General features: G+C 67.1%; 101 protein-coding genes, 2 tRNA genes and 1 pseudogene (1 of these 104 running past the window's edge). 53 read left to right on the top strand and 51 right to left on the bottom strand.

Translation table 11 applies throughout. The features are described from left to right. From HAV22_RS27905 to HAV22_RS27895, 3 genes are all read left to right on the top strand, one after another. Positions 1–1695 carry the 3' portion of a bifunctional 2',3'-cyclic-nucleotide 2'-phosphodiesterase/3'-nucleotidase gene (locus tag HAV22_RS27905; protein ID WP_166864095.1) on the top strand. It extends 402 nt beyond the left edge of the window, so only the last 1695 of its 2097 coding nucleotides appear in the window; the start codon falls outside the window, past its left edge; the stop codon is at positions 1693–1695. A gap of 6 nt (positions 1696–1701) precedes the next feature. After that, entirely contained in the window at positions 1702–2427 is a 726-nt protein-coding gene (locus HAV22_RS27900) for a tetratricopeptide repeat protein (protein WP_229421469.1), read from the top strand. Positions 2428–2546: 119 nt separating this feature from the next. Then, the gene (locus HAV22_RS27895; protein ID WP_166864092.1) at positions 2547–3392 is read left to right on the top strand and encodes an endonuclease/exonuclease/phosphatase family protein; all 846 of its coding nucleotides are present in this window, start codon (positions 2547–2549) and stop codon (positions 3390–3392) included. 22 nt (positions 3393–3414) lie between these two features. Here HAV22_RS27895 and HAV22_RS27890 read toward each other — a convergent pair whose 3' ends face one another. The 3 genes from HAV22_RS27890 to ybaK form a co-directional block, all read right to left on the bottom strand. Further along, on the bottom strand, positions 3415–4083 hold the full coding sequence (locus HAV22_RS27890; RefSeq protein ID WP_208296396.1) for a DsbA family oxidoreductase: 669 nt from the start codon (positions 4081–4083) through the stop codon (positions 3415–3417). Positions 4084–4452: 369 nt separating this feature from the next. Next, positions 4453–5094, bottom strand: a complete 642-nt coding sequence (gene plsY / locus HAV22_RS27885; protein ID WP_166864087.1) for a glycerol-3-phosphate 1-O-acyltransferase PlsY — start codon at positions 5092–5094, stop codon at positions 4453–4455. Between the two features lie 73 nt (positions 5095–5167). After that, a complete protein-coding gene (gene ybaK / locus HAV22_RS27880; protein WP_166864084.1) occupies positions 5168–5659 on the bottom strand; it encodes a Cys-tRNA(Pro) deacylase in 492 nt (163 codons plus the stop codon). Positions 5660–5697: 38 nt separating this feature from the next. Here ybaK and HAV22_RS27875 point away from each other — a divergent pair, with 38 nt between their 5' ends. From HAV22_RS27875 to HAV22_RS27865, 3 genes are all read left to right on the top strand, one after another. Next, positions 5698–6669, top strand: coding sequence for an endonuclease/exonuclease/phosphatase family protein (locus tag HAV22_RS27875; RefSeq protein ID WP_166864081.1), 972 nt, complete (start codon positions 5698–5700; stop codon positions 6667–6669). 450 nt (positions 6670–7119) lie between these two features. Beyond that, entirely contained in the window at positions 7120–8337 is a 1218-nt protein-coding gene (locus tag HAV22_RS27870) for an efflux RND transporter periplasmic adaptor subunit (protein WP_166864079.1), read from the top strand. 3 nt (positions 8338–8340) lie between these two features. Beyond that, the gene (locus HAV22_RS27865; protein ID WP_166864076.1) at positions 8341–11433 is read left to right on the top strand and encodes an efflux RND transporter permease subunit; all 3093 of its coding nucleotides are present in this window, start codon (positions 8341–8343) and stop codon (positions 11431–11433) included. A gap of 143 nt (positions 11434–11576) precedes the next feature. On the opposite strand, the gene HAV22_RS27860 is transcribed toward HAV22_RS27865, so the two are convergent. The 4 genes from HAV22_RS27860 to HAV22_RS27845 all read right to left on the bottom strand — a co-directional run bounded on the left by HAV22_RS27860 (position 11577) and on the right by HAV22_RS27845 (position 14692). Continuing rightward, entirely contained in the window at positions 11577–11759 is a 183-nt protein-coding gene (locus HAV22_RS27860; RefSeq protein ID WP_166864073.1) for a hypothetical protein, read from the bottom strand. Positions 11760–11833: 74 nt separating this feature from the next. Next, entirely contained in the window at positions 11834–12739 is a 906-nt protein-coding gene (gene xerD / locus HAV22_RS27855) for a site-specific tyrosine recombinase XerD (RefSeq protein WP_166864071.1), read from the bottom strand. Further along, a complete protein-coding gene (locus HAV22_RS27850) occupies positions 12712–13242 on the bottom strand; it encodes a methylated-DNA--[protein]-cysteine S-methyltransferase (RefSeq protein WP_166864068.1) in 531 nt (176 codons plus the stop codon). The genes xerD and HAV22_RS27850 overlap by 28 nt, the downstream gene beginning before the upstream one ends. Positions 13243–13663: 421 nt before the next feature. Further along, positions 13664–14692, bottom strand: coding sequence for a TRAP transporter substrate-binding protein (locus HAV22_RS27845; protein ID WP_166864065.1), 1029 nt, complete (start codon positions 14690–14692; stop codon positions 13664–13666). A gap of 122 nt (positions 14693–14814) precedes the next feature. Between HAV22_RS27845 and HAV22_RS27840 the strand changes: the two genes are divergently transcribed. From HAV22_RS27840 to HAV22_RS27830, 3 genes are all read left to right on the top strand, one after another. Beyond that, the gene (locus tag HAV22_RS27840; protein ID WP_166864062.1) at positions 14815–16821 is read left to right on the top strand and encodes a PAS domain-containing sensor histidine kinase; all 2007 of its coding nucleotides are present in this window, start codon (positions 14815–14817) and stop codon (positions 16819–16821) included. 39 nt (positions 16822–16860) lie between these two features. After that, positions 16861–17454, top strand: coding sequence for a response regulator transcription factor (locus HAV22_RS27835; protein ID WP_166864059.1), 594 nt, complete (start codon positions 16861–16863; stop codon positions 17452–17454). Positions 17455–17594: 140 nt separating this feature from the next. Beyond that, on the top strand, positions 17595–17948 hold the full coding sequence (locus HAV22_RS27830) for a DUF3052 family protein (RefSeq protein ID WP_229421468.1): 354 nt from the start codon (positions 17595–17597) through the stop codon (positions 17946–17948). A 4-nt stretch (positions 17949–17952) separates the two neighbouring features. Here the strand turns inward: HAV22_RS27830 and queG are convergent, their stop codons facing one another. Continuing rightward, on the bottom strand, positions 17953–19056 hold the full coding sequence (queG, locus tag HAV22_RS27825; protein ID WP_166864053.1) for a tRNA epoxyqueuosine(34) reductase QueG: 1104 nt from the start codon (positions 19054–19056) through the stop codon (positions 17953–17955). 31 nt (positions 19057–19087) lie between these two features. Between queG and tsaE the strand changes: the two genes are divergently transcribed. From tsaE to HAV22_RS27805, 4 genes are all read left to right on the top strand, one after another. Next, positions 19088–19588, top strand: a complete 501-nt coding sequence (gene tsaE / locus HAV22_RS27820) for a tRNA (adenosine(37)-N6)-threonylcarbamoyltransferase complex ATPase subunit type 1 TsaE (protein WP_166864050.1) — start codon at positions 19088–19090, stop codon at positions 19586–19588. Next, on the top strand, positions 19552–20949 hold the full coding sequence (locus HAV22_RS27815; RefSeq protein WP_166864048.1) for an N-acetylmuramoyl-L-alanine amidase: 1398 nt from the start codon (positions 19552–19554) through the stop codon (positions 20947–20949). Before tsaE ends, HAV22_RS27815 begins: the two co-directional genes overlap by 37 nt. An 11-nt stretch (positions 20950–20960) precedes the next feature. Next, positions 20961–21779 (top strand): D-hexose-6-phosphate mutarotase, encoded by an 819-nt coding sequence (locus tag HAV22_RS27810; protein WP_166864046.1) that lies wholly within the window; start codon positions 20961–20963, stop codon positions 21777–21779. A gap of 137 nt (positions 21780–21916) precedes the next feature. Next, the gene (locus tag HAV22_RS27805) at positions 21917–22159 is read left to right on the top strand and encodes a hypothetical protein (protein ID WP_166863883.1); all 243 of its coding nucleotides are present in this window, start codon (positions 21917–21919) and stop codon (positions 22157–22159) included. 12 nt (positions 22160–22171) lie between these two features. On the opposite strand, the gene HAV22_RS27800 is transcribed toward HAV22_RS27805, so the two are convergent. Both HAV22_RS27800 and HAV22_RS27795 read right to left on the bottom strand, forming a co-directional pair. After that, complete coding sequence (locus HAV22_RS27800; protein ID WP_166864044.1) at positions 22172–23275, bottom strand: carbonic anhydrase; 1104 nt, start codon at positions 23273–23275, stop codon at positions 22172–22174. Positions 23276–23420: 145 nt separating this feature from the next. Next, the gene (locus HAV22_RS27795; protein ID WP_166864042.1) at positions 23421–24065 is read right to left on the bottom strand and encodes a VTT domain-containing protein; all 645 of its coding nucleotides are present in this window, start codon (positions 24063–24065) and stop codon (positions 23421–23423) included. 183 nt (positions 24066–24248) lie between these two features. Between HAV22_RS27795 and HAV22_RS27790 the strand changes: the two genes are divergently transcribed. From HAV22_RS27790 to HAV22_RS27760, 7 genes are all read left to right on the top strand, one after another. After that, positions 24249–25166, top strand: a complete 918-nt coding sequence (locus HAV22_RS27790) for a peptidylprolyl isomerase (protein WP_166864039.1) — start codon at positions 24249–24251, stop codon at positions 25164–25166. Between the two features lie 16 nt (positions 25167–25182). Beyond that, the gene (locus HAV22_RS27785; RefSeq protein ID WP_166864036.1) at positions 25183–25689 is read left to right on the top strand and encodes a cupin domain-containing protein; all 507 of its coding nucleotides are present in this window, start codon (positions 25183–25185) and stop codon (positions 25687–25689) included. 301 nt (positions 25690–25990) lie between these two features. Further along, positions 25991–27961 (top strand): DNA mismatch repair endonuclease MutL, encoded by a 1971-nt coding sequence (gene mutL / locus HAV22_RS27780; protein ID WP_166864033.1) that lies wholly within the window; start codon positions 25991–25993, stop codon positions 27959–27961. A gap of 8 nt (positions 27962–27969) precedes the next feature. Continuing rightward, positions 27970–28923, top strand: a complete 954-nt coding sequence (gene miaA, locus HAV22_RS27775; RefSeq protein WP_166864029.1) for a tRNA (adenosine(37)-N6)-dimethylallyltransferase MiaA — start codon at positions 27970–27972, stop codon at positions 28921–28923. A gap of 86 nt (positions 28924–29009) precedes the next feature. Then, positions 29010–29086 (top strand) — tRNA-Met (locus HAV22_RS27770). A 68-nt stretch (positions 29087–29154) separates the two neighbouring features. Continuing rightward, positions 29155–29231, top strand: a tRNA-Met gene (locus HAV22_RS27765). A 139-nt stretch (positions 29232–29370) separates the two neighbouring features. After that, positions 29371–31002, top strand: coding sequence for a hypothetical protein (locus tag HAV22_RS27760; protein WP_166864026.1), 1632 nt, complete (start codon positions 29371–29373; stop codon positions 31000–31002). 70 nt (positions 31003–31072) lie between these two features. On the opposite strand, the gene HAV22_RS27755 is transcribed toward HAV22_RS27760, so the two are convergent. Genes HAV22_RS27755 through HAV22_RS27735 form a run of 5 tightly spaced genes read right to left on the bottom strand, consistent with a single transcriptional unit; the run spans position 31073 to position 36205 of the window. Then, positions 31073–31396 carry a putative signal transducing protein gene (locus HAV22_RS27755; RefSeq protein WP_229421466.1) on the bottom strand — a complete coding sequence of 108 codons (324 nt, stop codon included), beginning with the start codon at positions 31394–31396 and terminating at the stop codon, positions 31073–31075. A gap of 14 nt (positions 31397–31410) precedes the next feature. Beyond that, on the bottom strand, positions 31411–32694 hold the full coding sequence (locus HAV22_RS27750; protein WP_166864024.1) for a DUF445 domain-containing protein: 1284 nt from the start codon (positions 32692–32694) through the stop codon (positions 31411–31413). A gap of 28 nt (positions 32695–32722) precedes the next feature. Then, positions 32723–33877, bottom strand: a complete 1155-nt coding sequence (locus HAV22_RS27745) for a CaiB/BaiF CoA transferase family protein (RefSeq protein ID WP_166864021.1) — start codon at positions 33875–33877, stop codon at positions 32723–32725. Beyond that, complete coding sequence (locus HAV22_RS27740; RefSeq protein WP_229421465.1) at positions 33877–35013, bottom strand: acyl-CoA dehydrogenase family protein; 1137 nt, start codon at positions 35011–35013, stop codon at positions 33877–33879. Before HAV22_RS27740 ends, HAV22_RS27745 begins: the two co-directional genes overlap by 1 nt. A gap of 10 nt (positions 35014–35023) precedes the next feature. Next, positions 35024–36205: a lipid-transfer protein gene (locus HAV22_RS27735; RefSeq protein ID WP_166864018.1), complete on the bottom strand. Its 1182-nt coding sequence runs from the start codon at positions 36203–36205 to the stop codon at positions 35024–35026. 96 nt (positions 36206–36301) lie between these two features. Between HAV22_RS27735 and HAV22_RS27730 the strand changes: the two genes are divergently transcribed. Then, complete coding sequence (locus tag HAV22_RS27730; RefSeq protein WP_166864016.1) at positions 36302–36937, top strand: TetR/AcrR family transcriptional regulator; 636 nt, start codon at positions 36302–36304, stop codon at positions 36935–36937. Between the two features lie 151 nt (positions 36938–37088). Then, the gene (locus tag HAV22_RS27725; RefSeq protein ID WP_166864013.1) at positions 37089–38780 is read left to right on the top strand and encodes a cation:proton antiporter domain-containing protein; all 1692 of its coding nucleotides are present in this window, start codon (positions 37089–37091) and stop codon (positions 38778–38780) included. Here the strand turns inward: HAV22_RS27725 and HAV22_RS27720 are convergent. Then, entirely contained in the window at positions 38721–39353 is a 633-nt protein-coding gene (locus HAV22_RS27720) for a copper chaperone (protein ID WP_166864010.1), read from the bottom strand. The genes HAV22_RS27725 and HAV22_RS27720 overlap by 60 nt on opposite strands. Then, a complete protein-coding gene (locus tag HAV22_RS27715; protein WP_166864007.1) occupies positions 39353–40147 on the bottom strand; it encodes a DUF899 domain-containing protein in 795 nt (264 codons plus the stop codon). Before HAV22_RS27715 ends, HAV22_RS27720 begins: the two co-directional genes overlap by 1 nt. Positions 40148–40232: 85 nt before the next feature. Here HAV22_RS27715 and HAV22_RS27710 point away from each other — a divergent pair, with 85 nt between their 5' ends. Together HAV22_RS27710 and HAV22_RS27705 are read left to right on the top strand one after the other, a co-directional pair. Further along, a complete protein-coding gene (locus HAV22_RS27710; RefSeq protein ID WP_166864004.1) occupies positions 40233–41453 on the top strand; it encodes an HTH domain-containing protein in 1221 nt (406 codons plus the stop codon). A gap of 9 nt (positions 41454–41462) precedes the next feature. Beyond that, the gene (locus HAV22_RS27705; RefSeq protein WP_166864001.1) at positions 41463–42092 is read left to right on the top strand and encodes a Vgb family protein; all 630 of its coding nucleotides are present in this window, start codon (positions 41463–41465) and stop codon (positions 42090–42092) included. Positions 42093–42147: 55 nt separating this feature from the next. Here the strand turns inward: HAV22_RS27705 and HAV22_RS27700 are convergent, their stop codons facing one another. Next, on the bottom strand, positions 42148–44112 hold the full coding sequence (locus HAV22_RS27700) for an AAA family ATPase (protein WP_166863998.1): 1965 nt from the start codon (positions 44110–44112) through the stop codon (positions 42148–42150). Positions 44113–44538: 426 nt separating this feature from the next. Continuing rightward, entirely contained in the window at positions 44539–45090 is a 552-nt protein-coding gene (locus tag HAV22_RS27695) for a DUF1697 domain-containing protein (protein ID WP_166863995.1), read from the bottom strand. 101 nt (positions 45091–45191) lie between these two features. Here HAV22_RS27695 and HAV22_RS27690 point away from each other — a divergent pair, with 101 nt between their 5' ends. Both HAV22_RS27690 and HAV22_RS27685 read left to right on the top strand, forming a co-directional pair. Next, complete coding sequence (locus tag HAV22_RS27690) at positions 45192–45524, top strand: hypothetical protein (protein ID WP_229421463.1); 333 nt, start codon at positions 45192–45194, stop codon at positions 45522–45524. Continuing rightward, entirely contained in the window at positions 45521–46363 is an 843-nt protein-coding gene (locus HAV22_RS27685) for an HDOD domain-containing protein (RefSeq protein ID WP_166863992.1), read from the top strand. The genes HAV22_RS27690 and HAV22_RS27685 overlap by 4 nt, the downstream gene beginning before the upstream one ends. 104 nt (positions 46364–46467) lie before the next feature. Here the strand turns inward: HAV22_RS27685 and HAV22_RS27680 are convergent, their stop codons facing one another. After that, a complete protein-coding gene (locus HAV22_RS27680; protein WP_166863989.1) occupies positions 46468–46884 on the bottom strand; it encodes a hypothetical protein in 417 nt (138 codons plus the stop codon). Between the two features lie 726 nt (positions 46885–47610). Between HAV22_RS27680 and miaB the strand changes: the two genes are divergently transcribed. The 3 genes from miaB to ybeY are packed head-to-tail and all read left to right on the top strand — an operon-like array spanning position 47611 to position 50544. After that, positions 47611–48987 (top strand): tRNA (N6-isopentenyl adenosine(37)-C2)-methylthiotransferase MiaB, encoded by a 1377-nt coding sequence (gene miaB, locus HAV22_RS27675; RefSeq protein WP_166863986.1) that lies wholly within the window; start codon positions 47611–47613, stop codon positions 48985–48987. A 26-nt stretch (positions 48988–49013) separates the two neighbouring features. Beyond that, the gene (locus HAV22_RS27670; protein WP_166864128.1) at positions 49014–50090 is read left to right on the top strand and encodes a PhoH family protein; all 1077 of its coding nucleotides are present in this window, start codon (positions 49014–49016) and stop codon (positions 50088–50090) included. Beyond that, positions 50071–50544, top strand: a complete 474-nt coding sequence (gene ybeY / locus HAV22_RS27665; RefSeq protein WP_166863984.1) for an rRNA maturation RNase YbeY — start codon at positions 50071–50073, stop codon at positions 50542–50544. The genes HAV22_RS27670 and ybeY overlap by 20 nt, the downstream gene beginning before the upstream one ends. An 89-nt stretch (positions 50545–50633) precedes the next feature. On the opposite strand, the gene HAV22_RS27660 is transcribed toward ybeY, so the two are convergent. Both HAV22_RS27660 and HAV22_RS27655 read right to left on the bottom strand, forming a co-directional pair. Further along, the gene (locus HAV22_RS27660) at positions 50634–52898 is read right to left on the bottom strand and encodes a xanthine dehydrogenase family protein molybdopterin-binding subunit (RefSeq protein ID WP_229421462.1); all 2265 of its coding nucleotides are present in this window, start codon (positions 52896–52898) and stop codon (positions 50634–50636) included. Further along, complete coding sequence (locus tag HAV22_RS27655) at positions 52895–53350, bottom strand: (2Fe-2S)-binding protein (RefSeq protein ID WP_166863981.1); 456 nt, start codon at positions 53348–53350, stop codon at positions 52895–52897. The genes HAV22_RS27660 and HAV22_RS27655 overlap by 4 nt, the downstream gene beginning before the upstream one ends. Before the next feature lie 152 nt (positions 53351–53502). Between HAV22_RS27655 and HAV22_RS27650 the strand changes: the two genes are divergently transcribed. The 7 genes from HAV22_RS27650 (at position 53503) to HAV22_RS27620 (ending at position 61436) form a co-directional block, all read left to right on the top strand. Then, on the top strand, positions 53503–54381 hold the full coding sequence (locus HAV22_RS27650; protein WP_166864124.1) for a CorC family transporter: 879 nt from the start codon (positions 53503–53505) through the stop codon (positions 54379–54381). A 13-nt stretch (positions 54382–54394) separates the two neighbouring features. Beyond that, a complete protein-coding gene (gene lnt, locus HAV22_RS27645; RefSeq protein ID WP_229421461.1) occupies positions 54395–55972 on the top strand; it encodes an apolipoprotein N-acyltransferase in 1578 nt (525 codons plus the stop codon). 126 nt (positions 55973–56098) lie between these two features. Beyond that, positions 56099–57022, top strand: coding sequence for a glycine--tRNA ligase subunit alpha (gene glyQ / locus HAV22_RS27640; protein ID WP_166863978.1), 924 nt, complete (start codon positions 56099–56101; stop codon positions 57020–57022). A gap of 23 nt (positions 57023–57045) precedes the next feature. Further along, a complete protein-coding gene (glyS, locus tag HAV22_RS27635; RefSeq protein ID WP_166864119.1) occupies positions 57046–59142 on the top strand; it encodes a glycine--tRNA ligase subunit beta in 2097 nt (698 codons plus the stop codon). A 5-nt stretch (positions 59143–59147) separates the two neighbouring features. Beyond that, the gene (gene gmhB / locus HAV22_RS27630; RefSeq protein ID WP_166863975.1) at positions 59148–59720 is read left to right on the top strand and encodes a D-glycero-beta-D-manno-heptose 1,7-bisphosphate 7-phosphatase; all 573 of its coding nucleotides are present in this window, start codon (positions 59148–59150) and stop codon (positions 59718–59720) included. 31 nt (positions 59721–59751) lie between these two features. After that, entirely contained in the window at positions 59752–60492 is a 741-nt protein-coding gene (locus tag HAV22_RS27625; RefSeq protein ID WP_166863971.1) for a lysophospholipid acyltransferase family protein, read from the top strand. Positions 60493–60536: 44 nt separating this feature from the next. Beyond that, positions 60537–61436, top strand: a complete 900-nt coding sequence (locus HAV22_RS27620) for a M48 family metallopeptidase (protein WP_166863969.1) — start codon at positions 60537–60539, stop codon at positions 61434–61436. Between the two features lie 147 nt (positions 61437–61583). Here HAV22_RS27620 and HAV22_RS27615 read toward each other — a convergent pair whose 3' ends face one another. The 6 genes from HAV22_RS27615 to HAV22_RS27590 all read right to left on the bottom strand — a co-directional run bounded on the left by HAV22_RS27615 (position 61584) and on the right by HAV22_RS27590 (position 67603). Beyond that, the gene (locus HAV22_RS27615; RefSeq protein WP_229421460.1) at positions 61584–62138 is read right to left on the bottom strand and encodes a YcxB family protein; all 555 of its coding nucleotides are present in this window, start codon (positions 62136–62138) and stop codon (positions 61584–61586) included. A 46-nt stretch (positions 62139–62184) separates the two neighbouring features. Continuing rightward, positions 62185–63447: a lipid IV(A) 3-deoxy-D-manno-octulosonic acid transferase gene (waaA, locus tag HAV22_RS27610; protein WP_166863966.1), complete on the bottom strand. Its 1263-nt coding sequence runs from the start codon at positions 63445–63447 to the stop codon at positions 62185–62187. Further along, positions 63447–64418, bottom strand: a complete 972-nt coding sequence (gene waaC / locus HAV22_RS27605) for a lipopolysaccharide heptosyltransferase I (RefSeq protein ID WP_166863964.1) — start codon at positions 64416–64418, stop codon at positions 63447–63449. Before waaC ends, waaA begins: the two co-directional genes overlap by 1 nt. Then, positions 64418–65800 (bottom strand): phosphomannomutase/phosphoglucomutase, encoded by a 1383-nt coding sequence (locus HAV22_RS27600; RefSeq protein WP_166863961.1) that lies wholly within the window; start codon positions 65798–65800, stop codon positions 64418–64420. The genes waaC and HAV22_RS27600 overlap by 1 nt, the downstream gene beginning before the upstream one ends. Positions 65801–66098: 298 nt before the next feature. Continuing rightward, positions 66099–66422, bottom strand: a complete 324-nt coding sequence (locus tag HAV22_RS27595) for an H-NS histone family protein (protein WP_166863959.1) — start codon at positions 66420–66422, stop codon at positions 66099–66101. Between the two features lie 86 nt (positions 66423–66508). Further along, entirely contained in the window at positions 66509–67603 is a 1095-nt protein-coding gene (locus tag HAV22_RS27590; RefSeq protein ID WP_166864113.1) for a glycosyltransferase family 4 protein, read from the bottom strand. A 366-nt stretch (positions 67604–67969) separates the two neighbouring features. Between HAV22_RS27590 and HAV22_RS27585 the strand changes: the two genes are divergently transcribed. Further along, on the top strand, positions 67970–68815 hold the full coding sequence (locus HAV22_RS27585; RefSeq protein WP_166863957.1) for a symmetrical bis(5'-nucleosyl)-tetraphosphatase: 846 nt from the start codon (positions 67970–67972) through the stop codon (positions 68813–68815). A 15-nt stretch (positions 68816–68830) separates the two neighbouring features. Here HAV22_RS27585 and HAV22_RS27580 read toward each other — a convergent pair whose 3' ends face one another. The 6 genes from HAV22_RS27580 to HAV22_RS27555 form a co-directional block, all read right to left on the bottom strand. Further along, a complete protein-coding gene (locus tag HAV22_RS27580; RefSeq protein WP_166863954.1) occupies positions 68831–69598 on the bottom strand; it encodes a lysophospholipid acyltransferase family protein in 768 nt (255 codons plus the stop codon). 74 nt (positions 69599–69672) lie between these two features. Next, positions 69673–70956, bottom strand: coding sequence for a dihydroorotase (locus HAV22_RS27575; RefSeq protein WP_166863950.1), 1284 nt, complete (start codon positions 70954–70956; stop codon positions 69673–69675). Positions 70957–70969: 13 nt separating this feature from the next. Continuing rightward, positions 70970–71935 carry an aspartate carbamoyltransferase catalytic subunit gene (locus tag HAV22_RS27570; RefSeq protein WP_166863948.1) on the bottom strand — a complete coding sequence of 322 codons (966 nt, stop codon included), beginning with the start codon at positions 71933–71935 and terminating at the stop codon, positions 70970–70972. Then, positions 71928–72461, bottom strand: coding sequence for a bifunctional pyr operon transcriptional regulator/uracil phosphoribosyltransferase PyrR (gene pyrR / locus HAV22_RS27565; RefSeq protein WP_166863945.1), 534 nt, complete (start codon positions 72459–72461; stop codon positions 71928–71930). Before pyrR ends, HAV22_RS27570 begins: the two co-directional genes overlap by 8 nt. Continuing rightward, positions 72445–72840, bottom strand: coding sequence for a Holliday junction resolvase RuvX (gene ruvX, locus HAV22_RS27560; protein WP_166863942.1), 396 nt, complete (start codon positions 72838–72840; stop codon positions 72445–72447). The genes pyrR and ruvX overlap by 17 nt, the downstream gene beginning before the upstream one ends. A 165-nt stretch (positions 72841–73005) precedes the next feature. Further along, positions 73006–73662 (bottom strand): YqgE/AlgH family protein, encoded by a 657-nt coding sequence (locus tag HAV22_RS27555; RefSeq protein ID WP_166863939.1) that lies wholly within the window; start codon positions 73660–73662, stop codon positions 73006–73008. Between the two features lie 175 nt (positions 73663–73837). Here HAV22_RS27555 and HAV22_RS27550 point away from each other — a divergent pair, with 175 nt between their 5' ends. After that, positions 73838–75286, top strand: coding sequence for a cryptochrome/photolyase family protein (locus HAV22_RS27550; protein WP_166863936.1), 1449 nt, complete (start codon positions 73838–73840; stop codon positions 75284–75286). Here the strand turns inward: HAV22_RS27550 and HAV22_RS27545 are convergent, their stop codons facing one another. The 7 genes and pseudogenes from HAV22_RS27545 to HAV22_RS27520 form a co-directional block, all read right to left on the bottom strand. Further along, positions 75287–80776, bottom strand: coding sequence for an Hpt domain-containing protein (locus HAV22_RS27545; RefSeq protein ID WP_166863934.1), 5490 nt, complete (start codon positions 80774–80776; stop codon positions 75287–75289). A gap of 31 nt (positions 80777–80807) precedes the next feature. Further along, entirely contained in the window at positions 80808–83186 is a 2379-nt protein-coding gene (locus HAV22_RS27540) for a methyl-accepting chemotaxis protein (RefSeq protein ID WP_166863931.1), read from the bottom strand. Further along, a pseudogene (locus tag HAV22_RS31880) lies at positions 83159–83248 on the bottom strand (hypothetical protein); the annotation flags it as partial. The pseudogene HAV22_RS31880 and the gene HAV22_RS27540, both read right to left, overlap by 28 nt. Next, positions 83220–83747: a chemotaxis protein CheW gene (locus tag HAV22_RS27535; RefSeq protein ID WP_166863929.1), complete on the bottom strand. Its 528-nt coding sequence runs from the start codon at positions 83745–83747 to the stop codon at positions 83220–83222. The pseudogene HAV22_RS31880 and the gene HAV22_RS27535, both read right to left, overlap by 29 nt. A 1-nt stretch (position 83748) precedes the next feature. Beyond that, a complete protein-coding gene (locus HAV22_RS27530; RefSeq protein ID WP_166863927.1) occupies positions 83749–84117 on the bottom strand; it encodes a response regulator in 369 nt (122 codons plus the stop codon). Between the two features lie 20 nt (positions 84118–84137). Continuing rightward, entirely contained in the window at positions 84138–84536 is a 399-nt protein-coding gene (locus tag HAV22_RS27525) for a response regulator (protein ID WP_166863924.1), read from the bottom strand. Between the two features lie 162 nt (positions 84537–84698). Then, a complete protein-coding gene (locus HAV22_RS27520) occupies positions 84699–84851 on the bottom strand; it encodes a rubredoxin (protein ID WP_029755924.1) in 153 nt (50 codons plus the stop codon). Positions 84852–84967: 116 nt separating this feature from the next. On the opposite strand from HAV22_RS27520, the gene thiD reads away from it, so the two are divergent. The 5 genes from thiD (at position 84968) to HAV22_RS27495 (ending at position 89625) form a co-directional block, all read left to right on the top strand. Further along, a complete protein-coding gene (gene thiD, locus HAV22_RS27515) occupies positions 84968–85789 on the top strand; it encodes a bifunctional hydroxymethylpyrimidine kinase/phosphomethylpyrimidine kinase (RefSeq protein ID WP_166863923.1) in 822 nt (273 codons plus the stop codon). A gap of 52 nt (positions 85790–85841) precedes the next feature. Beyond that, entirely contained in the window at positions 85842–87140 is a 1299-nt protein-coding gene (gene hemL, locus HAV22_RS27510) for a glutamate-1-semialdehyde 2,1-aminomutase (RefSeq protein WP_166863921.1), read from the top strand. Positions 87141–87306: 166 nt separating this feature from the next. After that, the gene (locus HAV22_RS27505) at positions 87307–88584 is read left to right on the top strand and encodes an NRAMP family divalent metal transporter (RefSeq protein ID WP_166863919.1); all 1278 of its coding nucleotides are present in this window, start codon (positions 87307–87309) and stop codon (positions 88582–88584) included. A 94-nt stretch (positions 88585–88678) separates the two neighbouring features. Further along, positions 88679–89092 carry a cbb3-type cytochrome c oxidase subunit I gene (locus HAV22_RS27500; protein ID WP_166863917.1) on the top strand — a complete coding sequence of 138 codons (414 nt, stop codon included), beginning with the start codon at positions 88679–88681 and terminating at the stop codon, positions 89090–89092. 47 nt (positions 89093–89139) lie between these two features. Beyond that, positions 89140–89625, top strand: coding sequence for a heme-degrading domain-containing protein (locus HAV22_RS27495; RefSeq protein WP_166863915.1), 486 nt, complete (start codon positions 89140–89142; stop codon positions 89623–89625). Here HAV22_RS27495 and corA read toward each other — a convergent pair whose 3' ends face one another. Next, on the bottom strand, positions 89626–90591 hold the full coding sequence (gene corA / locus HAV22_RS27490) for a magnesium/cobalt transporter CorA (RefSeq protein ID WP_166863913.1): 966 nt from the start codon (positions 90589–90591) through the stop codon (positions 89626–89628). It lies immediately after the preceding gene. A gap of 187 nt (positions 90592–90778) precedes the next feature. Between corA and HAV22_RS27485 the strand changes: the two genes are divergently transcribed. Beyond that, positions 90779–92908 (top strand): TonB-dependent receptor plug domain-containing protein, encoded by a 2130-nt coding sequence (locus HAV22_RS27485; protein ID WP_166863911.1) that lies wholly within the window; start codon positions 90779–90781, stop codon positions 92906–92908. Between the two features lies 1 nt (position 92909). Here HAV22_RS27485 and mtgA read toward each other — a convergent pair whose 3' ends face one another. The 7 genes from mtgA to mpl all read right to left on the bottom strand — a co-directional run bounded on the left by mtgA (position 92910) and on the right by mpl (position 100361). Continuing rightward, entirely contained in the window at positions 92910–93650 is a 741-nt protein-coding gene (mtgA, locus tag HAV22_RS27480) for a monofunctional biosynthetic peptidoglycan transglycosylase (protein WP_166863909.1), read from the bottom strand. Then, positions 93647–94471 carry a shikimate dehydrogenase gene (gene aroE, locus HAV22_RS27475; protein WP_166863907.1) on the bottom strand — a complete coding sequence of 275 codons (825 nt, stop codon included), beginning with the start codon at positions 94469–94471 and terminating at the stop codon, positions 93647–93649. The genes mtgA and aroE overlap by 4 nt, the downstream gene beginning before the upstream one ends. Positions 94472–94482: 11 nt before the next feature. Further along, positions 94483–95334 carry a TonB family protein gene (locus HAV22_RS27470; RefSeq protein WP_166864111.1) on the bottom strand — a complete coding sequence of 284 codons (852 nt, stop codon included), beginning with the start codon at positions 95332–95334 and terminating at the stop codon, positions 94483–94485. 245 nt (positions 95335–95579) lie between these two features. Next, on the bottom strand, positions 95580–97658 hold the full coding sequence (locus HAV22_RS27465; RefSeq protein WP_166863905.1) for a ribonuclease catalytic domain-containing protein: 2079 nt from the start codon (positions 97656–97658) through the stop codon (positions 95580–95582). Next, entirely contained in the window at positions 97655–98257 is a 603-nt protein-coding gene (locus HAV22_RS27460) for a chorismate--pyruvate lyase family protein (protein ID WP_166863903.1), read from the bottom strand. Before HAV22_RS27460 ends, HAV22_RS27465 begins: the two co-directional genes overlap by 4 nt. Continuing rightward, a complete protein-coding gene (locus tag HAV22_RS27455; protein WP_166863901.1) occupies positions 98254–98883 on the bottom strand; it encodes a YqiA/YcfP family alpha/beta fold hydrolase in 630 nt (209 codons plus the stop codon). The genes HAV22_RS27460 and HAV22_RS27455 overlap by 4 nt, the downstream gene beginning before the upstream one ends. After that, positions 98880–100361 carry a UDP-N-acetylmuramate:L-alanyl-gamma-D-glutamyl-meso-diaminopimelate ligase gene (gene mpl, locus HAV22_RS27450; RefSeq protein ID WP_371869764.1) on the bottom strand — a complete coding sequence of 494 codons (1482 nt, stop codon included), beginning with the start codon at positions 100359–100361 and terminating at the stop codon, positions 98880–98882. Before mpl ends, HAV22_RS27455 begins: the two co-directional genes overlap by 4 nt. Before the next feature lie 37 nt (positions 100362–100398). Here mpl and HAV22_RS27445 point away from each other — a divergent pair, with 37 nt between their 5' ends. The 9 genes from HAV22_RS27445 (at position 100399) to HAV22_RS27405 (ending at position 113915) form a co-directional block, all read left to right on the top strand. Beyond that, positions 100399–106557, top strand: coding sequence for an AAA family ATPase (locus tag HAV22_RS27445; protein WP_166863897.1), 6159 nt, complete (start codon positions 100399–100401; stop codon positions 106555–106557). 37 nt (positions 106558–106594) lie between these two features. Next, complete coding sequence (locus HAV22_RS27440) at positions 106595–107224, top strand: hypothetical protein (protein ID WP_166863895.1); 630 nt, start codon at positions 106595–106597, stop codon at positions 107222–107224. Beyond that, a complete protein-coding gene (locus HAV22_RS27435; protein ID WP_166863893.1) occupies positions 107217–107771 on the top strand; it encodes a TlpA family protein disulfide reductase in 555 nt (184 codons plus the stop codon). The genes HAV22_RS27440 and HAV22_RS27435 overlap by 8 nt, the downstream gene beginning before the upstream one ends. Before the next feature lie 118 nt (positions 107772–107889). Next, on the top strand, positions 107890–108327 hold the full coding sequence (gene aroQ / locus HAV22_RS27430) for a type II 3-dehydroquinate dehydratase (protein WP_166863891.1): 438 nt from the start codon (positions 107890–107892) through the stop codon (positions 108325–108327). An 88-nt stretch (positions 108328–108415) separates the two neighbouring features. Next, on the top strand, positions 108416–108883 hold the full coding sequence (accB, locus tag HAV22_RS27425) for an acetyl-CoA carboxylase biotin carboxyl carrier protein (protein ID WP_166863890.1): 468 nt from the start codon (positions 108416–108418) through the stop codon (positions 108881–108883). A 73-nt stretch (positions 108884–108956) separates the two neighbouring features. Beyond that, positions 108957–110348 carry an acetyl-CoA carboxylase biotin carboxylase subunit gene (gene accC / locus HAV22_RS27420; protein WP_166863888.1) on the top strand — a complete coding sequence of 464 codons (1392 nt, stop codon included), beginning with the start codon at positions 108957–108959 and terminating at the stop codon, positions 110346–110348. Further along, positions 110348–111313, top strand: coding sequence for a 50S ribosomal protein L11 methyltransferase (gene prmA / locus HAV22_RS27415; RefSeq protein ID WP_166864108.1), 966 nt, complete (start codon positions 110348–110350; stop codon positions 111311–111313). Before accC ends, prmA begins: the two co-directional genes overlap by 1 nt. 3 nt (positions 111314–111316) lie before the next feature. Further along, positions 111317–112969, top strand: a complete 1653-nt coding sequence (locus tag HAV22_RS27410; protein WP_166863886.1) for a DUF3426 domain-containing protein — start codon at positions 111317–111319, stop codon at positions 112967–112969. Between the two features lie 7 nt (positions 112970–112976). After that, complete coding sequence (locus HAV22_RS27405) at positions 112977–113915, top strand: carbohydrate kinase family protein (protein WP_166863885.1); 939 nt, start codon at positions 112977–112979, stop codon at positions 113913–113915. A 160-nt stretch (positions 113916–114075) separates the two neighbouring features. On the opposite strand, the gene HAV22_RS27400 is transcribed toward HAV22_RS27405, so the two are convergent. Together HAV22_RS27400 and HAV22_RS27395 are read right to left on the bottom strand one after the other, a co-directional pair. Then, a complete protein-coding gene (locus HAV22_RS27400; RefSeq protein ID WP_371869763.1) occupies positions 114076–114603 on the bottom strand; it encodes a YggT family protein in 528 nt (175 codons plus the stop codon). Positions 114604–114677: 74 nt separating this feature from the next. Further along, a partial coding sequence (locus HAV22_RS27395; RefSeq protein ID WP_208296394.1) for a hypothetical protein occupies positions 114678–115343 on the bottom strand: 666 nt, incomplete at its 5' end.

The raw sequence follows: 115343 nt of genomic DNA, 5'->3' as shown, positions 1-115343 counted from the left end.
TACGGCCTGCCGTTCCTCAGCCAGGTCACGAACACCGACTTCGGCATCCCCGGCGTGAGCAAGCCGGCCGGCACCTGCGGCGGCCCGAACTTTCCGCTCGTGCTGTCGAACGTGACGGCCGTCGCCACCGGCAAGACGATTTACGATCCGTACCGCATCCTCGCACGCACCTTCACGGCGACGAAGCCGAACGGCGAGACGATGCCGGTCACCGTCAACGTGGGTGTGATGAGCTTCGTGCCGCCGCAGATCCTCGACTGGGACCAGAAGAACCTGGCCGGCAAGGTCGCCGTCGGCGGTACCGTCGAAGCGGCGAAGCAGTACGTGCCCGAGATGCGCGGCAAGGGGGCGGACCTCGTCGTCGCGCTGTCGCACGGGGGCCTCGACCCGAGCGCGTACAGCCCGAAAATGGAAAACCAGAGCTACCACCTGAGCACGACGGGCATCGACGCCCTGCTGATCGGCCACTCGCACCTCATCTTCCCGAAAGGGAAAGAGACGGGCGCCCCCGCGCTGGACCCGTCGTTCGCCGCGATCCCCGCCGCGGCCAAGGTCGATGCCGTGAACGGCTTCGTCAATGGCGTGCCGACCGTGATGGCGCAGAGCTGGGGCCGGCGCCTCGGCATCGTCAGGATGACGCTCGCGTACCAGGGCGGTAAATGGGTGGTGCAACCGGCGCAGACGACCGTCGAATCGCGCGGCTACAAATACAAGGACGGCACCACCAGCGTGGCCGCCGACCCGGCCATCGCGGCCGCCGTGCAGACGGAACACGACGCCACGATCGCGTATGCGAAGCAGCCGCTGGGCGTGTCGACGGACTTCGAGATGTCCTCGTACTTCGCGCTCGTCGGCGACGTGTCGGCGATCCAGCTCGTGAACCAGGCGCAGATCGACTACGTGAAGAATGCCATCGCCACGAGCACGGACGCGACCCTGTCCAGCTACAAGAACATTCCCGTGATCTCGTGCAGCGCGCCGTTCAAGGCGGGCCGCAACGGCGCGTCGGACTTCACGGACGTGGCGCCGGGCGCGACGCCAGCCGCCCCCGTCGGGCTGCAGGTGCGCAACCCGGGCGACCTCTACCTGTACAGCAACAACAACCTGCAGGCGGTGAAGATCAAGGGCTCGGACCTGAAGAACTGGCTGGAGACGGCCGCGAAACAGTTCGCGCAGATCAATCCGGCGGCGACAAGCGAGCAGGACCTCGTCCCGTCGTACGGCACGATCTACAACTACGACGTGTTCTATGGCGAGAACAACGCGCTGCAGTACCAGATCGACGTGACGAAGCCGGTCGGCAGCCGCATCGTCAACCTCACGTACCAGGGCAAGCCGGTGGCGGACACGGACGACTTCATCGTCGCCACGAACGACTACCGCGCGGGCGGCGGCGGCAACTTCCCCGGCATCGACGGCAGCAAGACGATCATCAAGTCGCCGGATGCGAACCAAGCGGTCGTCAGCAACTACCTGCAGAAGATCGGGGCGGCGACCGGCAAGGTCACGTTGGCCGCCAACGGCAGCGCGCGCAGCTGGAGCTTCGTGAAGACGGCGACCAGCGGCCCCGTGATCCTGCGCTCGGCGCCGGGCCACCTGGCGCTCGCGCAGGCCGCCGGCATTGCCGCCGTCACGGCCGAGGGTGGCCTGGACGCGAGCGGCTTCGCCAAGTACGCGATCGACCTGTCGAAATAAGCGACCATGCGAGTCCTTTCTTACCGCACGCTGGTGCCGGCCGCGCTGCTGTCCTGCCTGCTGGCCGGCTGCGAGCGCGCCCCGCTGCCCGCCGAGATCGAAGCCGTGTCGATGGACGCAGTCCAGCGCGGCGACGAGGCCGCCGAGCGGCGCCTGCGCGCCTGGGCCGACGACGGCATGCCCGTGGCCGAGCGCGAACTGGCCCTGCTGTACCGCGTGCGGCACCAGGAGGACCAGGCCCGCGGCCTGTTCCTCCGTGCCGCGCGCAAGGGCGACGCGGAAGCGGCGTACCGGCTTGGCGACCTGGAACGCGAACGCGCGCAGGACGGCAGCACGAACGGCCGCGCCGCGCAGTGGTATCGCCAGGCCGCGCAGCAGGGTCACGCGAAGGCCGCGCTGGCACTCGCGCTGCTGCTCAAGAACGGCACCGGCGTCCCCGTCGACAAGGCCGCGGCCGCGCACTGGCTGGGCGTGGCCGCGCAGGCGGGCGACGCGCACGCGATGTTCCTGCTGTCGAACGCGTATGCGGACGGCGACGGCGTGGCGGCCGACCCGCGCCGCGCGCGCGACCTGCTGGAGCGCGCGGCCGACCACGACTACCCGGCCGCGATCCAGCAGCTGGCCCTCGTCAAGCAGACAGGGGACGAGCTGACGCCGAAAGACCCGGCGGAGGCCGACCAGTTGCTGAAAGAAGCGGCGGAACACCGGCGAAGCAACGCACGCCGTTTCTGAAACGCGCCGTCCTGGACACGGCTCCAATGAACTTGTAAGCTTGACATCGATCCTACCGTGTGACCGCGATTCCGCAAAGAATGGCAAACTCTGGCAGTTGAGTTTTACGGAGGCATCGAATGCGCGTGGTAAGCTGGAATATTCACTGGGGCTGTGGCAGGGACGGACGCATCCGCATCCACGCCATCATCGACGTGCTGCGCAAGCTGAATCCCGACGTGATCTGCCTGCAGGAAGTGGCTGCCAACCATCCCGAGCTGGAAGGCAGCGCCAGCGCCAGCCAGTTCAAGCAGCTCGCCGGCGCGTTCGGCGGCTACCACATGATCGAGCAGGCGCCGAGCGAAATCTACCGCAACAACCTGCCCCGCCAGTTCGGCAACATGCTGCTGTCCAAATTCCGCATCACCCAGGCACAGCGGCATATGTTGCCGTGGCCCGTCGATCCGGAACACCCGGCCGGCATGCCGCGCGGGATCATCGAGACCGTACTCGAAGCGCCCGGCGGCAAGCTGCGCGTGCTGACGACGCATCTCGAGTACTACTCGCCCGTGCAGCGCCGCGCCCAGGTGCGCCGCATCCGCGAGCTGCACGACGAAGCGTGCGCCCGCGCGGCCGTGTACCAGCCCGATCCCGAGCTCGAGCCGCCGTGCCAGCTGGGCTTCCGCCCGGGCACGGCGATCTACTGCGGCGATTTCAATTTCGGCCCGGACTCGGAAGACTGCCGGGCGCTGGTGGCGCCCGCGCCGGCCGGCTCGCTCGCCCTGCTCGACGCCTGGCGCGTGCGCCACGGCGACATGGCGCGCGCACCGACTGCGGGCCTGCACGGTTTCAAATGGCCGGACAAGCCCGGCTGCTACGATTATTTCTTCGTCACGGAAGACCTGGCCGGGCGCATCAACGACGTGAGCGTGCAGTCCGAGACGTCTGCCTCGGACCACCAGCCCATCGTGCTGGACATCACTTGAACTGATCTGGAATCGGCCCGGCTTACGCGGCCGGTTCCTCGTCCTGCTCGAGTTCCTCGTCCTGCTGTGCGATCTGGCGCAGCGCCTGTTCGAACACCTCGGGCGGCTGACCGCCGTTGATCAGGTGGCGCTGGTTGATGATGATCGCGGGCACCGAGTGGATGCCGGCGCGCTGCCAGTAGTACTCGAGCTGGCGCACCTCGTCGGCGTACGCGTTCGATGCCAGCACCTGGCGTGCGGCCTCGACGTCGAGACCGACCTCGCCCGCCGCGCGCAGCAGCACGTCGTGCGCGCCCGGGTTCTCCCCTTGCGTGAAATACGCCTCGAACAGCTTTTCCTTCAACGCCTGCTGGCGCCCCTGGTCTTCCGCCCAGTGCAGCAGGCGGTGCGCGTCGAACGTGTTGTAGATGCGACCGCGGAGGCCCATGTCGAACGTGAAGCCGACGGCCGCGCCGCGCTGGCGGATCATCTCGCGCGACTGTTCCTGCTGGGCGGGCGTGGCGCCGTATTTCTCGGTGAGGTGCTCGACGATGTCCTGGCCGGCCGGCCCCATGCCGGGATTCAGCTCGAAAGGCTGGAAGTGCATGTCGACCGTAATCTCGTCGGCCACGCGGTCCAGTGCCTGCTCGAGCGATTTCAGACCGATCACGCACCACGGACACGACACGTCCGACACAAAATCGATTCTCATCTGCTTGCTCACGTTTCACCGCCTTCCTTTATGTATTCAATGACGCCACATCGTTTTTGCAGCGGGTTTGGCATATGGTGACACATCGAACGAAATGCGGCAGCGCGCCAAACAAATTCGGCGAATAAAATTCGGGGTCAGAGCATTTTTTCCCGAAATCCGGGGTCAGAGCTCTTTACGGAGAAATGTCACTCAGGTAGCGGCCCGGCTGCGACGGCCGGGGACAGAGGCGAAAATGGCTGCGCAGGCACGACGCTGTGCTAATCGGGTTGCGGGAGGTGCTCCGAAGCCATTGCCAGAAAAAGTGCTCTGACCCCGAATCTATGCTCTGACCCCGAATTTAAAAAGGGGCCTGCGCGGCCCCTGTGCTTACTTCTTCCTCGCCGCCGGCTTGGCAGGCGCGGCGCCTTTCGATTTGCTGCCGATCTTCGATTCCTTGCCGGCCAGGAGGTTGCCGATGTTGCTGCTGTGGCGGTACAGCAGCAGCAGGCTCATCGCGATGACGGCGAACAGTTTTTCGTCGGCGCCGAACAGCAGGCCGTAATAGAACGGTGCGAACACGGCGGCCACCAGCGCGGCCAGCGACGAGTAACGGAACGCATATGCGACGACGAGCCACGTCACCAGCGTCGCCAGGCCCAGCCAGATGTTCAGGCCCAGCAGCACGCCCAGCGCCGTCGCCACGCCCTTGCCGCCGACGAAGCGGAAGAACACGGGCCACAGGTGTCCCAGGAACACGGCGATCGCCACGAGGGCCACGCCGCCGTCCTCGACGCCGAAGCGCTCGCCGAACTGGATCGCGAGCCACACGGCCAGCCAGCCCTTCGCGCAGTCGCCGACGAGCGTGGCGATGGCGGCCTTCTTGCTGCCCGAGCGCAGCACGTTGGTGGCGCCCGGGTTCTTGGAGCCGTACGTACGCGGGTCCGCGAGGCCGAACAGGCGGCTTGCCACGACGGCGAAGGAAATCGAGCCGATCAGGTAGGCTGCGATGGTGAACAGAATTGTGTACATGAGTCTCTTTTCTTCATCCTGGCCGGGAATCCGGCGCGCGTGAAATATACACCACGGCCGAGCCCGGCGATAGTCAGTCGGCCAGCGCGCAGTGCACGGGGCGGGCCTTCAGCACGTCGACGAGCACGGCAGGGGCGATCCCGACGAGAAAGCCACGCCGTCCGCCGTTGATGTAGATCTTGTCGAGCTGCAGGACGCTTTCCTCGACGTACACCGGCATCGCCTTGCGCACGCCGAACGGCGACGTGCCGCCCACCATATAGCCGGAATGGCGCTGGGCGACGTCGGGCTTGCACGGCTCGACGGACTTGCACGGGATGGCGCGCGCCAGGTTCTTCGTCGACACCTTACAGTCGCCATGCATCAGCACGATCAGCGGCTTGGCCGCCTCGTCCTGCATGACGAGGGTCTTGACGACGGCGTGCTCGTCCACGCCCAGTTCGCGCGCCGACACGGTCGTGCCGCCATGTTCCTCGTATTCGTACGGATGCTCCGAAAACGCGACCCCATGCTTGCGCAGGAACTGTGTTGCCGGGGTTTCGGAGATGTGCTCTTTCTTGGCCATGCGTGTTACGCTAAATGCAAACGGAGGAGTTGCTTATTATGCAGCAAGAGATTCGCTTTGCCACCTTCAACGTGTGTAACCTCGCCCCGCCGGGCGCCAGGCTGTACGACAACCTGGAACCCAGCACGCCCGAGGAATACGAAGCGAAGATCGCCTGGACCGCACACCAGGTCGACATGCTCGGCGCCGACGTCATCGGCTTCCAGGAAGTGTTTTCCCAGGCCGCGCTGGCCGAGGCGCTGTCGCGCACGCGGCGCTTCCGCGACGCCGTCCACGTCGGCTTCGATCCCGATCCCGACGCCGACAAGCTGACCCCGAGCGTCGCCCTCGCCTCGCGCCTGCCGCTGGCGGATGCGCCGCGCCAGCTCCCCTATTTCCCGCCCGGCATATCGATGCCTCCCGGCAATCGCGATCCCGAGCGCTTCACCCGCGCGCCGCTGCATGCGGCCATCCAGCTGACACCGGACCTCGTCGCCGACGTCGTCGTCGTGCACCTGAAGTCGCGCCGCCCCGACTATCGCGCGGGCGACCCGGCCGACGATCCGCAGTTGTATGCATTGGCGTCGCTGCGCTCGCTGATCCGGCGCGGTACGGAGGCCGCGGCGCTGCGCGTGCTGCTGACCGAGCTCGGCCGCGGACAGCGCCGGCCGCGCATCGTGCTGGGCGACTTCAACGACGTGGCCGACGCCGTCACCACCGGCATCGTGCTGGGCCTCGGCGCGCCCAGCGGCGACCGTTTATATGATGCCTGCCAGTTGCGAGGCCGCCAGGACCTGCTGCGCCACGTCGGATTTTCCAACGTGCACGACGGCTATCACACGACCATCGACCACATCCTCGTGTCGGCGGAGTTCAATCGCGACCTGCCGGGTGCGCTGGGCGAGGTCGTCGACGTCGTCTACCTGAACGACCACCTCGACCTCGGGTTGCCGGAGGCGTCCGATCACGGACAGGTGCTGGCCAGGGTGCGATTGTTCGATCAGCCCGGCACGCCGACCGGCGACGGGTAATGTAGGGTGGATGGGTTGTCATAGAGTCCCCCGGACTCTATGACTCCACGCGTCCAACATCCGCCGGCACGGACACGATATATCCAATGTCGCGTATCACCGCGTGGGCAGCGCCCGCGTTGCGGCAGCGCCGCCATTGTTGGTGGAGCTGCCCACCCTACGGCAACCACGCCATCGTCATCGCCCCCGTAGGATGGGCACCCCGTGCCCACGCGGAAGCATGCAGTATGCGACCGTTACGCCCATGCATACCCCATCAAACCGGACGCGCGTCCGCCCCGGCTTTTACGCAGTTCAGCGTCCCTTTTGCACCGCTCGTCGCATTCCGATAGCGGTTCGTCATCGCCGCACCTAGGATGCTCTCATGCGCCGGGAGCTCCATCCTGCCTTGCAGGACGGAGCACTTGCGCTCCCCGCTCCGCTCGTGCTCACCCTCACTACAGAACAATCATGAAGATCGAGTCCCTGCCGCCGGCCGCCGAACATTCCACCACGCCTACCCCGCCGCGCCGCCGCACCAAGGTCGTCGCGCTGACCCTGCTCGCCGTCGCGCTGGGCGGTGCCGGTGCGTACGCGCTGAGCCACCGCGCCGCACCCGCGCCTGCGGCCGCGCAGGCGCCCGCCGCGAAGGACCCCGTGCATGAGCTGTCGCCGCGCGACATCGCCCGCGTCGAGGCGCGGCCGCTGGCCGTCACCCTGCCCGTCACGGGCTCGCTGACACCGCTGTCGCAAGCCACCGTCAAATCGAAGGTATCGGGCATCGTGCTGTCGACCGCCGTGCAGGAAGGCATGGACGTGAAAGCCGGCCAGGTGATCGCCCAGCTCGACCCCGCCGAGGCGCGCGCCCGCGTGGCCCAGCAGCAGGCGATGCTCGCGGACGCGCAGGCCCGCCTCGCGCTGGCGAAGAAGAATCTCGCCAACAGCGCGTCGCTGCTCAAGCAGAACTTCATCGCACAGAACGCGTACGACACCTCCGCGAACGCCGTCGACCTCGCGCAGGCCGCCGTCGACTCGACGCGCGCCCAGCTCGACCTCGCCCGCATCGCGCTGGCCGACACGACGATCCATGCGCCTCTCTCGGGCGTCGTCAGCAAGCGCCATGCGCAGGCCGGGGAGAAGCTGGCGCCGGACAGCCCCGTGTTCTCGATCGTCGACCTGAAGCACCTGACGCTCGACGCCCAGGTGCCGGCATCCGACATCCCGCGCGTGCGCGTCGGCCAGGACGTGCAGTTCAAGGTCGACGGTTTCGACGGCCGCGCCTTCGCCGGCAAGGTCGCGCGCATCAACCCGGCCACGGAGACGGGCTCGCGTGCCATGATCGTGTACGTGGAGGTGGCGAACCCGGACGGCGTCCTGCGCGCCGGCATGTTCGCAAAGGGTACCATCGTCACCGAGAAGTCGGCCCCGCATCCGCTGCTGCCGATCGGCGCCGTCCGCCAGGACAACGGCCGCGACGTCGTCTACCGCGTCGAGGCGGGCAAGGTCGTCGTGCAGCCCGTGACCCTGGGCCTGCGCAACCAGGACGAAGGTGTCGTCGAAGCGCTCGACGGCGCGCAGGCCGGCATGACGGTGCTGGCCGTGCCGCTGGACGGCGTCAAGCCGGGCAGCAAGGTGAAACTGCCCGATGCCGCCACCGCCGACACGGCCGCCCTGGCGAAGAAAGGCTGAGCCATGTGGATCACCCGCACCAGCATCAAGTATCCCGTCTTCGCCACGATGGTGATGGTCGGCCTGATGGTACTCGGCCTGTTCGCGTACCGCGGACTGGGCGTCGAGAGCATGCCGAACATCGAGATCCCGGCCGTCTTCATCGAGACGCAGTATCCGGGCGCGTCGCCCGAACAGGTCGAGAATGACGTCACGCGTCCCATCGAGGAAGCGGCCAACACGGTGGGCGGCATCAAGACCATCCGCGCCACGTCGTGGGAGGGCCGCTCCGGCGTCGGCATCGAGTTCCAGCTGACCGTCGACATGAACCGCGCCGTGCAGGACCTGCGCGACCGCATCGGTACCGTGCGCGGCGGCTTCCCGCGCGAAGTGAAGGAACCGGTCGTGTACCGCCAGGAAGGCGAGAACTCGCAGCCCGTGATCCTGCTGGCGCTGACGTCGAAAGAGCGCGGCCTGCGCGACTTGTCGATGCTGACGGACCAGGTAATCGTCAAGCGTATCCAGGCCGTGGCGGGCGTGGGCCAGGTCCGCGTGAACGGCCGCCAGGATCGCCAGGTGCTCGTGGACATCCGTCCCGACCAGTTGAAGAGCCTCGACGTCGGCATCGACGAGGTGATGAACGCCATCACGGCGACGAACGCCAACCTGCCCGCGGGGCGCATCAGCCACGGCGCGCGCGAAAACCTCGTGCGCATCGAAGGCAAGATGAAGGAAGCGGCCGACTTCAAGCGCATCGTCGTCGCCAACCGCACGGGCGGCCCGATCTACCTGAGCCAGGTGGCCGACATCTCGGACGGCGCCGCGGAAGAACAATCGATCTCGCGCGTGAACGGCGTACGCGCCATTACGCTGGAGATCGCGAAAATCCAGGACGCCAACACGGTCGACGTGGGCAACGGCGTGCGGGCCGCCATCGCGGCGATGAAGGACACGCTGCCGAAGGACATCGACTTCCGCATCCTGGACGACAAGGCGAAGAACGTGCAGAGCCAGGTCGACAACGTCAAGGAGACGATCGTCGAGGGCGCCCTCTTGACCATGGTGATCGTGTTCTTCTTCCTGCATTCGTGGCGCAGCACGATCATCACGGGCCTCACCCTGCCGATCTCCGTGCTGGCCAGCTTCATCGCGATGAAATGGTTCGGCTTCACCTTGAACTTCCTGACGCTGATGGCGCTGTCGCTGTGCATCGGCCTCCTCATCGACGACGCCATCGTCGTGCGCGAGAACATCGTGCGCCACCTCGGCATGGGCAAGAACCACGTGCGCGCCGCGGAAGACGGCACCAACGAGATCGGCCTCGCCGTGATGGCGACGACGTTCGCCATCGTCGCCGTGTTCGTCCCGATCGCGTTCATGAAAGGCATCATCGGCCGCTTCTTCCTGCAGTTCGGGATCACGGTCGCGGTGGCCGTGCTGGTGTCGCTGTTCGTCAGCTTCACGCTCGACCCGATGCTGTCGTCCGTGTGGCCCGACCCCGCCAAGGACCGCTTCAAGTACGTGCCCTGGCTGGGCCGCCTGATGGCGCGCATCGAGCACGGCATCGAATGGCTGCACCGGGTGTACGCGAAGGTGCTGGCATTGGCACTCGGCTGGCGCAAATCGACGCTGCTGTTGGCCGTCGTGCTGTTCGCGGGCAGCCTGCTGCTGGTGCCGAAGATCGGCGGCGAGTTCGTGCCGCAGGTCGACGACGGCTTCATCCAGCTGCGCCTGAAGACGCCGATCGGCTCCAGCCTGGAGTATTCGGACGCGAAGCTGCGCCAGGCCGAAGCGGCGCTGGCCGGGTTCAAGGAAATCGAGAGCGTCTCGACGATCGTCGGTTCGTGGGAAGGCCGCAACTACTCGCAGGTGAACCTGAAGCTGACGAACGTGCACAAGACGCACCGCCGCTCGCAGCAGGAGATGGAAAAGGTCATCCGCGAACGCCTCGAGAAAATCGCCGGCATCTCGCTGACCGTGGGCCAGCGCCCGATCTACATCGCCATCCTCGGCAACGACGAGACGAAGCTGGACTTGGTGGCGCACACGCTGATGGACAAGATGCGCAAGATCCGCGGCGTGGCCGACATCGAGTACAGCCAGGAAGGCGCGAACCCGGCCACCATCGTGAAGATCAACCACGAGCTGGCGTCCGACCTCGGGCTCACCGTGCAGCAGATCGGCACGGCGCTGCGTCCGTTCGTCGCCGGCGACCAGACCAACCGCTGGCTCGCGCCGGACGGCCAGAACTATGAAGTCAACGTGCAGCTGCCGAAGTCGGGCCGCGAGAAGGTGGCCGACCTGGCCGACCTGTCGGTGGCGTCGAGCAAGCGCGACGCGATGGGCAACCCGGTCATGGTGCCGCTGCGCCAGGTCGTGCAATTCGTCCCCTCGACGAGCCCGCAGATGCTCAAGCGCCAGGCGCTGCAGCGCCGCGTCGCCGTGTTCGCGGGCCTCGACGGCCGTCCGCTGGGCGACGTGATGGGCGAAGTGAACAAGGCGATGAAGGCAATGCAGCTGCCCGACGGCGTGCGCTTCGACATCGGCGGCGACGCCCAGCAGATGGACGAGACGATGGCCGGCTTCGGCGTCGCACTCGGCATCGCCGTCATCTTCATCTACCTGGTGCTGGCATCGCAGTTCGGCAGCTTCCTGCAGCCGATCGCGATCATGGTGTCGCTGCCGCTGTCGTTGATCGGGGTGCTCGTCGCGCTGCTCATCACGAAGACGACGCTGAACATCTTTTCCGTCATCGGCGTCGTGATGCTGATGGGTCTGGTGACGAAGAACGCGATCCTGCTCGTGGACTTCGCGAACCACGGCCAGCGCGAAGGCCGCGGGCAATTCGACGCGCTGATGGAAGCGGGCCAGGTGCGCCTGCGCCCGATCCTGATGACGACGCTGGCGATGATCTTCGGCATGCTGCCGATGGCGATCGGCATGGGCGAAGGCGGCGAAACGCAGGCGCCGATGGGGCGCGCGGTGATTGGCGGCGTGATCACGTCGACCTTGCTGACGCTGGTGGTCGTGCCGGTCGCTTACACCTATCTCGACAGCTTTGGCAAGCGCGTGGCGGCGTGGTTCAAGCGGGGCCACGAGGAAGAGGTCACGGCGTAACGTTTGCGATATGTTGGCGTTACGCTGCGTAACGTAGGGTGGGCACCCCGTGCCCACGCGAACGTTCGCGAACCGCATCGTTACGCGTGGGTTCAGGGAGCCCACCCTACGATTGCCCGCCAATGGTCGGGCCATGGCGATGGTTACGCCGGATCGTGCTCCTGCTGCGCCTCTTCCCCGGAATCCTCGTCCAGCGCCGGCGCATCGCCCTCGCCTTCACCCTTGTGCTGTTTGGCTTCCTGCTTCTTGCGCGCCTTTTCTTCGGCCTTGCGCTTCTTCTCCAACTCCCGTTGCCGTTTTTCGTACTGGAAATTTGTCTTGGCCATGCTCACCTCGAGGCTGTCGTTGGAAAGGTCGTACCGGGCCATTATGGACCAGTCACCCCGCGTCGTCTTGAGAATTAACCACGCGGGTGGTGCTGTGCGTGCAGCTGCTTCAGGCGTTCGCGCGCGACGTGGGTGTAGATCTGTGTCGTTGAAATGTCGGAATGGCCCAGCAGAAGTTGTACCACGCGCAGGTCGGCGCCGTGGTTCAACAGGTGCGTGGCGAACGCGTGGCGCAAGGTGTGCGGCGACAGCGGCGCCGTGATGCCCGCCTTCGCCGCATGCTTCTTGATGATCACCCAGAACATCTGGCGCGTCATCGCGCCGCCGCGGTTCGTGACGAACAGGGCGTCGTCGACCTGGCCGTCGAGGATGATTGCGCGCGCCTCCTTCATGTAGCGCTCCAGCCAGTCGCGCGCCTGCTCGCCGAACGGCACGAGGCGTGTCTTGCTGCCTTTGCCCGTGATGCGCAGCACGCCGTCGTTCAGGCTCAGCTCGACCACCTTCAACGCGACGAGCTCCGACACGCGCAGGCCGCTCGCATACATCAGTTCCAGCATCGTGCGCTCGCGCAGGCCCAGCGGCGTCGCCACGTCGGGCGCAGCCAGCAGCGCGTCGACCTGCGCTTCCGTCAGCGTGTGCACGAAGCGCTGCGGCTGCTTGGCCGACGCCATCTTCAGGCACGGGTCGGCGTCGATGCGGCGCTCGCGCAGCGCGAGTTGATAGAAACGTTTCAGCACCGACAGGCGGCGGTTGGCCGAGCTGGGCTTCGTGTCTTCATGGCGCTCGGCGAAATAGGCGGCGATGTCGTGCGGTTCGACGGCATACAGGTCGCGCCGCTCGGGGCGCTTGACCTCGAGCCAGCGCGCGAACAGGCGCAGGTCGCGCCGGTAGGCGTCGAGGGAATTCTTCGCGAGGCCGTGCTCGAGCCAGAGCGCGTCGCAGAACGCGTCGATCAGGGGAAGATTGACTGCTGCTGCCATGGCATCTCGAGCGCCAGCGCGCCTTCGTGGCGCAGCAGCCAGCGCTTGATCCCGAGCTGGAATCCGTGTTCGTCGTCGCTGCTGGAAAAGCCGCCCAGGCCGCCGGATGCCGTCACGCGGTGGCACGGGATCACGAGCGGGAACCAGTTGGCGCCGCAGGCCTGGCCGACGGCGCGCGGCGCCGACTCCAGTTGCTTGGCGATCTGACCGTACGTGCGCACGCTGCCGCGCGGGATCGCTAGAATGGTGTCCCACACGCGCCGCTGGAACGCGCTGCCCGCTTCCTTCAGCGGCAGGTCGAAGCGGAAATCGGGATCGTCGAAATAGCGCGCCACCTGGACGGCGGCCTGCTCGGCGACGGCATCCTGCGCCGATTTTTCCTCGTAATGCGCCGGCAGGTAGACCAGCTCGCGCAGCCGGCCATCCTCGGTGCGGATGCCCATCGCTCCAAACGGCGCCGCGATGATGGCGCTGAAGATGTCGCTGCCTTGTTGTATGTTCATCGATGCAGTGTAAGACCCGGCACGCGCGATCGCAAGTCCCGGCCTGGGCAAAAAAAAAACGCACCCTCGGGTGCGCTTTTAATTTGGTCACGTTTTCGGCTGCCTGGTCAATGCCGGCGGCATCATATAAAACGTGTGTCTCCTCCTAACTGTTTTCCAGTAAATTTTGTATTTACCGGTTTCTTTTCCCTCTCCCCAAATCGTATTCGGTTCGCTTTCGTCGCACCAGGTTGGTGCCAAAAGGTGCCCCATCATAACGCAACCACATAAGAAAAGCGTAGTTTTTTATATACATTCACGAAATATATTTCGGTCATAAGCCCCTGTGACGTGGCATAAAAAAGTCTACCCCTGTGTTTCATTAATCATAGGCAACTAATATTCGGTGGGGCCGCTTTTGGTGCACTGGATACGGACGTCGTCACCAGGCCTTCGCCGTCATGGGTGCCGTGGTACGCGACGTCGTCTGGTTGATCGCATCGATGAGGTCCTTGCCGATCCGCGCTTCCATCTGTTTTTGCACCGGGAGCAGCGCGCGGCGCCAGTCGGCCTGTTCCTGCGGCGTCAGTGTGTAGACCTTCGTCTTGCCCGTCTTGCGGATCGCTTCCAGCGCCGCGTCGTTGTCGCGCTGGGCGATCGTCTTTTCGTAGGCGGTGGCTTCGCGCATGGCCTGTTCCAGTTCGTCGCGGATGTCGCGCGGCAGGCCGTCCCAGAACTTCTTGTTGACGATGACGGCGTAGCCGAGATAGCCGTGGTTCGACACGGTCACGTACTTCTGCACCTCGTTCATCCGCTGCGTCAGCATGTTCGACGGCGGATTCTCCGTGCCGTCCACGACGTGCGCCTGCAGCGCGGGATAGACTTCGGAAAACGCCAGCACCTGCGGCACGGCGCCGAGCGCACGCATCTGCGCGTCGAGCACCTTGGAGCCCTGGATACGCATGCGCAGGCCGTGGAAGTCGTCCGGGCGGTGCAGCGGGCGGTTGGCCGACATCACCTTGAAGCCGTTGTCCCAGTACGCCAGGCCCGTGATGCCCTTGGATTCCAGCTTTTGCAGCAGCCTCTTGCCGATAGGGCCTTCCGTCACGGCGTACAGCGCCGACTTCGTGGGGAAGATGTAAGGCAGGTCGAACGCTTCGAATTCCTTCAGGCCCAGCGGCGCGAACTTCGCGAGCGACGGCGCCAGCATCTGCACGGCGCCCAGCTGCAGCGCTTCCAGCTCTTCCTTGTCCTTGTACAGCTGGCTGTTCGGATAGACTTCGACTTTGACCCGCCCGTGCGTCAACTGTTCCGCCAGCACGCGGAAGCGTTCGGCGGCCAGGCCCTTCGGCGCGTCCGGCGCGACGACGTGGCTGAACTTGATGACGATTGGAGCCTGGGCCTGCACGCCGCCGGCGGCGCCGAGTCCCGCCAGTACGGCGAGCGCGGCCAGCATGGCTTTGATGCGCATAAATTTCCTCTTACCGCGGTGTATATTCGGATACCGAGTACCAGTGTGCCGGTTCGGCCGCCAGGCCGCTATCGTGGAAAACCACGACAGGCGGTTTTTGGCAAAAGATGAAACGTTATCACATGAAAACATCCTTTACCTCGCCCCGCCCCGTTCCGGAAGGCCCATGGCGCTGGCTGGTGCCCGTGCTGCTCGTGCTGCTGTTCCTGCTCGTCCTGCTATGGCTGCCGTGGCAGGCGCGCCAGATGGAGAGCAACGAGCGCCAGGAACAGCTGATCGCCGATACGTTGTGGGTCGAGCAGACGCTGCGCTTCGAACTCGCGCGCAGCGAGGAAGCGCTGGCCGCGCTGGGCGCCGACCTCGCCATCGAAACGCCGCCGCCCGCCGCCCTGCAGGCGCGCCTGACACAGATGTTCAAGAACGGTCACGAACTGCAGCGCATCATCTGGTACGACGCGAACGGCCAGGTCAAGGCGAGCCGCGGGCTGGAACTGCCGCCGGACGGCCTCACGCAGTCGTCGCGCGACGCCGCGGTGATGTCGCGCAGCACCCGGCTGGGCCGCTACAGCGAACCGTATGGCGCCAAGGGCCTCGTCCACGGCCTGATCGACTTCCACCTGCCGCTGTACCACGCCGGCAAGTACATGGGCAGCCTGGTCGCCACCTACAACCTGCAGACGCTGCTGGACGAGAACGTGCCGTGGTGGTTCGCGCAGGACAACGCCCTCGCCCTGCTCGACCGCGACGACCACGTCGTGGCGCAGCGTGCCGCGGGCGGTCCGGGCCGCGGCGTCTACACGCACAAGCGCGCGCTCGACCTGCCCGGGTCGCAGATCGTGCTGTCCACCGACAGCGTCAAGGGCGCGCCGAAGCTGCTGCCGAATCTGCTCGTGGGTTCCGTGGTCGTGCTGGCGCTGGGCCTCGTGATCTCGCTCGTCGCGTTGTGGCGCCACATCGCGCGCACGATCGCGGCCGAGAACGCGCTGCGCCAGCAGATGGCATTCCGCACGGCGATGGAAGATTCGCTGCTCACGGGCCTGCGCGCGCGCGACCTCGAAGGCCGCGTCACCTACGTCAACCCGGCATTCTGCCGCATCGTCGGGCTGCCGCCCGAAGAATTGCTGGGCAAGACGCCGCCGATGCCCTACTGGGCGCCGGAAGCGATGGCCGAATACGAGAGCCGCTTCCGCCAGGTGCTGTCCGGCCACGCCACGCCGCAGTTCGAGACGGTGTTCCAGCGCTCGGACGGCGTGCGTGTGCCCGTGCTCGTGTTCGAGGCGCCCCTCGTCGACGCCAACGGCCAGCACACGGGCTGGATGAGTTCCATCCTCGACATCACGGACCGCAAGCGCGCCGAAGAACTCAACCGCCAGCAGCAGGAAAAGCTGGAGACGAGCGCGCGTCTCGCCACCATGGGCGAGATCTCGTCGATGCTCGCCCATGAGCTGAACCAGCCGCTGGCCGCCATCTCCAGCTACACGGCGGGCGCGCTGAACGTCCTCGCGCGCGCGGACGGTGCCGGCGCGGACGGGGCGAAAACGGCGCTCGACGCGGGCATGCTCAAGCGCGCGCTGGAACAGGCGAACACGCAGGCGCGCCGGGCCGGCCAGATCATCCGCAGCGTGCACGAATTCGTCAAGAAGCGCGAGCCGCGCCGCGAGACCGTCGCCATTCCGCACGTTGTCGACGGCATCCGCGCCCTTGTCGAACTGCAGGCGCGCCAGAGCTACGTCAGCCTGGTGGTCGACGTCCCGCCCGACCTGCCGCCCGTGCTGGCCGACCGCGTGCTGATCGAGCAGGTGCTGTTGAACCTCACGCGCAATGCGATCGAGGCGATGCAGGCCATCGATCCGGAGCGGCGCGTGCTGCGCATCGCTGCCGAGATGAGCGAACAGGGCCAGGTTGCCGTGTCGGTGATCGACAACGGCCACGGCATCGCGCCGGAAGTGGCCGAGCGCCTGTTCTCGCCGTTCTTCTCGACGAAGGCGGAAGGCATGGGCATGGGCCTGTCGATCTGCCGCACCGCGATCGAATTCCACGGCGGCACCCTCACGCACGCGGCGAATCCGGGCGGCGGCACCGTCTTTACGTTCACCTTGCAGCAAGCGCAGGAAGCGCCCGTTACCTAAGCCTTCCCGTTACAATACGGCGAAAAAAAGGAGACACGCATGCTGCACATCGTCGACGACGAAGACGTCATCCGCGACGCCCTCGAATGGCTGGCGCACTCGCGCGGACTGCCCGCGCGCGGCCACGCGGGCGGCCAGGCCTTTCTCGACGCCCTGGGCGACCGCTTCAGCGCCGACGCCGAGCATGGCGACTGCGTGCTGCTGGACGTGCGCATGCCGGGCATGAACGGCATCGCCGTGTTCGACCAGCTGGTCGCGCGCGGCCTGCTGGCGCGCCTGCCCGTGATCTTCCTGACCGGCCACGGCGACGTGCCGATGGCCGTCGACTCCCTCAAGCGCGGCGCCTTCGACTTCTTCGAGAAACCGTTCAACGACAACCAGCTGATGGACCGCGTCGACGAAGCCCTCGCCGCCTCGCGCAAGGCTGCGTCCGGCGACGCCATCCGCGCGCGCCTCGCCACCTTGTCGGCACGCGAGCGCGAAGTCCTCGATCTCATCCTGGCCGGAAATATGAACAAGGTCGTGGCGGACAAGCTCGGCATCAGCATGCGCACGGTCGAAGTGCACCGGGCGCACATCTTCGACAAGATGCAGGTCAAGACGGCCGTCGAGCTGGCCGGATTGTTAAAGTAACACCCGCGCACGGGTGGCCGCGTGGCCTGTGCCGCGCGGGGTTCGCTTGTAAAATCAACCTGAACATGGAGTGGTCGAACTCACCACGTCGAAACATTCTTTAGGGAACGCAGATGAGCGAGAAGACGATAGCCGACAAAATGTTCTTGAAGACCGCGAAATCGATGCTGATCCTGAACGGGAACGTGCATCCGGGCATGGTGTCGCAGATGCCGGCGAGTCTCATCAAGCCGGAACAGGACAAGGTCGACGTGGTGCTGCTGTTCGCCATGAACCGCAAGGAACTCGAACAATACTTCCCCATCGCCAAGGAACGCCTGGGCGACAAGGGCTCGCTGTGGGTCGCTTACCTGAAGCAGACGGCCTCCAAGGCCACCGACATCAACCGCGATTCGATCAATGCCTATGCCAAGGAAAACGGCATCACGGGTGTCGCCATGATTTCCATCGACGGCGACTGGTCCGGGCTGCGCATGAAGCGCATCGAACCGTAACGCCCTACCCCGCCACGCCGTGGCGCGCGAGCGCCCACGCGACATGCTCGCGCACGAGCGCCGATGGGTGGTCCGCGCGGGCGCGCAGCGCGGCGACGATCTCGTCCGACGTGGTTGCCTCAGTTGCAGCATTGCCCAATCCGACCGCCAGGTTGCGCAGCCAGCGTTCATGGCCGATGCGGCGGATCGGGCTGCCTTCCAGGCGGCGGTTGAATTCGTCCTCGCTCCACGCGAACAGCTCGACGAGCCCCGCCGCGCCGAGGCCGTTGCGCTCGTCGAAATCGGGCAGGCTCGAGCGTTGCGCGAACTTGTTCCACGGGCAGACCAGCTGGCAATCGTCGCAGCCGTAGATGCGGTTGCCGATCAGCGGGCGCAGGTCTTCCGGGATCGCGCCCTTCAACTCGATCGTGAGGTACGAGATGCAGCGGCGGGCATCGAGCCGGCCCGGCCCCAGGATCGCGCCCGTCGGGCACGCGTCGATGCACGCGCTGCACTGGCCGCAGTGGGCGCCCGTCGGCTCGTCGATCGGAAGCGGCAGGTCGACGAGGATCTCGCCGATGAAGAACGTGGAGCCGGCGTCGCGGCTCAATAACAGCGTGTGCTTGCCGCGCCAGCCGAGGCCCGCCTTCTGCGCCAGCGGCAGCTCCATCACGGGCGCGGAATCCGTGAACACGCGGTAGCCGTAGTCGCCGATGGCGGCGCGGATGCGGTCCGCCAGCTGCTGCAGCCGGTTGCGCAACACCTTGTGATAGTCGCGGCCGCGCGCATAGATCGACACGACGGCCGCCTGCGGATCGAGCTGGCGCAGGCGTTCGCGCGCGCGCCAGTCGGCGTCCGTATCCATCGGCAGGTAGTCCATGCGGGCGGTGATGACGCGCACGGTGCCCGGCACCAGCTCGGCCGGCCGGGCGCGCTTCATGCCGTGGCTTGCCATATAATCCATCTCGCCGTGATGGCCGGCGTCCAGCCATGCCTGCAGGCCCGGCTCCTGGTCGGCCAGGTCGACGTCCGTGATGCGCACGTCGGCAAAGCCCAATTCCACGCCCCAGGTCTTGATGGCCTGGACGAGTGTGGAAAGATCGGGCTGGACGGGAAGCTGGGCGGGCATGGGCGGACCTACAAACCTCATATTTTATTCGATGCAGCAGCAACCGAAACGACAACTGAACGCTTATCTTCCCGACGAATCGGCCACGCAGGCCCTTGGGGCCGCCCTCGCGCGCGCGCTGCGCCCGGGGCTCGTCATGTATCTGCACGGCGATCTCGGCGCGGGCAAGACGTCGCTCACGCGCGCGCTGCTGCACGCGGCCGGCCACAAGGGCGCCGTCAAGAGCCCCACTTATACGTTGTCGGAACCGTACCGCGTCGAACTGGATGGCAGGATGGTCAACGTGATCCACTACGACCTGTACCGCATGGCCAGCCCCGAGGAATTCCTGGACGCGGGCTTCCGCGAGGATTTCAACGGCGACAACGTCTGCATCGTCGAGTGGCCGGAAAAAGGCGCGCCGGTGTTGCCGCCACCCGACGTTAAAGTGTTGCTTAAGGTCAGCGGTTACGGGCGTGAGGTAGAATTGCAAGCGTTGTCCGACCTGGGCCTGCTATGCCTCGAATGCCTGCATTACCCCCCGACTCCCTGATTCCCGGCTCCCTGACGCGACGCACGATCCTGAAGGCCGGCGGCACGCTGCTGCTGTCCGTGATCGCCCCGCTGCCCGCGTCCGCCGCCCAGATCATGGCCGTGCGCGTCTGGCCCGCCGACGAGTACACGCGCGTCACCCTGGAAAACGACGGCGAGCTGAAGGCGACGCACTTCATGGTGCCGGACCCGCCGCGCCTCGTCGTCGACATCGAGGGCCTCGCGCTGAACGAGACGCTGAAAAGCCTCGTCGCCAAGATCGAATCGAACGACCCGTACATCAAGCAGGTGCGCGTGGGCCAGAATCGGCCGAACGTCGTGCGCCTCGTGTTCGACCTGAAGGAAGAAGTCAAGCCGCAGGTATTTACGCTCGCGCCCATCGCCGGCTACCACCACCGCCTGATCTTCGACCTGTATCCCGTCAAGGCCGTCGATCCCCTCGCGAGCATGATCGCCAAGGAAAACTGGACCACGGACGCCGCTCCCGCCACGCCGACCCCGGCCGTGCAGCCGGGCGACACGACCGTCGGCCAGGCCGGCCCGGACGCCATCGCGAAGCTGGAAGCGGACGCGGCCCGCGCCGGGTCCACGCCCGCGCAGCCGCAGCCGACGACACCGCAGCCGGCCAAGGCAGCGCCGGGTCAAAAGGTGGTGCGCATGGTGACCATCGCGCTCGACCCCGGCCACGGCGGCGAGGACCCCGGCGCGACGGGTGCCACGGGCGTGCACGAGAAGGACATCGTGCTGGAAGTGGCGAAGCGCCTGAAGGCCAAGCTGGAAGACATGCCGAACACGCGCGTGATGCTGACGCGCGACGCCGATTTCTTCGTCCCCCTGGGCCAGCGCGTGGAAAAGGCGAGGAAGGTGCAGGCCGACCTGTTCGTCTCGATCCACGCGGACGCCTTCGTGGAGCGCACGGCGCGCGGCTCCTCCGTGTTCGTGCTGTCGGAAAAAGGCGCCAGCTCGAGCGCCGCGCGCTGGCTCGCGAACGACCAGAACAAGGCCGACCTGATCGGCGGCGTGAATCTCGGCACGCACGACCGGGAACTTGCAAGCGTGCTGATCGACTTGTCGCAGACGGCCCAGATCAACGACAGCATGAAGCTCGGCAAGGCCGTGCTGACGGAAATCGGCGGCATCAACCGCCTGCACCGCGGCGTCGTCGAGCAGGCCGGCTTCGCCGTGCTGAAGGCGCCGGACATTCCCTCGATCCTCGTCGAGACCGCGTTCATCTCCAACCCGGAGGAAGAGGCGCGGCTGAAGGACGACGCGTACCAGAACCAGTTGGCCGACGCGATCACAAAAGGCATCAAGCGCTACTTCGCGTACAATCCGCCGCTGGCGAAGAGCCGCATGACCTGAGGAGGATTCTCGTGAACGCAACGACCACTCAATTCGGGCAATTGCCCGCCTTGCAACTTCGCGCGCCGGACGGCGCCGAGGCCACCATCACGTTGTACGGCGCCCACCTCGTGTCGTGGAAGCCCGTGCCGACGACCGGCGGGCCTGCGCAGGAACGCCTGTTCCTCAGCAGCCTGTCGGCACTGGACGGACAGAAGGCGATCCGCGGCGGCGTCCCCGTGATCTTTCCCCAGTTCGCCGAACGCGGCAACGGCATGCGCCACGGCTTCGCGCGCGTGGCCACGTGGCGCGTCGTCGACCAGGGCGAGGCCGACGGCGCCGCGTTCGCCGTCCTCGCGCTGAACCAGGCCGACCTGCCGCAGCAAGTGGCGGCCGCATGGCCGTATGCGTTCGAATTGCAGCTGCGCGTGACCGTCCGTGCCGCCGAGCTGGACATGCTACTTGCCGTGCGCAACACGGGCACGCAAGCCTTCCGGTTCGCCGCCGCGCTGCACACGTACCACCTCGTCGACGACGTGGACGCCGTGCGCATCGACGGCGTGCAGTCGGAGACGCTCGCGCTCACCGACAAGCTCGACCAGGTGTTCGAACGCATCCCCGGCCCGATCACGTTCGACTCGGGCGCCGACAAGGTGATGCTGGAGCAGACGGGCTTCACGGATGCCGTCGTGTGGAACCCGGGCGCGGCCGACGCGGCGGCGCTGTCCGACATGGACGACGAAGAATACCGCCGCTTCGTCTGCATCGAACCCGCGCTGCTGGGACCGCAGCCACTGGAGCCGGGAGGGACGTGGCGCGGGACCTACCGGGCCGTGGTGCAGGCCGGATAAGGATAACGACACCGCCGGCGTCTGCCGGCTTTTCGAACACCGCCGGCGCTTGCCGGCGTTTCATTTTGTAGCAAAAAAGAACGGCAAACCCCATGGGCCGGCCTAGACTACAGACAGGCAACCGAAGGGGTGATGCGATGGATACCCGAACGACTGGCTGGGTGAAACGCCTGGCGCTGGTAGTGGCGGCCGGCGGGGCCTTGTCGGGCTGTGCCGTCTACGCACCGCCCTACGCGGCCTACGACGCTCCTTACTCTCCGTACGGCTACGGCTACGGCCCGGCCTATGTGGGGCCGCCCATCTCGCTCGACTTCAGCTACCACGAATACGATCGGGGCGGCCGCGGCTGGTACGGACGGGGTGGCCGCCGCTGGCACTGACGACGTCGCCGCTCAGTTCGATTCCTTGATCATCCGACCGGACGTCGCCTGAAGGGGGCGCGCATTGAGCGGATACATGCGCGAATACAAGGCCATCTGCGCGGGCGACGCCTGCATCGGCTGCTTGAACACCATCCACAGCACGCCTTCCGTGCACGGCGGTTCCGTCAGCGACCCCATGTAGGTGAAATACTCGCGCCGTTCCGGCAACGCGTCCGTCGGGTCGATGACGATGGACGGCGACACCGTGTCGTATTTTTCCAGCGGCAGATTGTCCCAGATCGTCTGCATCAGGCGGTGCGGCTGGCCGCGCTCGAGCAGCACGGCGATGATCGCGACCTTGCCCTCGGCACTGCGGTGCACGAGGTGCATGACCATTTCCGTGCCCTTGCCGTTGATCTTTTCTTCCGACGGGCGGTGGAAATGGAATTCCTGCAACTCATACGCCGTGTTGCCCACGGTGATGAAGTTGCCGCCCCCGACCGTCACCTGGATCGTGTGGCCATTGTTGACCTCGCTGAACGACGACGGGTGGTAGTCGAAGCTGATCTGCTCGAGGTTGACCTTGATGCCGTCGCGCAGGTCGATCGGCGACTGGCGATTGCCCGTGCCGCACCTGGCCCAGTCGACATTGATCTTCGACCAGTTGGCCGGCCCCGTCTCGCCTTCATACGACCACACGGTGCCGTGCTTCGGTGCGGCGGCAGCGGCGGCAGCGGCGGCGGCGGCGAGCGCGACCTGCTCGTCCTGCCGGCGCTTGGCGTCCGCGAGTTTCTTCGCGCGTGCGGCGGCCGTCGCGCGCGCCTGCTGGCGCTCGCGCAAGGCGGCCAGGCGCTGGGCGATTTTCGCCGACAGTTCGACCTCGGCCTCGTCCTCGTTCGTCGAGGCGCTGCTCGCGGCCGGCTCGCCCTTCTTCTCGACGGGCTCAGCCTTCTTCTCGACGGGCTCGGCCTTCGTCACGACAGGTTCAGCCTTCTTCGCGACGGGCACCATGGCCGACGCGGGACGGGACACGGAAGCCGCCAGTTTGGCCGCCGCGGCGGCCGCGGGATCGTTCGCGGCGCTTGCGCAGAAGGTGACGCAGCTGCAAGCGAACAAGGCGATCAAGTTACGCATGGGAATCCAGTAGTGTTGCTCTCCTCTGCGTTATCGGCGTGACCGACAGTAAACTTGAGCCCAGGGAATAATTCCATGCATCAAGGACCGTAAACGCAAAACGCGCCGACGTGCGGCGCGCTGCAAGACCGGACGAAGATTGTCGTCAGCGGCTCATCATCCGGCGCCCCACCTTGTACAGGCCGCCCAGCGCGAGCGGCACGACGGCCGCGCCGACGCCGACCAGCACGATGACGGTCAGGTGGTCGCGCACGACGGGGATATTGCCGAAGAAGTAACCACCAGTCACCAGGCTGATGACCCACGCGGCGGCGCCCGTCACGTTGTACATCTGGAAGCGGGTATGGGTCATGTCCGAAATGCCCGCGACGAACGGCGCGAACGTGCGCACGACGGGCACGAAGCGGGCGAGGATGATGGTCTTGCCGCCGTGGCGCTCGAAGAACTCGTGGGTACGCCGCAGGGCGTCCTTGTTGAGCCAGCGGTAATCGTGCGTGAACACGCGGTGGCCGATCGCCCCACCGATGTAATAGTTCAGCGTGTTGCCTGTCACCGCGGCGACGATCAAGAGGGTCGTCAGCAAGGCGTAACTCATCTGGCCGGTGGCGCAGAAGGCGCCCGCGATGAACAGCAGCGTGTCGCCGGGGAAGAAGAACAGGACCACGAGGCCGGTTTCGCAAAACACGATGGCGAACAGCACGGCATAGACATACACCCCGTATTGAGCCAGCAGCGTGCCCAGGGTTTTATCGACATGGAGGATCATGTCGATGAATTGCATCAGATCCATAATTTTCCTAAATGGTAGCGCCGAATCATACCATCAGTCCGGCACCGCAAATGGCCACGGGCCCGTCCGGGCCGCGATTTTTCTCGATTGTCAAACGGTTCCGTTTTGGCTATTTCCCATATTACAATCGGCGACACACCCACCCGACAGGGCCCGCCACAAGCGGCCAAGGAGACGAGACTGATGGCTTACCCGACCTTCCGGCGCACGCTCCTCGTCGCCGCCTGCGCCCTCTTCGCCGCGACCGCCGGCACCGCCCGGGAACTTCCGCCGAAACCCAGCGTCGCCGACATCGTCAAGGCATCGAAGCCGTCCGACTGGCGTCCCCTCGATCCCGACAACACGTTGTACATGGACATGCCGTTCGGCCGCGTCGTCATCGAACTGGCGCCGGCATTCGCGCCGAACCACGTGAAGAACATCAAGGCCCTCGTGCGCGAGCATTATTTCGACGGCCTGGCCATCGTGCGCGTGCAGGACAACTGGGTCGTGCAATGGGCCGACCCGAACGAGGACAGCGACAAGGCCAGGCCCGTGAAGACCGCGCAGAAGACGCTGAAGGCCGAATTCACCGTCCCCATCAAGAACGACACGCATTTCACGCGCCTGCCCGACGCCGACGGCTATGCGCCCCAGGTCGGCCATTCGAACGGCTTTCCGGTCGGACGCGATCCGAAGACGGGCGAGACGTGGCTTGCGCATTGCTACGGCATGGTCGGCGTGGGCCGCGACAACGATGCGGACAGCGGCGGCGGCACGGCGCTGTACGCCGTGATCGGCCCCGCGCGCCACCTCGACCGCAACATCACGGTGGTGGGCCGCGTAATCTCCGGCATGCCGCAACTGGCCGCGCTGCCGCGCGGACCGGCGCCGATGGGCTTCTACGACAAGCCGGAGATGAACGTGCCGATCACGAGCATCAAGGTCGCGGCCGACGTCCCGCCGGCCCAGCGCAGTCATGTCGAAGTGATGCGCACCGACAGCGCGACGTACCAGGCCGTGCTGGACGCCCAACGCAACCGCGGCGGGCCGTGGACCAAGGTCCCGGCCGGCCATCTCGACCTGTGCGCCGCGCCGATCCCGGTGCGCGAACAGCCTTGACCTTCAGGAGGAGAGCATGGACAAGCCGATCATCAACATCGCCGACGTCACGCTGAACCCGCGCCCGCCGGCGATGTCACCGAAGCGCGAAGCCGCCGAGAAATACGATGCGAAGATGGGTTTCATCGGCACGCGCATCGGCGCCCGCAAGCTGGGCTACAACCTGACGGCGGTGCCGCCGGGCAAATGCGCCTTTCCGTTGCACAACCATCAAGTGAACGAAGAGATGTTCTTCATCCTGCAAGGCAGCGGCGAACTGCGCATGGGCGACGCCGTGCACGCTATCCGCACAGGTGACGTCATCGCCTGCCCGCCCGGCGGCAAGGACGTGGCGCACCAGATCGTGAACACGGGCACCGAGGAATTGCGCTACCTGGCCGTCAGCACGAAGGAATCGCCTGAGCTCGTCGACTACCCGGATTCCGGCAAGTTCGGCATCCTGGCGGAGCGTCCCGGCTCGAACGACCGCTTCGCCTTCATTGGCCGCGCGGACCAGTCGCTCGATTATTGGGAAGGCAATTAACCCAATTCGGGGTCAGAGCACGTTTTGCGGAAAATTCGGGGTCAGAGCACGCCTTTTCATGGCGTGTGACCCGAGCCGCGTGGCGCCGCGCCGCTCATTCTGGCCTCGGCATCAACTCAATTCATGCCTTAGAACTATTGCCACAAACGGTGCTCTGACCCCGACTTCCGGCCGACAAGTGCTCTGACCCCGAATTTCGCTTCGCTCGATTATTGAGAAGGCAATTGACGGGGTCAAACTTCGGTTTGGCAAAAATCAAACAGCGGCGTTTCCGGGGCCGGCCGCGAGCTATAATTTGGGGATGAACGCCCCGGCCCCTACCCACCGCCCCATCCAGCAGCTTCCCGACCAGCTCATCTCGCAGATCGCCGCCGGCGAGGTCGTCGAGCGGCCGTCGGCCGTGGTCAAGGAGTTGCTGGAAAACGCGCTCGACGCCGGCGCCACGCAGGTCACGGTCCGGCTCGAGGAAGGCGGCGTCAAGCGCATCGCCATCACCGACAACGGCCGCGGCATCCCGCCCGAGGAATTGCCGCTCGCGCTGGCGCGCCATGCGACGTCGAAGATCGCGTCGCTGACCGATCTCGAGAACGTCAACACGCTGGGCTTCCGCGGCGAGGCGCTGGCGTCGATCGCGTCCGTCGCCGCCGTCAAGATCACGTCGCGCACGCAAGGCGCGGCGCACGCGTGGGAAATCGTCGGTTCGCACCAGGGCACCGTGTCGCCCTCGTCCGGGCCGTTCGGCACGACGATCGACGTGCAGGACCTGTATTTCAACACGCCGGCGCGGCGCAAGTTTTTGAAATCGGAGCAGACCGAATACGGCCACTGCGCGGACATCGTGCGCCGCATCGCGCTCGCGCGGCCGGACGTGTCGTTCAGCCTGTCGCACAACAGCCGCACGATCGACCACTGGAACACGAGCGAATCCGCCAAGCGCAGCGCGCAGATCCTCGGCGGCGACTTCGCCGAAGCGCGTCTGCAGCTGGACGAAAGTGCCGGCCCGCTGCGCCTGCACGGCTACGTGGGCCTGCCGACGGCATCGAAGGCACGCGCCGACAGCCAGTATTTCTACGTCAACGGCCGCTTCGTGCGCGACAAGCTGCTCGTCCACGCCGTGAAAGCCGCGTACGAGGACGTGCTGCACGGCGACCGCTTCCCGTCGTACGTGCTGGCGCTCGAACTCGACCCGGCGATGGTCGACGTGAACGTGCACCCGTCCAAGATCGAAGTGCGCTTCCGCGACAGCCGCGCCGTCCACCAGTTCGTGTTCCACGCCGTGCAGCGCGCGCTCGCGCAGACGTCGGCGACGGCGCACGGCAACGCGCCCGCGCCCGTGAGTGCGGCCGAGATCAAGCCGTCATCCACGTCGCTGGGCGATGCGGCATGGCGCCGCCCGCACGAACAGACGACGTTCGGCTCGCAGCTGGCATCGCCAGCGTGGACCTCGGGCGGCGGTACGGGCGGCGGTGGCGGTGGCGGTGGCGCACGTGCATCGTCGACGTTCTCGCCGTCGCCATTCCCCGCCGGCAGCCGCTGGGATGCGCCGACGTCCGCCGGCGTCCCGCAACGCACGGACAGTTATGGCGCGCTGTTCACCGGCGCACCGAAGACCATGCAGCCGCTCGGCGTGCAGGAAGCGCCGGTGCCGGAGACAACGAAGCCTGCATCCGACGACGACTTCCCGCTCGGCTTCGCGCTGGCCCAGCTGCACGGCATCTACGTGCTGGCGCAGAACCGCAAGGGCCTCGTCCTCGTCGACATGCACGCGGCGCACGAACGCATCCTGTACGAGCAGTTGAAGAATGCACTCGACGCCCAGGCCGGCGGCGAGCAGATGCAGGTGCAGCAGATGCTGATCCCCGTGACCTTCTTCGCCGACGCCATCGAAGTGGGCACGGCGCAGGAAGAACAGGAAACGCTGAAGGCACTCGGCTTCGACATCGCCGCCGTATCGCCGACGACGCTCGCCGTGCGCGCGGTGCCGACACTCCTGAAGAACGCCGACGCGCAGACGCTCGCGCGCGACGTGCTGCGCGACGTGCGCGAGTTCGGCGGCTCGCGCGTGCTGATCGAGCGCCGCAACGAACTGCTCGGTACCCTCGCCTGCCACACCGCGGTGCGCGCGAACCGCATCCTCACGCAGCCCGAGATGAACGCCCTGCTGCGCCAGATGGAAGCGACGGAACGCGCCGACCAGTGCAACCACGGCCGCCCCACCTGGGTCCAACTCGAAATCGCGGCGCTCGACAAGTTGTTCCTGCGCGGCCAGTAAAGCATCCCATGACATCGCAACACAAACCGCTGGCCGTGGCCATCATGGGCCCGACCGCGTCCGGCAAGACGGCGGCGGCGCTCGCCATCGCCAAAGAACTGCCCGTCGAGATCATCTCCGTCGACTCCGCCCTCGTCTACCGGGGCATGGACATCGGCACGGCGAAACCGTCGGCGGAAGAACTGGCGAGCGCGCCCCATCACCTCATCGACATCATCGACCCGCTCGACGCGTACTCCGTCGCGCAGTTCCGCACGGATGCAATCCGGCTCGTGGGCGAGATCCAGGCGCGCGGCCGGCTGCCCCTGCTCGTCGGCGGCACGATGATGTACTTTAAGGGTCTGAACGACGGCCTCGACGACCTGCCCACCGCGGACGCGGACGTGCGTGCGCGCCTCGACGCGGAAGCCGCGCGCATCGGCTGGCCCGGCATGCATGCGAAGCTGCGCGATGTCGATCCGGTGACGGCCGACCGCCTCGCGCCGAACGACGCCCAGCGCATCAACCGCGCGCTGGAAATCTACGAACTGTCGGGCAAGCCGATGTCCGCGCTGCTCGCACGCCGCGAGAAGCCCGAGCTGCCGTTCGACCTCGTGCCGTTCGCGTTGGAGCCGTCGGACCGCGCCGTGCTGCACGAGCGCATCGCGCTGCGGTTCGACCAGATGCTGGGCAAGCGCGACGACGCGGGCATCGTGGCCGAGGTCGCGGGCCTGCGCGCCCGCGGCGACCTGCACCCGAACCTGCCGTCGATGCGCTGCGTCGGCTACCGCCAGGCGTGGGAATACCTCGACGGCACGATCGACCGGGCCCAGTTACGCGAGACGGGCATCGTCGCCACGCGCCAGCTGGCCAAGCGCCAGTTGACGTGGCTGCGTTCGATGCCGGAGCGGATCGTGATCGATTGCCTCGGCCCGGACCCGGCGCCGCGGATGCTTGATCATCTGTCCACGTTGCGGGGGTGAGACGATTCGAACGGGTCTGGACAGGGTGATCCGGAGCGGGTAGCCTTGACACTTCCGGGGCCGAACGGCATAATGCACCCCGTTCCGGTGATATAGCTCAGTTGGTTAGAGCATAGCATTCATAATGCTAGGGTCGGTGGTTCAAGTCCACCTATCACCACCACAGATTCAAGCGAGATGGCTTGGCGCGCAATGCTGAGCCATTTTGTTTTTAGCAGCACCTCAGGTTTTGGTGATATAGCTCAGTTGGTTAGAGCATAGCATTCATAATGCTAGGGTCGGTGGTTCAAGTCCACCTATCACCACCAGATTCGGAAAGCCGCCGGTTCGCAAGGACCGGCGGCTTTTTCATTTGCCGCGGATCGCCGGTGCGCAACCTATCCGATCAGGCAGTGCTGACAGGCAATATTGTCGAGATATCATTTCGTTTTCATCCCTGGAGACGTCGTGAAGCTTCCCCTGTCCGCCCTGCTGCTGGCCTGCGCGCCCGCTTTCGCCCACGCCGCCGCGCCGGTACAGGCGACCATCACGATGCGCGATCCGGGCGCGCTCGAGGTCAGCTATCGCATTCCACCCGCGTGCACGGCGCTGGAATTCCGCACCGCCGACATGCAGCCGAACGCCACCGTCCCCCTGCGCGATGACTGGCGCGCGGCCGACGACTGCACGGCGCTGGAAAACGGACGCATCGTCCGCAAGCAGGCCGCGTGCACGACCTTGCGCCTGCGCGTGCCCGCCAGCGCGCGCGACGTGGATCGCATCTACCCGTGGGCCTATCCCGTCGAAAAGGGTTTGTACGTGCACACGGACGTGTATGCCGTCACGGACGCGTGCGGCCCCGTCGACTGGACCTTCGAAGCGCCCGGCGGCACCGTCGTCGTGGATGGCGCCATGACGGCCGAACGGGGCACGCGGGCCGCGGGCACCGGTGCCGACCACATGCCGACGGTGCTGATCCAGGAGCCGTTTCGCGCCATGGAAGGGCGGCGCGTGCATGCCGATGCGCGCTTCGCGCCGGAGACCCTGCAGCGCCTGAACGCCACCGTCGCCGGCGCCGCGCGCCAGCTCGCGCAGGACATGCCGGGCATTCCGTTCACGGTGCCGTTCACCCTGGCGGCGCCGTCGACACCGCCCGCCTGGCGCGGGGACATCGCCAACCACACCGTGCTGCGGCTGTCCTTCCCGTCCGCGCCGGGGCCCACACAGGACGGCGTCCTGCTCCGCTTCCTGCCCCACGAAATCGCCCACCTACTGCAACCGACGGCATGGCACGACGCATGGCAGGACGACGAGGCGACGATCCACGAAGGCGGTGCGGAATTCCTGCGCGTCGCGGCGACCGCGCAGTTGGGCTGGCTCGACCGCGCCGCGCTGAAGGATGCGCTGGAAACCGCGGTGAACGGCTGCGCCGTGTCGGCCGACGGCAAGCCTTGGAAGGCCATGGGCGACCGCGGCTGGGGCGAGTCGCCGTACCAGTGCGGGCTGGCGTTCTACGCCATCGGCTTGTCCGCAGGGGGCACGGACCATCCGCTGCTGCGCCTGCGCGACTACATCCGCAAGGCCCGCGACGGCGAACGCACGGACTTCGTGCAGGACATCGAATGCGGCGGCACCAAGGACTGCACGCCGCGCTGGTTGCCGCGCCTGGCGGGCAGCGAGCCGCTCGACGCGGTGCTGCTCGACTACACCCGCCAGCCGGGCGCCCTGCTGCGCACGACCGACGCATGGAGCCCGGCCATGGCCACCATGTTCGCGTTCCGCCATCTCAGGCGGTTGATGGCGGCCGATTGCGGCGGCGCCGCGCGCACCTACGAGGAAGAAGCGTCCGTACGCATCGGCGCGGGGCCCAGGTGCGGTACGCTGCGCGCCGGCATGGAAATCGTGAAGGCCGAGGGCCTGCCGCTGTTCGGCAATGCGGCCGGCGTGAAGGCGTCGGTGGCCGCGTGCCAGGCACACGGCAAGACGACGCTCGGCCTGCGCGACGGCACCAGCGTCACGGTGCCGTGCGGTGGCGGCGTCGGCCTGCCCGCTCACCTGTATGCCGTGGACGACGCACGCGCTGCCGCGCTGCTGAAGTAGGGTGGGCGGCCCTCCGCCCACGCGCACGTTTGCGTCACGCATGCGTCCGCGTGGGCACGGGGTGCCCACCCTACTCCCCAACGTCGGCATCGTCTCCGAGGGCGAACTCCCCGCGCGCGAACGCTTCCAGCACGGCCTGCGCCTGCTGCAGATGATCGTGCGGCACGAGGATGCGCACCCCGCCCAGCGCGGGCGCCAGCAGCATGTCGGTTTGCACCAGGTGGGCGTCGGCCAGCACGGCCGGCACGCCCGAGGCGGCGAGGCAGCCCTGCACGAGGTTCGCTTCCAGCGGGATCAGGTAGCGCGCCACTTCGACGAGGTCGCGGCCCGGCAGGCGCGCCAGGTCGGGGGCGCCGGTCAGCGCCGCGTTCACCATGTCGCTCGTTGCTTGCATGATGATCCTCCGTGTTAGCCCAGCCAGCCCGGCAGCGCGGACAGCAGGTACAGCGCGACGCCGATCAGGCCCCCGACGATGGTACCGTTGATGCGGATGTATTGAAGGTCCTTGCCGATGTTGATCTCGACCTGGTGCGACATCTCGCCGCTGTCCCAGTGCTTGACCGTGTCGGCGATGTGGCGCGTCAGGAAGCCCGCGAACTCGGGCGCCGCGCCGCGCACGGCCAGTTCCAGGTTCTCGTTCAGCGCCGCGCGCAGGACGGCGTCCTCGGCGAGCGTCTTGCCGATCCACGCGCCGGTGGCGACGATCCGCCGGCGCAGCACGGAATCCTCCTGGTGCAGGTCAGCCTTGATCCAGCCTTTCAGGTCGCTCCACAGCGAACCGATGTAGGCGTTCACGGCGGCATCGCCGATCAGGTGGCGCTTGATGTCCTCGCCTTTCTCGATGAACGACGGATCGGTCTTCAGCCGTTCGATGAAATCGTGCGTGAACACGTCGAAGCGCCGGCGCAGCGGGTGGTCCGGGTCGGCGCTCACGCGCGTCAGGATGCCGGCCGCGAGCCGCACGGCGATGTCCGCCCCCTTGCGGCCGATGAGCTCCGTCGGCAGCATCTTTTCCATGAACGCGTACTCGTCGCGCAGCCAGTCGACGATGCCCTGGGCGACGAACGCCTGCGTGTCGGGGTTCGCCAGCAGGTGCGCCAGCTGATCGAGGCCCTCGTCGAGGATCTGCTGGTGGCGGCCGTCGCGCGTCAGGCTTTCCAGGATCGTGCCCGCCGTCCGCGACAGGTCGATACCGCCGATCGCCCCGTGCACGGCGCGCCGCACGAAGTTCTGCACGGCCGCGTCCTCGATGACGTCGAGCGCGAAGCCGGCCACGCGCACGAGCGTGTCGCCCAGGCGCTCCGTGTTCTCCGGCTTCGTGAGCCAGTCCGCGACTTTCTGCGCGGGGTCGTGGCGCTGGATCAGCCGGACGATGGAATCCGTGTCGAGGAATTTATCGCGCACGAACGCAGCCAGGTTGTCTGCGATGCGCTCCTTGTTGGCGGGGATGATCTCCGTGTGGCGCGAGACGAGCGGAATCGGCACGCGCCGGAACAGCGCGACGACGGCAAACCAGTCGGCCAGCGCGCCGACCATCGCGGCCTCCGCGAACGCCTTCAGCAGGCCGATCCACCAATTGCCCGGCCAGCGGACGGACAGCGGCAACGACAGGGCGAACAGCGCGGCCGCACCGACGAAGAAGCCCAGCGCCAGGCGCTTGGACTGGCGCAGCTCGCGTTCCTTGTGAGGCATGGTCTCCATGCCGTCATGGTAGCCCAGCCTAGACGATATTGTCGCGCCGCAGCCTCGCGATGGCGTCCTCGGACCAGCCCCAGTCGGCCAGCACGGCGGCACCGTCCTCCCCCGGCGCGGCGGCCACGGGCCGCGCCTGGCCCGGCGTGCGCGAGAAGCGCGGCGCGGGCGCCGGCTGCGTGACGCCGTCGACGTCGACGAACGTCTTGCGCGCGGCATTGTGCGGGTGATGCGGCGCTTCGTCCATGTCGAGCACGGGCGCGAAGCAGGCGTCCGTCCCCTCCAGCAGCGCGCGCCACGCGTCACGCGTGCGCGTCGCGAACAGCGCCGCGAATTTTTCTTTCAGCGCCGGCCAGTCGTCCCGGTCCCACTGCCGCGCGAACGCCGGGTCCGACGACCCCGCCAGCGCCAGCAGGCGCGCATAGAACTGCGGCTCGATGGCGCCCACGGCGATGAAGCGCCCGTCGGCGCAGGCATAGGTCGCGTAGAACGGCGCGCCGCCGTCCAGCAGGTTGGCGCCGCGCGCGGCCGACCACGTGCCGTGCGCGCGCAGGCCGCACGTCATGGCGCCCAGCAGCGCGGCGCCGTCCGTCATCGCGGCGTCGACCACCTGCCCGCGGCCCGACGCGCGCGCCTCCAGCATGGCGCAGACGACGCCGAACGCCAGCATCATGCCGCCGCCGCCGAAGTCGCCGACGAGGTTCAGCGGCGGAGCAGGCGGCCGGTCCGCGTCGCCCATCGCGTGCAGCATGCCGGACAGCGCCACGTAGTTCAGGTCGTGTCCCGCGGCCTGCGCGAGCGGGCCCGCCTGGCCCCACCCCGTGACGCGGCCGTACACGAGCTTCGGGTTGCGGTCGTGGCAGACTTCCGGGCCGAGGCCCAGCCGCTCCATCACGCCGGGCCGGAAGCCTTCGACGAGCGCATCGGCCTTGCCCACGAGGTCGAGCAGCAGCTGGCGCGCGCGCGGCGACTTCAAGTCCAGCGCCAGCGAACGGCGGCCGCGCGCCATCACGTCGTACTTCGTGCCCAATGTCGGGTATGGATTCGGTGCCGAGGGGTCCTGTTTGCGGTCGATGCGCATCACGTCCGCCCCCATGTCGGCCAGCATCATCGCGGCGAACGGGCACGGGCCGATGCCGACCATCTCGATGACGCGCAAGCCCTGCAAAGGTCCGCTCGTCATCACAGCGACCGCGCGATGATTTCTTTCATGATCTCGTTCGCCCCGCCGTAGATGCGCTGCACGCGCGCGTCCAGGTACATCTGCGTGATGGGGTATTCGAGCATGTAGCCGTAGCCGCCGAACAGCTGCAGGCACTGGTCGACGATCTTGCATTGCAAGTCCGTGATCCAGTACTTGGCCATCGACGCGCGCACCGTGTCCATGCGACCCGCGATCAGGTCCTCGATGCAGCGGTCGATGAAGACGCGTGCCACCGTCGCCTCGGTCTTGCACTCGGCCAGCACGAAGCGCGTGTTCTGCATGTCGATGAGGGCCTGGCCGAATGCCTTGCGCTCGCGCGCATGCGTGACGGTCAGCTCCAGCGCCCGCTCGATGCAGGCGACGCCGGCCACGCCGACGATCGTGCGCTCGTACGGCAGCTCCGCCATCAGCTGGGCGAAGCCCTGCCCTTCCACGCCGCCCAGCACGTTCGCGAGGGGGACGGTCGCGTCATCGAAGAACAGCTCGCACGTGTCCTGCCCTTTCTGCCCCATCTTGTCGAGGATGCGCCCGACGCGGAAGCCCGGATTGTCGCGCGTTTCCAGCAGCATCAGCGAGATGCCCTTGGCGCCGGCTGCCGGGTCGGTCTTGGCGACGACGAGCACGAGGTCGGCGAGGTAGCCGTTCGAGATGAAGGTCTTGGAACCGTTCAGGCGATAGCCCCGGTCCTCGCGCACGGCCGTCGTGCGGATGCCCTTCAGGTCGGACCCGGCGCCCGGCTCCGACATCGCAATCGCGGCGATCATCTCGCCGCTCGCGAGCCGCGGCAGGTATTTGTATTTCTGGTCTTCCGTGCCGTGGTGCAGCAGGTAGTGCGCGACGATCGCGTGCACGTGCAGGCCGAACGCCGTGTCGCCGGCCAGTGCCAGTTCCTCGAACACGACGGCCTGGTGGGCGAACGTGCCGCCCGAGCCGCCGAAGTCGTCGGGCACGTCCGCGAGCAGCAGACCGAGTTCGCCGGCCTTGTTCCACAGCGCGCGGTCGACGTGCTGCTGCTCGCGCCAGCGCTGCTGGTGCGGCACGACTTCATGCGCGACGAAGCGGTGCACGGCATCGCGGAACGTGTCCAGTTCCGGTGTCATCCAGGGAGAAGTCATGGTCGCCTCCTCAAACCTGGTACAAGGTGACGACGCAGGCGCCGCCCAGCCCGAGGTTGTGCTGCAGCGCCGTGCGCGCGCCCTCGACCTGGCGCGCGCCCGCGCTGCCGCGCAGCTGGTGCGTCAGTTCGAAGCACTGGGCGAGGCCCGTCGCGCCGAGCGGATGCCCCTTCGACAGCAGGCCGCCTGACGGATTCGTGACGACCTGGCCGCCGTACGTATTGCCGCCTTCGCGGATGAACTTGTCGGCGCCGCCCTCCGGGCACAGGCCCAGCGCCTCGTAGGTGATCAATTCGTTGTGGGCGAAGCAGTCGTGCAGCTCGACGACGTCCAGGTCGTCCGGACCGACGCCGGCCTGCTCGTAGACCTTGTGCGCGGCCTCGCGGCTCATGTCGTAGCCGACGAGGCGCATCATGTCGTTCGTGTCGAACGTGCTCGCGCGGTCCGTCGTCATCGCCTGCGCAGCGATGTGGACGTCGGCGCGCAGGCCGCGCTTCTTCGCGAAGTCCTCGGACACGAGAACAGCCGCGGCGGCGCCGCACGTGGGCGGGCAGGCCATCAGGCGCGTCATCACGCCGGGCCAGATCGCGGGGGCGTCCAGCACGTCCTGCACGCTGACCTCCTTGCGGAACAGCGCCAGCGGATTGTTCACCGCATGCCGGCTGGCCTTGGCGCGGATGCGCGCGAACGCGTCCAGCGGCGTGCCGTATTTTTCCATGTGCGCGAGCCCGGCGCCGCCGAAATAACGCAGCGCCAGCGGGATCTCCGGCTTGCCGACGAGGCGGTCGGTGACGGCGTCGAAGTCGTCGAACGGCGCGGGCCGGTCGGTGAACACGGACGCCAGCGCGCCGGGGCTCATCTGCTCGAAGCCCAGCACGAGCACGCAGTCTGCCGCCCCGCCCTGCACGGCCTGGCGCGCGAGGTACAGCGCGGTGGACCCCGTCGAGCAGTTGTTGTTGACGTTGACGATCGGGATGCCCGTCATGCCGACGCCATACAAGGCCTTCTGGCCGCACGTGGAATCGCCGTAGACATAGCCCGCGTAGGCCTGCTCGACGTCCTCCCAGGCGATGCCGGCGTCCTCCAGCGCGGCGCGAGCGGCCAGCGCCCCCATCTCGTGGTACGGGGCGCTCGCCCCCGGTTTGGCGAACGGGATCATCCCGACACCCGTCACATGGACTTTGCGGCTCATCGTCGTCTCCTATTTTTTATCAGGTCAGCCGACCTATCGAAACGATTATAGGTCAGTCGTACTGGTTTTGAAAGCATGCCGTGCGATAATGGTCCCATGCATCCGACGCTCGACCAGACCCTGCGCTACAAATCCTCCCTGACGACGGAAAAGGGCTGGGAGCGCGTGCACGCCATCCTGCACGCCGCGCGCCGGCTGCTCGCCGCGGACGGCTATGCCGGCCTGTCGATGCGGCGGGTGGCGGCCGAGGCGGGGATGACCCTCTCGAACGTCCAGCATTACTACGGCAGCAAGGAGGTGCTGCTGGAAGCCGTGCTGCTGTCCACGATGGACGAGTTCCAGGCCAAGATGGACCGCATCTCCGCGGAGATGAGCGACCGGCCCCGTCTCGAGCAATTCGTGTCGACGACCGACATGTTCCTGGAAGAGATCACGAACCCCGTCACGCACGCGCTGTTCTTCGAGATCTGGGCGCTGGCGTCGCGCAACGCGTTCGCCTCCAGCCTGATGGACCGCATGCTGGGCCGCGAGCGCAAGACCGTCTACAACCTGATCCGCGGACTGAACCCGGCGATTCCCGACGAGGAATACATGCAGCGCGCGATCCTGATGGTGGCGCAGATCGAGGGGCTGATGCTGTTCCGCCTCGACCGCGAATCGCGCCGCGACCAGTTCCTGGCCGTGCGGGCGGCGCTGCGCAAGGCACTGTTGAACCTGGCGACCGTGCCGTAATCGTCTCGTCGCTTATACTGGACCGGTTTACGTAGGGTGGGCGGCCCTCCGCCCACGCGAACGCATGCGTAATGCCGACGTCCGCGTGGGCACGTGCTTGATGCCCCCGGCATCAAACACCCCACCCTACTGCCATCGTCTAGGAGCCGGGATGCAGCACGACATCAGCCTGATCACCACCATCGCCGCCGCCCTCGGTCTCGGCCTGCTGTTCGGCATGCTCGCCGTGCGCCTCCGCCTGCCCGCGCTGGTCGGCTATCTCGCCGCCGGTGTCATCATCGGCCCCGCCACGCCGGGCTTCGTCGCCGACGTGCATCTCGCGTCGCAGCTGGCCGAGATCGGCGTGATGCTGCTGATGTTCGGCGTCGGGCTGCATTTTTCGCTGGACGACCTGCTGGAAGTGAAAGGCATCGCCCTGCCCGGCGCCGTGCTGCAGATCGCGGTGGCGACCCTGCTCGGCATCGGCCTCACGCAACTGTGGGGCTGGGACCTCGGGGCAGGCCTCGTGTTCGGCCTCGCGCTGTCGGTCGCGAGCACCGTGGTGCTGCTGCGCGCGCTCGAAGATCGCGGCCAGCTCGATTCCTTCAACGGCCGCATCGCGGTCGGCTGGCTCGTCGTGGAAGACCTCGTGACGGTACTCGTGCTCGTGCTGCTGCCCGCGCTGGCCGGCCCGCTGGGCGGCAAGGGCGACGGGGGTTCGCTGTGGCTCTCGCTGGGGAAAACCCTGCTGCAGGTGGGCGCCTTCATCGCCTTCATGCTGCTCGTCGGACGCAAGCTGTTCCCGTGGTTCCTGTGGCGCGTCGCGAAGACCGGTTCGCGCGAGCTGTTCACGCTGGCCGTGATCGCAGCCGCCGTCGGCATCGCCTACGGCTCGTCGCACCTGTTCGGCGTGTCGTTCGCGCTGGGCGCCTTCTTCGCCGGCATGGTCCTGCGCGAATCGGAGCTAAGCCACCGCGCGGCCGAAGAGACGCTGCCGCTGCGCGACGCGTTCTCCGTGCTGTTCTTCGTCTCCGTCGGCATGCTGTTCGATCCGCGCGTGCTCGTCGAGCGCCCGCTGGAAGTGCTGGGCGTCGTCGCCATCATCCTCGTCGGCAAATCGCTGGCCGCGTTCGTTCTCGTGCTGGCGCTGCGCTATCCGCTCAATACGGCCATCACGGTGTCCGCGAGCCTCGCGCAGATCGGCGAGTTCTCGTTCATCCTGGCCGCCCTCGGCATCTCGCTGGGCCTCTTGCCGGAGCTGGGCCAGAACCTGATCCTCGCGGGCGCCATCATCTCGATCGCCGTGAATCCGCTGATGTTCAAGCTGGTCGGCCCGCTGCAGGACCGGATGCTGTCGGCATCCGAGCGCGCGCGCAAGCTCGCGCGCTCGCCCGACCCGCTGGCCGAGCTGCCGGTGACGGTCGACCACGGGCGCCTGACGAACCAGGTCGTGCTGGTCGGCTACGGCCGCGTGGGCAAACGCATCGCGCAGGAGCTGGACGGCGCGGGCATCCATTACGTGGTGGCGGAACAGAACCGCGACATCGTCGACCAGCTGCGCCGGCGCGACCAGCCGGCCGTGGCGGGCAATGCGGCCGAACCGGCGGTGCTGATCCAGGCCCACATCGCGCGCGCCGCCATGCTCGTGATCGCGACGCCGGACACCTTTCACGTGCGCGCGATGGTCGAAACGGCCAAGGCGCTGAATCCCGCCATCCGCTGCGTCGTGCGCACGCACAACGAGGAAGAGGCACGCCTGCTGCGCGCGGAGACGGGCGGCACGGTCCTCGTCGGCGAGCACGAGTTAGCCCGCAGCATGACGCGCCACGTGCTGGACGGCCTGGCGCTCGCGCAGGCGCACTGATTCCACGGCGACGACGGCGATGGCGATAGCCATCGTGCCCGTCTCCATGAAGCCCGCGGCGACCATCGCGACGGTCATGCCCGCGCAGCGCCGCACGCAGTGACTGCCCAGCCGCGCGCCCTGCCGCAGCGCCGCGACGACGACGGGCCGCCCGCACACGGCGTCAAGCACGTGCGCCGGACGGCGGCACCACGACGCCGCATGCCAGCCGGCGCCCGCCACGCCGGCGACGGCCGCCAGCATTGGCATCGTGCGCGCCAGCGCTGGCAGGTCCAGCAGCGCCTGTGCCACGATCGTGCCGGCCACGTACAGCGGCAACGCGGGCACCGTCCAGGCCAGGGCCCACGCGCACCCGGCCACCGCCGTGAGCAGGCGCGCCCGCCACCGTTCCGTCCCGGCCAGCGCCGCGCGATAACGGCGCAATGGCGCCACGGCGAGCGGCAGCATCATCGGCACCATCATCGCGGCCCACGTCCCGATGAAACCGGCCATGGCGCCGAGCCGGGACTGGCCGCACATCGGTAGCCACATCGCCGCCATGGCCCACCCGCCCGGCATCGGGATCTGGCCCATCACCGCACGGGATACTCGTCGTGGCGCCGCCACCAGACGCCGTCCTCGTTGCGGCCCTTCGGTGCGCGGTCCAGCCACTGGAACATGCCCCACAGGCCGTCGAGGCCGCGCGCATAGGCCGAATACGTGTGGTAGACGACGCCGTCCTCCAGCACGAAGGCGCTCACGCCGGGCCGGTCGCGCGTGTACGTGGCGAGGTCGGTGCCCGTCGCCGCGGCCTGCAGCGCCGCGGGGCTGCCGCTGTCCAGCATCGTCCAGTCGGTGCGGGTCGCTTGCCGCATCGGCGGTTCGCGGCGGTAGTTGTACTCGATGCCGCCTTCGCGCTGCTGTTCTTCCGAGAACCAGACGTTGAAGTCGGCGTTGAAGTCCGCGCCCGGCAACGCCTGCGCGGTCGCCCACGGAAAGCGCCAGCCCATGCGTTCCCTGTACGCCTGCAGCCTGGCCTGCGGCGCGCGCGACACGGCCATCAACGTCACGTCATGGTTGGCCAGGTGCGTGACGATGCCGTCGAACCCGTCCGCGATCGCCGAGCACGACGGGCAGCCCGCCTTGTAGTCGACGCCGAACATGAAGTGGTAGATGAGCAGTTGCGAGCGGCCCCGGAACAGGTCGACCAAGGTGGCCGTGCCGGACCCGGTGTCGAAGCGATAGTCCTTGTCGATGCGGACCCAGGGCAAGGCCTGGCGCTGGCGCGCGAGCTCGTCGCCGCGGTGCGTGAGCTCGCGCTCCGCCTCCCACAGCCGCAGGCGCGCGGCCATCCATTCGTCCCGGGTTGCTGTCTGATGCGTCGTCATGGTCGTTCCTTTAGGTGGTTGAATGCGGTGCTATAGTAGGGAGGGCACGGCACATGACGGGAGTGACAAGTTTGGCGCGATTCCGATGGACTCGATGATCACGGCGGCGGCCCTGTCGCTGGCGCACGGCGACCCGCTCGGCGCCCTCTCCCGCGTCGCCCTGCGTGACGACGCGCCCGCGCTGGCTTTGCGCGGCATCGCGATGGCGCAGCTGGGCGATCTCGCGCGCGCCCGCCAGCTCGTGCGCCGCGCCGCCCGCGCATTCGGCGCGAGAGAAGCCGTCGCGCGCGCGCGCTGCCAGCTCGCCGAGGCCGAGATCGCGCTCGCGGCGCGCGACTTCGACACCTGCGCGACCTTGCTCGCCGACGCCTGCCGCACGCTGGACGCGCACGGCGACCACGCCAACGCGGCGCATGCCCGCTACCTGGAAATCCGCCGCCTGCTGCTGACGGGCCGCCTCGACGATGCCGAGCAGCGCCTGGCCGCGCTGGATGCGTCCGGCCTGCCGCGCGCGTTGCGTGCCGCGCACGAGCTGACGGCCGCCGGCATCGCGGTGCGGCGCATGCGCGCGCAGGCGGCGCGCGCGGCGCTCGTCCGCGCGGACGCCCACGCGCGCGCCGCCGGCATCGCCGCCCTCGGCGCCGAAGTGGAGTGGGCCGCGCGCCTGCTTGATGCGCCGGCCGCGCGACTCATCACGCCGGACGGCCAGCGCGACGTGCTGCTCGACGAGGTGGAGCGGCTGATGGCCTCGACCGCGCTGGTGGTCGACGGCTGCCTGCACGCCGTGCACCACCGCGCCCAGGAGATTCCGCTGGCGCGGCGGCCCGTCCTGTTCGCCCTCGTCCGCGCACTGGCCGAGGCCTGGCCGCACGATGCGCCGCGTGAGATGCTGATCCTGGCCGCGTTCCGCACCCGCCATCCGGACGAGACGCACCGCGCCCGGCTGCGCGTCGAGATGGGCCGGCTGCGGTCCGTGCTGCGCGGCGCGGCCGGCGTGCGCGCGACGCCGCGCGGCTTCCAATTGGTGGCGCATGACGGGCACGACGTCGCCGTGCTCGTCCGTCCCGTCGACGACGACCACGCGCCGCTGCTGGCATTGCTGTCGGATGGGGAGGCGTGGTCCAGCTCCGCGCTCGCGCAGGCGCTGGGCACGAGCCAGCGCACCGTCCAGCGCGCGCTGGAAACGCTGGCGGCCGGCGGCAAGATCCAGGCGTTCGGCCAGGCCCGGGCGCGCCGCTGGGCGATGCTCCCGCTGCCCGGTTTCGCGACAAGCTTGTTACTCCCCTCGGCGCCGGGCGTTCAATAGAATGACCATATGAAAACGACACCTGCCCATATCGTCCGCGAGTACGGACCCTTCGACGACCAGCCCGGCGTGCATGGCGTCTCCTTCGACGGCTCCCGGCTGTGGTTCGCGTCCGGCGACCACTTGAACGCGGTCGATCCCGACAGCGGCCGGCTGCAGCGCTCCCTCCCGGTCCCGGCGCACGCGGGCACCGCGTTCGACGGCCGCTACCTGTACCAGATCGCGGACAGCCGCATCCAGAAGATCGATCCCGACACGGGCGCCGTCCTGTCGAGCATCCCGACGCCGGACGGCGGCGGCGCCGGCCTCACGTGGGCCGAAGGCTCGCTGTGGATCGGCCAGCACCGCGCGCGCAAGATCCACCGCCTCGATCCGGAGACGGGTGCGATCCTGCAGACGATCGAATCGAAGCGCTTCGTCACGGGCGTGACGTGGCTGAACGGCGAGCTGTGGCACGCCACGTGGGAAAACGACAGCAGCGACTTGCGCCGCGTGGACCCGCGCACGGGCGACGTGCTGCAATGCGTCGAGATGCCGGCCGATGCGATGGTGTCGGGCCTGGAGTCCGACGGCGTCGACCGCTTCTTCTGCGGCGGGGGCGGCAGCGGCAAGATCCGGGTCGTGCAGCGGCCCGAATAAAAAAAAGCGGCGGACATCGCTGCCCGCCGCATCATCACCACCACCAAACTTTTACTTAGGCCACCGCCGCCTCTTCGGCGCACAGCTTCAGGCTCGCGTGGCGCGGCGCGTTCAAGCCGGCCATCAGCGCATCCTGGTGTGCTTCCAGCAGCTCGAACACGGCATCCTTCGACAGCACGTACTGGTCGAGCAGCGTTTCCTTGATCGACAGGATCACGTCCTTGTAGTCGCGGATCGAATTCAGCGTGTAGTTGTACAGCTCATCCGATTTCTCCTCCACCTGGCGCAAGGTGTGCTCGCCGGACGCGTCGTTCTGCAACTGGCTGTAGTCGATCTTGGCGCGCGAATACATCGACAGGCGGCCGACCATCAGGTTCAGCATCTTCGTGATCTTTTCGATGTCGTTCTGGCTGCCGACGGAAATGCCGCGTGCGCCGTAGAACAGTTCTTCCGCCGCCACGCCGCCGTACAGGCCGATCACGTCGCGCTCCATTTCTTCCAGCGTGCGCAGCGACATGTCGTCACCGGATTGCAGCACATAGCCCAGCGCACCGATCTTGGACACCGCTTCCGTGCTGATCTTCAGCAGATGCGACTTTTCCTTGACCTCGGCCAGGCTCATGCCGGCACGCAGGTGCGGGTCGATCTGCATGAAGAAGTGACCCAGTTCGTGCACGGCGATGCGCTCGCGCTGCTTGTGCTTCTCGGCCGTCGTGGCGCGGTCGGTCAAGCCGATCGTGGCGCGCTCGTAGGCGCGGAACAGCAGGTCCGTGTTGATGATCGCCTTTTCCTGGATCGAGATCATCGACGCGCGCTCGACCACGGTTTCCAGCAGCGCCGGGCTCAGGTTCTGCGTCATTTCCGCGACCTGGTCCAGGTCGAGGTCGTTCCAATCCACGAGGCCTTCCTTCTTGCGTGCCAGGAAACTGCGCAGCAGTTCCTTGCGCTCGCCCTTGTTCGGCAGGCGGAAATTGATCTTCACGGAGAAACGGCGCAGCATCGCTTCGTCCATCTCCGTCGACGCATCGTCGAAGTTCGAGGCGACGACCCAGATCACGCCCTGGCCCTTGTCGCTCTTGACGCCGTCCAGCAGGCCCAGCAGGGTGTTCGCCGTGTCGTCTTCCCATTTCTTTTCGCTGCGGCCGCGCGGCATGAACAGGCTTTGCGCCTCATCCAGGAAGATGATGCAGCGGCCCTTGCTCGACGCCTTGCGGTACAGGGCGTTCAGCGCCTTCGAACCGCCGCCGACATAGCCCGATTCCAGCGCCGAGCCGGACGCCTGGATCAGCGGAATGTCGAGGCGCTTGGCCAGGTAGCCCACCAGCTTCGTCTTGCCCGTACCGGCCGGACCCGTCAGCATGACGTTGAACGGCTTGTCGATGTTGTGCTCTTTGTACAACTCGCGGTTGCGGATCATGTCTTCCAGGTGCAGCACTTCCTGCTTGATGTCTTCCATGCCGATCAGGTCGTCCAGGCTGCCCTTCAGCTTGTCCGGCGTGATCAGCTGGCTGCTCATGCCCATGCCCGGGATGCCGAATTTCATGGCGTACAGGATCACCACCAGCACGGTCAGGTCGAGCGCGTGGCGCTTCATGAAGTCGAGGATGTCGGCACCGACGCCTTCGCCTTCGTCCTGCATGACGGCCTTGTGCGACGCCAGGTAATCGTCCTTGGCGATGGAATACGGGATCGCATTCTTCAGCAGCACTTCGCGCTCCAGCGACAAGTGCGATGTGCTTGGCACTTTCACGACGTGCAATTCCGGCGTGCCTTTGAACTTATAGATATAGCGCGGCGAATCCGACAGCGGCTTTGCCACGATCAGATAATCCAGGCGGTCTTTCTGAGATGCCAGTTGGGTGATCTCGGAAATGTTCTGGGAATAGACGACCGGCGACGGATCTTGCGGGATATCGGCCTTGTAGATTGCCCAGCCCGTGACAACGCCGAGCAATACGGCAGCTAGAATCCGGACATAAACATTCTTAAAGGCAATTTGAAGTCGGGCAAAATTGGGCATATCGGTACTCTACAAAGTCGAAGGTGCGTGATACGGCTGGGTGTTGCATGCCTTCCGAAGTGCCGAGTGGACGCGAAGGCGGCGGTGCGGGACCGCAGGGTATTCAAACGTGTGCGTTTGATATTGTTTTGATGCCCGAAGGCAATGGGGATATGGAGACTATACTCGTAAAGAAAAGCGTCGTGTATACCGTGCGCGGAAAAAATTTTGAATCGCAACACGGATGATCAACTTGATATCGCTTTTTATTGCCAATCCCATCTATTCGATAAATAAATCGCAATCAACCACTGCGGCTTTTAATAACTTATCAATAGCCGTTCGAATAATGAATGCATTTGTCGCATGGTGAATCGATTAACTTTGCCATCTGTTCATCGGCGCGAAATCTCCTAATGCAGCGGGGCGTTGCCGCGCCCGGATGGCTCAGGCCGGCAATTCCTGGCACAGCGCGCGCAGCTTGCTCAGCGTCGCCCAGTTGCGCGCGGTCGTCCCATCGCCCAACTGCTTGCCCAGCGCCGCGGCCGCCCTACTGTCGAGGACACCGTCGGGGCACCAGACGTAGGCGGCGCGCTCGCCCAGCGCCACCGCGCCCGGACGCCAGTCCTGGCCGCACAAGGGTTCGATGGCTGCGCGCGAATGGGCACCGCCGAGGATGAAAGTCAGCAGGCGCGCATGGTCGGTCGCGACGTCGAGCAATGGATTGGAAGAAATGATCGCGTCCAGGTCAGCGCACCCGAGCACGATGGTGCGGGACGCGACGCCGAGCTTGAGCACCAGCGCGTCCTCGATCTCGGTCGCCACCGTGTCGTGCGGCTTGGCAGGACCGGTGAAGACGACGTTGCCGCTGTTGAGCAGGCTGCGCACATTGTCGTAGCCGAGATCGGCGATCAGTTTGCGCAAGTCGGCCATGGCAACACGTTTTGCCCGCCCGACATTCACGCCTCTTAATAAAGCAATATAGCGTTGACTGGTCATCCGGCCATCGTACCTTGCCCGGATTAAGACTGCATTAAGCGGCTCACAGCCCCTGACCCGATGGTAATATCAATACATTGCCAAGAATAAATGAGGGAAGCATGAGCGGTCCTTTCCAGCTGACGCCGCTGGCCGAGACCCGTCCGGGAATGGTGTTGTCCGATGTCGTGCTCGACGGCAGGGGCAACGTCTTGCTGGCGCAGGGCGTGGTCTTGACGGAATCGATGCTCGCGTCGCTGGGACGGCACGGCATCGACATGCTGCCCATCCTGCAAGCGGCCCCGGCGGCTGTGCCTATCGATCCGGTGGCGATCCAGGCGCGGCTCGATCACCTGTTCCGCATCCATGATCGCGACGACCTCGGCGACTGGGGTACGGGCATCCTGCGCCGCTACGTGGAAGATTATCGTTTGCAACGCGGGGAGGACGCATGAACCGCCTGTTACCCGAACAGCTCGCAGCCGGCGTGCAAGACTTGCCGTCGCTGCCCGCCGTCGTGATGGAATTGCTCAGCAGCATAGAACAAGACGACATCGACATTTCCGTGCTGGCGAAAAAGGTGTCGTACGACCAGGCGTTGACGGCCAAGACGCTGCGCCTCGCCAATTCGTCGTCGTTCGGCCTGCAGGTGAAGGTCACGACGATCCAGCAAGCCATCACGTTCCTCGGCTTCCAGGCCACGCGCAACCTGATCACGGCGGCTGCCATCACCGGTTGCTTCCCCAGCGGACGCTGCGCCGGGTTTCACGACAAGTCGTTCTGGCGCCATTCGATCGCCACGGCCGTGTGCGCTCGCGCGCTCGCGCGCCGGATGCGCTTCAACCAGGACATCGCCTTCACGGCCGGCTTGCTGCACGACATCGGCAAACTCGTGCTCGTGACGGGCCATCCCGACGCCTATGCCCAGGTCGTTGCATGGCGCGCGCAGCATGGCGGCGACTGGCTGGAGGCCGAACGCGCCGTGCTGGGCATCGATCACGTCGACGCCGGGGTCGCCCTGGCCGACCACTGGAACTTTTCGGACACGATGCGCCACGCGATCGCCTGCCACCATGCGCCCGACATGCACGGCGCTGGTTTCCTTGCGGCCATCGTGCACGTGGCCAATGCCATCGTCCACGCGCTCGACCTGGCCGGCGAAGACGAGGAACTGGTGCCGCGCGTATCCAGCTTGGCATGGGATGCGATGGGATTGAACGAGGAAGCCTATCTGCACCTGTTCCGCGAAACGGAAGTGCAGTTCGGCGAGATGTCGACCATCCTGATGGCTTGAACGAGGCCGTCCAGGCCCAGGATGGTCATGATGACGGCAGCGAGGACGTCTCGCTGCCGGGTCGAACCGAGGGCATGACAGGACCGTCTGTCATGCCCACGGCTTCAGTGCGCATAGTTGCCCGACGGCTTGGATGGCGAAGCGTCGTTCGGTTGCGACTGTTGGCCCTGCTGAACTTGCGGCTGACCTTGTTGTTGCGCGGCCTGCTGGGCAGCTTGCTGTGCAGCTTTTTCTTCAGGCTTCGGACGGCCTTGCGCATCCGACAGGCGATATTTGGTCCGGCGGTCGCCCATCAGGTCACGCAGATCGCGGATGCTCATGCCGGTCACTTCGTGCATGCGGATCAGCAGCGAAGCGCCGACGGGCAGGCGGTGGTGACGGATCTTGCTGATCACCGGCGGAGCGACTTCCAGCATGCGCGACAGCGCCGCATCGTTCTTCAGCTGCATCTTGCCGAGCAGAATGTCCAGCAAGTGGTTCGGGTTGTAGCTTTCCTGTGATGACAAAGCATGATGTGCCATGATGACCTCGTGAATGGTTAAAATAGTTCTTTTACGAACCGTGTAAATGACTAAGTTTCGTCAACCTAAGTTCCGGAATCGCGTTACCGACTGACCAGGCATTCACCTGACCTGCCGGCGACGTTACCGGACCGCGTGCGCCCCCTCGGCGGGAAGCACGAAAAACCGATGCAGCGTCGGAACCTGTCCGTACCCCGCGCACCGCCAGGCGGTTGCGTTGCCGGACGGGGCGCCGCGACAGAACTGCCGTCGCCGCTGCGGTTTTTGCACTTCCCGCTTCCCACATGCACTTGTTTTTCGGACAAATTATCAAACTCATATGCCGGGTTCACACTCGACCTGAGCACAAAAATCGTTGGCCGAAATCAAGCTAACCGGTGGAAAGCTTGTCACATAGTCATTTCAGCACATGGTGACAAATTGTGGCGCACGCAAGTGTTTTTTTAGGCTAATTTTGCAATTGCCGAGCTACACGAACTGGTTGATTCACAACGGAAAACCTGTTCGAGTCGGATCGGCAACTTTAAAGATAACAGCTGGCAAGGAAAATTCAAGATTTAACAATGTAACCGACTGTTTGAAAATTTATTACTGGAAATTCCCAATGCCGCGAAGCCACACGCCGACGGTGCGCACGGCCGCACGCACCGGCTTTGCCGGCCCCTTATCCGATTTACGGTAAACTGGACTTCCACTTGTCAAAGCATCAGCACTTGTAAGCATTCCATGCAGAAAAAAGTATTCATCAAGACCTTCGGTTGCCAAATGAACGAGTACGACTCGGACAAGATGGCGGACGTGCTGGGCGCGTCCGACGGGCTCGTACGCACCGACACCCCGGATGACGCCGACGTGATCCTGTTCAACACCTGCTCCGTGCGCGAAAAGGCGCAGGAAAAAGTGTTTTCCGACCTCGGCCGCCTGAAGGAACTCAAGCGCGCCAAGCCCGACCTGATCATCGGCGTGGGCGGCTGTGTGGCGTCGCAGGAAGGCGACGCCATCGTCAAGCGCGCGCCGCACGTGGACATGGTGTTCGGGCCGCAGACGCTGCACCGCCTGCCGCAGATGATCCAGCTGCGCCGCCACACGGGCGCCGCGCAGGTCGACATCAGCTTCCCGGAAATCGAAAAGTTCGACCACCTGCCGCCCGCCAAGGTCGACGGCCCGGTCGCGTACGTGTCGATCATGGAAGGCTGCAGCAAATATTGCAGCTACTGCGTCGTGCCGTACACGCGCGGCGAGGAAGTGTCGCGCCGCTTCGAGGACGTGCTGACGGAAGTCGCCGGCCTGGCTGCGCAAGGCGTCAAGGAAATCATGCTGCTGGGGCAGAACGTGAACGCCTACCGCGGCGCGATGGAGCCGGGCGGAACGGCCGGCGCCGAGATTGCGGACTTTGCCCTGCTGCTGGAATACGTGGCGGAGATCCCCGGCATCGAGCGCCTGCGCTTCGTCACGAGCCACCCGAAGGAATTCACCCAGCGCCTGATCGACGCGTACGCGAAGATCCCGCAGCTGGTCAATCACCTGTACCTGCCCGTGCAGCACGGTTCCGACCGCATCCTGCAGGCGATGAAGCGCGGCTACACGGGCCTCGAATACAAATCGATCATCCGCCGCATCAAGGCCGTCCGCCCCGACATCTCGATCTCGTCCGACTTCATCGTCGGCTTCCCGGGCGAGACGGACGCCGATTTCGAGGCGATGATGAAGCTCGTCGAGGACGTCGGTTTCGACAACAGCTTCTCCTTCATCTTCAGCAAGCGCCCCGGCACACCGGCCGCGAACCTGGCGGACGATACGCCGCACGAGGTCAAGCTCGCACGCCTGCAGCGCCTGCAGGCGCAGATCGATGCCAATACCCGCAAGACGAGTGCCGCGATGGTCGGCACCGTGCAGCGCATCCTGGTCGAAGGCCCGTCCAAGAAGGGCGGGGGCGAACTCCAGGGGCGCACCGAGAACAACCGCGTCGTCAACTTCTTCCCGGGCGCGTCCTGCGATGTGCTCGTCGGCCGGCTGGTCGACGTGCGCATCACGGAAAGCCTGGATTACACCCTGCGCGGCGACCTGGTCGCCAGCCTCGATACGATTGCCAAAGCCAGTTGAAAACGCCTACTCCGCCTTCGTACTTCATGCCCGAGCCGCTCGATAACACGCGGCTCGCCCACCTCTGCGGACCGCTCGACGAGAACCTGCGCCAGATCTCGGCCGCGCTCGACGTGACCGTCTTCCGGCGCGGCGAGAAGTTCATCGTCAGCGGCACCAATGCGGAGCGCGCCGTCGAACTGCTGGAGCGCTTCTACGCCGTGGCCGACAAGGTCGTGCCGATCGAGGAAGTGCAGCTGGCGCTCGTCGAACAGCGCGCGGGCCTGAAGCCCAAGTCACCGGACGCCGACGCGCCGCCGCCGAAAGAACCCGGCGCCGCCGTCACCGAGGAAGCCGACAAGGGCACTGATGCGGCAGATGACGACGAAGACCTCGTCAGCCCGATGCTCAAGACGCGCCGCCACGACCTGCGCGGCCGCACGCCGCACCAGATCCAGTACCTGAAGGCCGTGCTCGAACACGACATCAGCTTCGGCATCGGACCGGCCGGCACGGGCAAGACCTATCTCGCTGTCGCCTGCGCCGTCGACGCGCTGGAGCGCGATGCCGTCAAACGCATCATCCTGACGCGTCCCGCCGTGGAAGCGGGCGAGCGCCTGGGCTTCCTGCCCGGTGACTTCGCGCAGAAGGTCGACCCGTATCTGCGCCCGCTGTACGACGCGCTGTACGACCTGCTGGGTTTCGACCGCACGCAGAAGCTGTTCGAGAAGCAGGTGATCGAGATCGCGCCGCTCGCGTTCATGCGCGGCCGCACCTTGAATCACGCGTTCGTGATCCTGGACGAGGCCCAGAACACGACCGTCGAGCAGATGAAGATGTTCCTCACGCGGATCGGCTTCGGCAGCAAGGCCGTCGTCACGGGCGACGTCACGCAGGTCGACCTGCACAAGACGCAGAGGAGCGGCCTCGTCGACGCCATGCACGTGCTGAAGGACGTGCGCGGCATCGCCTTCACCCAGTTCTCCAGCGCCGACGTGGTGCGCCATCCGATGGTGGCGCGCATCGTCGACGCTTATGAAAAGGCCGCGTCGATGCAGGAACTCGGCGCGCTCCCGGGCACTTTGAACAAACCAGCCACCCGCCATGTCCGAAAAAAAGCATAACCTCGAACTGGACGTCCAGTACCCCGACACCCGCCTGGAAGCGGACCTCACGCCCGACATGGTCGAGCGCTGGGTGCGCGCATCCCTCCTCGGCCCGGCCGAACTGGCGATCCGCTTCGTCGACGCCGAGGAAGGCCAGACCCTGAACCGTGAGTACCGCGGCAAGGACTACGCCACCAACGTGCTCACGTTCGCCTACAACGAGGGCGCGGAAATCGCCGACGACGAGCCGACGCAGGCCGACATCGTGCTGTGCACGGACGTGCTGCAGCGCGAAGCGGACGACCAGAAGAAGACGGTCGAGGAACATGCCGCGCACCTCGTCGTGCACGGCGTGCTGCACGCGCAGGGCTTCGACCATGAGACGGACGAGGAAGCGGAAGAGATGGAACAGCTCGAGCGCGACATCATGGAAGTGCTCGGGTATCCGGATCCGTACGCCGACAACGAATAAAAGGGGTCATGTCATCGACGTAGGGTGGACGGCCTCCGCCCACCTTTGCACGCGTATCGGGTGCGCATAGTGGGCACGGGGTGCCCACCCTACGCTTTCTTCAACTGCTCCCCGATCGGCAATTTGCGGATTCGCTTTCCGGTCGCCGCAAACACGGCATTCGCCAGCGCCGGCCCGATCCCTGCCGTTCCCGGCTCGCCGATGCCGCCCGGATCGTCGTGGCTGTTCACGATGTAGACCTCGACGGCGGGCGACTCCGGCATGCGCATCACGCGGTAGTCGGAGAAGTTCATCTGCTGCACCCGCCCCTTCTCCACCGTCACCTCGTCCCACAGCGCCGCGCTGGCGCCGAAGATGATGCCGCCTTCCATCTGCGCGACGATGGTGTCCGGATTGACGTTCTGGCCGCAGTCCACCGCGCACACGACGCGGTGCAGGCGCACGTCGCCGTCGGGGCCCACGGACACCTCCGCCACCTGCGCCATGTAGCTGCCGAACGCGAACTGCGTGGACACGCCGCGGCCCAGCTTGCGCCCCGCGACAGGCTTCAGCGGTTTGCCCCACCCGGCCTTCTCAGCCGCCAGGTTCAGCACGGCCAGGGTGCGCGGCGATTTCTGCAGCAGCGAGCGGCGGAACGCGACGGGATCGGCCTTGCTCGCATACGCCAGCTCGTCGATGAAACTCTCGACGACGAACACGTTGTGCGTGGGACCGACGCCGCGCCAGAACGCCGTCGCGAGGCCCGGCGGTTCGTGGCGCACGTACTCCACGCGGACGGCGGGAATCGAATACTGCAGGTCGGCCGCCGCTTCCACCGCGTCCGGATCGACGCCGTTCTTGACCATCGGCGGCGCGAAGCGCGCCATGATCGACGATCCCGTCACGCGGTGGAACCACGCCACCGGCATGCCCTTGTCGTCGATGCGGGCCGACATGCGGTCGACGTAGTAGGGGCGATACATGTCGTGCTGGATGTCTTCCTCGCGCGTCCAGATGATCTTGATCGGGCCCTTGGCCAGCTTGGCGAATTCCACGGCCTGGATCACGTTGTCCACTTCGAGCCGGCGACCGAAGCCGCCGCCGATGTAGTGGTTGTGCACGCGGACCTTCTCCAGCGGCAGCCCCGTGATCTTCGCGGCCGCGCCCTGCGCGAGCGCGGGCACCTGCGTGCCGACCCAGATGTCGCAGCCGTCCGGCTTCAAGTCGACCGTGCAATTCATCGGTTCCATCGTCGCGTGCGCGAGGAACGGCACCTCGTAGATAACGTCGATGCGCCGGCCCGGCCCCGCGTCCAGCGCCTTCAGCGCGTCGCCTTTATTGGTCGCGACGGCGCCCGCGTTCTGCGACACCTTCATCATGTCCGCGACGATGCCAGCGAGGCTGACGTTCGCATTGGGACCGTCGTCGAAGCGCGGCGCGGCGGCCGCCAGGCCCTGCTTCGCGGCCCAGAAGTGGTCGGCCACGACCGCGACGGCGCCCTCGATGCGCAGCACCTGGCGCACACCTTTGACGGCCATCGCCTTCTGCTCGTCGACCGCTGCGACCTTGCCGCCGAGGACCGGCGATGCCGCGACGGCCGCGATCCCCATGTTCGGCAGGCGGGCGTCGATGCCGAACTGCGCGGAGCCGTTGACCTTCGCCGGCGAATCCAGGCGCTTGACCGGCTTGCCGACGAGCGCGAACTGCGACGCGTCCTTCAGTTTGACCTCGGCCGGAAACTTCAGCTGCGACGCCGCGTCCGCGACCTGGCCGAAATGGACGGACCGGTTCGACGCCTCGTGGCGGAGCGTCCCCGCGACGACTTTGACTTCGCCCGGATCGACGTTCCAACTCTTGGCCGCGGCCTGCACGAGCACCGTGCGCACCTTGGCGCCTGCCTCGCGCAGCGGCTTGAACGTGGACCGGATCGACGTCGAGCCGCCCGTCACCTGGCCGCCCAGCAGCGCGTCGGCATACAGCGCATTATTCGCGGGCGCCTGCTCCAGCTTCACTTTCGACAGGTCCGCACCGAGTTCCTCCGCGAGCAGCATCGGCAGCGACGTGAACGTGCCCTGTCCCATCTCGACCTTGTGGATGACGAGCGTGACGATGCCGTCGCGGTCGACGCGGATGAAGGCGTCGTGCGCGAGGCCCGGCGCCTCGTTCGTCATCGCCGTCGACGCCTGGCCGACCGCTTTTTCGGACGGCGGTTCCTTGCGGTCGCCGGCCGGCGCCTGTCCCTGTTTCGTGCAGCCGAACAGCGAGAAGCCGAACAGCAGGCCGCCCCCGCCGACGGCGCCCGCTTTCAGCAACTGACGGCGCGTGTTGGATACAGGTTCGTTCGTGATCTGGTCCATGCGTTCGTTCCCTTTCATGCCTGGCCTGCGGCGATCTTGATCGCCTTGCGGATGCGGTTATAAGTGCCGCAGCGGCAGATATTGCCGGCCATGGCGTTGTCGATGTCGGCATCGCCGGGCTTCGGCGTCGCGTGCAGCAGCGCGGTGGCGGACATGATCTGGCCCGACTGGCAGTAGCCGCACTGGACGACGTCGATCTTGCGCCACGCGTCCTGCACTTTCGCGCCGACCGGGTCGTTGGCGATCGCCTCGATCGTGGTGATCTTCTTGCCGGCGGCGGCCGACACGGGCGTCACGCACGAGCGGATCGCCTGGCCGTCCAGGTGCACGGTGCACGCGCCGCACAGCGCGGCGCCGCAACCGAATTTGGTGCCGGTGAGGCCCAGCACGTCGCGGATGGCCCACAGCAGGGGCATGTCGTCAGGGATGTCGAGGTCGGTGGACGTGCCGTTCACGTTCAAGGCGGGCATGGGGATTCCTTTCCGTAGCGTATTGCTAACTATAGGACGAATAGTCGGGTCAATGGCGCACGCGTGCATGGGGCCGCATGCTGCATAAAAAACGGGCATTCCGGCTTTTGGTGTATCCTATGGCCCATCGCAACAACGGCTTCACGCCAACTATGCCCGAGCACCCTGCTGACGTCCGTTCGGACGGCAAAACCCACCGGTCGCTGTTCGAACGGTTGACCGCACTGATTTCCCCTGAGCCCGAAAACCGCGCCGAACTGCTGGAAGTTCTGCACGACGCCCACGAACGCAACCTCATCGACGCCGACGCCCTGTCCATGATCGAGGGCGTATTCCAGGTGTCCGACCTGTCGGTGCGCGACATCATGATCCCGCGCTCCCAGATGGACGTGATCGACATCACGAAGCCCATCGAGGAATGGCTGCCGATCGTGCTGGAGACGGCTCACTCGCGCTTTCCCGCCATCGAGGGCGAGCGCGACAAGGTGGTCGGCATCCTGCTCGCCAAGGATTTGCTGCGCTACTACGCGGAAGAATCGTTCGACGTGCGCGACATGCTGCGCCCGGCGATCTTCATCCCCGAATCGAAGCGCCTGAACGTCCTCCTGCGCGACTTCCGCGCGAACCACAACCACATGGCCATCGTCGTCGACGAGTACAGCGGCGTGGCCGGCCTGATCACCATCGAGGACGTGCTGGAACAGATCGTCGGCGACATCGAGGACGAATACGACTTCGACGAGGAAGAGGACAACATCCTCTCGATCAAGGAAGGCCAGATCGGCCCCCGCTGGCGCGTGAAGGCGCTGACGGAGATCGAGCAGTTCAACGAAGAGATCGGCGTCGACCTGCCAGAGGACGACGTCGACACCATCGGCGGCCTCGTCGCCAGCCACCTGGGCCGCATGCCGCACAAGGGCGAGGTGTTCGACCTCGAGAACCTGCGCTTCGAGGTGCTGCGCGCCGACGCGCGCCAGATCCACGTGCTGCTGGTCGAAAAACTCCCCGCCAACGACGACGATCACGACTGACGCAGGTCCCGCATTGCTCGACTCCAGCCTGAACCTGCGGCGCCGCCGCAAGCCCGCCGTGGCGCCCGATCCCGCGCTGCGCGGCACGCGGCCGAGTATCGCCGGCCTCCTCGTCGCCGCCCTCGCGGGCGCTTGCAGCCTGTTCTCGTTCGAACCGTTCGGCTGGTGGCCGATCCAGTTCGTGGCGCTCGCCTACCTGTTCTACCAGGTCGGCATGGGCAGCTCGACCCGCCGCGCCGTGTTCCTCGGCTGGGCATTCGGCTTCGGCTGGTCCGTGGCCGGCATGCACTGGCTGTACATCGCGTTGAACCGCTTCGGCGGCCTGCCGGCCGTGCTGTCCGCCATCGCCATCGCGCTGCTGGGCCTGTACATGGGCCTGTTCGGCGCGTTCGCCGCGGGCGTGTCGTCCTGGCTGCGCAAGCGCTGGTCGCTGCCGGTCGCCGCCTTCCTGCTGCTCGTGTTCCCTGTCTGCTGGGGCGTATCGGAATGGATGCGCGGCTGGGTCTTTACCGGGTTTCCCTGGGCCGCATCCGGCTATGCGCACGTGACGGCGCCCCTCTCCGGCTTCGCGCCCATCGTCGGCGTGTACGGCATCGGCGTGCTGGTGGGCGTGTGCTCGGCGTGCATCGTGATGCTGACCCAGCGCCGCAAGCTACCCGCTATGGGCCTGTTCGCGGCGCTGCTGCTGGCCGGCTGGGGCCTGACTCACGTCGCGTGGACGGCACCTGCCGGCAAACCGCTCACCGTGCGCCTCGTGCAGGGGAACATCCGCCAGGACGAGAAATTCAGCGCCGAACACCTGGGCGACATCCTCGCGCGCTACCGCGCCATGATGACGGCCGCGCCGGCCGACCTGATCGCCGCGCCGGAGACGGCCGTCCCCGTGTTCCCGAACCAGCTGCCGCCGGACTACCTGCAGGCGTTCCGCGACTACGCGGCGCGCACGGGCAGCGCCTACCTGTTCGGCATCCCGCTGGCCGACAGCATGACGGTGTACGCGAACAGCGTGGCCGGCATCGGCCCGCAGGGACAAACCTACCGCTACGACAAGCAGCACCTGGTGCCGTTCGGGGAATTCATCCCGACGGGCTTCCGCTGGTTCACGGACCTGATGAACATCCCGCTGGGCGATTTCACGCGCGGGCCCGCCGTACAGGCGCCGTTCGCCGTGCGCGACCAGCTGGTGCTGCCGAACGTCTGCTACGAAGACGTGTTCGGCGAAGAGATCGCGCGCAACCTGCGCGAGGAGGCGCGTCCCGCCACCGTGCTGCTGAACGTGTCGAACCTCGCGTGGTACGGCGAATCGGTCGCGATCCCGCAGCACCTGCAGATCTCGCGCATGCGCACGCTGGAGACGGGCCGGCCGATGCTGCGCGCGACGAACAACGGCGCCACCGCCGTCATCGACGGCCGCGGCAACGTCACGGCGCTGCTGCCGTTCTACAGCCAGGGCACCCTGGCGGCGACGGTGCAGGGCATGGCCGGCAGCACGCCGTACGTCCGCTTCGGCAACCTGCTGTTCCTGGGACTGGGTGCCCTGTTGCTGGCGGGGGCCTGGTTCGCGGGACGGCGGCGGCAGACGACCGGATAATAAATAACGATTCACTTCAAGCCAACCAGCAAAAAACGCTAGAATTGGTGTTTTAGCAAACTCACCGTGTTCGCGCCCCGTGCGCGCGAAGCCTCGGCGCCAAGCCGCCAGCACACAGCCGATACTATGCTCACATTCCAACAAATCATCCTGACTCTGCAAACCTACTGGGACAAGCAGGGTTGCGCCCTGCTCCAGCCGTACGACATGGAAGTCGGCGCGGGCACGTTCCACACCGGTACCTTCCTGCGCGCGATCGGACCGGAACCCTGGCGCGCCGCCTACGTGCAGCCGTCGCGCCGCCCGAAGGATGGCCGCTACGGCGAGAACCCGAACCGCCTGCAGCACTACTACCAGTACCAGGTCGTGCTGAAGCCGGCGCCGGAAAACATCCTCGACCTGTACCTCGGTTCGCTGGAAGCGCTGGGCCTGGACCTGAAGAAGAACGATGTCCGCTTCGTCGAGGACGACTGGGAAAGCCCGACCTTGGGCGCCTGGGGCCTCGGCTGGGAAGTCTGGCTGAACGGCATGGAAGTCACCCAGTTCACGTATTTCCAGCAGGTCGGCGGCCTCGATTGCAAGCCCGTGCTGGGCGAGATCACGTACGGCATCGAGCGCCTGGCGATGTACCTGCAGGGCGTCGAGAACGTCTATGACCTCGTGTGGACGGAGTGGGAAGAGAACGGTGAAAAGAAAACGCTGAGCTACGGCGACGTCTTCCACCAGAACGAAGTCGAGCAGTCCACGTACAACTTCGAGCACTCGAACACGGACCTGCTGTTCCAGGCCTTCGCGAACCACGAGAGCGAGGCCAAGCGGCTAATCGAGCTGGCGCTCACCCTGCCCGCTTACGAGCAGATCATGAAGGCCTCGCACAGCTTCAACCTGCTGGACGCGCGCGGCGCCATCTCCGTCACCGAGCGCGCCGCCTACATCGGCCGAGTGCGCACCCTGTCGCGCCTCGTCGCCCAGGCCTATTACGATTCGCGCGAGAAGCTGGGCTTCCCGATGCTGCCGAAGGCCGCTGACGACGCAAGAGCCGCTGCCTGAGTCCAGAATAGAAGACATACATGATGAATCAAACACTACTCGTCGAACTGCAGACCGAAGAACTGCCGCCGAAAGCACTCGTGAAACTGGGCGCCGCTTTCGCCAGCGGCATCGCGAACGGCCTGAAGGCCCGTGACTTCCTCGGCGCCGACAGCGTCGTCACGTCGTACGCCACGCCGCGCCGCCTGGCCGTGTCGATCACGAACGTGCGCGGCACGTCGCCGGACAAGACCATCCGCGAAAAAATCCTGCCGGTGACGGTCGCCCTCGACAAGGACGGCAACCCGACCGCGCCGCTGGCCAAGAAGCTCGCGGCCCTCGGCTTCCCCGACCTGCAGATCGCCGACCTGGAACGCGCGCAGGACGGCAAGGCCGACAGCTTCTTCTACACGTACACGGCACCGGGCAGCGAGCTCGCCGCCGGCCTGCAACCCGTGCTGGAAGAGACGGTCGCCAAGCTGCCGATCCCGAAAGTGATGAGCTACCAGCGCCCGGACGGCGCCACCGTGCAGTTCGTGCGCCCCGTGCACTCGCTGCTGGCGCTCTTCGGCGACACCATCGTGCCGCTGTCGCTGCTGGGCCTCCACGCGGGCCGCACCACGCTGGGCCACCGCTTCCTGTCGAACGGCCATCCGTTCGACATTCCGCATGCCGACGTCTACAACGAATTGCTGAAGGTATTCGGCAAGGTCGTCGCCAATGCCGAGGAACGCAAGGAATCGATCCGCACCCAGTTGCTGGCCAAGGCCGGCGCCGACCAGGTCTTGATGCCGGAATCGCTGCTGGACGAAGTCGCCGCGCTCGTCGAATGGCCCGTCGTCTACGAATGCCGGTTCGAGGACGTGTTCCTGTCCGTGCCGCAGGAATGCCTGATCCTGACGATGCAGACGAACCAGAAGTACTTCGCGCTGACGGACTCGAACGGCAAGCTGCGCTCGCGCTTCCTGATCGTCTCGAACCTCGCGACCGACGACCCGTCCGCCATCATCGGCGGCAACGAGCGCGTCGTGCGCCCGCGCCTGTCGGACGCCAAGTTCTTCTTCGAGCAGGACAAGAAGAAGTCGCTGGAATCGCGCCTGCCGCTGCTGGCGAACGTCGTCTACCACAACAAGCTGGGCACGCAGGCCGAGCGCACGCAGCGCGTCACGCGCCTCGCGGGCGCCATCGCGCGCCGCCTCGGCTACGACGTGCTGCTGGCCGAACGCGGCGCACAGCTGGCGAAGGCCGACCTGCTGACCGACATGGTCGGCGAGTTCCCCGAACTGCAAGGCATCATGGGCACGTACTACGCCCGCAACGACGGCGAGCACGAGGAAGTCGCGCTGGCCGCGTCCGAGCACTACCAGCCCCGCTTTTCGGGCGACGCGCTGCCGTCGACGAACACCGGTCTCGCCGTCGCGCTGGCCGACAAGCTGGAAACGCTCGTGGGCATCTGGTCGATCGGCCTGCAGCCGACCGGCGAGAAGGACCCGTTCGCGCTGCGCCGCCACGCGCTGGGCGTGATGCGCATGCTGGTCGAGAAACGCCTGCCGCTCGCGCTGTCGGACCTGTTGAAGGATGCCGCCGGCGTGTTCGACTACATGCCGACGTTCAAGGATCCGACGGCGGACGTCACCGCGTTCATGCTGGACCGCCTGCGCGGCCTGCTGCGCGACCGCGGCTTCGCGCCGAACGAAGTGGAAGCCGTGCTGGCGCAGAACCCGGACCGCGTGGACGACGTCGTGCAGCGCCTGGAAGCCGTGCAGGCGTTCGCCGCGCTGCCGGAGTCCGCATCGCTGGCCGCCGCCAACAAACGCATCTCCAACATCCTCAAGAAGAATGAGGAAGCCCTGGCCCAGGCGGGCAAGGTCGATGCGGCGCTGCTGCAGGACGCCGCCGAGAAGGCGCTGTACGCGAGCGTGCAACGCGTGCAGCCCGAGGTCGACGCGGCGTTCGAGCGCGGCGACTTCACGGGCACCTTGAAGACGCTGGCGCAGCTGCGCGACAACGTGGACGCGTTCTTCAACGACGTGATGGTGATGGCCGACGACGTCGCGCTGCGTAACAACCGCCTGGCCCTGCTGGCCATCCTGCACCGCATGATGAACCGCGTGGCCGACATCTCCAAGCTGGCAGCGTAATCGCAATGAAGCTGATCATCCTCGACAGGGACGGCGTCATCAACCATGACTCCCCCGAATTCATCAAGTCGCCGGCGGAGTGGATTCCGATCCCGGGCTCGCTGGAGGCCATCGCGCGCCTGAACCAGGCCGGCTACCGCGTCGTCATTGCGTCGAACCAGTCGGGCATCGCGCGCGAGCTGTTCGACATCGCCACGCTGAACGCGATCCACCAGAAACTGCACGCGAGCGCGCAGCTGGTCGGCGCGGACATCGATGCGATCTTCTTCTGCCCGCACGCGGCAATCGACAACTGCGACTGCCGCAAGCCGAAGGCCGGGATGTTCGAGGAAATCAGCAAGCGCTTCAAGCTCAGTCTGAAGGGCGTGCCGACGGTGGGTGACTCGCTGCGCGACCTGCAGGCCGGCTTCATCTGCGGCTGCGTGCCCTACCTGGTCCTCACGGGCAAGGGCGAGAAGACGCACGCGACGGGCGGCCTGCCGCCCGGCACGCAAGTCTTCCCCGATCTCGCCGCGATGGTCGATGCCTTCCTGAAGACGACGGCCGCGCCCAGCGCTGCGTCCGCGACGAGCGCCTGAGCGCGCTGCCCCTGCCCTGGAGACCACGTCTTTGCGTACTGCTGCCCTGTTTCTGCGTTCCCTGTTCTTTGCGATCGTCATGACGGTCGCCACGGTCGTCTGGGCCTGCGTCTGCTTCCTCGCGGCGCCGTTCCCGTACCGGACCCGTTTCTTCGTCACGTCGCGCTGGAACGTCTTCATCATCTGGTGCGCCCGCGTCATCTGCGGCATCCGCTACCAGGTGAAAGGCTACGAGAACCTGCCGGCCCAGCCGGCGATCCTGCTGTCGAAGCACCAGTCGGCGTGGGAGACGATCTTCATGCTGCCGAATATGAAGCGGCCGCTCGTGTACGTCTTCAAGAAGGAGATCCTGTACATCCCGTTCTTCGGCTGGGGCATGGCGCTGCTGCGCATGATCCCGATCGACCGCAGCAAGGGCAAGCGCGCGTTCGCGCACGTCGTCAAGAACGGCAAGGCGCGCCTTGCGGACGGCATGTCGATCATCATGTTCCCCGAAGGGACGCGCATCCCTGTTGGTCAGAAAGGACAGTACAAGAGCGGCGGCACGCGCCTGGCGATCGAGACAGGTGCGAGTGTCGTGCCGATCGCGCATAATTCAGGTGAGTGCTGGCCGAAGAACTCGTTCATCAAGCGGCCGGGTCTCATCACGGTCTCGATCGGCAAGCCGATTTCGCCGGAAAACCACACTCCCGACAGTCTGATGCAAGAGGTCGAAAATTGGATAGAATCGGAAATGCGCGTCATTTCGCCCCACGCCTATTCAGGTACTTGAACGAATTGGGCGCGCAGACCCAAGCATCATCGAAGCCGCCCACCATGACCTTCCCCAAGACCGACGCGAACCAGCTGGAGCTCTTTGCGCCCAGGCCGGCGCCCGCGCCGGCACCGGCCGCCAAGCCCGTGCCGCCGGCCCCGCTGTTCAAGGCACCGCCGGTGCCGACCCGCACCCTGCCCATTCCCCCCGTCGGCCCGAACGACCCGCCGCTGCGGCGCATCCAGCTCGGATCGCACACCGTGCACTACGCGCTGCGCCGCTCCGCGCGCCGCTCGCACGGCTTCATGGTCTGCGACGACGGGCTGTTCGTCACGTCGCCGAACCGCGCGCCGCTGGACGACATCGAACGCGCGATCCGCGCCAAGCAGCGCTGGATCCTCACCAAGCTGTTCGAGCGGGGCGAACGCAGCGCCCAGCGTGCGCAGCGCGCGCCCGTGGAATGGGTCGACGGCGCGCAGCTGCCCTACCTGGGTGCCGACATCACCTTGCGCCTGGAACCGGCCGCGCGCAGCCACTGCGTCTACGATGCCGACACGCGCACGCTGCATCTGGGCGTGACGCCGGGCCTCGAGACGTGGCAGGTCCGCGCGCGCGTGAAGCTGTGGTTCCAGGACGAGGCCAGGCGCCTGTTCGGCGAACGCCTCGACCTGTACGCGCCGCGCGTGGGCGTCGCGTACAACGCGTTCGCGATCTCGTCGGCCGGCACGCGCTGGGGCTCGTGCACGGTGGCGGGGAACATCCGGCTGAACTGGAAACTGGTGCACTACCCGCTCGCGCTGCTGGACTACGTGGTCGTGCACGAACTGGCGCACCTGCGCGAGATGAACCACAGCCCCGCGTTCTGGGCCGTCGTGGGCAGCGTCTTTCCGGATTACGATGGCGCCAAGGCGGCGCTCAAGAAGCGGTCGGTGGAGATGCCGGTGCTGTTCCCGGACGAATGACGTGATGTTCGGTTGACGTGTCCACGGAAACGTTCGCGATCCGCACACCTACGCGTGGGCTCGGGGAGCCCACCCTACCGCATCGACAAATCGTAGGGTGGGCACCCCGTGCCCACGCGGACGCTCGCAATCCGTTGGCGCGACAAATTACGAAGCGCGGAACTGGAGCTCGCCCGCCGCGCGCGCCTCGACGATCCCGCGCATCGCGTTGACCTCGTCCTTGTTCAGGCACCGGAACGGAATGGGCAGCGTCCCCCGCTTCAAAATCATCATGAAGCCGCTCGAATACGTGCGGATGCGCTGCACGTCGCTCCAGTCGATCAGGCTCACGCCCGTATCGCTCGTGCGCACGATGCCGTGCCGGTCAATCTGGAATTCGTACGTGCGCTTCCCCCGCTGCAGCAGCACGAAATGCGTGGCGGCCGACAGCGTACTTTTCAGGCGCAGGTAGATCCCCATCGGCCAGCGGATGTGCCGGCGGCGGATCAGGTAGCCGCCGTGTTCCCACATGAAGCCGACGTATTCCGCGAACGAGTAGCGCACCCAGAAGTGCAGGCTGCAGCGCTCCGCGGGCGGATGCACGACCGGGATGGTGGCCGCCGGCATCGCGTCGGCGCCAAGATCCCCGGTGTCCGGCTGGTCCAGCAATGCGGCCCCGCCATCCACGTTGCCGGCCGCTCGCGAGCGATTTGACCACAACATGTGCATCCCCTTTCGTTTTCTAATCTAAAGAGAATGGTAACAAAAGCTAGGCAATAATTCGTTGCAAGAGTTCAACAGTGCGCACTGTTGCGCCGCGGTGGCGGGCGGCGAAGGCCAGCGCGTGCGCGCCCATCGCGGCGCGGCGCGCGTCGTCGTCGAGCAGGCCGGCGGCCGCGCGCACGAGCGCCGCGGCGTCGGCCACGCGCAGCGCGCCGCCCGCGGCGACGGCTTCCTCGGTCGCCTGCAGGAAGTTGAAGGTGTGCTCGCCCACGAGCACGGGCTTGCCGAGCGCGCAGGCCTCGATCAGGTTCTGGCCGCCCAGCGGCAGCAGGCTGCCGCCGATGAACGCGCAGTCGCAGGCCGCGTAGTAGGCGAACATCTCTCCCATCGAATCGCCCAGCAGCACGTCGGTGTCCACACTGTCCGGCAAAGCCGACCTGCGCGCCAGCGTGAAGCCGCGGTCCTCGACCATGCGCGCGACCTCGTCGAAACGCTGCGGGTGGCGCGGCACCAGCACGAGCAGCATGCCGGCCGGGCGCCCGTCCATGTCCCGGTAGGCGTCGAGGATGAGCGCCTCCTCGCCCTCGCGCGTGGACGCGCACAGCAGCACGGGACGGCCGCCGAACCGCGCGCGCAACATGGCGCCCGAGTCCAGCGCGGCCTGCGGCGGCACGACGTCGAACTTGATGCTGCCCGTGACGGCGACGTTGGGCGCGCCCAGCGACGCGATGCGCGCGGCGTCGGCTTCCGTCTGCGCCGCCACGAGCCTGATGGCACGGGCCGCATCCGTCATCAAGGTGCCGATCTTGCGGCCGCGGCGCAGCGACCGCTCCGACAGGCGCGCGTTGACGAGCGCCACCGGCACCTTGGTCGCGGCGCAGCCGTGGATCAGGTTCGGCCACACTTCCGTCTCCATCAGGACGCAGGCGGCGGGCTGGAAATGACGGAGGAAACGGCCGACCATGAAGCCCGTGTCGTACGGCAGGAACGACTGGATCACGCGGTCGCCATGGTGCGCGAAGAGCGAGCGGCCGGTGGCGCGGCCCGTCGGCGTCATGTGCGTGAGCAGGATGCGGCAATCGGGCCGCGCGGCCAGCAGCGCTTCGACGAGGGGTTCCGCCGCGCGCGTCTCGCCGACGGACACGGCGTGCACCATGATCGTGGGACGCTTGTCGGCCGTGCGCCCGTAGAAGCCCAGGCGCTCGCCGAGGTGCGTGCGGTAGCCGGGTTCGCGCCGGCCGCGCCACCACAGGCGGCCCAGCACGAGCGGAAGCGCCAGCCACCACATCAGCGAATACAGCACGCGCATCAACGCTGCTCCAGCAGGCGGCGCGCGGCGGCCGTGACGTCGGCCACGGTCGGCGGCGCGCCCGTGTCTCCCAGGTTGACGATGCGCGGCGACCAGTTGCCCTCCGTCTTCCAGCGCGGCGAATCGGCGTAAATCTCGACCGTCGGCCGCACGAAGGCAGCGGCGATGTGCGTGAGGCCCGTGTCGACGCCGACGGCGAGCGCCGCGTGGCGCGCCAGTTCCACCGCGTCCATCATCGACAACTTCGGCAGCACGCGCGCATGCGGCAGCGCGCCGGCAAGGTGCTCGGCCTCCTCCTTCTCGCGCGGCGAACCCCATGGCAGCAGGATCGTCAGCGGCGCCAGCGCCTTGCCGAGCGCGATCCAGTGCGCCGCCGGCCATTTCTTGGCATCGCGCGCCGTCCCGTGGAAGAACACGGCGTAGTCGCCAGCCGGCATCCATGCGGGACGCGCCCCGGTGTCCGGCGCCGGCAGGCCGAAATCGGGCGGCGTGTCGACGGCATAGCCCAGCGCCGCCGCCACGACCTCGCGCCCGCGCGCCACCGCGTGCGTGCGCGGCGCAACAGGGATGCTGCGGCTGTGGAAGATGCGCGAGACGCCTTCGTAGCCCGAATCCTCGGTGCCGTTGGCCATGCCCACCTTCTGACCGGCACGGGCGCAGGCCATCACGATGCCCGTCTTGATCAGGCCCTGCGTGTCGAATACATAGTCGTACCGCTCGGCGCGCAAGTCGCGGAAGAAGCCGGAGAGTTCCGCGCGCACGGCCGCGTTACCGAGGCCCTTGCGCCAGCGCCGCAGCGCGATCGGAATCACCTTGCGCACGTGCGGGTTGAGCTTCACGAGGCTCACGTAGCCCTCTTCCACCACCCAGTCCACCTGGGCATCCGGAAAGTGGCGCCGGATGTCGGCCACGATCGGGAGATTGTGCAGGACGTCGCCCAGCGACGACACCCGCACCAGCAGTATCTTCATCAGAACGGCAGCTTCGCGTCGGGCTTGGCGGCCAGGATCACGCGGGCGAACCCTTTCTGGATGCGGTCGAGGGCCTGCGGGTTCTCGCCCTCGAAGCGCAGCACGACGACGGGCGTCGTGTTGGAGCCGCGCGCCAGGCCGAAGCCGTCCGGGTATTCCACGCGCAGGCCGTCGATGTCGACGATGCGGTCGGCACCGGGGAATTCCGCTTCGGCGCGCAACTTGTCGATCAGCGCGAAGTTCTCGCCTTCCTTCAGGTGCAGGTGCAGCTCGGGCGTGCTCGATGCGATCGGCAGGGCATTCAGCAGCGCCGACGGGTCGGCTTCGCGCGTGAGGATCTCGAGCAGGCGCGCGCCCGTGTACAGGCCGTCGTCGAAGCCGTACCAGCGGTCCTTCCAGAAGATGTGGCCGCTCATCTCGCCGCCCAGCGGAGCGCCCGTCTCCTTCAGCTTGGCCTTGACGAGCGAGTGGCCCGTCTTCCACATCAGCGGCCGGCCGCCGTGCTGCTCGATCCAGGGGCCCAGATGGCGCGTGCATTTCACGTCGTACAGGATCTCGGCGCCCGGGTTGCGCGCCAGGACGTCTTGCGAGAACAGCATCATCTGGCGGTCCGGGAAGATGATCTGGCCATCCTTCGTGACGACGCCCAGGCGGTCACCGTCGCCGTCGAACGCGAGGCCGATCTCGGCGTCCGTCGTTTTCAGGCATGCGATCAGGTCCTGCAGGTTTTCCGGGTGCGCCGGGTCCGGGTGGTGGTTCGGGAAGTGGCCGTCGACGTCGCAGAACAGTTCGATGACGTCGCAACCCATGGCGCGGAACAGATCGCCCGCAACCATGCCCGCCACGCCATTGCCGCAGTCGACGGCAATCTTGATGGGGCGCGCGATCTTGACGTCGCCGACGATGCGCTCGACGTAGGCGGACTTGATGTCGTGGGTCGAATAACTGCCCGGCCTGGCGGCGGCCTGGAAGTCGTCGCGTTCGATGGCCTGGTACAGCGCCTGGATGGCGTCGCCGTAGATCGCCTCGCCGGCGAGGACCATCTTGAAGCCGTTGTAGTCGGGCGGGTTGTGGCTGCCGGTGACCATGATGCCCGAGCGCGCGTTCAGCACGTTGGTCGCGAAATAGACCATCGGCGTGGCGACGATGCCGAGATCGACGACGTCGACGCCGGCGGCCTGCAGGCCTTGTGCGAGCGCCTGCGCGAGGTCCGGGCCGGACAGGCGGCCGTCGCGGCCGATGATCACGGTACGCTCTCCCTTGGCCAGTGCGGCGGCGCCGAAGGCCTGGCCGATGCGCCGTGCGATGCCCGCGTCGAGCGTGCTGCCGATCACGCCGCGGATGTCATAAGCCTTGAAGATCGTTTTCGAGAGAGGAACCATGAAGTATCTACCTTGCAGGACGGGGCGTTCGCATGCATGTGCGCGCATTGCGACCGCCGCTGGGATCGGATGAATGTCGAAAAAGGGATATTGTAACGGCAACGAGAGGCCGCGGGGCCCGATTGCCGGCGTTTGCGTGCCGCGGACGCGGTGCGCAAAGTGCACAAGAAGGCGAGCCGCGAATGCGGGCGCCCGGAAACCGCATTACGCCGGATGGGAGTCCGGTGCAATGGCTATTCGGGAGCCCCACCCTGGCGCGAGCGCTCCCCGGTAAAACAAACTGCGCGACTACGCGGAATCAGACGCGCAGTTTGTCCAGCGATTTACCGCCTTCGACCCATTCCTTGACCCATTTCGGCTGGCGGCCGCGGCCGGTCCACTGCTGCGACGCATTGTCCGGATTGCGATAACGGACAGCGACGGTGCCCGTATTTCCGCCCGATTTGCCGCTACGGCCGCTGGCGCTCATCAGGTCTTTCAAAGGCACGCCCACGCTCTGCGCGATGGCCAGGATCTGCTCGCGTGCTTTTTGCACCTCCTGCACCTCACGTTTCTTCATCTCCTGCTTGATCTGCTCCTGCAGATTGCGCAAATCGCCCAAGGACATATTAGACAGATCCATCTTGGTTCCTTTATAAGTAGAGTCGGTGTGATGGGATTTTATCGAATAATCGCCATTTATCGCAATATACTACAACTGAAATTTCTTCAGTGTTTTTTGTGCCAAATCAGCCAGCGCGGCGACTTGAATCTGACGATACGTGCGTACAACCACACGTAGCTGATAATGAACAGCAAGCAGAAGAATATCAAGATTCCGGTATTCCGCCAGAACACGGTTGCCGGGATAACGGCGGTGAGCGAAAACAACCACAAGTAAGGCGACGTCCGTGCATTTCTTTTCATCAGCGCCCGGGCTTCCTTGCGACCGACGGTCCATTGGACGATGCGCCGGAAAATGAGGCTGTGAAGGTGGATTCCGTCCGGCATTGTAGGAGATTTCCCACGTACAAACATGCGACGATAAGCGGAGAAAATGGTTTCGAATGCCGGATAAATCAGCAGCAATATGGCATACCAGGTCGAGACCTGCGGATTGCGCATCACGAGTAGCAGCGCCAGTTCCCCCAGCATGAATCCGATGAAATAGGCACCGCCGTCGCCGAGGAAGATGAGGCCGGCGGGATAATTCCAGATCAGGAAACCGGCCGTCGCGCCAGCCACCGTCAGCGCGGACACGAGCACGAACATGTCCCCGACCTGCCAGCCCACGTACGCGAGCGAAAACAACATGAAGATCGTGACGACGCTGGCCAGGCCGTTGAAACCGTCGATGATGTTGACCGCATTCGCAATACCGGCAACGGCCAGCACGGTTAGCGGCAATACGAGCCACGGCGAATCCAGGTGCCACGTGCCGAAGGGCATATCGAGGCGAACGATTTGCGCGCGCACTACCAGATAGCCGAGCAGCGCCGCCACCATGGTCAATATCAGGCGACGCGACGGACGGACGTTGCCCGTATAGTCTTCGACGATACCGCCGGCGAATGCGATCGCCGAACAGCCCAGCAGCGTCATCAGCCAAAAGCCGAGATCCGGTACCCGCCATACGGAAATGCAGGCGGTCAGCACGACGGCAAAAAAGATCGGCAATCCACCAATGCGAGGCACCGCATGCAGATGCACCTTCTGCACGCCGTCGAAATTATCGTCCAGTGCGGGACTGTGCAATTTCGAATGCTTGACGACGAGGAGCGTCAGCAATGCGGAAGCGAAAAAACTTACGATGAAGGAAAACATCTTATTATTTTTAAAATGCAAGATCCCGCTGGCGAAATGCCTTGGTCCGGAAAAACCAGTACCGCGTGTCCGATTCCTGGCGATGAAGAAGGCAAACTGTGCCATTGTACCGGAATGGCATCCGGCAATCGGCCCCTCAGTTTACGTGTGCGGGCCCGGGTCCGATTGAGGGAAATGAAACATGCGATGCCGCGCAATCGACAAGAAAATTTACAATCAGTAATAGATATCGCCGCAACGGCCTCGTGCACGAAACCCGCGCAAATCAATTAGTATCGATCCTGCAAAAACAGAATCCGGGAGATTCGCCGTTCCGTCCACGCCGCGTCCGACGGCCTTTCGACGCATCACCATAAAACGAGTGAAATGAAAACATATGTCATTGGCGACCTCCAGGGGTGCGCCCACGAAGCCGGCCTGCTGCTGGATCGGATCCGGAGCGACGCCGGACCGGAGTCCCGCATCCTGTTCGTCGGCGACCTGATCAACCGCGGTCCCGATTCGCTGGGCGCACTGCGCAACATGAAGGCGTTGTCGGAGGCGAGCGGCGGTCGCGTCGATGCGCTGCTCGGCAACCACGACCTGCACCTGCTGGCCGTCGCCGTCGGGGCCCAGAAAACGAGCCGCTCGGACACGCTGGACGCGATCCTCGCCGCACCCGACCGCGATGCGCTGATCGGCTGGCTACGCCGACGCCCGCTCGCGATGTTCGTCGACGCGCATTTGCTCGTGCATGCGGGCGTGCCGCCGCAGTGGACGGCGGCGCAGACGATGGCGCTGGCGGCCGAAGTCGAGGCGGTGCTGCGAAGCGATGGCTGGACCGACTTCCTCGGCCAGATGTACGGCAACGAACCGGACCGCTGGGACGAAGCCCTGACGGGCATTCCCCGCCTGCGCTGCATCGTCAACGCCCTCACGCGCATGCGCCTGTGCTGGCCGGACGGCCGCATGGACTTCGCGCACAAGGAAAGCGACACGGGCCCGGAAGGTTCCGACCTGCAGCCATGGTTCGACCTGCCCGACCGCCGCACGGCCGACGTCACGGTCGTATTCGGGCACTGGTCGGCATTGGGCCTCGTGTTGCGGCCGAATCTCGTGGGCCTGGACAGCGGCTGCGTATGGGGCGGCAAGCTGACGGCGGTCTGCCTGGACGACCGCACGCTCTTGCAGGTCGACTGCCCCGAGTACCGGGAGCACAGCGGCAAAAAATAGAGTCAAGAAACAGGTTCAGCCGGCCGTGTGACGCGTGCGGTCGGAGGCCGCGTGCTGCCCAAGCGCGGCGGCGATCGCGTCGTGCGCCGCCTGTGCCAGTTCGCGCCGGTGCGCGCCCGCCGCCGCCAGCGGTGCGAGGCAGGCCAGCCGCGCGACGACCGGTTCGCCCTGCACGATGCGCAGGACGCTGTCGACGAACGTCGTCTCGCCCGTATAGTCGACGGCAGAGTGCCAGGCGCCGCCGGCGTCGACATACGACAACGCGACGGGCTGCACGGGCACGGCCGCGTCGATGGCGGCCTCGAACAGGTTGGCGTGGAACGGCAGCAGCGTGCCCTGGCTCGCCGTCGTCCCCTCCGGGAAGAACGCCACGCGCCGGCGCTCGGCCAGCGCATCGACGATGCCCTTGAAGATGTGGCGCAGGTCGCGCCGGTTGCCGCGCGCGATGAACACGGTGCCGGCCTGCGCGACGAGCCAGCCGACGACGGGCCAGGCGCGGATCTCGGCCTTGGCCACGAAGCGGCATGGATGCACGGCATTGATGACGAAGATGTCGAGCCACGAGATGTGGTTCGCCACGATCAGCGCATGCGCGAGGGAGTCTTCGCCCGGCACGCGCTCGAGGCGCACGCGGCAGATGCGCAGCAGGCGCGCCGACCAGCGCCGGATCAGGCGCTCGCGCCAGGCGTCGCCCGCCCACGGGAACACGAGGGCGCACGTGGCCAGGCCCTGGACGAGGTGGAGGACGAGGCGAGCGAGGCGCCACGCAAGCTTGATCTTCAATGGGAACTCGACACGAAACGCCGCGCGCGCCGCGGCCGCAGCGATTGTACCGCCACGGCCGGGTGCAAGGACGATCAGCGTTCGAACGCGACGTGGCCGGCGACGATCGTCGTCTTCACCTGGCCCGCCAATTCGTAGCCGAGGAAAGGCGTGTGCTTGCCCTGGCTTGCCAACGCAGCGGCGTTGACGGTCCAGCGCACGTCCGGATCGAACAGCACGACGTCCGCGCTGGCCCCCTGCGCCAGCGTGCCGGCCGCGAGGCCCGCCGTGCGCGCCGCGTCGCTCGTGATCTTCGCCAGCGCAGTCGCCAGCGCCTTCGCATCGTTGGTTTGCTCGGCCGCCCACTTCAGCATCAACGCGAGCAGCAGTTCGAGGCCGGTGGCGCCGGGCGACGCCTCGCCGAACGGCAGCAGCTTCTCGTCGTCGTCGACCGGCGTGTGGTCCGAGCAGACGGCATCCACGGTGCCGTCCAGGACGGCCGCGCGGATCGCGTCGCGGTCGCGCTGGCTGCGCAGCGGCGGCGTCAGGCGCGCGTTCGGATCGAAGAAGCCGATGTCGGCATCCGTCATGTGCAGGTGGTGCACGCCGACGTCGCACGTGACGGGCAAGCCTTCCTTCTTGGCGGCGCGGATCAGGTCCAGCGCGGCGGCGGACGAGATGCGGCACAGGTGCACGCGCGCACCGCTCGCGCGCATCAGTTCGAAGATCGTGTGCAGCGCGATCGTCTCGGACATCACGGGCACGCCGGACAGGCCCAGGCGCGACGCCAGCGGGCCGCTGTGGGCGACGCCGCCGCGGCCGATGTGCGGATCCTGCGGGCGCAGCCAGACGGTGTAGCCGAACGTCTTCGCGTACTGCATGGCGCGCAGCAGCACGGTCGTGTCCTCGATCGGTTCCTCGGCCTGCGCGAAGCCGATGCAGCCGGCTTCAGTGAGTTCGGCCATCTCGGTCAGGGCCTTGCCCTTCAGGCCGACGGTCAGCGCACCCAGCGGATGCACGTGGGCCTGGTTCAACAGGCGCGCGCGGTGCTTCAGCATTTCGACGAGGCCCGGCTCGTCCAGCACGGGGTCGGTGTCGGGCGGGCACACGAGCGTCGTCACACCACCCTGCACGGCCGCCTGCATTTCCGACTCCAGGGTGGCCTTGTATTCATAGCCCGGCTCGCGCAGGCGGGCCGACAGGTCCACGAAGCCCGGCGCGACGACGAGGCCCGCGGCGTCGATCGTACGCGCGGCCGTGAAGCCTTGCGGCGCGGCGCCGATGCCGGCAATTTTACCGTCGGCGATGTAGAGGTCCTGGACGGCGTCGATGCCGCCCGCCGGGTCGACCAGGCGCCCGTTCTTGATGTGCAGTTTCATTATGCGTGCGAATTTAAGTGTGGCTACCGGCCAAGATACTCATCACCGCCATGCGGACGGCGATACCGAAAGTGACCTGGGGCAGGATCACGGCCTGCGCGCCGTCGGCCACGGCCGAATCGATCTCCACGCCGCGGTTCATCGGGCCCGGGTGCATCACGATGGCGTCCGGTTTCGCGAGCGCCAGGCGCTCCGGCGTCAGGCCGTAGCTCTTGAAGTACTCGCCGGCCGACGGCAGCAGCGCGCCCGACATGCGTTCGTTCTGCAAGCGCAGCATGATGATGACGTCGACGTCCTTCAGGCCCTCTTCCATGTTCGTGAACACGCGCACGCCCATCTGCTCCAGGCCGCCCGGCAGCAAGGTGTGCGGGCCGATGGCGCGCACTTCCGGCACGCCCAGGGTGGTCAGCGCGTGGATGTCGGAACGGGCCACGCGGCTGTGCAGGATGTCGCCGACGATGGCCACGCGCAGGTTCGTGAAATCCTTCTTGTAGTGGCGGATCGTGTACATGTCGAGCAGGCCCTGCGTCGGGTGCGCGTGGCGGCCGTCGCCCGCATTCACGACGTGGACGTGGTTCTGCTTCGTGTCGGTCAAGTGCTTGGCGATCAGGTACGGCGCGCCCGACTGCGCGTGGCGCACGACGAACATGTCGGCGTGCATCGCGGACAGGTTGTCGATGGTGTCCAGCAGCGATTCGCCCTTGCTCGTCGACGACGCGGCGATGTTCAGGTTGATGACGTCGGCCGACAGGCGCTTCGACGCGATCTCGAACGTCGTGCGCGTGCGCGTCGAGTTTTCGAAGAACAGGTTGAAGACGCTTTTCCCGCGCATCAGCGGCACCTTCTTGACCTCGCGGTCGGAGATGCTCACGAAGCTCGAGGCGGTGTCGAGGATGTGGTTGATGATGGCCTTGGGCAGTCCCTCGATGGTAAGGAGGTGCTGCAGTTCGCCGTTCTTGTTCAGTTGCGGGTTATGCATTGTCGTCTTCGATCGTGAGCGAAAGTTGGCCGTTCGTGTCGCGCGCGAGCGCGAGCGAGCGGCCCGGTGCCAGCCGGGCGTGGGCGCCGACGAAATCGGCGGCGACCGGCAGTTCGCGGCCGCCGCGGTCCGCCAGTGCGGCCAGCATGATGCGCTGCGGACGGCCGTAGTCGAACAGCACGTTGATCGCGGCGCGCACCGTGCGGCCGGTGTACAGCACGTCGTCGACGAGCACGATGGTCGCGCCGTCGACGTTGAATTCGATCCGGGTCGGCTTCACGTCCGGATGCAGGCCCTTGCGGGCAAAGTCGTCGCGGTAGAACGAGACGTCGATGAAGCCCAGGCGCGCCTGCAGCCCGAGGTCGTGCGCGAGGCGCTCCGCGAGCCAGGCGCCGCCCGAGTGGATGCCGACGATGGCGGCATCCTGCACGCCGTCGATGCCCGTGCGTACCTGTGCGAGCAGCTTGCCGTACAAGGCTTCGGCGTCGAAGCTTGCCGGTTCCGCGTCGTTAATAAGAGTTGGCATGATCGTCAAAGTATTGTTGCAAAATGATGGCGGCGGCCTTGGCGTCGATGATCTCGCCCCGCTTGGACGGAATGACGGCGGACGAATAGCGTTCGTCGACGAGTTCGACGGGCAGGTCGAAGCGGCCGTGGAGCTGGTTGGCGAAGCGGCGCGCGCGCAGCGTCATGTCGTGCTCCGCGCCGTCCGGATGGCGCGGCTCGCCCACGACGAGGCGCGCGGGACGCCATTGTTCGATCAGGTCGCCGATGACCTTGAAGCGGGTCGCGTTGTCGACCGCGTTGATGACGGACAGCGGCTGCGCCTGTCCCGTCAGGGTATTCCCCATGGCGATGCCGATGCGCTTGATGCCGAAGTCGAAGCCGAGGACGATGTCGACCATTACGTGCGTCGACTCCCGATAGATACGCGCCCACGAGCATGCCCCAGTAGGGTGGGCACCCCGCGCCCACGCGGGACGCCTGCGTCACACCGGCGTTCGCGTGGGCACAGGGGTGCCCACCCTACCGGTTTGCCGCACCCCGGAGACACTTTCAGCGCGCAACCGTCAGGCATGGCCTGCCTCGGTGGCGAGCATCAGGGGATCGATCCCCAGCAGCTTGATGGCGGCGTTGTAGCGCTCCTCGATCGGCAGGTCGAACAGCACGCGCGCGTCGGCGCCGACCGTGAGCCAGCCGTTGCGGGCGATTTCCTCTTCCAGCTGGCCGGGACTCCAGCCGGCATAGCCGATGGAGACGAGCATGCGGCGCGGGCCGGAACCGTTGGCGACGGCTTCCAGCACGTCGATCGACGTGGTGAACGCGACGTCGTCCGTGACAGAGAGCGACGACGAATAGCGGCCGCCCGGCGAATGCAGCACGAAGCCGCGGTCGTCCTGGACGGGGCCGCCGAACATGATCGGTTCGTTGACGACGCTCGCACGCAGCCCCTCGGCCACCTGCAGGTCGATGCGGTCGAACAGGACGTCCATCGTCATGTCCGTCGGCTTGTTGATGACGACGCCGAGCACGCCCTTGTCGTTGTGCTCGCAGATATACACGACCGTGCCGCCGAAGATCGGGTCATTCATCGACGGCATTGCAATGAGGAAATGGTTAGCCAGGTTCAGTTGCGAGACGGGCGCGCTCGCCGTCCCCAGGTTGAGAACCTCTTCCTGGGGCATCCCGGGCATGGTTAGAGGCTTGCCGACCTTACTTTTTTTCATGCTCATACTCTCTGTTGGCTCACTCTCTCGGTTACCGCGGCATTGCTAGACTGAAAAAGACTTTTCGCTAGTTTACACCGAATCGCCCGACGAGCCACGGAAGGCGTTAGTCGGGGCAAACCTGAGAGATGGTAGGCAGTAAAATTCTGGACCGCATTGACTCCGCACACAGAAGATGACTTTGAGAAACTCGTTGGTCTGGTTCCGGCGCGATTTGCGCGTGGATGACCATGCCGCATTGCATCACGCCCTGCTCTCGTCACGCCATGTGTTCGGCGTGTTCGTGTTCGACACCGACATCCTGGCCGGCCTGCCGCCGGACGACCGCCGCGTCCAGTTTCTGCTGGACAGCGTGCGCGAGCTCGATGCGCGCTTGCGTTCCCTGGGAGGTTACCTCATCGTGCGCCACGGGCGCGCCGCGCAGGTAATTCCCGCGCTGGCTGCCGAGCTCGATGCGGAATCCGTCTTCGCGAACCGCGACTACGAGCCGCAGGCGCTCGCGCGCGACCGCGCCGTGCTGGAAACGCTGCGCGCGGCCGGCCGCAGCCTGCAGACGTTCAAGGACCAGGTGATCTTCGAGCGCGACGAGGTCCTCACCTTGGCCGGCGGCCCCTATTCCGTCTTTACACCGTATAAGAACGCGTGGCTGAAACGCCTCGCGCGCGAGCCCGAGGCCTTGCGTCCGTTCGAAACGGCGCCGCACGCGGCCGCGCTCGCGCCGGCGCCCGCGGACCACGCGCTGCCGTCGCTGGCGGCCCTCGGCTTCGTGCCGAACGCCGCCCCCATCGCGCGTCCCGGCATGAGCGGCGCCGAGCACCTGCTCGCGCAATTCGAGGAACGCCTTGCGCGCTACGACCATGACCGCGATTATCCGGCGCTGGACGCCACGTCGCGCCTGTCGGTCCACCTGCGCTTCGGGACGCTCAGCGTGCGCCGGCTCGTCGCCATGCTGCAAGCGCGTATCGCGGACGGCAGCGGCGGCGCGGGCGCGCCCGTGTGGCTGGCGGAACTGGTCTGGCGCGAGTTCTACATGATGATCCTCGCGCGCCATCCGCGCGTCGTCACGCAATCGTTCAAGCAGGCGTTCGACGCCGTCGCGTGGGACGACGGGCCGGATGCGGATGCGTTGCTCGCCGCCTGGTGCGCGGGCCGCACGGGCTATCCGCTCGTCGACGCCGCCATGCTGCAACTCGAGCGGACGGGCTTCATGCACAACCGCTTGCGCATGGTGACGGCAAGCTTTCTCACGAAAGACCTGGGCATCGACTGGCGGCGCGGCGAGCGCTGGTTCGCGCTGAAGCTGAACGATTACGAACTGGCGTCGAACAACGGCGGCTGGCAGTGGGCCGCATCGACCGGATGCGACGCGCAGCCCTGGTTTCGCATCTTCAATCCGGTCACGCAATCGAAGCGCTTCGATCCGGACGGGGACTTCATCCGGCAGTACCTGCCGCAGCTGGCGCGCTTGAGCGGGGCGGCCATCCACGCACCGTGGCTGGCGCGGCCGGGCGCGCTGGCGCAGGCCGGCGTCGTGCTCGGGATGGATTACCCGCGGCCCATCGTGGACCACGACGCGGCGCGGGAGAAAACGCTGGCGCGGTTCAAGGCGATCCGCGCCGCGTGATCAGCGTGACCGGGCTTCCAGCAAGCCGGTAATCGCCGCCAGCAGCGCGTCTTCCTGGAACGGCTTGCCGAAATAGGCATCGACGCCGAGGCCCAGCGCGACGTTGCGGTGCTTGTCCGCCGTGCGCGACGTGATCATGATGATCGGCAGCGCTGCCGTCGCCTCGTTGCCGCGCACGTTGCGCGTGAGGTCGAAGCCGTCCATGCGGGGCATCTCGATATCGACCAGCATCAGGTCGGGCCGCGTCTCCTGCATCTGCTCGAGCGCGTCGACGCCGTCCTTGGCCAGCAGCACCCGATAGCCTTCGCGCTCCAGCAGGCGCTGGGTGACCTTGCGCACGGTGAGCGAATCGTCCACGACCATGATCGTCGCGATGCGCGCGGGCGCCTGCACGGGTTCCGCCGGCGCGGCCGGCGCACGGCCGGGACGCGCGCCCTGCCCCGCCATCTGCACGGGGTCGAGGATCAGCACGATCTCGCCCGAACCGAGCACGGTGGCGCCGGCGATGCCCGGCATGCGCGCCAGCTGCGGCCCGATGTTCTTGATGACGACCTCGCGGTTGCCCAGCACCTCGTCCACGCGCACGGCGATGCGCGTATTGCCGCTCCTGAGCACGAGCACCGGCGACGAGCGCTGGCCGCCCCGCTTTTCCCATGCCTCGCCCGGCTCGTGCAGCATTGCGGGCAGGTAGTGCAGCGGGAGGGTCTCGCCGTGAACGGTGATCGCGCCGGCGCTTTCCGCCGCCTGCAGGTCGGCCTCGCGCACCTGCAGCACCTGCTCGACCAGCACGGCCGGCAGCGCATGCGTGCGCGGGCCACTGGCGACGAGCACGACCTGCGTGACGGCCAGGGTGAGCGGCAGGTGGATGGCGAAGGCGGCGCCGCGGCCCGGCGTCGTGTCGACGTCGACGCGGCCGCCCAGCGCGCGCGCTTCCGAGCGCACGACGTCCATGCCGACGCCGCGGCCGGCCAGTTCCGTCAGCGCGTCCGCCGTCGAGAAGCCCGGCTCGAACACCAGCTCGGCGGCATCCGCATCGGAGACCTCCTCGCCGTCGGCCAGCAGGCCGAGCGACGCGGCCTTGGCGCGGATGCGCGCGAGATCGAGGCCCGCGCCATCGTCGGCGAAGCGGATCTCGACTTCGTTGCCCTGCTGGCTCACCTGCACGAGCAGCTCGCCCGTCTCCGGCTTGCCGGCCGCGACGCGCTGCTCGCGCGCCTCGATGCCGTGCACGATGGCGTTGCGCAGCAGGTGTTCGAACGGCGCGGCCATCCGTTCCAGCACGCTGCGGTCGATCTCGACACCGCCGCCGCGGATGTCCAGGTTCACGCGTTTATCCGTTTCCTTCGCGGTCTGGCGCGCCACGCGGAACAGGCGTTCGGACAGGCTCGCGAACGGCACCATGCGCACGCGCATCAGGTCGCGCTGCAGTTCGCGCGTGAGGCGCGACTGCGCGGCGAGATCGTCGCCCGCTGCCTCCACCGTGCGGGCGAGGCCGTCGTGGAACGACCCGACGTCGTTCACGCTTTCGGCCATCATGCGCGTGAGTTCCTGCAGGCGCGTGAAGCGGTCGAACTCGAGCGGGTCGAATTCGCGCTCGCCGGCAATCGACAGACGCGACGCGATCTGCGATTCGGCCTGTACCTCGACCTCGCGCAACTGGCGGCGCAGATTGGCGAGGTTGTCGGCGAAGTCGGACAGCATGCCCTTCAGCGCGCCGACCTGCGTTTCCAGTTTCGAGCGCGTGATCGACACTTCGCCGGCCTGGTTGACGAGGCGGTCGAGGATGTCCGCACGCACGCGCACGAGCGGCGCGCGCGCGGCCTGCTCGTCGGCGGGCGCCGCGGGCAGCGGTTCCGGCGCGGCGGTGTCCGCGGCCGGCGCAGGCGCCGGTGCCGCGGGCTGCTGCAACTGTTCGAACAGCAGCTGCGCCTGGTCGTAGTTGGCGAGCAGTTCGTCGAACGCGGCCGGATTCGTCGTCCCGGCGTGCAGCATGTTCTCGATCTGCGTTTCCAGCGCGTGCGTGTGCTGGCCGAGGCGCATCGCGCCGGCCATGCGCGCGCTGCCCTTGACCGTGTGCAGGGCGCGCAGCAGGCCTTGCGCCACCGCCGCGTCGGCCGGATTCTGCTGCCACTGGCGCAGGCCGTTGCCGATCTGCGGCAGCAGGTCGGACGCTTCTTCCATGAACACGGGCAGCAGGTCCGGGTCGAGGTCGTCGACGAACACGGGCTCGGCGGCGAGGACGCCTTCCGGTTCCGGTTGCGGTTCGGACGTCGGTTGCGGCTCGGGTTCCGGCTCGATCACGGCGACGGGCTGCGGCGCCGGTTCGGGCTGGGCTTCGGCGACAGGCTGCGGCTCGGCTTCCGGTTGCGGCTCGGCTTCGGCCACGGGCTGCGGCTCCATCGCCGGCTCCGGCTCGGGCTGCGATTCCGGCGCAGCCTCCTCGGCCGGCATGTCGAACAGCGCATCGAAGTCGATGGCGGCCCCGGCCTCCGCATCCGGCTGCGCCGCTGGCGGCGCCGCGGGCTCGGCCTGCTCCAGCGAGGGCGCGGCGAACGGCTCGCCGAAATACGAATCGAACAGGTCGTCGACGGCGCTCACGGCGGGATCGTCCTGGCGCGGCGCGGGCGCGCGCGGCGCCAGCTCCGTGCTGGCCGGCAGCGAAGGCGCGCTGCCGGCCAGCGGCGGATCGGCCAGGATGCTGGCATAGGTGGCGGCGAACAGCGCATCCAGGCGCTGCGCCAGCTCGGCATCGGCGTCGTCGAACACGGCATCCGCGCGCTGGCGTCCCAGGTCGGCGCGCAGCGCGCCCAGGCGCGCCAGCAGTTCCGGCTGCGCGGGGGGCAGCTCGCCCAGCGCGAACACCTGCAGCATCACGCGGATGCGCTCGACCGTCTCGTCCAGCAGGTCGAACTGGTCGCCCTGCAGCGGCGGCACGGCCACTTGCAGCGCTTCTTCCAGCGCCACGGACAGGTCGCGCAGCGCCTCGAAGCCGACGGTGGCCGACGTGCCGCCCAGCGTGTGCGCGGCCTTCAGCGCCTGCGGCGTCACGGCGTGCAGCGGTTCCGCGCGCCAGGCGGCGAAGTCCGCGGCGAGCGTGCGCACCAGTTCCTCGGTCTCGCCGAGGTAGATGTTATACAACGGCAGCGGGATCTCGAGGCCGCCCACGCGCTTGACGTTCGCTTCCGAGACGGGGAACGCCAGCACGTTGTCGGCCGGCGCAAACGCCGTCGCCTCGTCCGCGGGCGCGGCGACGGCGGCATCGGGCGCGTCCACGGCCGCAGGCGTTTCGTGCGCCACGAACGGCCCGCCATCCTGCACGCGCTGCGCCGCCGCGACCAGCGCCGTGCCGTCGCGCCGCGATCCGCCCGCCGCCAGCTCGTCGACCCACGCCGCCAGCGCCGCGTGCGCGTGCGCGAGCAGCGCCAGCACGTCGGGCGTCGCGGCGCGCGCTTCGGCCAGCCACAGGTTCAGCACCTTTTCGATGGCGGCGGCGACGGAGGCGAACTGCTCCAGGCCCACCATGCGGCTGCTGCCCTTCAGCGTGTGGAAGCCGCGGCGCAGGCGCGTCAGCGTGTCCTGGTCGGCCGGATTCGCCTGCGCGGCCGGCAGCGCGGCGGCGACGACGCCCAGCACGTCGCGCGCCTCGCCGATGAAGATCTCCAGCAGCTCGGCCTCGACGGCATCCGCTTCCGGCACGGGTGCGGGCGCAGGTGCAGGTGCGAGAGCCGGCTCAGGTGCGGGCGCCGGCTCGGCCGGCTCCGCGGCCTGGCCGTCGAACGGCAGTTCGCGGAACAGGCCCTCGCCCGCGTCGAAACGGAAGCGCCGGCGCGCGCCGTCGACGTTCTGCGCCAGCGCGTCCGTGAAGAAGCCGAGCGCGCCGATGTTGCGGGCGATGTTGTCCAGCACGGCGCCGCGCGTGGCGGCATCCGGCTGGTCGGCGACGAGCGCGCGCACCTTCGCGCGCACGTGCGCGACGGCCTGCGTGGCCTGGTCCTGGTCGAGGATGTCCAGTGCGCCCTGCAGCTGGTGCAGCAGCGGGTCGACCTGTTCCAGCGAGGCGACGCGCGCCGGGTCTTCGTAGTATTCGTCGACGAGCTTCTCGACCTGGCGCAGGCCCGTGCGGATCTCGCCCGCCAGTACGGCCACCGTCTGGCCCTGCTGCAGCTCGCGCGCCATCTCGCCGTGCCATGCCGGGGCGTCCGGCGGCGTCGCGCCGTGCGCCAGCGCGAGCAGGCGCTGGCCGACGGCTTCCGCATGCTGGCCGAAGTCGTCGGGGAGCTGGCGCACCTGGTCCAGGCCATGCTCGACGAACAGCATGGCCTCGGCCATCTCGAGGCTGAACTGGTCGCTGCGGTCGCCCGCCATCGATTCGCTGGCCGCCTGGCCCAGCTCGCGCAGCAGGTTCGCCAGCGCGGGCGCGCCCAGCTTCTCGCTGGCGCCGGCCAGCTTCGACAGGGCGTCGTTGAAGCCGCCGTCCAGCACGTCGTGGCCTTCCGCGGCGACGCGGTCCCAGCCCTGCTTCGTCTCGACCAGCGCTTCCTTGGCGTCCTTCAGCACGTCCGGGTCGACGCGGCCGTAGCGGCGCTCAAGGTAGTCCGACGGCACCTGGCCGCCGACGTGGTAGGCGTCGCGCAGCCGGCGTGCGTCGGGCGTGGGTTCCAGCGCGGCGGCGATGAAGAACAGCGCGTCGCGCAGCAGCGCTTCCGGCAGTTCCGTATGGCCTTGCGCCTGGCGGCGCAGCTGCAGGTTGATCTGGCCGAACAGCTGTTTCACGTACAGGTCCGGCGCGACCTGGCCCGTCGCGACGAGGTCGGCGGCGGCTTGCAGCGCCAGCCAGAACGCGTGCGCCTCGGCCCGCGGCTGGCCGTGCACGACGGCGGCCAGCGCGTCGCGCATGGCGCCCGCCTGGGCACGCTGGGCGTCGACGTCCTGGCTGCGCAGGAACGTGAGCAGCGCTTTTTCGAACGCGGCGCGGGTCGTGGCGTAGTCCGGCATCGGACCGGCGCCGCCCCCCGGCAGCAGCGCGGGCGCGAGGTCCAGCACGAGCATCTGGCCGGGGTGCACCCGTTCCACGCCCAGCAATTCCTGTAGCGCGCGATAGTACGGGAACAGCCGCACGGGCTGCGGGGCGGCGCCGTCCAGCAATTCTTCGAGGTATTCGACGAGTGCGCGGTAGGCCTCGTCCACCGCGCCGGCGCGGTCGGCGTCGAGGCCCAGCGTGCCGTCCTTGAACCGGTCGATGACCTGTTCGGCCGCCTCGCTCAGCCGTTCCACGCCGGCGACGTCGACCAGCTGCAGCGCGCCGTGCGCCTGGTGCAGGTGCGACTTGGCGTGCAGGAACAGCGTGGGCTGGGCTTCCGCCGCGCGGCCGACCGCATCGCGCAGCGCCTTGGCCGAGCGCCCGAGCGCATCGCGGATTTCAGCGATGACCCAGGACAGGGGGCCGGTATCGAAAGGCGGTGCGGCGGACGCGTGCGAATGCTGGGTCATGTGGGCAAATAGGCGTTACTCAAAGCGGTGCTCAGGCGGCGACGCGGAAGCGCGACACCGAATTCTTCAGTTCCTGCGCGAGCTCCGCCAGCTGCCGGATCGACTGCGCCGTCTGCTGCGTGCCGCCCTGCGCCTGCTCGGTGATCGCGAGGATGTGCCGCATATTATGCGCCACACCGTTCGCGGACGTCGCCTGCAGGCCCGCGGCGACGGCCATCCCCTGGATCAGTTCAGCGAGCCGGTTCGACACGCGCGAGATGTCCGCGAGTGCCGCGCCGGCCGCGTCGGTCACGCGCGCGCCCTCGACGACGCCCTGCGTCGACTTTTCCATTGCCGCGACGGCATCGTGCGTGTCGGTCTGGATGGTGCGCACCAGCGCGCCGATCTGCTTGGCCGCGTCGCCCGAGCGTTCCGCCAGCCGCTGCACCTCTTCCGCCACGACGGAGAAGCCGCGTCCCGCCTCGCCGGCCGACGCGGCCTGGATCGCCGCGTTCAGCGCCAGCACGTTGGTCTGTTCCGTGATGTCGGAAATGAGCTCCGTGATCTCGCCGATCTCCTGCGACGATTCGCCCAGGCGCTTGATGCGCTTCGACGTTTCCTGGATCTGCTCGCGGATCTCGCCCATGCCGCGGATCGCGTTCTGCACCGCCGTCGCGCCCTGCTCGGCCGCCGCCACCGACTGGCGCGCCACCTCGGCCGATTCCTTCGCGGAGCTGGACACGTCCGTGATCTCGCCGGCCATCCGCAGCATCGTGGCCGACGTGTCCTGGATTTCGCGCGCCTGCTGGCCCGCCGCGACGAGCAGCCGGCTCGCCACCTGCTGGGCGTCGTTCGACGCGTACGTCACCTTTTCCGCCGTGTCGATCACGCGCACGACGAGGCCGCGCAGCTCTTCCACCGTGTAGTTCACGGAGTCGGCGATGGCGCCCGTGATGTCTTCCGACACGGTCGCGTACACCGTCAGGTCGCCGTCCGCCACTTCCTGCAGCTCGTTCATCAGGCGCAGGATCGCGGCCTGGTTCTGGTCGTTGGTCGCCTTCGCTTCCTCTTCCTTGGCCTGGGCCAGCAGGCGCATCGCTTCCGCTTCCTGGCGCCGGGCGTCGGCGCCGCGGGTACGGTTGCGCGAATCCTGCAGCATCACGCGCGAGATACTGCCCGCCGTCGCGAGGCTGAAGACCGACGCGGCCACCAGCAGCCAGAACCAGCCGCTCGCGCTACCTTCGCCGGCGCGGTACGACGCCTGCAGGGCGGTCAGCTGGGAACGCAGCGCTTCGTTATCGCCGAAGATCTTCTGCTCGGCAGCCTTCGCGGCCGTCATGTCGGACAGCTTGTCGAGGAAGGTCGAGATCAGGCGCTGGCAGATGTCGAACTTCGACTGCACTTCCGAGAGCTTGGCGCGCAGGTCCGGGTCGCGCAGCGGCACGAGGCCCAGCGCCGCGCTGCCGTTCAGCAGGCCGTCGACGGTGGCGCGGAACGTGGTCGTGTCGCGGCCCATCTGGAATGCCGTCTCGGGCCGGATGCCGCCCGAGGTCAGGAATTCGCTGGCGCTGCGCGACAGGCGCTGCGTCAGCATCATCATGCGGCCCAGCGCCGCCAGTTCGCGCGGGCTGCCGCCGCGGGCCGTGCGCTCGGTGAGAATCTCTTCCGTCGCCGCCAGCATTTCCGGCGTCAGCACGTCGAGCTGCTGGAGGTTCTTGTCGAAAGCGACGAGTTCCGGCTTCATCTTGAGGATGCTGGCGGCGGCCGCGTCGGACACGTTCCACTTCTTGCGCACCCTGGCCAGCTGCGCGGCCAGGTCGCCGCTCGACGCGGGAATGGTATTGCCGTTGAACTCTCCGCCCTTGGCGAGCAGGTCGAGGTCGCGCGACAGGGCGATGCGGCTGTCCTGCAGCTGGGTGAAGGCGTCCGGCACGCCCTGCATCGCGTTCGGCGCCGCCTTGCCGACGCGCTGCGAGTGCATCAGCGCCTCGCTGGCGATCTGGGTCTGGCTGCTGGCGATGGCGCCGCTGCCCGCATTGCGCCACAGCGACAGCAGCGTGAGCAGGATGCCGACGACGAACGCGGCGAGCAGGATGCGCAGCTGGCGCGGCAGCGACAGGTGGCCGATCAGCGGCAGGCGCAGGTCGTCCTCGGCGTCGGCGGCCGCGGCGTTGTCCGCGGTGCGCTGCTTGCGCCGGCCGGGCAGGCCCAGGCGCAGCGCCGCATCGTCCGCGGAACCGGTCGGCGCCGTGCCGCTGACGGGGCCGGACGGCGCGGGTGACGGGGCCGCTGCCGGCGCCCGTGCCGTGCCGGTGCCGAACTGCGTGTCCGGCGACGCCAGCACGGTGCCCGTCTCCCCTTCGCGGGCCGGCGCGGCGCCGCCCTCGTTTTTAGGGAAGAAATTCATCGACAGTTTGGATGCGAATCCCATTCCAGCTCCAGTGGAGAACCCGTTGTGATTGATTTAGCGTGCGACTTGCAGAAACCGTTCCTCGCGCGCGAGGCCCGCCAGCGACAGCGGCGTCCATTCGCGCCCGTCCGCGTCGAGCAGGCGTCCGCCTTCCGACGTCATGTCGGCCGCGTGGCGCAGGCCGACGACTCGTCCGACCAGCAAGGCGCACGGAAACGCCAGGCCGGGGGCGAACGTCACGAGACGCGCGCCCGCGGCCGGTGCGGCAGCAGGCAGCGCATCCGGATCGAGGTAGCGCGCCAGGTCGACGACACCCAGCAGGCTGCCGCGCACGTTCGCCAGGCCGAGATACCACGGCTGCGTCAGGGGAACGGCGGCCAGCGGCGGCAGGGGCACGATCTCGCCGGCTTCGACGAGGTCGAGCAGATAGCGCACGCCGCCGATCTCGACGCCCAGCTGGTGCGCGCGCGCGCCGCTGCTCGTGCGCGCGGCCTGCATGCGCTCGAGCAGCTGTTCCTGGTACTGGCGCAGGCGCGCGCGCCTGGCCGCGCCCTTCTGTCCGCCGGCGTCGCTGGCGTCCATCTCAGGCGCCGAGCGTGGCGATGGTGGCCAGCAGCTTGACCGGGTCCACCGGCTTGACGAAATAGTCCTTCGCGCCCTGGCGCATGCCCCAGATGCGGTCCGTTTCCTGGTTCTTGCTGCTGCAGATGATGACGGGGACGGATGCCAGTTCCGGGTCGCGCGCGATCGAGCGCGTCACCTGGAAACCGTTCGCGCCTGGCATCACGACGTCCATCAGGATCAGTTCCGGACGCTCGGCACGGATCTTGGCCAGCGCTTCCTCGCCGTTGTCGGCCGTGGTCACGGTGAAGCCGTTGCGCACGAGGATGTCGGTCAGGTAGTAGCGTTCGGTCGGGGAATCGTCGACGATCAGGATCTTTTGTATGGCCACGGTGGGCTCCGCATCGTTGGTCAGGCAGCAGCGGCTTGGCCTCGCGCATGATCGCGCACGGCCGCCAGCAGGCTGTCCTTGGAAAAAGGTTTGGTCAGGTAGGCGCTGGAGCCCACCATCGCGCCGCGTGCACGGTCGAACAGGCCGTCCTTGGACGACAGCATGATCACGGGCGTGGCATGGAATTTCGCGCTCTTCTTGATCAGGGCGCAGGTCTGGTAGCCGTCGAGCCGCGGCATCAGGATGTCGCAGAACACCAGCGCGGGCTGGTGGTCGTTGATCTTGGCCAGCGCGTCGAAGCCGTCTTCGGCCAGTACCACCCGGTAGCCGGCCTGTGTCAGGAAAATCTCGGCAGACCGACGGATCGTGCTGCTGTCGTCGATCACCATGATCGTCAAGCCTGTCGGTTGCGTCGTCATATTCGTTTCACTTCAGCATGAACCCGCAAGATAGCATAGCGTCTGGGGCTTGTGCATGAAGTGTTGCGATACGTCAACTCACGGATACAGATGGCGTTGAGAGGATGACATCAAGCGTTGGCGGGACGTCATCGTTCGTTGACCGGGTGACAAAGAAACCGCTCAGATCGCGGTCATTTCGAAGTCGTCCTTGCGCGCGCCGCATTCCGGACACGTCCAGTTCATCGGGACGTCGGCCCAGCGGGTGCCGGGCGCGATGCCGTCGTCCGGCGCGCCGGCGGCTTCATCGTAGACCCAGCCGCAGATCAGGCACATCCAGGTCTGATACACCTGTGTTTCAGTACTCACGTTCAATTCCTCTTTTCAGTTCAGTGTTAGCCTAACGGTCCCCATCAGATAAAATGAGGGAAAGGTATATTATTCTACCCGCTGTGCAAAACCAATCGTCTCCACTCATCCTCACGTTCGGCCCCGCCGACCCTGTCGGGGCACTGGGCATCCAGTCCGACGTGACCGTCTTCGCCATGCATGGCTGCCACGCCCTGTCGGTCGTGACGGGCCTGCTCGTGGCCGACTCCGCGCGCGTCGACGACATCCAGCCGACCGACCACTCGTTCGTCGTCGAACAGGCGCGCATGCTCCTCGAGGACATGCCGGTGTCCGCCATCAAGGTGGGGACGATGGCCAGCCTGGAACAGATCGCCGCGATCGCGGAAATCGTGTCCGACTATGCCGACGTGCCCCTCATCCTCGATCCGTTCACGTCGTCCCTGCCCGATTGCGGCACGCGCGACGATGACATGATGACGCTCGTTCACCAGTTGCTCGTGCCGCAGGCCAGCGTGTTCCTGTTGTCGCAGCCCGAGCTGGCGCGCTTCGCCGACTGCTGGCGCGACCCGGCCAGCCTGGCCACCGTCGCCGAGGACGCGGCCGATCTGACCGGCATCGGCTGCGGCCACGTGCTCGTGACGGGCATCGGCGGCGGCGACGGCACCCGCTGCAACGAGTTGTACGACGCGGACGGCCTGGCCACCGCCCTGCCCTGGTCGCAGCTCCTGCCCGGCCCGTTCGTCGGCGCCGGCAACACGCTGTCGGCCGCGCTGGCGGCCGTCATGGCGCGCGGTACCGGCGCCCAGGATGCGCTGCCGCCGGCCCAGGAGTACGTGACCGGCACCCTCGCCAACGCGTGCCGTTTCGGCATGGGCCGGCTCATCCCGAACAAGATCTTCCGCGCACCGAGCGCGGCCTGCTAACCCAGACGGCGCAGCCCCGTCGCGGGCACGGCGCCGGATTCACCGAGACACCATGACCGCTACCGCAACCACGTCCCAGAACGACATCCTGTTCGCCCGCGCCCAGCAGACCACGCCGGGCGGCGTCAACTCGCCCGTGCGCGCCTTCCGCTCCGTCGGCGGCACGCCGCGCTTCATCACCCGCGCCGAAGGGCCGTATTTCTGGGACGCGGACGGCAAGCGCTACATCGACTACATCGGTTCCTGGGGACCGGCCATCGTCGGCCACGCGCACCCGCAGGTGGTGAAGGCCGTGCAGGATGCGGCCGCACGCGGCCTGTCGTTCGGCGCGCCGACCGAGGGCGAGATCGAGATCGCCGAGGAAATCTGCCGCCTCGTGCCGTCGATCGAGCAGGTGCGCCTCGTCTCGTCCGGCACGGAAGCGACGATGAGCGCGCTGCGCCTCGCACGTGGCGCGACGGGCCGCGACAAGATCGTCAAGTTCGAAGGCTGCTACCACGGTCACGCCGATTCCCTGCTCGTGAAGGCCGGTTCGGGCCTGCTCACGTTCGGCAACCCGACGTCGGCCGGCGTGCCGGAAGACTTCGTCAAGCACACCATCGTCCTCGACTACAACAACATCCCGCAACTGGAAGACGCGTTCGCGTCGATGGGCGACACCATCGCCTGCGTGATCGTGGAAGCCGTGGCCGGCAACATGAACCTGATCCGCGCGACGCCGGAATTCCTGCACCGCATGCGCGAACTGTGCACGGAATACGGCACCGTGCTGATCTTCGACGAGGTGATGTCGGGCTTCCGCGTCGGCATCGGTGGCGCCCAAGCCTTGTATGGCATCGTGCCGGACCTGACGGCGCTGGGTAAAGTCATCGGCGGCGGGATGCCGGTCGCCGCGTTCGGCGGCCGCGCCGACCTGATGCAGAAGATGGCCCCCATCGGCCCCGTCTACCAGGCGGGCACGCTGTCCGGCAACCCGGTCGCCGTCGCCGCCGGCATGACCACCTTGAAGCTGATCCAGCAACCGGGCTTCTACGAGCACCTGACGGCGCAGACGCAGAAACTGGTCGACGGCCTGGCGGGCGCCGCGAAGGACGCGGGCATCGCGTTCTGCGCGGACAGCGTCGGCGGCATGTTCGGCCTGTATTTCGCCGACACGGTGCCCACCGGCTACGCGCAGATGATGGCCGGCGACAAGGAACGCTTCAACCGCTTCTTCCACGGCATGCTGGACGAGGGCGTCTATTTCGCGCCCGCGATGTTCGAAGCGGGCTTCGTGTCGGCCGCGCACGACGATGCCGTGATCGGGGAGACGGTCGAGGCGGCCCGCCGAGTTTTTGCCCGTATCGTGTAGGGTGGGCACCCCGAGCCCACGCGGACGCCCGCGTTATACTAGCGTCACGCGTGGGCTCGGGGAGCCCACCCTACGCCCGACCATGGACCTTCCCTCTACCAACCCGATCGCCCCGGCGCGCTGATCCTTACGGCCGCGCGCCTGTGTTCATTCGCGCGAGCCCGACATGCCGTTCAAGCTTTTCCGCCGTCTCACCGACAACGCCACCCTGAAATCGCTGGGCCCGGGCCTGATCACCGGTGCCGCGGACGACGACCCTTCCGGCATCGCCACCTATTCGCAGGCGGGCGCGCAATTCGGCTTCAACACGCTGTGGACGCTCGTGCTCACGTATCCGTTCATGGTCGGCATCCAGCTCGTGTCGGCCCGCATCGGCCGCGTGACGGGACGCGGGCTCGCCGCCAACATCCGCCGCGCCTATTCGCCGTGGCTGCTGTACGTCATCGTCGCCCTGCTGCTGGTCGCCAACGTGATCAACATCGCGGCCGACATCGCCGCCATGGGCGAAGCGCTGTATCTCGTGACGGGCACCGGCTCCAGCCACCTGTACGCGCTCGGCTTCGGCGTGCTGTGTCTCGCGCTGCAGGTGTTCCTGCCGTACGCGACCTATGTGCGCTACCTGAAATGGCTCACGCTGGGCCTGCTGGCCTACGTCGCGACGGCGTTCGCCGTGCACATGCCGTGGACGGAAGTGTTCGCGCGCACGGTCTGGCCCCACTTCACGTTCACGAAGGAGTCCGTCGCGCTGATCGTCGCCGTGTTCGGCACGACGATCAGTCCTTACCTGTTCTTCTGGCAGGCATCGCAGGAAGTCGAGGAGATCCGCAACGACCACCACACGCGCGCCCTGCGCACGCGCCCGCGCGACGCGGTCGCGCAGCTCCGCCGCATCAAGTCCGACACGCTGATCGGCATGGGCTTTTCCAACATCGTCGCGTTCTTCATCATGCTGACGACGGCCGTCACGCTGGGCGCGCACGGGATCACGGACATCCAGTCGTCCGCCCAGGCGGCCGAGGCGCTGCGCCCGGTGGCGGGCGAGTTCGCGTTCCTCGCGTTCGCGCTGGGCATCATCGGGACGGGCATGCTCGCTGTGCCCGTGCTGGCCGGCTCGGCCGCGTACGCCGTCGCGGAGAGCTTCCGCTGGCGCAACGGCATGGACCTGAAAATGGTCGAAGCGCGCGAGTTCTACGGCATCATCGCCCTCGCCACGCTGGGCGGCGTGCTGCTCGACTTCGCCCCGGTCGACCCGATCGCGGCCCTCGTGCTGTCCGCGCAGATCAACGGCGTGATCGCCGTGCCCATCATGGCCGTCATGATGATGCTCGCGCACAACCGCAAGATCATGGGCGCGTACACGCTGACCACGCGCCATACGCTCATCGGCTGGGCCGGCGTGGCCGTGATGATGGTGGCCGTGGTGGCGATGTTCGCGACATTGTGACCGCGTCAATCACCCCCACGCGTGGGGCTGCACCCGCGCGGGCGGGCAGCTTACGATGCGCTCCTCTCATGCACACACCCACTGGAGCCGCATCATGCAAACCACCACCGTTTCCTCGATCCCGCAACCGCAGTTCTCGCGAGCCGGGATCATCTGGCTGAAGCTGGCTGTCCTCTACCTGATCCTGGGCATTTCGCTGGGCATCGCGATGGGCGCCAGCCAGAACTTCACGCTGCGCCCCGTGCACGCCCACATCAACCTGCTGGGCTGGACGACGATGGCGCTCGCGGGCCTGATCTACAGCGTGTTCCCGAAGGCGGGCGAAAGCGGCCTGGCGCGCCTGCATTTCTGGCTGCTGAACCTGGCCCTGCCCGTCATGATGGGCGCGCTCACCTTGCTGCTGCTGGGCCATATGGGCATCGCGCCCGTGCTTGCGATCGCGGAAATCGTCGCCGCGCTGGCCATCCTCGCGTTCGCGGCCAACCTGTTCCTGAACCTGAAGCAGTAACGCCGCGGTGTCCGGTTATACTCGCGGATCACTCCGCAGGAACCGGCATGGACAAGCACACCGTAACACTCGACACCATCAAGCGCCAGGAAGAGGCGTTGCAGTTCACCTCGTTCGACAACGACGCCGCGCTCGCGATCGGCAACAAGATCGTCGAGATGGCCAAGGCCGACAAGGTCGGCGTCACGGTCGACGTCGCCGTCAACCGCAACCCGCTGTTCTTCCACGCGATGGCGGGCACGAGCCCGAACAACGCCGACTGGATCCGGCGCAAGAGCAACCTCGTGAACCGCACGGGCCGCGCGTCGTTCTTCACGCACCTGCAAGCCATCGAGCGCGGCCAGGACTACGACAACCTGCCGACGTTCGACCGCAAGGACTTCGCCGCGCACGGCGGCTCGTTCCCCATCGTCGTCAAGGGCACGGGACAGGTCGGCACGATCACCGTGTCGGGCCTCGCGGGCGTGGACGACCATGCGCTGGTCGTGCGGGCGCTGACGTGGTATCTGAAGGTGGACGACGTCCCGCTCTGATTATTTCAGCCACCCGCGGTGGCGGAAGTACAGGAATGGCGCGATGGCGCTGACCACCATCAGCCCCAGCGACCAGCCATAGCCGAGGTGCCAGTGCAGCTCGGGCATGAATTCGAAGTTCATGCCGTAGATGCTGGCGATCAGCGTCGGCGGCAGGAACGCGACGGACGCCACCGAGAAGATCTTGATGATCTTGTTCTGGTTGATGTTGATGAAGCCGACCGTGGCGTCCATCAGGAAGTTGATCTTGTCGAACAGGAACGAGGTGTGGCCGTCCAGCGATTCGATGTCGCGCAGGATCTGCCGCGCTTCCTCGAACTGGTCCGTGTTGAGCAGGCGGCCGCGCATCAGGAAGCTGACGGCGCGGCGCGTGTCCATCATGTTGCGGCGGATGCGGCCGTTCAAGTCTTCCTCGTGCGCGATCGCATTCAGCGCGGCGGCCGCGTCCTGGTCGGTGAATTCCTTCTGCAGCACGCGCTGGCTGACGTCTTCCAGGCTTTCATAAATGCCTTCCAGCGCGTCGGCCGAGTATTCGGCGTCCGTCGCGTACAGGTCGAGCAGCACGTCCATGTAGTCCTCGATCGAGCCGGGGCGCGAGCGCGCGCGCAGGCGCACGAGGCGGAACACGGGCAGCTCGTCCGTGTGGACCGAGAACAGGATTTTCTTCGCGAGGATGAATGCGACCGTCACGATGCGCGACGGGCCGTCCTCTTCCTCGCGCAGGAAGTCGGTGCGCAGGTGCAGGTCGCCGTTTTCCGCCTCGTAGTAGCGGGCCGATGCCTCGATGTCCTGGACTTCGTCCTCGCCCGGCAGGATCACGTCATAGGTCGCCTTGACCCAGGCACGCTCCTCGTCCGTCGGATCGGTGAGGTCGACCCAGACGGCAGGCACGTTCTCCAGATCGGTACGCGAGGCGATCGGTACCTGGTTCAGTCGGCCATTTTGTAGGACAAATACGTTGATCATGCGCTGCTTTCTCGGCCGGATTCGGAAACAGCGCAAGTGTACCTTTAAGCCCTGAGCCCGGCCAGCCCGAACGCGCGTTTTGCGGTAAATACCCGCCCCCTGGGCCGGCGGCGGCATTCGTCCCATCGTCCCGTGCGTTCATCCCACTGCTGTTCCGCGGCCGGAGCGGCCGCCGAATAATCGCCGCATGCACACTTTCCGATCCCGCGGCGCCGGTGCGCTGCTGCTGGCCGTCGAGGCCTGCGCCCATGCCCAGACAGCGCCCGAGCCCATGCAGCAAGTCGTCGTCAGCGCCGACGCGCGGCGCGCCCAATCGACCACCACGTCCATCGTCGTCGGCCGCGACGACATCCTGCGCCTCGGCGACGCCACGCTGTCCGACGTCTTGAAACGGCAGCCCGGCATCACGGTTGATACGAGCCCGGGCAAGGCCGCCACGATCCGCATGCGCGGCATGGGCGGCGGCTATGTCGCGCTGCTGCTCAATGGCGTGCCGGCGCCGGCGGGCTTCGCGCTCGAGTCGCTCGGCCCGGACGTCATCGAGCGCATCGAGATCCAGCGCACCGCCACCGCCGAGACCTCGAGCCAGGCCGTGGCCGGCACCATCAACGTGATCCTGCGCCGCGCGGGCCCCACCCGGGGCGCGGCCGCGACGGAGGTCAAGGCGGGCAGCGCCATCGTGGACGGCTACCTCGCGCCGCAGCTCGTCGCCCAGCACAGCGGCCGCGCTGGCACCCTGGCCTATACGGTCGTCGCCACCCTGAAGCACGACGAGAAGCCGGTCACGGCCGCCACGACGGAGACGGGCACGCAGCCCGACCTGAGGCGCAGGATCGCGTGGACCGACCACCAGACCGAAGCGGTGGCGGAACTGGCGCCGCGCCTGTCGTGGCAGCCGGACGCGCGCGACACCGTCACGGCGCAAGCCTATGTGCGCCAGCGCCGCCTGGACAATACGAAGCGCGAGACGGAGACGACGGCAATCGGCAGCCCGACCGCGTTTCCCCATGCCGTCCAGCGCTTCGCGGCGGACCCGCTGCACGCCTATGCGGACGCCGCCTGGACCCGCAGGCTCGCGGGCGGCGCGCGTCTGACGGCCAAGCTGTCCGCTTACACCACGACGCGCGATGCCGATTTCGTCTACCGCGGCATGGACGTGCGCGACGCCCTGCTCGAAACCCATCGCGTGGCGTCCGGCCCGACCGAGCGTGAATGGACGTTCAACGGCAGCTGGCGCCGCCCCATCTGGAGCGGCCACCTGCTCGCGGCCGGGTGGGAACTGGGCCGCAAGCGGCGTACCGAGTACCGGCGCGAACGCCAGACCGACGCGGACGATGCGCTGGTGCTGGCCAGCGACGAGGACTACCGCGCCAGCGTCGCCCGCGCGGCCTTGTTCGTGCAGGACGAGTGGGACATCGACGACGCCTGGTCGGCCTACGTCGGCCTGCGCCGCGAAGACCTGCGCACGACGGGAGCGGGCAATGCGCACGCCGCGGTCGACGTCCATGCCGGCGCCTGGAGCCCGATCCTGCAGGCGCTGTTCAAGCCGGCGCGCCCGGACGGCGACACGGGACCGCGCGACCAGTTCCGCCTCGCCGTCAGCCGCACGTACAAGGCGCCGAACATCATCCAGCTGATGCCGCGCCGCTACACGGTCGACAACAACAACAGCGCCACGTATCCCGACGAACAGGGCAACCCGAACCTGCGCCCGGAACTGGCGTTCGCCATCGACCTGGCCTGGGAACGCACGCTCGGCAAGGACGGCATGGTGGGCGTGAGCGTCTTCCACAAGCGCATCCGCGACGTCACGCTGTACCGGACATTCCTCACGGACGGCGTGTGGATCTCGATGCCGGACAACGTGGGCGGCGCGACCGTGCGCGGCATCGAATTCGAGGGCAAGGCGACGCGGGGTCCGCTGACGGCGCGCATGAACGCGGCGCGCAACTGGTCGAACGTGGACAGCGTGCCGGGACCGGGTAACCGGATCGAGGGGCAGCCGGCCTACAGCGGCAACGTCGGCCTCGACTACGCCGCCGCCCGCGTCGACGTGGGCGGCAGCTACGGCTACCGCGGCCGCGTGGCCGGCCGCACGAGCGCCCTGCTATCCAGCGACGACGGCATCAAGCGCCAGCTCGACCTGTATGCGGTGTGGAAGCGCGACGCGACGACGCGGCTGCGGTTGTCCGTCGCCGACCTGCTGCACCAGGACTATCGCGAACAGATCGCATGGGACGGCGCCAGCCCGCGCGCGCGCACGACGGTCTACCGCGTGCGCACGACCTGGCGCCTCGTGTGGGAGCAGGCGTTGTGAATCAGGGCAGCTCGGCCGCGTTCATGCGGCGCTGGATGACGGCCGTGCGGCGCGCCAGGTAGTTCGTGTCGCGGTGGCGGTCGTAGTAGCGCGGGTTCGGCAACATCACGGCCAGGCGCGCGGCCTGCGTGGGGCTCAGGTTCGCGGCCGCCGTGTGGAAATAGTGGCGCGCCGCCGCTTCGGCGCCGAACACGCCGCGGCCGAATTCGACGACGTTCAGGTAGATCTCCAGGATCCGCTCCTTGTCCATCACCGCTTCCAGCATGTAGGCGATGACGAGCTCCTGGCCCTTGCGCAGGTAGTTGCGCGAGCCGGACAGGAACAGGTTCTTCGCGAGCTGCTGCGTGATCGTCGACCCGCCGCCCACGACCCTGTGCTTCTTGTTGTTGCGCTCGTAGGCCTTTTCCAGCGCATCCCAGTCGACGCCGTCGTGGTCGACGAAATTGGCATCCTCGGATGCGATCACGGCGCGCTTGAGGTTGTCCGAGATGCGCGCGTACGGCACCCACATGTGCTCCAGCTTCGCGTTCGGATTCTGTTCGCGCAGCGCCGCCAGCTGCTGGCGCATCATGCTCGAGGACGACGGATTGAACTGCGTCCACCAGCACACCATCGCGAAGAAGTACAGCTGCAGCAGCACGGCGAGCAGCAGCGGTCCGAGGATGATCCATTTCAGCCAGCGCCGCCCGCCGGACTTCGCGCGCACGACGGCGCCCGCCTTGAGCGTACCGACGCCGCTCATGACGCTGCGCGCATGTAGGCCAGCACGTCCGCCGTGTCCGGCCGGACGCCGCGCCAGACGGCGAACGCTTCGGCGGCCTGCTCGACGAGCATGCCGAGGCCGTCGCGCACGGTCGCGCCGTGCCGTGCCGCGAAGACCATGAACGGCGTGGGCTCCTTCCCGTACATCATGTCCAGCGCCAGCGTCCCGGCGCGGAACGCGCTTGCCGGCACGGGCGGCAGGTCGGCAGACAGGCTCGCCGACGTGGCGTTGACGACGACGTCGAACGGGCCCGCGATGTCGGCAAAACCGCAGGCCGCGATCTGGCCGGGATACGCGACGTGGTCGGCGAAATGGGCCACCAGCGCATCGGCCGTCGCGCGCGTGCGGTTGGCGATGACGATCGCCTCCGGCTTCTCGCGCAGGAACGGCAGGATCACGCCGCGCGCCGCGCCGCCAGCGCCCAGCAGCAGGATGCGCTTGCCGGCCAGCGGCACGCCCGCATTCCTGACGATGTCGGCAACGAGGCCCGGGCCGTCCGTGTTGTCGCCGACGATCTCGCTGCCGTCGAAGCGCAAGGTGTTGACGGCACCGGCCAGGCGCGCGCGCTCTTCCAGCCGCGTCGCGAGGGCGGCCGCTTCCAGCTTGAACGGCACCGTCACGTTGGCGCCGCGATAGCCTTGCGCGACGAGGTCGCGGACGGTGTCCGCGAAACCGTCCAGCGGCGCCAGCCGCCGTTCGTACGCGATGTCCTGGCCGGTCGCGGCCGCGAAGGCGGCGTGGATATCCGGCGATTTGCTGTGGGCGATCGGGTTGCCGATCACGCAATACTTGTCCGTCATTCGATCTCCTGTTAGCCGTCCCCGCGCAATTCCGCCTGCAGTTTTTCCTCGCGCGTGAACTTGAAGCGGGTGACGACGATCCACAAATCGTCCTTGTCGCTCGACCGCATATTTGCCGGGAACTTGCCGAACGGCGCCGCGCGCCGGACGATAGCCAGCGCGGCCTTGTCCAGCGCCGCGTTGCCGGAACTGCGCTCGATGCGCGGTCCGCCCTCTTTTTCGTACAGGGTGCCGTCCTGGAAGATCGGGATGTAGACGACCAGTTCGCCGTACAGCTTGTGCCCGTTCTGCTGCGGGAAATTCAGCGTGCCGACTTCCTCCACGCGCTTCTGCATCGCCTTGTAATACATGGCGTAGCCGACTTCGCGCGTGCTGGGGCTGATGAACGTCTTCTTCGGGCGCTTGTTCTCGTCGGCGATGCGCTGGGTGATCTCGGCCGTCATGCGCGCGATGGCCTTCGTGGAATCCAGGTTGTCGACGCCCGTGCGGCTGGGATCCGGCTTGGCCTGGTCGGCGACGGGCGCGCTGTTGAACTGCGACTGGCGGACTTTCGTCAGTACGCTTTTCTGCTGCTGTTCCAATTCGGCGATGCGGCGCTGCAGGGCCTGGATGCTGTCGCCGTTCTCGACCTTGCGCAGGTCCGGCAGCGGCGACTGGGCTCGCCCGGCGTCGGCATTGCCGCCACCGTCCAGGTTGGCCTGGGCCAGCGCGTCGGCCTTCACGGGCGCGCGCGCGTGCTTGGCGTTGACGAGGATGACCTCCAGGCCCGGGTCGGCCGGCTGCAACCGGAACGCGTCCGGCGCGGCGAAGCGGACCGCCAGCAGGGAGGCGTGCGCCAGCACCGAGCAGGTGATGGCGACCATCAGGGGGCGGTTGTGTCGGAGGGTGTTCACGCGCTGCGGGGTGGGACGGTTGGGGTCATCGAACTCCCCATTCTACCGTGCGGGCCAGCCGATTTGCGAACCTTGTGGAAACTCCGGATCGTGCCAGCAACAACAAGTTGTTATCGTTTCAACGTAGGGTGGGCTCCCCGAGCCCACGCGTAAGTTTGCGTGATGCCGGCATCCGCGTGGGCACAGGGTGCCCACCCTACGGATCAATTCGCCGATTATGCCGCCTGCGGTGTCTCCGGATCGTCCTGCTCGCCCGCCACGTCGGTCTGCGTCTCCGGATCGGTGACGGCCACCGCGCCTTCGGCCTCGGCCGCTTCGGCTGCCGCCGCCTCGCCCGTGTCGCCGGCTTCCTCTTCCTCGTCCAGGCCCAGCTCCGCGGCCGCCTCGGGCGCCACGGCGGCCACCTCGAGCAGGCGCGCCTCCAGCGCCAGGTCGACCTCGTCCCAGCGCACGATGTCCAGGCGGACCTGCGCGCCACGCGCCACCTGGGGCATGCCCGGCAGGCGGATCACGAGCGGAATCTCGACGAGGCGCAGCACCTCGTCCTTCAGCACGACGGCATCGACCTGCTTCGCGTGCTCCTGCGCCAGCCAGCGCAGGCACCAGTAGCGCTCCATGTTCTGCTGGAAGTCGTTATACGCGGAGTACGCGGCATCGAACGCGGACACGATCGAGAACAGCGTGGCGTCGCGGTGCTTGAACGGCGCGACGAGGGGCGCCGTCACGCCGTTGCTCGCGCACGCGAGGATCTGCCACTGGTTCACGAGGTCCGTGTAGCGCCGCAGCGGCGACGTCGACCACGCATATTGATCGACGCCCAGGCCCTGGTGCGGCGCCGCGTGCGTGACCATGCGCACCTGCATCTTGGCGGCCCAGCCGCCGGCGCCCGGACCCTGCGAGCGGTAGATGCCCGGCACACCGCAATCGTGCAGCAGCTTGCCCCACGTGCTGTTCGCGAAGATCATCAGCTCCGCGACGATCTTGTCGAGCGGCGCGCCGCGCTTGCGGCGCACGATCGTGACGACGTCGTCCTCGACGTAGAAATTGAAGTCGACGCGGTTGGCCTGCTCGGGTTTCAGGCCGAACTCCTCCCGCTTCTTCATGCGGCCCGCTTCCAGCTGCAGCGCCCATTGCCACAGCAGGCCGAGCTCCGTCTTGTGCGGATAGTCGCCCTCGCCGCTGTTCAGCGTGTCCTCGTTGACGAGCTCGTCGAGGTCGTTGTGGCGCAGGTTGTTCTTGACGGGCACGCGTTCGGCGCGCGTGGTCGTCGACAGCACGGTCCACGTGGCCGGGTCGAGCACGGCGTACAGCGACAGCGCCGGGCAGTCGCTGCCTTCGGCCAGGGTGTAGGCATTGACGACCTCGTCCGGCAGCATCGTGATCTTATCGCCCGGCATGTACACGGTCGACATGCGCGCGCGGGCGATCTTGTCGATGGCGTCGTCCGGACGGATGCCCAGGCCCGGCGCCGCGATGTGGATGCCGACGCGGATCGTGCCGTCGTCCAGCTTCTCGACGGAGAACGCGTCGTCGATCTCGGTCGTCGTCACGTCGTCGATCGAGAACGCGGCCACGTTCGCCAGCGGCAGGTCGGCCGGCGGCGCCGGCACCGCGACGGGCGGGAAACCGGCGCCGCGCGGGAAGTGCTCGAACAGGAAGCGGCCCATGTGCAGGTCCTTCGCGGATCCGATGCCGCCCGTGGACAGCATCAGGCGCGGCGCCGTCGTCTGCAATTCGTCGGCGGCCGTCTCGAGGGCCTTGTATTCGATGCTGTTCTTGTCCGGCTTGAACAGCAGTTGCTGGACGAGCGGGTGCATCGCCTGAGGCAGCTTGCCGGCCTTCAGTTCCTCGACGTACGCGGCCTGCACGACGGCCTGCTGTTTCTTCTTTTCGATGCCGGCCAGCGCCGCGCGCAGCGACTGTTCCGGCGCCGCCTTGTAGCGGCCGCGGCCCTTCTTGTAGAAATAAATCGGGGCGCCGTGCAGCGCGAGCACGAGGCCGGCCGCTTCGAACGGCAGCGGCGCATGGCCGAAGTATTCGGCGCCCAGTTCCGCGAAGCCGAATTCCTCCTGGCCCGCGACTTCCCACAGGAATTCCAGGTCGACGTCGGCCGCGACGGCCTTCGCCTGTTCCAGCAAGGCGGCCGGGTCCGGCTTGTCGAACTGCAGCAGCACGTCCCGCGCCTTGACCTTGGTGCGCTTCCCGCTCGGCATCTCGACCTGGTAGGCCTCGCCCGCCTGCGACAACACGGTGCCGACCTTGAAATCCCCGGACTCTTCGAAAAATAAGTTCATTTTGTATTCGTATTCATATGGGTTGCGGGCGCTGCGAGGTCGAGTACCGCCGACAGGAAGACCTCGGTGACGAGCAGTACGCCCTGGCGGCGGCGATACAGGCAGCGCCGCGCAAAATAAGTTTCCTTCGCCGGACTGTCCGCGTCGAACGGGCCGAGCACGTCGTGCACGCGGGCCAGCAGCGGATGGCCGGGGCGCAGCCGCGCGAATTCGAGCTCGCCGCGCGTGACCTTCGGATCGTGGAACAGCGTGGTGCCGAGCGAACGCTCGCCCAGCGCCGAAAACAGCGGCCAGTCGCTCGCGCTCGCGCTCATCGGCACGACCGTGTGGCCGTACACGACGGGCCGGTCATCGCAACGCAACAGCACTTCGCGTTCCCACACGCGCTGGGGCCGCGCGAGGCCGATCGCGCCCGCTTCGTCCGCCAGGCAGACATTGCTCGCCTGGCGCAGTTTCTGTACCCGGAAATGCCCACTGTGCGCGATGAGGCGCGCCGTCAGCGAGCCCGGGGTCGTCAGCCAGTCGCGCATGGCGGCCGGGGCGCCGACCCCGTCCGGATGCGCCAGCCAGCGGGCCCGGCGCAGCGACGCCGGCCTCACCTTGCCGTGTCCGATCCGGCCGAGCCTTTCGATTCAGCCGTCAGGCAGAATGCCAGCACCTCGTCGACATACTGCTCGAATTCCGGGATGGCATGGTCGCTGCCCTGGATGACGTGCTGGTGCGCCCCTGCGTAATGCGCAACCATGTCGCGGTAGTCCAACACCTCGTCGCCGGTGGCGGCCAGCAGGAAATAGCGCTCCGGCCGCGTGATCGGTCCGACCTTCAGCGCCGCCAGCTCGTCGATGTACTCGCGCTTGAATTCGAACGGCTCGCCCGTGTGCCATTCCGTCGTGATGCCGACGTGCTGGTCGAGGTCGTGCAGCGGGTCGACGGCAGGGTTGATCACGGCCGCGCGGCAGCCGAAGCGTTCCGCCAGCCACGTCGCGTAGAAACCACCCAGCGACGAGCCGACGATGGCGAGTTCGTCCGGCCCCTTCGCCGCATAGCGCTCGACGAGGGTGAGCACGAGCGCCATCGCGGCCTGCGGCGACGGCGGCAGTTGCGGGCAGATCAGGAGGTCGGCACGGCCGGCCGCGGCCATGCGCTGCTGCACGACGCGCGCCTTGAACGAGCGCGGCGACGAGCGGAAGCCGTGCAGGTACAACAGATGCGGGATCCCGCTCATGTCGCCAATGCCTCCAGCAGCTTCTGGTGCACGCCGCCGAAGCCGCCGTTGCTCATCACGAGGATGTGGTCGCCCGGCTGCGCGGCCTGGACGACGGCCTGCACGAGGTAGTCGAGCTGGTCGAAGCTGTGCGCGTTGGCGCCCAGCGGCTTCAGCGCGTCCGCCAGCGACCACCCGAGCGCCTGCTGGCTGCCGAAGCCGAACACGAGGTCGGCATCCTTCAGGCTGCCCGGCAACGCATCCTTCATCGCACCCAGCTTCATCGTGTTCGAACGGGGCTCCAGCACGGCGAGGATGCGGCCGGCCGTACCGAGTTTCTGGCGCAGGCCGCCAACCGTCGTCGCGATGGCCGTCGGGTGGTGCGCAAAGTCGTCGTAGACGGTCACGCCGTTGACGGTGCCGCGCACTTCCATGCGGCGCTTGACGCTCTGGAAGCGGGCCAGCGCCTCGACCGCCTGCGCGGGCGGCACGCCCACGTGGCGCGCGGCCGCGATGGCGGCCAGCGCATTGCTGCGGTTATGGTGGCCGGTCAGGTCCCAGTGGACAGTGCCCTGCTGCACGCCGTCGAACAGCACGTCGAAGCTGGAACCGCCCGGATGCTCGACGAGGCTCCAGTTGACGCCTTCGGAACTACCGAAACTTTCCTTTTCGCTCCAGCAGCCGCGCTTCAGCACGCGCGCCAGCGACGCCTCGTCGCCGTTGACGACGATGCGGCCGACGCCGGGCACCGTGCGCACGAGGTGGTGGAATTGGGTTTCGATGGCGCCGATGTCGGGGAAGATGTCGGCGTGGTCGTATTCGAGGTTGTTCAGCACGGCCGTCCGCGCATGGTAGTGCACGAACTTCGAACGCTTGTCGAAGAATGCCGTGTCGTACTCGTCCGCCTCGATGACGAAGAAGTCCGAGTCAGTCGCGCCGGACAGGCGCGCGGACACGCCGAAGTTCAGCGGCACGCCGCCGATCAGGAAGCCGGGCGAATAGCCGGCGTCTTCCAGGATCCACGCGAGCATCGACGACGTCGTCGTCTTGCCGTGCGTGCCCGCGACGGCGAGCACCCATTTATGACGCAGGATATGGTCGCCAATCCATTGCGGTCCAGACACATACGGCAAGCCGCGGTTCAGGATTTCCTCGATGAGCGGATTGCCGCGCGTCATCACGTTGCCGACGACATACAGGTCCGGGTTCAAGTTCACCTGATCCGGCCCGTAACCCTGGATCAGTTCGATGCCCTGGGCTTCGAGCTGGATGCTCATCGGAGGGTAGACGTTGGCGTCGCACCCGGTGACGCGGTGGCCGGCCTCTTTGGCCAGCACTGCGAGGCCACCCATGAAGGTGCCGCAGATGCCGAGGATATGGATGTGCATGACGTGCCGAAGGGATCGTTGAAATAGCGAATACGCGATTCTACCAAACACCTCATCCCCCGCAGCGGCCGTTTCGACACGGCGGCAACGGGCCCACCCGTCGGCACGCATGACCTATATAATCGTTTCGTGCGCTTCGGATGCTGAGATGACTACCTTTCACGGGAAACGCGTCGAGGTCCTCGGGCAGGATGGCGAACTGGCCTGCTACCGGGGTTTTGCCGGCGACGCGACGTCCTTCCTCATGCTGACCGCCCTGGACGAGCACCCGGCACCCGCGACGCTGGCGCGTCTGGAACACGAATACGCGCTCAGGGCCGAGCTGGATCCGGCCTGGGCGGTGCGACCCCGTGCCTTGATGCACGAGGCGGGCCGGCTCGTGCTGCTGCTGGACGATCCCGGTGGCGACCTGCTCGACAGCCGCCTCGCCGCTCCGCTCGACGTGGACAGCGCCCTCGCGCTCGCCATCTCCCTCGCCGACTCGCTGGGCCACGTCCATGCCAGCGGCCTCATCCATCAAGATCTCGCGCCGGCCCACGTCCTCGTGCAGGGCGAACAGGTGCGCCTGCTCGGCTTCGGCCGCGCGTCCCGGCTGCCCAGCGAGCGTCACGACCTGGAACCGTCCGAGATCATCGCCGGCTCCCTGCCCTACCTGGCGCCGGAGCAGACGGGCCGCATGAACCGTTCCGTCGACGCGCGCTGCGATTTCTACGCCCTGGGCGTCATCCTGTACCGCATGCTCACCGGCGAACTGCCGTTCGCCACGGCCGACCCGCTGGAACTCATCCACTGCCACATCGCCCGCGAGCCCGTGCCGCCGGCCGGACGCCGTCCTGGCCTGCCGGAACCGGTCTCTGCCATCGTCATGAAGTTGCTCGCGAAAATGCCCGAGGCGCGCTACCAGTCCGCGGCGGGCGTCGTGGCGGACCTGCGCCGCTGCCGCAAGCAATGGGCCGCTCACGGCGCCATCCGGCCGTTCCGCCTCGGCCGGCGAGATATCCCGGACCGGCTGCGCGTGCCGGAACACCTGTACGGCCGCGAAGCCCAGGTGCGCACGCTCATCGACGCGTTCGAGCACGTGGTCGCGACGGGCGACAGCCGGATGGTCCTCGTCTCCGGCTATGCCGGCATCGGCAAATCGGCCGTCGTCAATGAATTGCAGCGGGAAATCGTGGGGCCGCGCGGGTTTTTCGCGTCCGGCAAGTTCGACCAGTTCAAACGGGACATTCCCTACGCGCCGCTCGCGCAAGCGTTCCAGATGCTCGTGCACCGCCTGCTGGGGACCAGCGAAGCCGAGCTGGGCCGGTGGCGCGCGGCGCTGCTGGAAGCGGTGCACCCGTGCGGCCAGCTGATGATCGACCTGGTGCCGGAGCTGGAAATCGTCATCGGCACGCAGCCGCCGGTGCCGGAACTGCCGCCGCTGGAAGCCCAGAACCGTTTCCAGCGGGTGTTCCGGAGATTCCTGTGCGTGTTCGCCCAGCCGGACCATCCGCTCGTGCTGTTCCTCGACGACCTGCAATGGCTGGATGCGGCGACGCAGCGCATCCTGAAAGGCCTGGTCGCCGAAGGCGAGCTGCGCCATTTGCTGCTGGTCGGCGCCTATCGGGACAACGAAGTCGGGCCCGACCACCCGCTCATGCTGCGGCTGGACGCGCTGCGGCGGGCCGGCATCGACGTCACGGAAATCGTCCTCGCCCCGCTGTCGGTCGACGACGTGGCCCACCTGCTGGCCGATTCCCTGCACCGCACGCGCCGCGCCGTCGCGCCGCTGGCGGCGCTGGTGCACGCGAAAACGGCCGGCAATCCGTTCTTCGCGATCCAGTTCGTCATGGCGCTGCACGACGAAGGGCTGCTCGCCTTCGACGCGCGCACGGCGGCCTGGACGTGGGACGTCGAGCGCATCCACGCCAAGGGCTATACGGACAACGTCGTCGACCTGCTGATCGCGAAACTGGCCCGCCTGCCCGACATCACCCGCGACGCCCTGCGCCAGCTCGCGTGCCTCGGCAACGCGGGCGACGCCGCCACGCTGGCGCTCGTGCGCGGGGAACCTGAAGACGCCAGCCACCGCGCGCTGTGGGAAGCGCACCGTGCCGGACTCGTGTGGCGCAAGCGCGGTACGTATGTGTTCCTGCACGATCGCGTCCAGGAAGCCGCCTATTCCCTGATCCCCGCCGCCGACCGCCCGGCCGCGCACCTGCGCATCGGCCGGCTGCTGCTGGCCCGGACGCCGCCGGACGCGCTGGCGGACGCGGTGTTCGACGTCGTGAACCAGCTCAACCGGGGCGCCACGCTGATGTCGGCGGACGATGAACGCACGCGCCTGGCCGAACTGAACCTGATGGCGGGCCGGCGCGCCGCGGCTGCCACGGCGTACGCATCGGCGCTGGGTTTCTTCACGACCGGATGCGGACTGCTCGCGCCGGACTGCTGGGACAGCCGGTACGCGCTGGCCTTCGCCCTCGAACTCGGCCGGGCCGAATGCGAATCGCTGACCGGCGCGACGTCTGACGCACAAGAGCGGCTGGCCCGGCTGGCGCAGCGCGCGTCCGGCCTCGTGGACGCGGCCGCCGTCGCCTGCGCCCAGACCGCGCTGTACGCGATGCTCGACCGGCCGGACCTGAGCGTGCTGGCTGTGATCGAGTACCTGCACCGCCTCGGCATCGCGTGGTCCCCGCATCCGACCGACGCCGACGTGAAGCGCGAGTTCGACGCGATGTGGCAACGCATGGGCAGCCGCGCCATCGAGGACCTCATCGACCTGCCCCCGATGACCGACGCATCGTGGCGCGGGACGCTGGAAGTCCTCATGTGGGGCCAGGCGCCGGCGCTGCACACGGATGCGAACCTCCTTGCGCTGATCGCCGCGCACATGGCGAACATCAGCATGGACCACGGCAACAGCGACGCCTCGTGCCTCGCCTATGTGGCGCTGGGCACGGTCCTCGGCCCGCATTTCAGCGACTACCGGGCCGGCTACCGCTTCGGCAAGCTCGGCTTCGACCTGCTCGAGCAGCGCGGCCTGCAGCGCTTCAAGGCCCAGACCTATCTCGGGTTCGGCTTCCTGATCAGCCCATGGTCACGCCATGTCAGCGCGGGCATCGACGCGGTGCGGCGCGCGTTCGACGCGGCCCGCGAAAGCGGCAACCTCGTCTACGCTTCCTATTGCTGCAACTGCCTGATCACGCTGCGGCTGGCGGAGGGCGAATCCCTCGGCGACGTACAAAGCGAGGCCGAGCAATTGTTCGCCTTCGCGCACAAGGCCCGGTTCGGCCTCGTCATCGCCACGATGAACGGGCAGTTGATGCTGATGCGCGCGTTGCGCGGGCTGCCGCAGCGGTTCGAGCTGTCCCCTGGCACGGCATGCAGCGAAGATGCGTTCCGGCAGCACCTGGAACAGGATCCGCACCTGGCGGTGTCCACCTGCACGTACTGGATCCGCAAGCTGCAGATCCGCTTCTTCGACGGCGATGCCCGCGGCGCCATCGACGCCGCCGCGCAGGCACGCACCTTGCTGTGGACGCTCCCATCGTTTTTCGAACTGGCCGAGTACCACTTCTACCACGCGCTGGCGACTGCGGCCTGCTACGACACGGCACCCGCCGACGCGAGGCCCGTGCTCAGGCAGACGCTCGCCACCCACCACCAGCAGATCGCGACCTGGGCGGAGAACTGCCCGGACAATTTCCGCACCCGCGCCGCCCTCGTCGCCGCCGAGATCGGCCGCATCGAGCAGCGCGACATGGAGGCGATGCGGCACTACGAAGAGGCGATCGCGGCCGCGCGCGAGCAAGGTATGGTGCAGAACGAAGCGCTGGCCTATGAACTGGCGGCGAATTTCTACCGGGCGCGCGGCTTCGCGGAGATCGCGGCGACCTATCTGCGCCAGGCCAGGGCCGGCTACGCGCGCTACGGGGCGGACGGCAAGGTGGCGCAGCTCGACCGGCACTACGCCCGGCCCGCCGCCAACCTGGCACCGGCGCAAAGCCTGGCCGGCGACACGTCGAACCGCCAGCTGGACATCGCCACGGTCGTGAAGGCGTCGCAGGCCGTGTCGCGCGAGATCGTGCTGCCCGCGCTGGTCGAGACCCTGATGCGGATCGCCGTCGAACATGCCGGCGCCGACCGGGGCCTCCTGATCCTGCCGGCACCGGACGGGTTCCAGGTCGAAGCCGAGGCACTGAGCAAGCATGCCGGGATCGACGTCATCCTCCGGGGTCCCGCCGTCGGCCCCGCGGCGCTGCCCGAGTCATTGCTGCGCTACGTGGCGCGGGTGCGCGAGAACGTGCTGCTGGACGACGTCGCCGCGCCGCACCCGTTCGCCGACGACCCGTATTTCCGGGTCCAGAAGCCGCCACCGCCGCGCTCGGTGCTGTGCATCCCCCTCGCGAAACAGGCGACCCTCGTCGGCATCCTGTACCTGGAAAACCGCCTCGCGCCGCGCGCGTTCACGCACAACCACCTGGCCGTGCTGGAATTGCTCGCGTCGCAGGCGGCCATTTCGCTGGAAAACGCCACCTTGTACGCCAGCCTGCAGGCGCGCGAAGCCCGCATCCGCCGCCTGGTGGAGTCCAGCATCATCGGCATCGTGTTCTGGGGCATGGACGGCAGCATCAGCGACGCCAACGAGGCGTTCCTGCACATGGTCGGCTATACGCGTGCCGACCTGCTCGCGGGGAACGTGCGCTGGGAAAGCATGACGCTGCCGGAATTCAAGGCCATCGACGCGCAAAAACTGGAAGAGGTGCGTGCCACCCGGACGAGTACGCCCTACGAGAAAGCGTTCCGGCGCAAGGACGGCAGCCGCGTGCCGGTGCTGCTCGGCGCCGTCCTGTTCGACGATTCGCCCGACCAGGGTGTCGCCTTCGTGCTCGACCTGTCCGCGCACAAGCAGGCCGAGGCGGAGCGGCAGGGGCGCGAGGCGGCCGAAGCGGCCAACCGCGCCAAGAGTGCGTTCGTCGCCAACATGAGCCACGAATTGCGCACGCCCCTGAACAGCATCCTCGGCTACGCCCAGATCCTGGAACGCGACCCGACCTTGACCGAGCGCCAGCTGGCCGGCATCAACGTCGTCCGCAAGAGCGGCGAGCACCTGCTTACCCTCATCAACGACATCCTCGACATGGCCAAGATCGAGGCGGGCAAGATGGAACTCTACGCCACCGACATTCCGCTCGCCCGCTTCGTGCAGACCATCGCGGACATCGTGGGCGTGAAAGCGGCGCAAAAACAGCTGCACCTCGTGTGCGACCTCGCGCCCGACCTGCCGGCCTGGGTCCGGGTCGACGAGAAGCGGCTGCGCCAGGTCTTGCTGAACCTGCTGTCCAACGCCGTCAAGTTCACCGACGCCGGCCAGGTCACGCTGCAGGTGCGCTTCATGCAGCCGGACCGGCTCGCGTTCGAGGTGCGCGACACCGGCATCGGCATCGCGGCCGGCCAGCTGGACGCCATCTTCGAGCCGTTCGAGCAGGCCGGCGACGTGCGGCGGCACCTGGGCGGCACGGGCCTCGGCCTGACGATCAGCCGCCAGTACGTGCGCCTGATGGATGGCGACATCCGGGTCGACAGCGAAGTCGGCCGGGGCAGCACGTTCCGGTTCGACGTCCGGGCGCCGCCCGTGCAGGCGCTGACGGCGCCGGCCGTCTCCCGCACCGTGGCCGGCTATACGGGGCCGCGCCGGACCGTGCTGGTGGTCGACGACGTCGCCGAGAACCGGGCGGTGGCTGCCGACCTGCTGACGTCGCTCGGCTTCGACGTGGCCCAGGCCGCCGACGGCGAGGCCGCGCTGGCCGAGGTGCAACGCCTGCGGCCCGACCTCGTGCTGCTGGACGTCGCCATGCCGCGGCTGAACGGCCTGGAAGTCGTGCGCCGGTTGCGCCGGCAGGAGGCGTTTCGCAGCTTGCCGGTCATCGCGCTGTCGGCCAGCGTGTCGACGAGCGACAGCGAGGAATGCCTGGCGGCCGGGATGGACGCCTTCCTGCCGAAGCCGCTCGACACGGAGCGGTTGCTGGAGCATATCGCCCGGCTGCTGCAGCTGGAATGGATATATGGCGCGGAAAAAACGGCGACGCCGCCGCCGGCCGACGGGCCCATCGTGCCCCCGCCCGCCGCCGAGATGGAAGTGCTGCATCGGCTCGCACGCTCGGGCCACATGCAGGACATCGTCGCGCAAGCCGAGCGGCTGGCCGCGCTGGACGAACGCTACCGGCCGTTCGCCAACCGGTTGAGCGCGCTGGCCAGGGGCTACCAGTCCAAGGCCGTGCTGCGCCTGGTGGAAGCGTATTGGCAAGGCGGGGCACGCCAGTGACGCGATGCCATTTCGCGTTCAAGGGTATGATTTGAACATGATGCCCAATTCAAACGACGACCTGCTGCAGGTGCGCGCGCGCATCGCCGCGACGGCCGCCCGCATGATCGCCCAGGACGGCGCGGACTATTCCACGGCAAAGACGAAGGCGGCGCGCCAGGTGCTCGGCGTGGATCGCCCGTCCCCGAATTACCTGCCGGACAATATACAAGTCGAAGACGAGGTACGCCGCTACCAGAGCCTGTTCCAGGGCCCGTCCCAGGCCGCACGCGTGAGGCACATGCGCAGCGCGGCCCTCGAAGTGATGGAGCAGCTGTCCGAGTTCCGTCCCTACGTCACGGGCCCCGTGCTGAACGGCACGGCGGGCGAGCACGACGACATCCACCTGCAATTGTTTGCCGATAGTGCCAAGGACGTCGAAATCTTTCTTCTCAACCGCAACGTCAATATCGAGATCTCGGAAACGCCGCACTTCAAGGGCGGCCGCCACGATCCCGTCGAGACGGTCAGCTTCATGTGGCAAAAAGAAATGGTGCATGCCGAGCTATATGAAATGAACGACCTGCGGGGCGCCCTGAAAACCCGTGCGGACGGCCGCCTGCACCGCGCCGATGCCGCCGCCCTCCGCACCCTGATGAACAATGACTCTTCCGAACAAGATGAATAAAAAACACCTGGCCGGCTACGTGGCGCTGGCCGCCGCCTTCACCGTGCTCGGCGCCATCGCCGGCGTCAAGCAGGACGCCAAGGGCCCGCTGACGACGACCTATGACAAGACGGATGGCCGGCCGCAAACGCCCGTCACGAACCTGTATGCATCCTCGCTGAACGACCTCGCCGGCAAGCCGCAGGCGCTCGGCCAGTGGAAAGGCAAGCCGCTGCTCGTGAATTTCTGGGCGTCGTGGTGCGCACCGTGCGTGTCCGAAATGCCGGAACTGTCGGAACTGGCGGCCAAGGACGGCGGCAAGCATTTCAACGTGATCGGCATCGGCATCGATTCACCGTCGAACCTCGCCGAGTTTGCCCGCAAAATCAAGATTTCCTACCCATTGTACGTAGGCGGCATGGGTGGCACCGACCTGGCGCGCGGCCTCGGCAACGCGAACGGCGGCCTGCCATTTACGGTGCTGATCGGCGCAGATGGGCACGTTCGCAAGACGTACCTGGGCCGCCTGAAGTTCGATCAGGTGCGCGCCGACCTGGCCAAGCTGTAGGGCCCGGCCGACGACGGGCGAACGGTCGTTCACTTATTTTCCGGCTAATTTATATCGCTTGCCAACACGTAACGTTGGCGGCAAAATGCCTGTCTTTCGGGCAAACTGACGGTTCAACATGGCGAAAAAGCTACTGCTGCTCAATGGCCCCAATTTGAATTTACTGGGGACGCGTGAGCCTGCGGTGTACGGCGCGACGACGCTTGCCGACATCGAGCGGGCCGCCACCGCCCAGGCACAGGAGGCCGGGGCGGAGATTGCCTGTTTTCAGAGTAACCATGAAGGAGCGCTGATCGACCGTATCCACGCTGCCCGCCAGGAGGGTGTGGACGCGATCGTGATCAACCCGGGCGGACTGACCCATACCAGCGTGGCGCTGCGCGACGCGCTTGCCGGCGTGGACATTCCGTTCGTTGAAGTACACATCTCTAATATTTACAAGCGCGAAGAATTCCGGCACCACTCTTTTTTGTCGGCGATCGCGCAAGGCACGATCTGCGGGCTGGGTGCTGATGGATATCGGTTTGCCATCGACTTCGCGCTGAAACAGCGTTAATCTACGTCAACTTCACGCATTCCGCGCGAAAGTGCGCACCACCCGACGCGCCGTATGCTCTTAAACAAATAATTCCAAGGGGTTTCACATGGATCTAAGAAAACTCAAGACACTCATCGACCTCGTCGCCGAGTCGGATATCGCCGAACTCGAAGTGACGGAAGGCGAAAGCAAGGTCCGCATCGTCAAGTCCTCCGCAATCCCGCAGAATCAGATGGTCATGGTGCCGCAGCAAGGCGTGCAGCAATTCTCCGCGCCGGCCATGCACGCCCCGGCCGCCGCGCCGGTCGCCAGCGCCCCGGCCGCACCGGCCGAGCCGACCGGCCACGTCGTCAAGTCGCCGATGGTCGGCACGTTCTACCGCTCGTCGGCGCCGGGCGCCGCGGCGTTCGTCGACGTCGGTTCGACCGTGAAGGAAGGCGATACCCTGTGCATCATCGAAGCGATGAAGCTCCTGAATGAAATCGATGCCGATATCTCCGGCACCGTCACCAAGATCCTGGTGGAAAACGGCCAGCCTGTCGAATTCGGCCAGCCGCTGTTCGTAATCGGTTAAAGTCTCCCGGCGCGGTCGCTCGACCGCGCCCTCCCGGCAAACCGCCGGCACTCAAAGAAACACCGAACTTACCATGTTTGAAAAAATTCTTATCGCCAACCGTGGTGAAATCGCGTTGCGCATCCAGCGTGCCTGCCGCGAGATGGGCATCAAGACGGTCGTCGTGCACTCCGAGGCCGACAAGGACGCCAAGTATGTGAAGCTCGCCGACGAGTCCGTTTGCATCGGCCCGGCACCGTCCGCGCAAAGCTATCTGAGCATGCCGGCGATCATCAGCGCGGCCGAAGTCACGGACGCGGAAGCGATCCACCCGGGCTACGGCTTCCTGTCGGAAAACGCCGACTTCGCGGAACGCGTCGAAAAATCGGGCTTCGTGTTCATCGGGCCCCGTCCGGAATCGATCCGCCTGATGGGCGACAAGGTCTCGGCCAAGCAGGCGATGATCCGCGCCGGCGTGCCGTGCGTGCCGGGCTCGGACGGCGCCCTGCCCGATGATCCGAAAGAGATCATCCAGACCGCGCGCCGCGTGGGCTATCCGGTCATCATCAAGGCCGCCGGCGGCGGTGGCGGCCGCGGCATGCGTGTCGTGCACACGGAAGCCGCGCTGCTGAACGCCGTCGCGATGACCAAGACGGAAGCCGGCACCGCGTTCGGCAATCCGGAAGTCTATATGGAGAAATACCTGGAGAATCCGCGCCACGTGGAAATCCAGGTTCTCGCCGACGAGCACAAGCAGGCCGTCTGGCTGGGCGAGCGCGACTGCTCGATGCAGCGCCGCCACCAGAAAGTGATCGAGGAAGCGCCGGCACCGGGCATCCCGCGCAAGCTGATCGAGAAGATCGGCGACCGCTGCGCCGAAGCCTGCCGCAAGATCGGCTACCGCGGCGCGGGCACGTTCGAATTCCTGTACGAGAACGGCGAGTTCTACTTCATCGAGATGAACACCCGCGTGCAGGTCGAACACCCGGTCACCGAAATGATCACCGGCATCGACATCGTGCAGGAACAGATCCGCATCGCCTGCGGCGAACGCCTGCGCTTCCGCCAGCGCGACATCATGCTGTCGGGCCACGCGATCGAGTGCCGCATCAACGCGGAAGACCCGTTCAAGTTCACGCCGTCGCCGGGCCGCATCACCGGCTGGCATCCGCCGGGCGGCCCCGGCATCCGCGTCGATTCGCATTCGTACGCCGGCTACTACGTGCCGCCGCACTACGACTCGATGATCGGCAAGGTCATCGCCTACGGCGCCACGCGCGACCAGGCGATCCGCCGCATGCAGATCGCGTTGTCGGAAATGGTGGTCGAGGGTATCCTGACCAACATCCCGCTGCACCGCGAACTGATGGTCGACGCCCGCTTCATCGAAGGCGGCACCAACATCCACTACCTGGAGCAGAAGCTGGCCCACAAGCCGGACCTGCCGAAGGATGGCGCGATCGGCGCCAAATCCGAGGCTGAATGATGGGCTGGACTGAAGTCGTCATCGAGATCGCACGCGAGCACGCCGAGGGCCTCTCCGATGCCCTGATGGAAGCGGGCGCACTGTCGGTCTCGGTGGAAGACGCGGACGAAGGCACGGAGGACGAGAAGCCCCTGTTCGGCGAGCCGGGCATGGTGCCGAAAGAAGCCGCCTGGGACCACAGCCGCGTCGTCGCGCTGACGGACGAGGATGCCGACCAGGCCGCCATCGTCGCGGAAGCAGCAAGCGCCATCGGCCTCGCGCAGGCACCGGGCTTCACGACGCGCGCCGTCGCCGACGCCGACTGGGTGCGCCTCACGCAATCGCAGTTCGAACCGATCCACATCGGCAAGAACATCTGGGTCGTGCCGAGCTGGCACGAAGCGCCCGATCCGGACGCGCTGATCCTGGAAGTCGACCCGGGCCTCGCGTTCGGCACGGGCAGCCATCCGACGACGCGCCTGTGCATGGAATGGCTGGAAGCCCATCCGGCACCGGGCAAGTCGGTGCTGGACTACGGCTGCGGCTCGGGCATCCTCGCGATGGTCGCCAGGAAGCTGGGCGCGGCCGACGTCACCGGCGTCGACATCGACGAGCAGGCGATCGAATCCGCGAAGCTCAACGCGGAACGCAACCGCTGCGAGATCGACTTCTATGTGCCGGACGACTTCGTCGCGTCGAAGCACGGCGAAGAGCGCTTCGACATCGTCGTCGCGAACATCCTGTCGAGCCCATTGAAGCTGATGGCGCCGATGCTGTCCGGCCGCGTGGCCGACGGCGGTTCGCTGATCCTGTCGGGCGTCCTGGCGCGCCAGGCCGACGAAGTGGCTGCCGCGTACGCACCGTTCATCAAGCTGGGCGTCTGGGCCGAGCTGGACGGCTGGGTCGCTTTGCACGGGCAGCTCGGCGCAGCAAATGCACCGGAGCCGCGCCGGGTGACCGAACTGCGTGCCGACGGCAGCAAATAAGGCATGGCGCTCGCCACCCAGTGCCCGCATTGCCACACCACGTTCCGCGTCGCCGCGGACCAGCTCAAGCTCCGCGGCGGCATCGTCCGCTGCGGAGCCTGCCAAAGCATCTTTGACGGCAACGCCCACCTGATCGACCTGGCCAAGCCGGCCGCTCCTGCGCCCACCGAGACGCCGCCGGCAGCGCCCGCGCAGGACGACGCCCTGCCCGTCTACACCCTCGACTTCGACCGCACGTTCGATCCGCTCGGCATCCTGCCGAACGTGGATGAACGGGACGAGGCGCACGCGCCCGCGGCGCCGCGCGCGCAGGTGTGGCGCACGGGTGGCGCGCGCGCGCCCGAGGACGCGGAGACGACGCCGGCACGTGCAGACGATGCGGACGCCGCCGAAGATTCCGTCGCCGCTGCCGTGCCGTCCGAGGCGCCAGTGTTCGATGCCGCGTCGGTCGATGCCGGGCGCGCCGACGCCGCGCCAGCCGAGGAGTCGGAGACCGGCGCTGCACCGGCCGATACCGACAGCGCAGATGCTGCACAGCCCGAGGCGCCGCTCGCCGACGCCGCGCAGCAACCGGCCTCCGTGCCGCCGTCTGCCTACGCACCCGCCGGACGCGTCGAGCCGCGCCTGGAACCCGTGTTCGAGACGGCGCCCGACGCGGCTGCCGCCCCGTCGCCGGAACCGCTTGGCGACGCCGCCGCGGCCCCGCACGCGGACACGGCGCCGACCAGCGCCTACGCGCCCGCCGGCCGCGTCGAGCCGGACTTCGGCCTGCCGGTGGACGAGGAGATCGTCGCCCAGCCGCTGCCCGATTACGAACCAGAACCAGCACCGGAACCGGCGCCGGCACCGCAGCACGAACCCGAGCCGATGTCCGCACCAGTTCCCGAACCGACGCCGGCACCGGCCGCGCCGGCGGGCGCCGCGTCTGCCGCCGACATCCCGCCCGCCGCCCTGCCATTGCGCGCATCGGCCGCGAGCGAACCGCCGGCGCCCGCACCGGCGATGATCCCGCCCGTGGTGGCGCCCACGCGCTGCAAGGCCGCGCGCGCGTCCGAGGCACGGGCACGCCGCTCCAAGCTGACGCCGACGAAGATCGAGCCGCCGAAGCTGCGCATCGCGGCCGACAGCGACGCGGACGAGCCGGAATTCGTCAAGCGCAGCCGCCGCCAGGAACGCATGGGCCGCACGCAGCGCCTGTGGATGGCGGCGGGCAGCCTCGTGCTGCTGCTCGCGCTGCTGACCCAGGCGGTGCTGGGCTACCGCAACGTGCTGGCCGCGCAGCATCCGGCCCTGAAACCGGTCTTGCAGGCCGCCTGCGCCGTGCTGGGCTGCCGCGTCGAGCTGCCGGCCCAGGCCGAGAACCTCGTCATCGAGACGGGCGAGCTGACGACGCTGGGCCCCGGCACGTACGCGCTCAATACGGTGCTGCGCAACCAGGGTAGCCTCGTGCTGGCCTGGCCCAGCATCGAACTGGAACTGACCGACGCCAACGACAAGCCGGTGCTGCGCCGCGTGCTGGCGCCTGCCGACTACCTGCCGCCCGGCACGCCGGCGGCCAACGGTTTCGCGCCGCGCTCGGAGCAGCCGGTCGCACTGCATTTCACGCTGGCCGGCCTGCAGCCGTCCGGCTATCACACTTTCGTTTTCTATCCTTGAGGCTCCAATGACCAAGACCTCGCTGATCTGCGGCTCGATCGCCTTCGACAAGATCATGCAATACCACGGCCGTTTCGGCGAAACGCTGCTGGCCGACCAGCTGCACCGCGTGAACGTCTCGTTCCTCGTGCCCACCTTGCGCACGGAATACGGCGGCTGCGCCGTCAACATCGCCTACAACCTGAAACTGCTGGGCGGCGATCCGCTGATCATGGGCACCATCGGCCAGGACGGCGGCGAGTACCTCGACCGCATGGAGCAGCAAGGCCTGGCCACCAATGCGATCCGCACGATCGCCCACGCGTACACGGCCCAGTGCTTCGTCACCGCGGACCTGGACAACAACCAGATCAACGCATTCCACCCGGGCGCGATGCAGTTCTCGCACGAGAACAGCCTGGCCGACTACCTGCCGCTGCGCGTCGCGATCATCGCGCCGGACGGCCGCGACGGCATGATCAAGCATGCGCGCGACTGCAAGGAACGTGGCGTGCCCTTCATGTTCGATCCGGGCCAGCAGCTGCCGATGTTCAGCGGCGACGAACTGCTGACCTTCATCGACCAGGCCAGCTACCTGGCCTGCAACGACTACGAATTCGAGATGGTGATGGACCGCACGGGCCTGCCTCTGCAGGACATCGCGGCGCGCCTGGATGCGCTCATCGTCACGCGCGGCGAAGCCGGTTCCGACATCTACGCGGGCGGCGAACACCACAAGATCCCGGCCGTGCCGGCGGCTGCCATCGTCGATCCGACGGGCTGCGGCGACGCTTATCGCGCCGGGCTGCTGTACGGCATCGCCAACGACCTCGACTGGCCCACGACGGGCCGCCTGGCCAGCCTGCTGGGCTCCATCAAGATCGCGCACCAGGGCGGCCAGAACCACAGCTTCACGCAACAGGAAATCGCGGACCGCTTCGAGGCGGCTTTCGGCTACCGCTTCTGACGCGCACGGGAATTAAAAAGCGCGCCGTCCCTCGCGGGACCGGCGCGCTTTGCTTTTTTGGACCGCACGCATTCGGTGGGCACGGGGTGCCCACCCTACGGCGGCGGTGATTCGTAGGGTGGGCTCCCCGAGCCCACCATGCGTTCGCGCGACGATAGCGTCAGATGTAGAAGACCTGGCGCAGCAGGAATTGTGCGATCTGGATCAGGATGAACGCCACGAGCACCGACATGTCGAGACCGCCGACGGGCGGGATCACGCGCCGCAACGGGCGCAGCAGCGGGTCGTTGAGCGCACGGACGAACGGCGCCAGCGGCGCATGCGGATTGACCCAGCTGAAGATCACCTCGATGATCAGGAGGCCCATGAAGCCGTACAGGATCCAGTCGAGCAGGCGCACGAGCGCAATCAGCACGACGGCCTGGCCGCTCGTCCCGACCAGCAACAGGATCGACGTCGCGGCCAGCACGACGAGGAAGGCGCCCAGCAGGCTGGCCCAATCGTAGCCGCCCATGCCCGGCACGATGCGGCGCAGCGGACGCACGAGCCAGTCGGACAGCGTGAACGTGAATTGCGCAACGGACGACGGCGGACGCACGCGGATCAGCTGCATCCAGAAACGCAGCAACAACACCCCACCGAGCACACCGGCCGCGGTATCGACGATCAACTTCAGAATGGACAGCACGAGGACTCCTTAAAAAAAAACCGCTGTGTGAAAGCTCACACAGCGGTATTTTGCCTGAACCAGGCAGGAATGGCTTACGGACGGCTGCTCGTCGGGAACGGCCATGCTGCCGGTGCGATCACCGACTTGGCTGCCGGCGCCGGGCTTGCGGCCTGGGTGGCGGTGTCCTTGCTGTCGGTCTTGGCTTCGGTCTTCGTTTCGGCCTTGGCTTCAGGCTTGGCTTCCGGCTTCGCTTCGGGCTTGGCGTCGGTCTTGGCCGGAGCGGCCTTCTTGGCCGCCGGCTTGGCGGCGGCTTTCTTCACGGCCGGCTTGGACTCGGCGCTTTTGGCGGCGGGAGCAGTTGCCTTGGTGGCGGTCGACTTGGTCGCAGCCGGCTTGGCGGCGGTCTTGGTCGCAGCAGCCTTCGTTGCCGTCGACTTGGTCGCGGCCGGCTTGGCAGCGGTCTTGGTTGCATCCTTGGTCGCAGTCGACTTGGCGGCGGTCTTGCTTGCCGACTTGGCGGCGGTCGACTTGGCAGCCGTCTTCTTCGCAGCAGGCTTGGCGGCAGTCTTCTTGGCAGCAGGCTTGGCGGCGGTCGACTTGGCGGCAGTCTTCTTCGCAGCCGGTTTGGCGGCGGTCGACTTGGCGGTGGTCTTGCTTGCAGCCTTGGTGGCGGTCGACTTGGCAGCAGTCTTCTTCGCAGCCGGTTTAGCGGACGACTTGGCAGCAGCCTTCTTCGCGGCCGGTTTGGCGGCGGTCTT

Source organism: Telluria antibiotica, assembly GCF_011682055.1.
Lineage (GTDB): Bacteria > Pseudomonadota > Gammaproteobacteria > Burkholderiales > Burkholderiaceae_D > Telluria > Telluria antibiotica.
The sequence above is the reverse complement of the archived record's forward strand: the minus strand, read 5'-3'. Positions and strand labels throughout refer to the sequence as shown.

Bases quoted from the DNA above. Each gene is read 5' to 3' on its own strand.
- HAV22_RS27435 (WP_166863893.1), top strand. From the start codon at position 107,217: ATGAATAAAAAACACCTGGCCGGCTACGTGGCGCTGGCCGCCGCCTTC.
- HAV22_RS27690 (WP_229421463.1), top strand. From the start codon at position 45,192: ATGAGCGGTCCTTTCCAGCTGACGCCGCTGGCCGAGACCCGTCCGGGA.
- HAV22_RS27835 (WP_166864059.1), top strand. From the start codon at position 16,861: ATGCTGCACATCGTCGACGACGAAGACGTCATCCGCGACGCCCTCGAA.
- HAV22_RS27470 (WP_166864111.1), bottom strand. From the start codon at position 95,334: ATGGTCGCCATCACCTGCTCGGTGCTGGCGCACGCCTCCCTGCTGGCG.
- HAV22_RS27710 (WP_166864004.1), top strand. From the start codon at position 40,233: ATGGACTCGATGATCACGGCGGCGGCCCTGTCGCTGGCGCACGGCGAC.
- HAV22_RS27660 (WP_229421462.1), bottom strand. From the start codon at position 52,898: ATGAAAGGGAACGAACGCATGGACCAGATCACGAACGAACCTGTATCC.
- HAV22_RS27650 (WP_166864124.1), top strand. From the start codon at position 53,503: ATGCCCGAGCACCCTGCTGACGTCCGTTCGGACGGCAAAACCCACCGG.
- HAV22_RS27715 (WP_166864007.1), bottom strand. From the start codon at position 40,147: ATGACGACGCATCAGACAGCAACCCGGGACGAATGGATGGCCGCGCGC.
- HAV22_RS27875 (WP_166864081.1), top strand. From the start codon at position 5,698: ATGCAGCAAGAGATTCGCTTTGCCACCTTCAACGTGTGTAACCTCGCC.
- mutL (WP_166864033.1), top strand. From the start codon at position 25,991: ATGAACGCCCCGGCCCCTACCCACCGCCCCATCCAGCAGCTTCCCGAC.
- ybeY (WP_166863984.1), top strand. From the start codon at position 50,071: ATGTCCGAAAAAAAGCATAACCTCGAACTGGACGTCCAGTACCCCGAC.
- HAV22_RS27860 (WP_166864073.1), bottom strand. From the start codon at position 11,759: ATGGCCAAGACAAATTTCCAGTACGAAAAACGGCAACGGGAGTTGGAG.
- ruvX (WP_166863942.1), bottom strand. From the start codon at position 72,840: ATGGTCGACATCGTCCTCGGCTTCGACTTCGGCATCAAGCGCATCGGC.
- HAV22_RS27725 (WP_166864013.1), top strand. From the start codon at position 37,089: ATGCAGCACGACATCAGCCTGATCACCACCATCGCCGCCGCCCTCGGT.
- HAV22_RS27840 (WP_166864062.1), top strand. From the start codon at position 14,815: ATGAAAACATCCTTTACCTCGCCCCGCCCCGTTCCGGAAGGCCCATGG.
- HAV22_RS27735 (WP_166864018.1), bottom strand. From the start codon at position 36,205: ATGAGCCGCAAAGTCCATGTGACGGGTGTCGGGATGATCCCGTTCGCC.
- HAV22_RS27730 (WP_166864016.1), top strand. From the start codon at position 36,302: ATGCATCCGACGCTCGACCAGACCCTGCGCTACAAATCCTCCCTGACG.
- HAV22_RS27445 (WP_166863897.1), top strand. From the start codon at position 100,399: ATGACTACCTTTCACGGGAAACGCGTCGAGGTCCTCGGGCAGGATGGC.
- HAV22_RS27655 (WP_166863981.1), bottom strand. From the start codon at position 53,350: ATGCCCGCCTTGAACGTGAACGGCACGTCCACCGACCTCGACATCCCT.
- HAV22_RS27740 (WP_229421465.1), bottom strand. From the start codon at position 35,013: ATGACTTCTCCCTGGATGACACCGGAACTGGACACGTTCCGCGATGCC.
- HAV22_RS27870 (WP_166864079.1), top strand. From the start codon at position 7,120: ATGAAGATCGAGTCCCTGCCGCCGGCCGCCGAACATTCCACCACGCCT.
- waaA (WP_166863966.1), bottom strand. From the start codon at position 63,447: ATGCGCGTGCTGTATTCGCTGATGTGGTGGCTGGCGCTTCCGCTCGTG.
- corA (WP_166863913.1), bottom strand. From the start codon at position 90,591: ATGATCAACGTATTTGTCCTACAAAATGGCCGACTGAACCAGGTACCG.
- HAV22_RS27570 (WP_166863948.1), bottom strand. From the start codon at position 71,935: ATGCATAACCCGCAACTGAACAAGAACGGCGAACTGCAGCACCTCCTT.
- HAV22_RS27705 (WP_166864001.1), top strand. From the start codon at position 41,463: ATGAAAACGACACCTGCCCATATCGTCCGCGAGTACGGACCCTTCGAC.
- HAV22_RS27590 (WP_166864113.1), bottom strand. From the start codon at position 67,603: ATGTTTTCCTTCATCGTAAGTTTTTTCGCTTCCGCATTGCTGACGCTC.
- miaA (WP_166864029.1), top strand. From the start codon at position 27,970: ATGACATCGCAACACAAACCGCTGGCCGTGGCCATCATGGGCCCGACC.
- HAV22_RS27815 (WP_166864048.1), top strand. From the start codon at position 19,552: ATGCCTCGAATGCCTGCATTACCCCCCGACTCCCTGATTCCCGGCTCC.
- HAV22_RS27895 (WP_166864092.1), top strand. From the start codon at position 2,547: ATGCGCGTGGTAAGCTGGAATATTCACTGGGGCTGTGGCAGGGACGGA.
- aroQ (WP_166863891.1), top strand. From the start codon at position 107,890: ATGGCGAAAAAGCTACTGCTGCTCAATGGCCCCAATTTGAATTTACTG.
- HAV22_RS27495 (WP_166863915.1), top strand. From the start codon at position 89,140: ATGGACAAGCACACCGTAACACTCGACACCATCAAGCGCCAGGAAGAG.
- HAV22_RS27805 (WP_166863883.1), top strand. From the start codon at position 21,917: ATGGATACCCGAACGACTGGCTGGGTGAAACGCCTGGCGCTGGTAGTG.
- HAV22_RS27795 (WP_166864042.1), bottom strand. From the start codon at position 24,065: ATGGATCTGATGCAATTCATCGACATGATCCTCCATGTCGATAAAACC.
- HAV22_RS27680 (WP_166863989.1), bottom strand. From the start codon at position 46,884: ATGGCACATCATGCTTTGTCATCACAGGAAAGCTACAACCCGAACCAC.
- HAV22_RS27600 (WP_166863961.1), bottom strand. From the start codon at position 65,800: ATGGTTCCTCTCTCGAAAACGATCTTCAAGGCTTATGACATCCGCGGC.
- HAV22_RS27620 (WP_166863969.1), top strand. From the start codon at position 60,537: ATGACCTTCCCCAAGACCGACGCGAACCAGCTGGAGCTCTTTGCGCCC.
- HAV22_RS27750 (WP_166864024.1), bottom strand. From the start codon at position 32,694: ATGCCTCACAAGGAACGCGAGCTGCGCCAGTCCAAGCGCCTGGCGCTG.
- HAV22_RS27505 (WP_166863919.1), top strand. From the start codon at position 87,307: ATGCCGTTCAAGCTTTTCCGCCGTCTCACCGACAACGCCACCCTGAAA.
- HAV22_RS27540 (WP_166863931.1), bottom strand. From the start codon at position 83,186: ATGGGATTCGCATCCAAACTGTCGATGAATTTCTTCCCTAAAAACGAG.
- HAV22_RS27615 (WP_229421460.1), bottom strand. From the start codon at position 62,138: ATGTTGTGGTCAAATCGCTCGCGAGCGGCCGGCAACGTGGATGGCGGG.
- HAV22_RS27525 (WP_166863924.1), bottom strand. From the start codon at position 84,536: ATGACGACGCAACCGACAGGCTTGACGATCATGGTGATCGACGACAGC.
- HAV22_RS27755 (WP_229421466.1), bottom strand. From the start codon at position 31,396: ATGCAAGCAACGAGCGACATGGTGAACGCGGCGCTGACCGGCGCCCCC.
- HAV22_RS27465 (WP_166863905.1), bottom strand. From the start codon at position 97,658: ATGAACTTATTTTTCGAAGAGTCCGGGGATTTCAAGGTCGGCACCGTG.
- accB (WP_166863890.1), top strand. From the start codon at position 108,416: ATGGATCTAAGAAAACTCAAGACACTCATCGACCTCGTCGCCGAGTCG.
- HAV22_RS27670 (WP_166864128.1), top strand. From the start codon at position 49,014: ATGCCCGAGCCGCTCGATAACACGCGGCTCGCCCACCTCTGCGGACCG.
- HAV22_RS27535 (WP_166863929.1), bottom strand. From the start codon at position 83,747: ATGGACGCCAGCGACGCCGGCGGACAGAAGGGCGCGGCCAGGCGCGCG.
- HAV22_RS27405 (WP_166863885.1), top strand. From the start codon at position 112,977: ATGACCAAGACCTCGCTGATCTGCGGCTCGATCGCCTTCGACAAGATC.
- pyrR (WP_166863945.1), bottom strand. From the start codon at position 72,461: ATGCCAACTCTTATTAACGACGCGGAACCGGCAAGCTTCGACGCCGAA.
- miaB (WP_166863986.1), top strand. From the start codon at position 47,611: ATGCAGAAAAAAGTATTCATCAAGACCTTCGGTTGCCAAATGAACGAG.
- glyS (WP_166864119.1), top strand. From the start codon at position 57,046: ATGAATCAAACACTACTCGTCGAACTGCAGACCGAAGAACTGCCGCCG.
- HAV22_RS27500 (WP_166863917.1), top strand. From the start codon at position 88,679: ATGCAAACCACCACCGTTTCCTCGATCCCGCAACCGCAGTTCTCGCGA.
- HAV22_RS27585 (WP_166863957.1), top strand. From the start codon at position 67,970: ATGAAAACATATGTCATTGGCGACCTCCAGGGGTGCGCCCACGAAGCC.
- glyQ (WP_166863978.1), top strand. From the start codon at position 56,099: ATGCTCACATTCCAACAAATCATCCTGACTCTGCAAACCTACTGGGAC.
- HAV22_RS27745 (WP_166864021.1), bottom strand. From the start codon at position 33,877: ATGACGAGCGGACCTTTGCAGGGCTTGCGCGTCATCGAGATGGTCGGC.
- mtgA (WP_166863909.1), bottom strand. From the start codon at position 93,650: ATGAGCGGCGTCGGTACGCTCAAGGCGGGCGCCGTCGTGCGCGCGAAG.
- HAV22_RS27520 (WP_029755924.1), bottom strand. From the start codon at position 84,851: ATGTGCCTGATCTGCGGCTGGGTCTACGATGAAGCCGCCGGCGCGCCG.
- HAV22_RS27830 (WP_229421468.1), top strand. From the start codon at position 17,595: ATGTTCTTGAAGACCGCGAAATCGATGCTGATCCTGAACGGGAACGTG.
- HAV22_RS27550 (WP_166863936.1), top strand. From the start codon at position 73,838: ATGACTTTGAGAAACTCGTTGGTCTGGTTCCGGCGCGATTTGCGCGTG.
- aroE (WP_166863907.1), bottom strand. From the start codon at position 94,471: ATGACGGACAAGTATTGCGTGATCGGCAACCCGATCGCCCACAGCAAA.
- HAV22_RS27575 (WP_166863950.1), bottom strand. From the start codon at position 70,956: ATGAAACTGCACATCAAGAACGGGCGCCTGGTCGACCCGGCGGGCGGC.
- HAV22_RS27545 (WP_166863934.1), bottom strand. From the start codon at position 80,776: ATGACCCAGCATTCGCACGCGTCCGCCGCACCGCCTTTCGATACCGGC.
- waaC (WP_166863964.1), bottom strand. From the start codon at position 64,418: ATGAAGATACTGCTGGTGCGGGTGTCGTCGCTGGGCGACGTCCTGCAC.
- gmhB (WP_166863975.1), top strand. From the start codon at position 59,148: ATGAAGCTGATCATCCTCGACAGGGACGGCGTCATCAACCATGACTCC.
- HAV22_RS27485 (WP_166863911.1), top strand. From the start codon at position 90,779: ATGCACACTTTCCGATCCCGCGGCGCCGGTGCGCTGCTGCTGGCCGTC.
- HAV22_RS27890 (WP_208296396.1), bottom strand. From the start codon at position 4,083: ATGAGAATCGATTTTGTGTCGGACGTGTCGTGTCCGTGGTGCGTGATC.
- tsaE (WP_166864050.1), top strand. From the start codon at position 19,088: ATGCAGCAGCAACCGAAACGACAACTGAACGCTTATCTTCCCGACGAA.
- HAV22_RS27900 (WP_229421469.1), top strand. From the start codon at position 1,702: ATGCGAGTCCTTTCTTACCGCACGCTGGTGCCGGCCGCGCTGCTGTCC.
- HAV22_RS27845 (WP_166864065.1), bottom strand. From the start codon at position 14,692: ATGCGCATCAAAGCCATGCTGGCCGCGCTCGCCGTACTGGCGGGACTC.
- HAV22_RS27440 (WP_166863895.1), top strand. From the start codon at position 106,595: ATGATGCCCAATTCAAACGACGACCTGCTGCAGGTGCGCGCGCGCATC.
- accC (WP_166863888.1), top strand. From the start codon at position 108,957: ATGTTTGAAAAAATTCTTATCGCCAACCGTGGTGAAATCGCGTTGCGC.
- HAV22_RS27695 (WP_166863995.1), bottom strand. From the start codon at position 45,090: ATGACCAGTCAACGCTATATTGCTTTATTAAGAGGCGTGAATGTCGGG.
- ybaK (WP_166864084.1), bottom strand. From the start codon at position 5,659: ATGGCCAAGAAAGAGCACATCTCCGAAACCCCGGCAACACAGTTCCTG.
- HAV22_RS27800 (WP_166864044.1), bottom strand. From the start codon at position 23,275: ATGCGTAACTTGATCGCCTTGTTCGCTTGCAGCTGCGTCACCTTCTGC.
- prmA (WP_166864108.1), top strand. From the start codon at position 110,348: ATGGGCTGGACTGAAGTCGTCATCGAGATCGCACGCGAGCACGCCGAG.
- HAV22_RS27685 (WP_166863992.1), top strand. From the start codon at position 45,521: ATGAACCGCCTGTTACCCGAACAGCTCGCAGCCGGCGTGCAAGACTTG.
- HAV22_RS27865 (WP_166864076.1), top strand. From the start codon at position 8,341: ATGTGGATCACCCGCACCAGCATCAAGTATCCCGTCTTCGCCACGATG.
- mpl (WP_371869764.1), bottom strand. From the start codon at position 100,361: ATGCGTGCCGACGGGTGGGCCCGTTGCCGCCGTGTCGAAACGGCCGCT.
- HAV22_RS27410 (WP_166863886.1), top strand. From the start codon at position 111,317: ATGGCGCTCGCCACCCAGTGCCCGCATTGCCACACCACGTTCCGCGTC.
- HAV22_RS27595 (WP_166863959.1), bottom strand. From the start codon at position 66,422: ATGGATCTGTCTAATATGTCCTTGGGCGATTTGCGCAATCTGCAGGAG.
- HAV22_RS27720 (WP_166864010.1), bottom strand. From the start codon at position 39,353: ATGGGCCAGATCCCGATGCCGGGCGGGTGGGCCATGGCGGCGATGTGG.
- HAV22_RS27700 (WP_166863998.1), bottom strand. From the start codon at position 44,112: ATGCCCAATTTTGCCCGACTTCAAATTGCCTTTAAGAATGTTTATGTC.
- HAV22_RS27455 (WP_166863901.1), bottom strand. From the start codon at position 98,883: ATGAGCGGGATCCCGCATCTGTTGTACCTGCACGGCTTCCGCTCGTCG.
- HAV22_RS27555 (WP_166863939.1), bottom strand. From the start codon at position 73,662: ATGAAAAAAAGTAAGGTCGGCAAGCCTCTAACCATGCCCGGGATGCCC.
- HAV22_RS27790 (WP_166864039.1), top strand. From the start codon at position 24,249: ATGGCTTACCCGACCTTCCGGCGCACGCTCCTCGTCGCCGCCTGCGCC.
- xerD (WP_166864071.1), bottom strand. From the start codon at position 12,739: ATGGCAGCAGCAGTCAATCTTCCCCTGATCGACGCGTTCTGCGACGCG.
- HAV22_RS27850 (WP_166864068.1), bottom strand. From the start codon at position 13,242: ATGAACATACAACAAGGCAGCGACATCTTCAGCGCCATCATCGCGGCG.
- queG (WP_166864053.1), bottom strand. From the start codon at position 19,056: ATGCCCGCCCAGCTTCCCGTCCAGCCCGATCTTTCCACACTCGTCCAG.
- plsY (WP_166864087.1), bottom strand. From the start codon at position 5,094: ATGTACACAATTCTGTTCACCATCGCAGCCTACCTGATCGGCTCGATT.
- HAV22_RS27785 (WP_166864036.1), top strand. From the start codon at position 25,183: ATGGACAAGCCGATCATCAACATCGCCGACGTCACGCTGAACCCGCGC.
- hemL (WP_166863921.1), top strand. From the start codon at position 85,842: ATGACCGCTACCGCAACCACGTCCCAGAACGACATCCTGTTCGCCCGC.